Origin of the sequence: Mesobacillus zeae, from assembly GCF_003570705.1 — a bacterium.
Classification (GTDB): Bacteria; Bacillota; Bacilli; order Bacillales; family Cytobacillaceae; genus Mesobacillus_C; species Mesobacillus_C zeae.
The window spans coordinates 115,343-208,819 of record NZ_QWVT01000011.1; the positions used below are offsets into that span (position 1 = coordinate 115,343).

Annotated in this window: 86 protein-coding genes and 4 pseudogenes (1 of these 90 running past the window's edge); 68 read left to right on the forward strand and 22 right to left on the reverse strand. The window is 46.6% G+C overall.

What is annotated here, in order from left to right; genetic code table 11:
- Positions 1 to 437, forward strand: the 3' portion of a protein-coding gene (locus D1970_RS22815) for a hypothetical protein (RefSeq protein ID WP_119111992.1). The gene continues 151 nt to the left of window position 1, outside the view; the window shows 437 of its 588 coding nt (coding positions 152–588); its start codon lies off the left edge, out of view; it ends in the stop codon at positions 435 to 437.
- A gap of 387 nt (positions 438 to 824) precedes the next feature.
- Here D1970_RS22815 and D1970_RS06040 read toward each other — a convergent pair whose 3' ends face one another.
- Together D1970_RS06040 and D1970_RS06045 are read right to left on the reverse strand one after the other, a co-directional pair.
- Entirely contained in the window at positions 825 to 2,186 is a 1,362-nt protein-coding gene (locus tag D1970_RS06040; protein WP_374978541.1) for a YjiH family protein, read from the reverse strand.
- 237 nt (positions 2,187 to 2,423) lie between these two features.
- The gene (locus D1970_RS06045; RefSeq protein ID WP_119111993.1) at positions 2,424 to 4,169 is read right to left on the reverse strand and encodes an ABC transporter ATP-binding protein; all 1,746 of its coding nucleotides are present in this window, start codon (positions 4,167 to 4,169) and stop codon (positions 2,424 to 2,426) included.
- A 175-nt stretch (positions 4,170 to 4,344) separates the two neighbouring features.
- Between D1970_RS06045 and D1970_RS06050 the strand changes: the two genes are divergently transcribed.
- Positions 4,345 to 5,196: a Cof-type HAD-IIB family hydrolase gene (locus tag D1970_RS06050; protein ID WP_119111994.1), complete on the forward strand. Its 852-nt coding sequence runs from the start codon at positions 4,345 to 4,347 to the stop codon at positions 5,194 to 5,196.
- A 94-nt stretch (positions 5,197 to 5,290) separates the two neighbouring features.
- On the opposite strand, the gene D1970_RS06055 is transcribed toward D1970_RS06050, so the two are convergent.
- Complete coding sequence (locus D1970_RS06055) at positions 5,291 to 5,644, reverse strand: DUF6054 family protein (RefSeq protein WP_119111995.1); 354 nt, start codon at positions 5,642 to 5,644, stop codon at positions 5,291 to 5,293.
- Positions 5,645 to 5,880: 236 nt separating this feature from the next.
- Here D1970_RS06055 and D1970_RS06060 point away from each other — a divergent pair, with 236 nt between their 5' ends.
- Positions 5,881 to 6,531, forward strand: coding sequence for a hypothetical protein (locus D1970_RS06060; RefSeq protein ID WP_119111996.1), 651 nt, complete (start codon positions 5,881 to 5,883; stop codon positions 6,529 to 6,531).
- Positions 6,532 to 7,127: 596 nt separating this feature from the next.
- On the opposite strand, the gene D1970_RS06065 is transcribed toward D1970_RS06060, so the two are convergent.
- From D1970_RS06065 to D1970_RS06080, 4 genes are all read right to left on the reverse strand, one after another.
- On the reverse strand, positions 7,128 to 8,159 hold the full coding sequence (locus D1970_RS06065) for an ABC transporter permease (RefSeq protein WP_119111997.1): 1,032 nt from the start codon (positions 8,157 to 8,159) through the stop codon (positions 7,128 to 7,130).
- Positions 8,156 to 8,881 (reverse strand): ABC transporter ATP-binding protein, encoded by a 726-nt coding sequence (locus tag D1970_RS06070; protein WP_119111998.1) that lies wholly within the window; start codon positions 8,879 to 8,881, stop codon positions 8,156 to 8,158. The genes D1970_RS06065 and D1970_RS06070 overlap by 4 nt, the downstream gene beginning before the upstream one ends.
- A gap of 200 nt (positions 8,882 to 9,081) precedes the next feature.
- Positions 9,082 to 9,747 carry a bacillithiol biosynthesis deacetylase BshB2 gene (bshB2, locus tag D1970_RS06075; RefSeq protein ID WP_119111999.1) on the reverse strand — a complete coding sequence of 222 codons (666 nt, stop codon included), beginning with the start codon at positions 9,745 to 9,747 and terminating at the stop codon, positions 9,082 to 9,084.
- 36 nt (positions 9,748 to 9,783) lie between these two features.
- Positions 9,784 to 10,131, reverse strand: a complete 348-nt coding sequence (locus D1970_RS06080) for a YojF family protein (protein ID WP_119112000.1) — start codon at positions 10,129 to 10,131, stop codon at positions 9,784 to 9,786.
- A gap of 276 nt (positions 10,132 to 10,407) precedes the next feature.
- On the opposite strand from D1970_RS06080, the gene D1970_RS06085 reads away from it, so the two are divergent.
- The 5 genes and pseudogenes from D1970_RS06085 (at position 10,408) to D1970_RS06105 (ending at position 13,443) form a co-directional block, all read left to right on the forward strand.
- On the forward strand, positions 10,408 to 10,770 hold the full coding sequence (locus D1970_RS06085; protein WP_119112001.1) for a DUF2512 family protein: 363 nt from the start codon (positions 10,408 to 10,410) through the stop codon (positions 10,768 to 10,770).
- Positions 10,771 to 11,113: 343 nt separating this feature from the next.
- Positions 11,114 to 11,657: pseudogene (locus D1970_RS06090) on the forward strand (DUF819 family protein).
- A 725-nt stretch (positions 11,658 to 12,382) separates the two neighbouring features.
- The gene (locus D1970_RS06095; protein WP_018393054.1) at positions 12,383 to 12,748 is read left to right on the forward strand and encodes a DUF2089 domain-containing protein; all 366 of its coding nucleotides are present in this window, start codon (positions 12,383 to 12,385) and stop codon (positions 12,746 to 12,748) included.
- 13 nt (positions 12,749 to 12,761) lie between these two features.
- On the forward strand, positions 12,762 to 13,151 hold the full coding sequence (locus D1970_RS06100) for an SHOCT-like domain-containing protein (protein ID WP_119112002.1): 390 nt from the start codon (positions 12,762 to 12,764) through the stop codon (positions 13,149 to 13,151).
- A gap of 10 nt (positions 13,152 to 13,161) precedes the next feature.
- Complete coding sequence (locus tag D1970_RS06105) at positions 13,162 to 13,443, forward strand: hypothetical protein (RefSeq protein WP_018393056.1); 282 nt, start codon at positions 13,162 to 13,164, stop codon at positions 13,441 to 13,443.
- A 345-nt stretch (positions 13,444 to 13,788) separates the two neighbouring features.
- Here the strand turns inward: D1970_RS06105 and D1970_RS06110 are convergent, their stop codons facing one another.
- Together D1970_RS06110 and D1970_RS06115 are read right to left on the reverse strand one after the other, a co-directional pair.
- The gene (locus D1970_RS06110; protein WP_119112003.1) at positions 13,789 to 15,267 is read right to left on the reverse strand and encodes an Lsa family ABC-F type ribosomal protection protein; all 1,479 of its coding nucleotides are present in this window, start codon (positions 15,265 to 15,267) and stop codon (positions 13,789 to 13,791) included.
- Positions 15,268 to 15,765: 498 nt separating this feature from the next.
- Positions 15,766 to 16,719, reverse strand: a pseudogene (locus tag D1970_RS06115) (Cfr family 23S rRNA (adenine(2503)-C(8))-methyltransferase); the annotation flags it as partial.
- On the opposite strand from D1970_RS06115, the pseudogene D1970_RS06120 reads away from it, so the two are divergent.
- The 3 genes and pseudogenes from D1970_RS06120 to D1970_RS06130 all read left to right on the forward strand — a co-directional run.
- Positions 16,716 to 16,898, forward strand: a pseudogene (locus D1970_RS06120) (DUF819 family protein); the annotation flags it as partial. The pseudogenes D1970_RS06115 and D1970_RS06120 sit on opposite strands and share 4 nt — an antisense overlap.
- A gap of 787 nt (positions 16,899 to 17,685) precedes the next feature.
- Positions 17,686 to 19,083: a glycosyltransferase family 2 protein gene (locus tag D1970_RS06125; protein ID WP_119112004.1), complete on the forward strand. Its 1,398-nt coding sequence runs from the start codon at positions 17,686 to 17,688 to the stop codon at positions 19,081 to 19,083.
- A gap of 27 nt (positions 19,084 to 19,110) precedes the next feature.
- Positions 19,111 to 20,010, forward strand: a complete 900-nt coding sequence (locus D1970_RS06130; RefSeq protein WP_119112005.1) for a polysaccharide deacetylase family protein — start codon at positions 19,111 to 19,113, stop codon at positions 20,008 to 20,010.
- A gap of 209 nt (positions 20,011 to 20,219) precedes the next feature.
- Here the strand turns inward: D1970_RS06130 and D1970_RS06135 are convergent, their stop codons facing one another.
- On the reverse strand, positions 20,220 to 20,822 hold the full coding sequence (locus D1970_RS06135) for a hypothetical protein (RefSeq protein WP_119112006.1): 603 nt from the start codon (positions 20,820 to 20,822) through the stop codon (positions 20,220 to 20,222).
- A gap of 320 nt (positions 20,823 to 21,142) precedes the next feature.
- On the opposite strand from D1970_RS06135, the gene kynU reads away from it, so the two are divergent.
- From kynU to D1970_RS06155, 4 genes are all read left to right on the forward strand, one after another.
- A complete protein-coding gene (gene kynU / locus D1970_RS06140; protein WP_119112007.1) occupies positions 21,143 to 22,414 on the forward strand; it encodes a kynureninase in 1,272 nt (423 codons plus the stop codon).
- A gap of 3 nt (positions 22,415 to 22,417) precedes the next feature.
- Complete coding sequence (gene kynB / locus D1970_RS06145) at positions 22,418 to 23,050, forward strand: arylformamidase (RefSeq protein WP_119112008.1); 633 nt, start codon at positions 22,418 to 22,420, stop codon at positions 23,048 to 23,050.
- A 59-nt stretch (positions 23,051 to 23,109) separates the two neighbouring features.
- Positions 23,110 to 23,967: a tryptophan 2,3-dioxygenase gene (gene kynA / locus D1970_RS06150; protein WP_181213325.1), complete on the forward strand. Its 858-nt coding sequence runs from the start codon at positions 23,110 to 23,112 to the stop codon at positions 23,965 to 23,967.
- A 286-nt stretch (positions 23,968 to 24,253) separates the two neighbouring features.
- Positions 24,254 to 25,603 carry a sodium-dependent transporter gene (locus tag D1970_RS06155; protein ID WP_119112009.1) on the forward strand — a complete coding sequence of 450 codons (1,350 nt, stop codon included), beginning with the start codon at positions 24,254 to 24,256 and terminating at the stop codon, positions 25,601 to 25,603.
- A gap of 703 nt (positions 25,604 to 26,306) precedes the next feature.
- Here the strand turns inward: D1970_RS06155 and pdxK are convergent.
- Positions 26,307 to 27,119 carry a pyridoxine/pyridoxal/pyridoxamine kinase gene (pdxK, locus tag D1970_RS06160; RefSeq protein ID WP_119112080.1) on the reverse strand — a complete coding sequence of 271 codons (813 nt, stop codon included), beginning with the start codon at positions 27,117 to 27,119 and terminating at the stop codon, positions 26,307 to 26,309.
- A 690-nt stretch (positions 27,120 to 27,809) separates the two neighbouring features.
- On the opposite strand from pdxK, the gene fdhD reads away from it, so the two are divergent.
- The 12 genes and pseudogenes from fdhD to D1970_RS06220 all read left to right on the forward strand — a co-directional run bounded on the left by fdhD (position 27,810) and on the right by D1970_RS06220 (position 40,154).
- Entirely contained in the window at positions 27,810 to 28,601 is a 792-nt protein-coding gene (gene fdhD, locus D1970_RS06165; protein WP_119112010.1) for a formate dehydrogenase accessory sulfurtransferase FdhD, read from the forward strand.
- 52 nt (positions 28,602 to 28,653) lie between these two features.
- On the forward strand, positions 28,654 to 29,226 hold the full coding sequence (locus D1970_RS23580; protein ID WP_209796893.1) for a twin-arginine translocation signal domain-containing protein: 573 nt from the start codon (positions 28,654 to 28,656) through the stop codon (positions 29,224 to 29,226).
- Between the two features lie 12 nt (positions 29,227 to 29,238).
- Positions 29,239 to 31,641, forward strand: a pseudogene (gene fdnG / locus D1970_RS06175) (formate dehydrogenase-N subunit alpha); the annotation flags it as partial.
- Positions 31,641 to 32,468, forward strand: a complete 828-nt coding sequence (locus tag D1970_RS06180; protein WP_119112013.1) for a 4Fe-4S dicluster domain-containing protein — start codon at positions 31,641 to 31,643, stop codon at positions 32,466 to 32,468. The pseudogene fdnG and the gene D1970_RS06180, both read left to right, overlap by 1 nt.
- Complete coding sequence (locus D1970_RS06185; RefSeq protein ID WP_119112014.1) at positions 32,461 to 33,168, forward strand: formate dehydrogenase subunit gamma; 708 nt, start codon at positions 32,461 to 32,463, stop codon at positions 33,166 to 33,168. Before D1970_RS06180 ends, D1970_RS06185 begins: the two co-directional genes overlap by 8 nt.
- A gap of 329 nt (positions 33,169 to 33,497) precedes the next feature.
- Positions 33,498 to 34,295 carry a formate dehydrogenase accessory protein FdhE gene (locus tag D1970_RS06190; protein WP_119112015.1) on the forward strand — a complete coding sequence of 266 codons (798 nt, stop codon included), beginning with the start codon at positions 33,498 to 33,500 and terminating at the stop codon, positions 34,293 to 34,295.
- Positions 34,296 to 34,428: 133 nt separating this feature from the next.
- A complete protein-coding gene (mobA, locus tag D1970_RS06195) occupies positions 34,429 to 35,028 on the forward strand; it encodes a molybdenum cofactor guanylyltransferase (RefSeq protein ID WP_119112016.1) in 600 nt (199 codons plus the stop codon).
- A 114-nt stretch (positions 35,029 to 35,142) separates the two neighbouring features.
- Positions 35,143 to 36,375, forward strand: coding sequence for a molybdopterin molybdotransferase MoeA (locus D1970_RS06200; RefSeq protein ID WP_119112017.1), 1,233 nt, complete (start codon positions 35,143 to 35,145; stop codon positions 36,373 to 36,375).
- 13 nt (positions 36,376 to 36,388) lie between these two features.
- Positions 36,389 to 38,308, forward strand: a complete 1,920-nt coding sequence (locus D1970_RS06205) for a molybdopterin biosynthesis protein (protein WP_119112018.1) — start codon at positions 36,389 to 36,391, stop codon at positions 38,306 to 38,308.
- 33 nt (positions 38,309 to 38,341) lie between these two features.
- Positions 38,342 to 38,806: a molybdenum cofactor biosynthesis protein MoaE gene (locus D1970_RS06210; RefSeq protein WP_119112019.1), complete on the forward strand. Its 465-nt coding sequence runs from the start codon at positions 38,342 to 38,344 to the stop codon at positions 38,804 to 38,806.
- Entirely contained in the window at positions 38,799 to 39,032 is a 234-nt protein-coding gene (gene moaD, locus D1970_RS06215; RefSeq protein ID WP_119112020.1) for a molybdopterin converting factor subunit 1, read from the forward strand. Before D1970_RS06210 ends, moaD begins: the two co-directional genes overlap by 8 nt.
- 102 nt (positions 39,033 to 39,134) lie before the next feature.
- A complete protein-coding gene (locus tag D1970_RS06220) occupies positions 39,135 to 40,154 on the forward strand; it encodes a MoeB/ThiF family adenylyltransferase (RefSeq protein WP_119112021.1) in 1,020 nt (339 codons plus the stop codon).
- A 138-nt stretch (positions 40,155 to 40,292) separates the two neighbouring features.
- Here D1970_RS06220 and D1970_RS06225 read toward each other — a convergent pair whose 3' ends face one another.
- A complete protein-coding gene (locus D1970_RS06225; protein ID WP_119112022.1) occupies positions 40,293 to 40,622 on the reverse strand; it encodes a YflT domain-containing protein in 330 nt (109 codons plus the stop codon).
- Between the two features lie 181 nt (positions 40,623 to 40,803).
- On the opposite strand from D1970_RS06225, the gene D1970_RS06230 reads away from it, so the two are divergent.
- The 4 genes from D1970_RS06230 to D1970_RS06245 all read left to right on the forward strand — a co-directional run bounded on the left by D1970_RS06230 (position 40,804) and on the right by D1970_RS06245 (position 42,704).
- The gene (locus tag D1970_RS06230; protein WP_119112023.1) at positions 40,804 to 41,478 is read left to right on the forward strand and encodes a uracil-DNA glycosylase; all 675 of its coding nucleotides are present in this window, start codon (positions 40,804 to 40,806) and stop codon (positions 41,476 to 41,478) included.
- 202 nt (positions 41,479 to 41,680) lie between these two features.
- Positions 41,681 to 41,863, forward strand: a complete 183-nt coding sequence (locus tag D1970_RS06235) for a hypothetical protein (RefSeq protein WP_119112024.1) — start codon at positions 41,681 to 41,683, stop codon at positions 41,861 to 41,863.
- A 181-nt stretch (positions 41,864 to 42,044) separates the two neighbouring features.
- Complete coding sequence (locus tag D1970_RS06240; protein ID WP_119112025.1) at positions 42,045 to 42,311, forward strand: YwdI family protein; 267 nt, start codon at positions 42,045 to 42,047, stop codon at positions 42,309 to 42,311.
- Positions 42,312 to 42,332: 21 nt separating this feature from the next.
- The gene (locus D1970_RS06245; RefSeq protein WP_119112026.1) at positions 42,333 to 42,704 is read left to right on the forward strand and encodes a DUF423 domain-containing protein; all 372 of its coding nucleotides are present in this window, start codon (positions 42,333 to 42,335) and stop codon (positions 42,702 to 42,704) included.
- 38 nt (positions 42,705 to 42,742) lie between these two features.
- Here D1970_RS06245 and D1970_RS06250 read toward each other — a convergent pair whose 3' ends face one another.
- The 3 genes from D1970_RS06250 to hemQ form a co-directional block, all read right to left on the reverse strand.
- On the reverse strand, positions 42,743 to 44,257 hold the full coding sequence (locus D1970_RS06250; RefSeq protein ID WP_119112027.1) for an MDR family MFS transporter: 1,515 nt from the start codon (positions 44,255 to 44,257) through the stop codon (positions 42,743 to 42,745).
- A 343-nt stretch (positions 44,258 to 44,600) separates the two neighbouring features.
- Positions 44,601 to 45,128, reverse strand: coding sequence for a spore coat protein GerQ (gerQ, locus tag D1970_RS06255; RefSeq protein ID WP_119112028.1), 528 nt, complete (start codon positions 45,126 to 45,128; stop codon positions 44,601 to 44,603).
- Between the two features lie 199 nt (positions 45,129 to 45,327).
- Positions 45,328 to 46,071, reverse strand: a complete 744-nt coding sequence (gene hemQ / locus D1970_RS06260) for a hydrogen peroxide-dependent heme synthase (RefSeq protein WP_119112029.1) — start codon at positions 46,069 to 46,071, stop codon at positions 45,328 to 45,330.
- 266 nt (positions 46,072 to 46,337) lie between these two features.
- Between hemQ and pta the strand changes: the two genes are divergently transcribed.
- Complete coding sequence (gene pta, locus D1970_RS06265; protein WP_119112030.1) at positions 46,338 to 47,315, forward strand: phosphate acetyltransferase; 978 nt, start codon at positions 46,338 to 46,340, stop codon at positions 47,313 to 47,315.
- Between the two features lie 663 nt (positions 47,316 to 47,978).
- On the opposite strand, the gene ynzI is transcribed toward pta, so the two are convergent.
- Positions 47,979 to 48,131: a small membrane protein YnzI gene (gene ynzI / locus D1970_RS22220; RefSeq protein WP_181213326.1), complete on the reverse strand. Its 153-nt coding sequence runs from the start codon at positions 48,129 to 48,131 to the stop codon at positions 47,979 to 47,981.
- 184 nt (positions 48,132 to 48,315) lie between these two features.
- Between ynzI and lipL the strand changes: the two genes are divergently transcribed.
- On the forward strand, positions 48,316 to 49,152 hold the full coding sequence (gene lipL / locus D1970_RS06275) for an octanoyl-[GcvH]:protein N-octanoyltransferase (RefSeq protein ID WP_119112032.1): 837 nt from the start codon (positions 48,316 to 48,318) through the stop codon (positions 49,150 to 49,152).
- 423 nt (positions 49,153 to 49,575) lie between these two features.
- On the opposite strand, the gene D1970_RS23265 is transcribed toward lipL, so the two are convergent.
- Positions 49,576 to 50,538 carry an RsfA family transcriptional regulator gene (locus D1970_RS23265; protein ID WP_119112033.1) on the reverse strand — a complete coding sequence of 321 codons (963 nt, stop codon included), beginning with the start codon at positions 50,536 to 50,538 and terminating at the stop codon, positions 49,576 to 49,578.
- Between the two features lie 321 nt (positions 50,539 to 50,859).
- Between D1970_RS23265 and D1970_RS06285 the strand changes: the two genes are divergently transcribed.
- From D1970_RS06285 to D1970_RS06300, 3 genes are all read left to right on the forward strand, one after another.
- On the forward strand, positions 50,860 to 51,081 hold the full coding sequence (locus tag D1970_RS06285) for a YuzB family protein (RefSeq protein ID WP_119112034.1): 222 nt from the start codon (positions 50,860 to 50,862) through the stop codon (positions 51,079 to 51,081).
- Positions 51,082 to 51,359: 278 nt separating this feature from the next.
- Positions 51,360 to 52,655 (forward strand): HD domain-containing protein, encoded by a 1,296-nt coding sequence (locus tag D1970_RS06295; protein ID WP_119112036.1) that lies wholly within the window; start codon positions 51,360 to 51,362, stop codon positions 52,653 to 52,655.
- 106 nt (positions 52,656 to 52,761) lie between these two features.
- Positions 52,762 to 53,268, forward strand: coding sequence for a YwgA family protein (locus D1970_RS06300; protein WP_119112037.1), 507 nt, complete (start codon positions 52,762 to 52,764; stop codon positions 53,266 to 53,268).
- A gap of 90 nt (positions 53,269 to 53,358) precedes the next feature.
- Here the strand turns inward: D1970_RS06300 and thmT are convergent, their stop codons facing one another.
- Entirely contained in the window at positions 53,359 to 53,544 is a 186-nt protein-coding gene (gene thmT, locus D1970_RS06305) for a 2-hydroxymuconate tautomerase (protein WP_119112038.1), read from the reverse strand.
- Between the two features lie 206 nt (positions 53,545 to 53,750).
- Between thmT and D1970_RS06310 the strand changes: the two genes are divergently transcribed.
- On the forward strand, positions 53,751 to 54,380 hold the full coding sequence (locus D1970_RS06310; protein ID WP_119112039.1) for a site-2 protease family protein: 630 nt from the start codon (positions 53,751 to 53,753) through the stop codon (positions 54,378 to 54,380).
- 16 nt (positions 54,381 to 54,396) lie between these two features.
- Positions 54,397 to 54,906: a YwhD family protein gene (locus D1970_RS06315; protein ID WP_119112040.1), complete on the forward strand. Its 510-nt coding sequence runs from the start codon at positions 54,397 to 54,399 to the stop codon at positions 54,904 to 54,906.
- A 155-nt stretch (positions 54,907 to 55,061) separates the two neighbouring features.
- Here D1970_RS06315 and D1970_RS06320 read toward each other — a convergent pair whose 3' ends face one another.
- Positions 55,062 to 57,137 (reverse strand): transglycosylase domain-containing protein, encoded by a 2,076-nt coding sequence (locus D1970_RS06320; protein ID WP_119112041.1) that lies wholly within the window; start codon positions 57,135 to 57,137, stop codon positions 55,062 to 55,064.
- A gap of 554 nt (positions 57,138 to 57,691) precedes the next feature.
- Here D1970_RS06320 and speE point away from each other — a divergent pair.
- The 4 genes from speE to D1970_RS06345 all read left to right on the forward strand — a co-directional run bounded on the left by speE (position 57,692) and on the right by D1970_RS06345 (position 60,414).
- A complete protein-coding gene (gene speE / locus D1970_RS06330) occupies positions 57,692 to 58,519 on the forward strand; it encodes a spermidine synthase (protein WP_119112043.1) in 828 nt (275 codons plus the stop codon).
- 81 nt (positions 58,520 to 58,600) lie between these two features.
- Positions 58,601 to 59,473: an agmatinase gene (speB, locus tag D1970_RS06335; RefSeq protein ID WP_119112044.1), complete on the forward strand. Its 873-nt coding sequence runs from the start codon at positions 58,601 to 58,603 to the stop codon at positions 59,471 to 59,473.
- Positions 59,474 to 59,548: 75 nt separating this feature from the next.
- Positions 59,549 to 59,986 (forward strand): YwiB family protein, encoded by a 438-nt coding sequence (locus tag D1970_RS06340; RefSeq protein WP_119112045.1) that lies wholly within the window; start codon positions 59,549 to 59,551, stop codon positions 59,984 to 59,986.
- A 74-nt stretch (positions 59,987 to 60,060) separates the two neighbouring features.
- The gene (locus tag D1970_RS06345) at positions 60,061 to 60,414 is read left to right on the forward strand and encodes a hypothetical protein (RefSeq protein WP_142920995.1); all 354 of its coding nucleotides are present in this window, start codon (positions 60,061 to 60,063) and stop codon (positions 60,412 to 60,414) included.
- Between the two features lie 261 nt (positions 60,415 to 60,675).
- Here D1970_RS06345 and uvsE read toward each other — a convergent pair whose 3' ends face one another.
- Both uvsE and cls read right to left on the reverse strand, forming a co-directional pair.
- Positions 60,676 to 61,629, reverse strand: a complete 954-nt coding sequence (uvsE, locus tag D1970_RS06350) for a UV DNA damage repair endonuclease UvsE (RefSeq protein ID WP_119112047.1) — start codon at positions 61,627 to 61,629, stop codon at positions 60,676 to 60,678.
- Positions 61,630 to 61,645: 16 nt separating this feature from the next.
- A complete protein-coding gene (gene cls, locus D1970_RS06355; protein ID WP_259339576.1) occupies positions 61,646 to 62,842 on the reverse strand; it encodes a cardiolipin synthase in 1,197 nt (398 codons plus the stop codon).
- Positions 62,843 to 63,096: 254 nt separating this feature from the next.
- On the opposite strand from cls, the gene D1970_RS06360 reads away from it, so the two are divergent.
- From D1970_RS06360 to pyrG, 10 genes are all read left to right on the forward strand, one after another.
- Positions 63,097 to 65,208 (forward strand): heterodisulfide reductase-related iron-sulfur binding cluster, encoded by a 2,112-nt coding sequence (locus D1970_RS06360; RefSeq protein WP_119112048.1) that lies wholly within the window; start codon positions 63,097 to 63,099, stop codon positions 65,206 to 65,208.
- A gap of 256 nt (positions 65,209 to 65,464) precedes the next feature.
- The gene (gene mmgA / locus D1970_RS06365) at positions 65,465 to 66,652 is read left to right on the forward strand and encodes an acetyl-CoA C-acetyltransferase (RefSeq protein WP_119112049.1); all 1,188 of its coding nucleotides are present in this window, start codon (positions 65,465 to 65,467) and stop codon (positions 66,650 to 66,652) included.
- Between the two features lie 31 nt (positions 66,653 to 66,683).
- Positions 66,684 to 67,535, forward strand: coding sequence for a 3-hydroxybutyryl-CoA dehydrogenase (locus tag D1970_RS06370; RefSeq protein ID WP_119112050.1), 852 nt, complete (start codon positions 66,684 to 66,686; stop codon positions 67,533 to 67,535).
- Positions 67,536 to 67,621: 86 nt separating this feature from the next.
- The gene (locus tag D1970_RS06375) at positions 67,622 to 68,752 is read left to right on the forward strand and encodes an acyl-CoA dehydrogenase (RefSeq protein ID WP_119112051.1); all 1,131 of its coding nucleotides are present in this window, start codon (positions 67,622 to 67,624) and stop codon (positions 68,750 to 68,752) included.
- A gap of 64 nt (positions 68,753 to 68,816) precedes the next feature.
- A complete protein-coding gene (locus D1970_RS06380; protein ID WP_119112052.1) occupies positions 68,817 to 69,956 on the forward strand; it encodes an acyl-CoA dehydrogenase in 1,140 nt (379 codons plus the stop codon).
- A 19-nt stretch (positions 69,957 to 69,975) separates the two neighbouring features.
- On the forward strand, positions 69,976 to 70,608 hold the full coding sequence (locus tag D1970_RS06385; protein ID WP_119112053.1) for a TetR/AcrR family transcriptional regulator: 633 nt from the start codon (positions 69,976 to 69,978) through the stop codon (positions 70,606 to 70,608).
- Positions 70,609 to 70,625: 17 nt separating this feature from the next.
- The gene (icmF, locus tag D1970_RS06390) at positions 70,626 to 73,892 is read left to right on the forward strand and encodes a fused isobutyryl-CoA mutase/GTPase IcmF (RefSeq protein ID WP_119112054.1); all 3,267 of its coding nucleotides are present in this window, start codon (positions 70,626 to 70,628) and stop codon (positions 73,890 to 73,892) included.
- Between the two features lie 407 nt (positions 73,893 to 74,299).
- Positions 74,300 to 74,518, forward strand: coding sequence for a hypothetical protein (locus D1970_RS06395; RefSeq protein ID WP_119112055.1), 219 nt, complete (start codon positions 74,300 to 74,302; stop codon positions 74,516 to 74,518).
- A 110-nt stretch (positions 74,519 to 74,628) separates the two neighbouring features.
- Complete coding sequence (gene rpoE / locus D1970_RS06400; RefSeq protein ID WP_119112056.1) at positions 74,629 to 75,180, forward strand: DNA-directed RNA polymerase subunit delta; 552 nt, start codon at positions 74,629 to 74,631, stop codon at positions 75,178 to 75,180.
- A gap of 225 nt (positions 75,181 to 75,405) precedes the next feature.
- Positions 75,406 to 77,007: a CTP synthase gene (pyrG, locus tag D1970_RS06405; protein WP_119112082.1), complete on the forward strand. Its 1,602-nt coding sequence runs from the start codon at positions 75,406 to 75,408 to the stop codon at positions 77,005 to 77,007.
- Positions 77,008 to 77,524: 517 nt separating this feature from the next.
- On the opposite strand, the gene D1970_RS22825 is transcribed toward pyrG, so the two are convergent.
- Positions 77,525 to 78,193, reverse strand: a complete 669-nt coding sequence (locus D1970_RS22825; protein WP_246370174.1) for a DUF2529 family protein — start codon at positions 78,191 to 78,193, stop codon at positions 77,525 to 77,527.
- 211 nt (positions 78,194 to 78,404) lie between these two features.
- On the opposite strand from D1970_RS22825, the gene D1970_RS06420 reads away from it, so the two are divergent.
- The 16 genes from D1970_RS06420 (at position 78,405) to D1970_RS06500 (ending at position 93,389) form a co-directional block, all read left to right on the forward strand.
- Positions 78,405 to 78,773 (forward strand): response regulator, encoded by a 369-nt coding sequence (locus D1970_RS06420; RefSeq protein ID WP_119112057.1) that lies wholly within the window; start codon positions 78,405 to 78,407, stop codon positions 78,771 to 78,773.
- A gap of 300 nt (positions 78,774 to 79,073) precedes the next feature.
- Positions 79,074 to 79,931 (forward strand): class II fructose-bisphosphate aldolase, encoded by an 858-nt coding sequence (locus tag D1970_RS06425; protein ID WP_119112058.1) that lies wholly within the window; start codon positions 79,074 to 79,076, stop codon positions 79,929 to 79,931.
- Between the two features lie 94 nt (positions 79,932 to 80,025).
- Positions 80,026 to 80,670 (forward strand): fructose-6-phosphate aldolase, encoded by a 645-nt coding sequence (fsa, locus tag D1970_RS06430; protein WP_119112059.1) that lies wholly within the window; start codon positions 80,026 to 80,028, stop codon positions 80,668 to 80,670.
- A gap of 236 nt (positions 80,671 to 80,906) precedes the next feature.
- A complete protein-coding gene (gene murA, locus D1970_RS06435; protein ID WP_119112084.1) occupies positions 80,907 to 82,193 on the forward strand; it encodes a UDP-N-acetylglucosamine 1-carboxyvinyltransferase in 1,287 nt (428 codons plus the stop codon).
- A gap of 68 nt (positions 82,194 to 82,261) precedes the next feature.
- Positions 82,262 to 83,227, forward strand: coding sequence for a class II fructose-bisphosphatase (gene glpX, locus D1970_RS06440; protein ID WP_119112060.1), 966 nt, complete (start codon positions 82,262 to 82,264; stop codon positions 83,225 to 83,227).
- A gap of 287 nt (positions 83,228 to 83,514) precedes the next feature.
- Positions 83,515 to 84,789 (forward strand): transcription termination factor Rho, encoded by a 1,275-nt coding sequence (rho, locus tag D1970_RS06445; protein WP_119112085.1) that lies wholly within the window; start codon positions 83,515 to 83,517, stop codon positions 84,787 to 84,789.
- A 142-nt stretch (positions 84,790 to 84,931) separates the two neighbouring features.
- Positions 84,932 to 85,147, forward strand: coding sequence for a 50S ribosomal protein L31 (gene rpmE, locus D1970_RS06450; RefSeq protein ID WP_119112061.1), 216 nt, complete (start codon positions 84,932 to 84,934; stop codon positions 85,145 to 85,147).
- A gap of 203 nt (positions 85,148 to 85,350) precedes the next feature.
- Positions 85,351 to 85,971, forward strand: coding sequence for a thymidine kinase (locus D1970_RS06455; RefSeq protein ID WP_119112062.1), 621 nt, complete (start codon positions 85,351 to 85,353; stop codon positions 85,969 to 85,971).
- Between the two features lie 370 nt (positions 85,972 to 86,341).
- Positions 86,342 to 86,791 (forward strand): hypothetical protein, encoded by a 450-nt coding sequence (locus D1970_RS06465; protein ID WP_119112064.1) that lies wholly within the window; start codon positions 86,342 to 86,344, stop codon positions 86,789 to 86,791.
- Between the two features lie 196 nt (positions 86,792 to 86,987).
- On the forward strand, positions 86,988 to 88,061 hold the full coding sequence (gene prfA / locus D1970_RS06470; protein ID WP_119112065.1) for a peptide chain release factor 1: 1,074 nt from the start codon (positions 86,988 to 86,990) through the stop codon (positions 88,059 to 88,061).
- Positions 88,054 to 88,917, forward strand: a complete 864-nt coding sequence (gene prmC / locus D1970_RS06475; RefSeq protein ID WP_119112066.1) for a peptide chain release factor N(5)-glutamine methyltransferase — start codon at positions 88,054 to 88,056, stop codon at positions 88,915 to 88,917. The genes prfA and prmC overlap by 8 nt, the downstream gene beginning before the upstream one ends.
- Positions 88,918 to 89,027: 110 nt before the next feature.
- On the forward strand, positions 89,028 to 90,062 hold the full coding sequence (spoIIR, locus tag D1970_RS06480; RefSeq protein WP_119112067.1) for a stage II sporulation protein R: 1,035 nt from the start codon (positions 89,028 to 89,030) through the stop codon (positions 90,060 to 90,062).
- 238 nt (positions 90,063 to 90,300) lie between these two features.
- Complete coding sequence (locus D1970_RS06485; RefSeq protein ID WP_119112068.1) at positions 90,301 to 90,696, forward strand: KGG domain-containing protein; 396 nt, start codon at positions 90,301 to 90,303, stop codon at positions 90,694 to 90,696.
- Positions 90,697 to 91,035: 339 nt separating this feature from the next.
- Positions 91,036 to 91,479, forward strand: a complete 444-nt coding sequence (locus D1970_RS06490; protein WP_119112069.1) for a GNAT family N-acetyltransferase — start codon at positions 91,036 to 91,038, stop codon at positions 91,477 to 91,479.
- A 189-nt stretch (positions 91,480 to 91,668) separates the two neighbouring features.
- A complete protein-coding gene (locus D1970_RS06495; protein ID WP_119112070.1) occupies positions 91,669 to 92,718 on the forward strand; it encodes an L-threonylcarbamoyladenylate synthase in 1,050 nt (349 codons plus the stop codon).
- Between the two features lie 116 nt (positions 92,719 to 92,834).
- Positions 92,835 to 93,389: a manganese efflux pump MntP gene (locus tag D1970_RS06500; protein WP_119112071.1), complete on the forward strand. Its 555-nt coding sequence runs from the start codon at positions 92,835 to 92,837 to the stop codon at positions 93,387 to 93,389.
- Positions 93,390 to 93,477 lie beyond the last annotated feature (88 nt).

Consider the following 93,477-nt stretch of genomic DNA (forward strand, 5'->3'; position numbering starts at 1 on the left):
AGGGATACGAGGGAGAAGCTATCCCGATGCAGGGAGAATACCTTGATCCATACGGAAGCTACCAGGGTGAAATGTATCAAGGACAGTATGGAGGCTATCCAGGAGAAGTCTTCCCTGGGCCGGGTCAGGGAGGCGGAGGATTCCCAGGTGGCGGGGGCGGATTCCCGGGGCAAGGCGGACAGGTAGGACCTCCAGGACCACCACCTTCCTACACTCCACAGCTGACAGGAGCCTCGCAATTTGCAGTTGATCCTGGCGGAATCAGACGCTGCCTGTACCGTTACACGTACATCTGGCTTAGAAACGGCCGGAGCTTCTGGTATTTCCCGACATTCGTGGGCCGGAACTCTGTTGCAGGCTACCGCTGGAGACGCCGCACCGGCTGGGTATACTTTGGGATTGACTTAAGAAGTATCAACTCGTTCCAGTGTCGTTAGGCTGAATAAAAAAGGCGTCCAAAGCGGGCGCCTTTTATCATATATATTGAAGTTGGTCCCAAAAAACGGGGGATTTAGATTTTTAAGAGGGAAAGTACTTCTAACATTATCGAAATGTGGCCGTATGTAATCGGATAAGTGAAGCTTTAGACGAAGCTGGACAGGACCTTAAAACTTTATTCCTAATCAGCCCCCGGATATTCCCGATAACGGATGATTTATTCCCGATAACGGATGATTTATTCCCGATCAACGCAATTATATTCCCAGAAGCTGTATCTTAACCCCAGCATTGCTAAAAAGAGTCATTTTACCCCACCGCGTGTGAAAACAAAAAGCCGGCCGCTCTCTAAAAAAGAGAGCGGCCGGCTTCATTTTTTCAGTTTGCTAGAAAAGGATGTGAGCAATCAGTACGATAACTGGCAGCGTAATTAAGGTTCTCTGAATGAAGATGATGAACAGCTCTTTAAATGATACTGGAATTTTTGAACCAAGTAAGAGGCCGCCAACTTCCGACATATAGATTAGCTGTGTAACAGAGACGCAGGCGATGACAAAACGTGTCAATTCGCTTTTGATATCTGCACCGATAACGGATGGCAGAAACATATCAGCAAATCCGACCATGATTGTTTCCGAAGCTGCTTTAGCTTCCGGAACCTGCAATAATTGAAGCAGTGGAATAAACGGAAGGCCAAGCCATTGGAAAAAAGGTGTGTATTCGGCAATAATCAAGGCAAGAGTACCGAGTGCCATGACGATTGGGGCAACACCAAGCCACATATCAAGAACGTTTTTACCTCCAGAGACGAAGAAGTCTCCCCAACCGCGATGCTTACTTGCTTTATCAAGCGCCTGGGTAAGCCCCCACTTAAACGGAGTGGATCCTGCCGGAATTTTATCTTCTGAATAATCATCGGATTTCTCAGCATAGTAAGTATCCGGCTTACGTGACAGCGGCGGAATTCTTGGAAGTACGACTGCGGCCACAATCCCTGAAACCAGTACAGTCAGGTAAAAAGGAACGAACATTTTTTCAAGGCCTACCGTCTTAATGACGACAAGGCAGAAGGTAATGGAAACGACTGAGAAGGAGGTACCGATAATAGTCGCTTCCCGCTTTGTGTAGAAGCCTTCTTCGTATTGCTTGCTTGTTAAAAGAACCCCAATCGTCCCGTCCCCAAGCCATGAGGCCATACAGTCAACGGATGAGCGCCCCGGCAGTCGGAAAATCGGGCGCATGACTTTTGTCAGCATTGTTCCGCACAGCTCTAGCAGGCCAAAGTCGAGCAGGAGCGGCAGTAGCAGCCCTGCAAGCAGGAAGACGGAGAACAGGATTGGCAGAAGGCTGGTCAGCAGCAATCCCCCGGTATTTTTAGACCAGATCATTTCCGGTCCCAATTTATACAAAGTAGCGACGGCAAAAATCGCACCGAGAATCCTTGCAGCAAACCATACAGGTGCCACATCAAAAAGATTTTTCAGAAAAGCGTTGCGCATCATGATTTGCGGACGGATTGTTTTTGCAAGCAAAGTGCCGACTAAAGTCAGACAGACGATCACTGTCATGATTTGCGGCAAATATGCCCCAAGCCCTTTCTGGATTAATCCGGATAGAATAGCAATCGGGATTGTGATTTCACCCTTGTAGGAGATGGGGATCATGAACAGGAAAAGACCAAGAAGTGATGGAATAGAAAAAGTGAAAAAATTTCCAAGTGAATTTTTCTTAACTAAGACTGGCTCCAAATAAGTTCACCCTCAAATTACATATTTATAAGCAGTTATTAATTTTAATTCAAAACGAGGCGTTTGCCAACCCTTTTTTATCAGCATTTTTAAATAATGGGAGAAAATTTCCAATGAAAATTTATACTTATATAGCTAAGCAGGGCTTATGCGTCCGAAACTCGGTTTCGCTGAAAAGGCTTTCACTTTAAAGGTTTTATTTGGGATGGGAAGAATTTAGGGCAGTCTTATCTGACATCAAGACTGCCTTTCTCCCTTGAGCTGCTGGCTTGCGAGCTTTTTATAAAGCGAATGGGTATTTAACAGCTCCTGGTGGCTCCCCGTACCTGTCACCTGCCCGTTGTCTAGGACGACAATTTGGTCTGCATCGACAACGGTGGAAAGGCGGTGGGCAATCACAAGCGTCGTCCGTCCTTCCATCAGGGAGGCAAGGGCGTTCTGTACAAGCACTTCCGAGGAACTGTCCAGATTTGATGTTGCTTCATCGAGAAGGAGTATGCCAGGGTTACGAATCAAGGCACGGGCAATGGCAAGCCTCTGCCGCTGGCCTCCGGAAAGCTTGATGCCGCGTTCTCCTACTTCAGTAAGATAGCCGGCTGGCAGGCGATTGATAAATTCCTCAGCATGTGCGAGTCTTGCTGCCTGCTGAATTTCATCGTCGCTTACCTCCCGCTGTATTCCGTAGGCAATATTGTCACGGATTGTCCCTGACATGATCGGGCTTTCCTGTGAAACATAACCAATTTGGCTTCGCCACGCGTTCAGGCTGAAGTCCCCGATGCTCGTGCTGCCGTAAAGTATTGATCCGGCAGAAGGCCCGTAAAAGCGTTCAAGCAGCGCGAATAAAGTTGTTTTACCGCTCCCGCTTGGACCGACAAATGCAGTAGTTTTACCAGCAGGGATTGTGAGACTGATATTTTTTATTACAGCCTCGTTTTCATGATAGGAAAATGACAGGTTATCAAACCGTATATCCGCGGAAGACCCGGTAACGGCTATTCCGTTGCTATCTGTTTCTGTTTTTGAAGTGAGGATGGTTGAGATCCTTTCCGTTGCGCCAGCCGCTTTTTGGAGCGATGTAAAAAATGAAGCCATTTGGCTGAACGGAATGATGATTTGGAACACGTAAATCAGGATGGCTACGAGTGAACCGGCAGTCAGTGTTCCCGAAGCCACTCTGACACCGCCGTAGCCAATCAAAATGACGAGCACAAGCATCATGATGAATGTCATGAACGGAGAAATCACAGCCTGGATCCGGGCTTCCTTCAGTCCAAAGCCGAATAAATGGTCAATGCCATCTTCCCCTTTTGCCTGCTCGGTTTTTTCAGCATTAAACGCTTTGACAAGCCTGATATCGGAAAGGACACGGCCAAGATTGGCTGAAAACCCAGCCATTTCATCCTGTGAGGCCTTAGAGATTTTATACATTTTCCGGCCAAGCGGAAGTATCAAAAGAAGAGCAAGTGGGACGGCTGTCACCATGATGAGGGTCATTTTCCAGTCAATAAACAACAGGATGGCAACTGCCCCGATAATCGAGATGATTCCTGTAAAGAAAGACACTAAATGCTGGGTGACAAGGTTCTTCACAATATTTGTGTCCTGGGTGACCCGGCTCATGATTTCACCTGTCTGGTGACGGTCAAAGTAGGGAATAGGGAGGTGCAGGACTTGGTTCCAAAGCCTTCGGCGGATTGAAGCAACGATTGCTTCGCCTATGTACGTCATGAAATAAAACGAGAAACCAGCTGCTGCAGTCTGCAAAATTAATGCCGATGCCAGCAGGATAAGGAGGGACGGCTTGAGACTTGCAGCGGAAAGCTGGTCTACGAGCGATTTTGTGAAGAGCGGGACAATCAGGCCGCCACCAGTTTCAAGCAGGCTTAAAAGAATTCCAGCGGCAATCATCCATTTTGGCACAGTTGCGTGTTTGATCAGGGAGATAAGTGATTTCCAATTGAGTTTTGTTTCGGTTTCCATTCAATAGCTCCTGTCCAATAGATTGATAACTCTAGTGTATGATGGTTTCGGCAGGAAGAAAAGGGATATGCGGCAAAGGCTGGTATGGAATAAATTTTAGCGAAAAAGTGCTAAAATGGACTGGACATGGTAAAATGCCGGGAAATACTAAATTAGCAGCTAAGGGTGTGAAGATATGAAATGTATTGCAAGCGATATGGATGGAACACTGCTTACAGCAGCCCAGGAATTGACACCAGAGAACCGGGAAGCGATCAAGCGGGCCCAGGCACAGGGCATCGAGGTTGTCATTGCGACAGGACGTTCCTACGATGAGGCGGTTTACGTGCTGAAGAAGGCGGGGCTGCAATGCCCGGTTATCTGCGTTAACGGAGCAGAAGTCAGGTCGAAAGAAGGGGAAGTCTTAGCGGTAAACCCGCTTGGTGACAGACAGGCTGAAGAAGCAGCGAAATTGCTGAAGGACAGCGGGGTCTACTTTGAGGTTTACACCAATAAGGGAACATTTACGGATGATGAGGATAAAGCAGTGACGATCATTGCTGACATCATTTCGAGCGCGAACCCTGGGGTGCCACTTGAGAAAATCATGAAAGGCGCGGAGGAGCGGGTAAGAGCAGGGCTCGTTCATAAAATCAATGACTATGCGAGCTTGTTCAGCAGTCCGGAATATCAAATTTACAAGCTTCTCGCATTCTCGTTTGATGATGGAAAACTTTCTGGAGCGCAGGAGAGAATCCGTACAATGGAAGGTGTGGAGGTCACTTCCTCCGGAAGCGAGAACATCGAAGTGACCAGCAAAGATGCCCAAAAAGGCATTGCGCTTGAAGCATTTGTGAAAGCCAAAGGCATTGCGCTAGCCGAAACGATGGCCATCGGCGACAACTATAATGACGTGTCAATGCTGCGCATTGCCGGAAGAAGCGTCGCAATGGGCAACGCCTCTGAAGAAATCAAAGCCATTTGCACTGCCGTCACCATAACCAACGAAGAAAGCGGAGTCGCAAAGGCCATCAACGAAGTGCTTTAAAGCACCAAAGCGTGCCTGACCCCCGGTGCGGTGATTTGTTAAAGTGTGTCTTTTTGCACTGCATTTTGCAGTGCTTTTTTCTGGTGATAGAACTTCATGACTCCTGTGTTATTTCGATTATATGAGGTTCCAGTATTTTTCTAACCGGTTTAAGAAAGCTTTTACCTGCTCCCAAATCCATATCAAGGATTCCTTGTCCGTTTCCAGCTGAAATGCACTTTACAATGGGTACGCCGCTAAAATTATCAGCTATAACAGTTAGTGTTGCGGTACTGCTATTACGTAGATAAAATTTCTCAAATACTAAAATAGAAATCTCCTTTTCGTCTACTCCTGCAATTTTATAATCTTCAAACACTAAACTTGCCTTTAAATCACGGTTCTCTAACAGCAGTTGTACCGCTTGAAAAGGTTTTATATCCACAGTAAATTCAATGTATTTCCTCACTTGCTTTTCAACTCCCTATGAATTCTCTTTCTCTCTTTCCTAACTCATTTATTTATCTGATTTTAACATAAATACCCAAATTTCTATTAAGTCCTAGCAAAAGCGGATATCGCTGTCTTTATGGGTTTTAATTACATTTTAATGGGATTTTAATACCATATTCAGAAAATTTAATACCATATAATTCAAAAAGTGTTATTGTTTTCTTAGACTATTTTGAAAAGGGGAAAATAATAATGAAAAAGTTATTCGCGTTGCTGCTCATCATGATGGTTAGCCTTGTGACTGCTTGTTCCGATGACGCCGAAAAGGCCGGGAGCGAGGCCAAAAATGAGACTGGTAAGGAAACCGGTAAAGAGAACAGTAAAGAAACCAAGCAAGAGGACAGCAAAGAAAAAGTTGAAAAGGAAAGTGATGACAAGGTTAAAAGTGCTGATTCTAAGGAATCAGATAAAGCCATGGCTGAAGGGACTGAAACGAAACTTGAGGAAGCGACATTCACTGTTCCCAGCCACTTTATGGAACAGGAAGCTCCAAAGGACTTTCCTTTTCCAATCGTAGTTTATGCTTTTAAAGCCAACGATGCAGTTTCCAGCTTAAATGTGCTAGTGGAGCCTGTTCCTGATGGTGTCTCATTTGATCAGTTTTTAGAAGCTTCTTTTGCCAGCACTGGATTTGACTATGAAAGCAAGAAAAATTTTGAACTCAATGGCCAACAATGGAATGAAGCGGTCAGCATAAACCTTCAGGGCTTCAAACTGAATCAAAAGACAGTCATTCATAATGGCAATGCGTATATTTTTTCATACGCAAGTATGCCAGCAAACTATGAAGTGAACATGGAGTCGTATGACAAACTGATCGATTCGGTTAAATTTACAAACTGACATTCGAAACCTTTTTACATATCGTCTGTACGAGTATGAAAAGGGGAGATTAACATAGGTAAAATGATTAGCTGTATCATTACGTTGGCAATAGTCACTTGCATGAACTTTGGGATTACCTATATCAGCGATTTCAAGTTTATTGAAGCTCTTTTTTTACAGGATTATTAGGGGTAGTGGTCATCTATTTCTTTACCTCATCGGGCGGTATTACGAGCCGCAATCTTGATATGCATGTCCAGAGGAAAACCGGATCTAAAATCAATAAATCAGAGGAAAAGTATTCTCCAACGTATGCGTTTTTTTGCCTCGATTGTTTACCTGATTGCAGCAATAATTGCGTCTTTTATTGAGTACCGGGAGTATTTTCTCTGAAATACGAACAAGAACAAAAGCCTTTTCACTTTTAGAGGATTGCAGTGATAAAGGCCTAAACAAAAAGCTGCCCACTAAGGTAGCTTTTTGTTCTGCCAGCCATAAAGATTAGCCGGCTAGCGTCAGCGAAACACATGCACTCTTTACCCACCTAAAGCGTGCCTGACCCCCGGTGCGGTGGTGTGATAAAGCGTCGCGGAACACCTATCTTCCTTTCCTCATCACGCCTTACGGTACTTTTTCAAAGCTATGATGTTCAAGCTGATGAACAGTGCGGAGAAGCCTGCAAGAATGAGGATATCTCCATATATTTCATCCCAGCCGTTCCCCCTCACCATAACATCCCGCAAAGCTTCCGCCCCATAATAAAGTGGGGTGGCGAGGCCGATCCAGCGCAGCCATTCGGAAATGGTTTCAAGATTGAACAACCCTGAAAAAAATAGCTGCGGGACGATAACAATCGGAATGAACTGCATCATTTGGAATTCATTTTGCGCAAAAGCCGAAAGCAGGATTCCGAGTGTTAGCGCGGACAGTGAAAGAAGCAGGGTGATCAGCAGTACATAGCCAAAGGCTCCGTACATAGCCATGTCCAGAACATAGATAGCATACAAGGCAATGATAACTGCCTGCAGCATAGTGAAAATGCCAAACCCGATGACATATCCTGCTACGATTTCCCATCGCCGAAGCGGGGAGGCCATCAGCCTACCAAGCGTTCCGGTCGTCCTTTCGCGTAAAAAAGAAATCCCGGCAACGAGAAACACAAAGAAAAAAGCGAAAAAACCTAAAAGGACAGGACCGAAGTAGTCGAATTGCCTTAATTCTTCCTTACCGTGAAAGTAAGCTATTTTCAGCTTTTGTTTAATGTTCGAAGGCTGAAGCGGCTTTAAGGCATCCTGAGACCACTTCATCACCACGCCGTTGATGGCAGGGTCGCTGCCTTCAAGCACGAGCTTCCCTGATCTCCCTGGCTGAAACAAAAGATATCCGTCCAGATTCTGTTGTTCAAGATCGTTGACGGCATCCTTTTCTGAGCCGTATTTTTGGATATGAGCGCCCTCTTTTAGCATTTTATCTTCGATTGTCGTCGGAATACTGACTAAACCGATATTAGGGACGTAATTTTCCCCGTTAAAAACGAGATCAACCAATGTCAAAATCAGCAAAGGTGCAGCCAGCATCAAAGCCATTGTCCTTTTATCGCGGATAAACTGGCGCAGGATTCTAAGAACCAGTGCTGCAATTCTCATGGCCTGGCACCTCCGTAATATAAAAAGGCTTCTTCCATCGTGTTGGAAGCTGTCTCTCTTTTTAATTCCTCTGGTGTACCTGCAGCAATCATGCTGCCATCGCGAAGCAGGGCGAGGCGGCTGCATTTTTCTGCTTCATCCATTACATGGGTGGTAACAATCAGCGAGGTGCCCTGCTGCTGAAGTTGGTAAAAAGCAGACCATATTTGCTGGCGGAGCACTGGATCAATGCCTACGGTCGGTTCATCGAGAATCAGCAGCTCAGGTTCATGGAGCAAAGCGGCTGCGAGCGAAAGCCGCCGTTTCATGCCTCCGGAAAACTGCGCTACAATTTTGTCCATGCTGGAGGACAAGCCGACAAGCTCTGCGACTTCCTCAATCCTCCTGCGCCGCTGCCCGCCTTTAAGTCCGTAAAGAGAAGCGAAAAACTCGAGGTTCTCCCGGGAGGACAGTTCAGTATACAGCGCATCCGATTGGGCCATATAACCGATACGCCCTGCTAGCTTTAGACACGGCATTCTTTGCCCAAACAAATATGTTTCCCCTGATGTAGGAGTATCCAGCCCGACAAGAAGTTTGACTAGAGTGGTTTTGCCAGCGCCTGAAGGACCTAAAAGACCAAAGATTTCTCCTCTTTTGATATCAAGGCTGATATCTTTTAAAACAATTTGTTTGCCGTAAGTTTTTTCTGCACCGCGGATGGAAACAATCACTTCTTCCAAGAAAGAATCACCTCATCTTCAATATGCCCAGTATATATCTATATCGTATACCTAATAATCTGTTTTGCGAACCAGTAGCCGTGTCTATTTTTTGGAAAAACATTGTTGCGGATGCTTTTACATATTAAACAAAAAAAGCGTGCCTGACCCCCAGTGCGGTAACGCGTTATAGCACTGGGGGTCAGGCACTGTTTAGTGCTTTAAAACTTGTAGGTCCAAAAACGTTCGATGTTTAGCCAGGCTAATGTTTGCGGGTCTTTTTCCTTTAGCTTCACGGCCATTTCGGCGACCATCAGCTCGGTTTGCGAGCGGTGTGCCCTGATGGCATCCAATTTTGTATCAGCCACGGCACTGATGTCATGGACGATGTCTGGTTGGCCAAGCTCCTCGATTGTGTTATTCGAGAAAGCGATACATTCCAGCTTTGGCCGCTTTGCTTCTGGAAGCATACCAACCGCTCTTACCACCGCTTCACCTGTTGCTTCATGATCCGGGTGAACTGAGTATCCCGGGTAGAAACTAATGATGAGTGAGGGGTTCAGCTCATCGATCATTTCACTGATTTGTTTTGTTAATTTATCAGGGTCTTCAAATTCAACTGTTTTGTCCCTATAGCCAAGCATGCGTAAATCCGAAATGCCTATTACCCTTACTGCTTCCTTAAGTTCGTGGGTCCTGATGGCAGGGAGCGTCTCTCTTGTAGCGAAGGGAGGGTTCCCCATATTCCTGCCCATCTCACCAAGTGTCAGACAAGCGTACGTGACCGGTGTTCCCATATTTACATGCGAAGCAATTGTCCCGGATACCCCGAATGACTCATCATCCGGATGCGGGAATACCACTAAAACATGACGTTCTTTCTCCATTTGCTTCTGAACTCCTTTCAAATGAGCACTTCAGCGCTACTCAAATGGCGTCTCGCTGATTTCGAGTGCAACGGCGAGCTTGCCTTGGAAATCATGTCCTGCAAGCAGCAGCCGTTCCTTGCTGTCTATTTCAAAATGGGTAATGCCTTCTGCGTATACCCAGCCGAACGGAATTTTCAGCCCTGTGCGGAAAGGGCCGTTTCCAGTGATTTTGGCACGCTCATATACAACCTTTGCGTTGCGGATATAGGCACCTGAAGAGAAAAAAGCTTCGTCTTTATGCGAAGCGTATGCTCCGTTAGTTGTCTCCAGATGAATATAAACCTCTTTATTCTGAAAGCGGTCAAGCGCTTCCTGGACAGTCTCAACAATGACTGGATCCATCGTTCAATTCCTCCTTCCAGCCTGGCGGTACTTATAATGAATTTCAAACATAGAATAAAACAAAAGATAGATTCATTTTACTAAAACCAGCCGCTAAAAGCGAAAGTAAGCTCTTGTGGTGCCTCTCTTCTTGTGGTGCCTGACCCCCGGTGCGTTACCACGGTAACGCACCGGGGGTCAGGCACGCTGGGGTGGTGGCACGCTGCAGTGCTGTGTTGCAGTACTGTGTTTACTTTTTCTTTTTGGTGGAAAGATATTGGCAAAGGAGGGAAACTTATGGAACATGTTAAAGCATTTGTGATTAAGGGTGTCATGTCCTTCATCATTCTGTACTTCGTTCTTGGACTCGGGTTTCATGCGGGTTTCGGCGACCTTCTTCTCATCACTCTGTTGCTCGGATTGCTTTCCTATATTGCCGGCGACTTGATGATCCTTCCGAAAACAAGCAACCTGACCGCGACCGCATCCGACTTCATTTTGTCATTTTTCATGATTTGGGGGCTTGGCCTGATCCTGTTTGACTATACTGATTCACTGATGGCAGGATCATTGTTTGCTGCATTTCTAATAGCAATGGGCGAATGGTTTTTTCATAGCTATATGGCAGACAAGGTGCTCCGCATCAACCGTAAAATCTAATCTGGCATATATGAGGCCTCACGATAAAAAAGAACCTTAGGCAGCGTCACAGACTGCGGCCTAAGGTTCTTTTTGCTTTTGAAAGCTGCGCCGAATCACTAAACTGAATATTTTGACTTCCGGATACCTAACGTTAATATGATAAATAGAAAAGGAATAAAAAGGAGGCGCATAATTGGAACATACACTCATTAAGGCTGACGATTACATCACATTATGGGGGATCATCGCAGTGTGGGCTTCGGCCAGCATTTATCTGGAACAGCGCTACAACTAGGCAGCCAAGGTATCCGGTGCAATTATTGCGCTTATAGGAGCTATTATCTTATCCAACACTGGAATCATCCCAACGGCATCCCCTGTTTATGACGCAGTTTGGACTTTTATTATCCCGCTCGCCATCCCGCTGCTGCTTTTTCATGTCCATCTGAAAAAAGTCTGGCGGGAAAGCGGCAGGCTGCTGATTCTTTTCCTTCTCAGCTCGATTGGTACAGTTACTGGTGTCATCATCAGTTTTTTCTTATTAAAAAATTATATTCCAGTCCTCGATAAGCTTGGCGCCATGCTGAGCGCGTCCTATACTGGCGGCGAAGTTTGAAACACCTGGGGAAATGGTATCCGCGGCCGTAGTGGCGGACAATTTAATGATGGCCCTTTATTTTATCGCCCTCATGATCATTCCGGCGATTTCCTTTTTCAGGCGCCATTTTAAAACCCCTCATGTCGAAAAAGTCGAAAGCGGCATTATGGCGGATGACGGAAAAACACTTGCGGAAAACTTTTGGAAAAGGAAAGACATCTCATTGAAAGACATTGCCTTATCCGTTGCACGGCTTTCCTCCTTGGAATGGTTTCTTTTAAAGGCGCTGCATTCCTGGATAGCCTGATTCCCTCAGGTGATGGAAACATCCTTCTTGATCAATTTGTTGATTGGGCTGTTGGGTGACAAGTACTTAATGCTCACGACCCTCACATTCCTGGCATTGGCGCTGTTCCCCAAATACTTTGAGGGAATTAACGGAAGCCAGGAAATCGGTACTTTTCTCATTTACTTGTAGCTATAAAATAAAGTTTGATCAAAAATGCCTCGTAAACTACATTTTACGATAAATAAAAAGAATTTATGTTTCGATTTTATAAAAAAGTTTGATCATTTTCTTCCTTTGTTACTCCACAATCGCGCCCTAATCTGGAATAACTAAAATATAGACTAAGTCCTCAAATCACTGCATAATCGGAGATTAATCAACCCGTAAGCTTAATAATTTTCAAGTTCTAAATCATTAAATAATACATCAATGCTAACGACTGCTGAATCATCATCAGTTGGAATATTAATATCAAATATCCATGGATTATTAATCAGCATCTCAAAGTCTAAGTAAGCGTGCTCATTATGTAACTGGGGATTTTCACCAAGAGGGATGTCTACAATTTCAACCGTTATGGTAAATATAATACTTGAATGAAAAATAAAAACGGATAATCAATAATATTAAATAATAAATCAACATTATTGATTTTTTTAAAATAAAAAATCAATTTTATTATTTATATTTTTGATTTCTTGTTATATAATATAATTGAATCAACTAAAAGGAAGGATTTCATTATGGCTTATAAAGTAATCACAAATTGTCCTGTCTGCAGTAAAACATTGAAAATTACAAAGTTGCAGTGCTCTCATTGTCACACTACGATTGAAAATGAGTTTGAATTATCTAAGCTGGCATCCTTATCAAAGGATCAGCTTCATTTTGTGGAAGTATTTTTAACATGCAGAGGGAATATCAAAGAAGTTGAAAAGGAACTGGGGATTTCGTATCCAACGGTTCGAGGCAAGCTGACAGACATCATTTCATCCCTTGGATATGTGCAGAAGAAGAAAAATGAAGTAGACGAGAAAAAAGTTGTCACCATGTTGGAAAATGGCGAAATCACACCAGAAGAAGCCATTAAGCTCTTAAAAGAGGAATAGGGAGGAATTTATCATGAAAGAGGAAATTACAAGAGTGTTAACAATGGTTCAAGAAGGGAAGATTGATGCAGATAAGGGATCAGAACTGATTCAAGTATTAAAAGAGAAAGAAGAAACAGGTAATAAGCTTTTTGAAAAACCGACTAAATATTTAGATAAAACATTAAAAATTCGTGTTGTATCAGCCGAAAATGATAACGTCACGGTCAATTTGCCTATAAAACTGGTCAAGGCAGTATTAATGGCTGGACAGAGCATCGCAGCGAGTATTCCTCAATCGGAAAAATACGTTAAAGATATAGACATAAGCCTTATTATTGAAGCAATCGAAAACGAATTAGATGGCCAAATTGTTGATATTAAATCGGCAAACGGGGATACCGTTTCGGTCATCATTGATTAGTGATTTACTTATGATGCATGTAAAAGTGAAAGCAAAAGACGTTCGGTTTACCATCCCAATTCCATATGCTATTTTAAACATTGTTATTTCAATTTTGTCTTCAAAATTTTTTCAGCAAAATGCAAACAAATGGACAAAAGAGCACTTCGAAAGAAAAAAACTGGACTTTACCTTTCCACTAATAGACAAAAAAACGCTAAAGCCTATCGTCAAGGAACTGAAAAATTATAAGGGGATCGTGCTAGTAGATGTCAAAGCTAAGGACGGTACTGAGGTTAAGGTTAGACTATAATTTATTATAGAATACACCAACCACTGACTGGTATTTTGAAGAAAAAGCCTAATTTTCCGCTACAATACCGAGAAAATTGTAAAAAGACAATAAAGTTATTTAATTTTAAAAGCTCAAACAAGCATAACCCCGTTCTAAATTTAGGACGGGGTTAAAATATAGTTGTTTATTCAACAATAGCGCCCTTTAACAGAAGACTCGACTTCAAGATAAACTTAAAAGACATTAATAACGTTCTTTCTCTATTGCTCCTGTTTTGCGGAATTCAAAGACCTTATTGAAGAAACGCACCCTATAGTTTAATAACCTGATTTACTAATTATATCTTCGATTCTTCAAATTTAACTACATAGATATAGTTTTTGTTGCAACTGTTTGTTGAAATGCCTGATCATGCTCAACAATAACCATTGTGGGATTAAACCTTTGAATAAGCTCTTCAATCTGCATGCGCGAATAAATATCAATAAAATTTAACGGTTCATCCCAAATATACAAATGAGCTTTTTCACATAAACTTTTGGCTATAAGCAGCTTTTTCTTTTGTCCACCAGAATAATGAGATATATCTTTCTCAAATTGAATTCGGTCAAAATCCATCTTACGTAGGATGGATTTAAATAACGTTTCATCAATCTCATGCATTTCAATAAAGTCCGATAACAGTCCCTTCAAATGAGAAGTATCTTGTTGGACATAGGAAATAATGAGGCCTGAACCTAAATTCATTGTGCCTGTATGCTGTATGGGATTTCCTAGAATTAGTTTTAGAATACTACTTTTTCCGCTTCCATTCTTTCCATCAAGTACAATTCGGTCACCATGTTCAACGTTAAAGCTAATTGGCTTATTCACTACTTGGTCATCGTACTTAACAGACACATCAGCCAAAACAATCAATTCATTTGACTGAAATTCCAATGGTTCTAATTTTAATGACTCGGTTTTTTCCACATTTTTGAGCAGTTTTGACTTTTCCTCAATAGCTTTTTGTTGCCTTGATTCAAGGTTCTTTGCTCTCTTCATCATCTTTGCCGCTTTATGTCCTACAAAACCCTTGTCCAACTTAGAACCCGAATTTGTTGTCCCGTTTTTGGAAGCTTCCACTTGACTAGACCAACCTGCTGCTCGCTTTGAAGACTGTTTTAATCTCCCCATGTCTTTTTGTAGACGCTGATTTGTTGCCTCTTCGTGTTCTTGTTGTCTATCAAAATTTAACTTCCAAGAAGAATAGTTACCACTTTGCACTTCAATATTTGCTCTATTTATAGATAAGATATGGTCAACGCATCCATCTAAAAAGATTCTGTCATGTGAAATTAAAATAAACCCTTTTTTCTTCCTTAGATAATCAGAGACCACCTTTCGAGCATCAGTGTCTAGATGATTGGTTGGCTCATCAATCAATAGAAATTGATCCTCATTCAAAAAAAGTGCAGCAAGCAACACCTTTGTTTGTTCTCCATTTGATAATGTTTTAAATGGTCGGTACATAACCTCAGCATCAACATTTAGATAGGACATTTCACGAAGAAATTCCCAATCTTCTGCTTGGGGACAAATTTCTTCTAAGATTTCATGCGTATACTTGTTTTTATCTGAAACTGGATAAGGGAAATAATTAAATTCTACCGAAGAAATGATATTCCCACTATACTCATAATTCCCTAATAATAAATTAAAGAATGTAGTTTTGCCTCGTCCATTCCTACCGATAAATCCAAGTTTCCAATCCGTATCTATTTGAAAGTTTACACCTTCAAAAATATTGTCAAAGCTACCTGGATAAGAAAAAGTTAAGTCTTGAACTTGTATCATTGACATGATAATTCCTCCTTTGTATATCAACACTTATTACTTTTTATACAAAGTCGGCACACCCATCTATTTTAAATTTCTCCGTATAAGTTTGATGGATATTAACGACTTATACGGAGTATTACATGCGTAACAATAGTGTCTGTACTCATTTTATCTCTCCTTACTCATTAGAATATAGGTGAAGATATGAAAAATATACTTCTTATCTGCGAGAGAATCAAAAAATCCTCCCCATTTTTAATTGGAAGGATTAGTCATACACTCATATTTAATAAGGCATAAACTGATTTATAAAAATGAATAGACTAATCCTATATTTTAAAGTACGAACTTATTCGTTTCAAATAAAATATAGATTAGTTAATCATAGTTCATCCATCAGCCCTTTCACATTTGTTCTATAATAGTAACAATTTTTTTTATGAAATACAATATTGCAATGTATTTCTTTAACCGCCATTAGGAGGCCTCCTACTTTGTAAACATTACGTTCCCCTCAAATTACTGCTTGTCGCTCTTTTGATAATTTGCATACAACTGACCACAAGCAGCATCTATATCAATTCCAAATTGACTTCTAATAGTCACATTGAGCCCTGATGATTTTAATTCTTTATAAAAATTAACAACACGACTTTCGTCCACTTCATCAAACCTTAAAGATGAACTAACGGTTGGGTTATATCTAATTAAATTTACATGATATAGACTCCCAGCTTTATATCGACTTTTTAAAAGACTTACTACTTCTTTAGCATGGTCAATTGAATCATTTACACCAGGTAACATAATATAAGCGATGTAAACTTTTCTGGAAGTTACTCGTATATGCTCATCTAATATATCCAACACATCTAATAATGGATATCGAATATTAATCGGCATCAACTTACTTCGTTGCTCATTAAAAGGAGAATGTAACGAAAACGTCAAGTTAACTTGCGGATAATTCTGAGTCATTTTTTTGATGCTTGGTATAATACCAATAGTTGAAATAGATAACCTACGAGGGCTTAAAGCAAACAGCGTAGGATCAGTGAGTACATCTAAGGCATCGAAAACTTGTACATTGGCTAATGCTTCTCCCATCCCCATAAAAGAAATACTATCAATTGAATGACCTTGTAAGTGAAAATGGAGAATTTGGTCAGTAATTTCATCCGAAGTCAAATTCCTTTTTAATCCAATGTCACCTGTTGCACAAAATTTACACCCAAAATTACATCCGCACTGAGAAGATATACAAAATGATTCCCACCCAGCTTTATATTTCATATTGACCGTTTCTACTTTTTCATTTCCAGAAATTTTAAATAAGACTTTAGTGACTTGCTCAGAATGTTGTTCCTTTAAAGGAACAACATCTAGAATAGACTCTCCAAATTCTTTAACTAAAATTTCTCTTAAAGATTTTGGAAGTACATTAATTTCATTGAATTTATCTATTCTTTCTTGAGGAAGTTTTGCTTGCGAGCAACGCAAATGTCGGCGGCCCAACCACGGCAGCGGCCATGGCCATTGCGAAAGGCTGGAAGGATTTAATCGGTCCGATTCTGGTCGTTGGGACACTCGGCTATATCATTGGAAATTATGTCGGAACAGCGCTGGGATTTTGGTTTGCCAATTTCATATAAAAGCAGCAATTATTTTCCGCAGTTTCGACTGCGGAGTTTTTTTTGCCGCCGTCCCTGACTGCTTATCTGTGAGTGCTGATAAGATCCATTTATCTCCAAATCATCTCGTTTTTGAAGATAAATGCCTAAAAAAATATAGCCTTTGTAGGGAACATGACACTTCTGTTTCCCATTAAATGGGGTGTACTACTAATGTGATTCTTCAATTAAGCAGAGAAGTATATAAGTGTTCAGGTATATTTACTTACATTTTCTTTGAAAAAAGAAAGAAATTACTAGGTATTTACACCCTGTTTTACTAGTTATTTAGAAATGATTATTAATGGGGGTTGTTTAGAAAAATGGTGAAAAATGTCTATATGTAAGAGAAAAAGTCGAAATTGATTGAATGAAAATAGAGTAAATATGACTACAATTATCCTTGTTTGTATAATTATGGGTTTTTCTTCCTCCTGTAAATGTGAACGAATTATGTCTTTTCACTTATTGTCTACAGTGATTATGAGTCATTATGATAGGGATAATGTGAAATTTTTGTCATATACCATTTTTAAATAAAGGCCATTCTACCCTCCCAGATACTTATTACTCTTCTCTGAAGATCATCATCAGAATAAGAGGGAGGATGCATTTTAAAGGGGATATAGCTGGCAGCAGTGTTTTGTCGGCCAGTAGCCTATTTGAAAAAGTGCCGCTTAAATTATAGGTTAGTTCGAAAGGGGAGCTGTTACAAAACAAGGGAATGCCATGATAGTAAAATATACCGTGCAGAGTGAGGGAGAAAAAAGTGGGGTTAACCATTACGGTTTGTATGTATGTTATCTTTTTTGTATTTCAGGCATTATACATATTTGTTCCGTTGTTCACTGTAAAAGGGAATCGCTACAGGCATAAAATGGCCTACGAACAAGGTATGACGATTCTCATACCGGCCTACAATGAAGAAGGAATCATCAGGAATTGTATCCAGGCGATCCTCCATGTTGATTATCAAAACTATGAGGCTTTTATTATCAACGACGGTTCATCAGATAAAACGATGGAATTATTAATGTCTTTATTGAACCTGGAGAAGATTAGCAAAAATAAAGCAGGCAAAATAACGCACAAGGAAATTAAACAAGTCTACCAGTCGAAGCGCTATCCGAAAATATATGTAATCGACAAGGAAAACGGGGGAAAAGCAGATTCGCTGAATGCTGGTATTGAGTATGCCAATTTTGAAAATATCATTACGCTGGATGCTGATAGTTCTTTGGAAGTAAGTTCTTTGCAGGTCATTAATACGGCTTTCCGTGATAAAAATGTGATTGCTGCCGGCGGTATGGTGCATATTGGTCAAGGCTTCCATGGAGATTATACGAATCCGGTGCCAAAGTTCAAAATTCCTAATTTGATTAAATTCCAATTTACGCAGTATCTTGCCAATTTTTATTTATATAAAATCACGCAGTCAAAGTTTAATGCACTTGCGATTATTTCAGGCGCATTTGGTATTTTTAAGAGAAGCGCCTTGTTTGAAGTGGAAGGGTACCGGATCACTGTCGGCGAGGATATGGATATTACCATGAGGATCCAGAGGCTGATCAAGACGAAGTATCCCGAAAAGAAAATACTGTTCATACCAGAGGCGGTATGTTTTACGGAAGGCCCTGAATCTCTTCGGGATCTCTTTAAGCAGCGCATTCGCTGGCAAAAAGCGTTTATTGACTGCATTATCATCTACGGGCGCTCGCTGTTCACGAAGTTTGGCATCAGCATGTCTCTGTTTTTGATTGTGGATTCGTTAATTTTGGGAACGCTTACCGCTTTTCCGACGCTGATTATCCCGTTTATTATTTTATTCTCAGGCCAAGGTGTCTATTTAGCCCTCATGTTATTCGGGTTTTCTTTCAGTCTGGGAGTCTATCAGAGTATCGTTGCTTTCGTTGTCACTCAGCGCTTCGGCTATAAATTTTCAAAGAGTGACAAGATCAGGATAGCGATGTTCATTCCCCTTGAAATTGTGACGTACCGATTTTTGGGTGTGCTCTTCAATACATTCGGTACGGTGGGCTACTTCATTAACAAACATAGCTGGAACAAAGTCCAGCGTGTCGGGAATTCCCATCAGAATTATGGAGAAGACCTGGAAACAGAAGGAAAAGTGGTTAACATTAACAAAAAGACATCAAAAGTCGGTTAGGGGTGAGGAGTCATTTTTAAGAAGCCGATGAACTTTATGTTTGTGACCGTTTTTGTTGCGCATTTTGCGTTTTTGTCTATTTTCTTTGTAAACAACTTTGAAAAGATTGCTTACGCCAAGGTCGATTTCAATTGGGATCATCCGATACAAGGGGAAAGAAAATCAGTCGTACGAAGTTTTAACAAAGCAAAGGCAACGGCAGATAAAGTGCCTGTATTGATGTACCATCGAATCCTTGATGAAAATCAACTTACCAAAGCGCATTATGATGAACGCGGGGAACTGTACGGGACCATTGTTACAACGAAGAGTTTTGAAGAACAAATGAAGCTATTGAATGAGGAAGGTTATACGGCCTTAACGATGAAGGAATTCGGTGCTTTCATGGAAGGCAAATTGGAGATTCCGAAAAAAAGTGTATTGATTACATTTGATGATGGCTTCAAAGATAATTACGTCAATGCCTATCCTGCGTTAAAAAAGAACGGCCTTCACGCAACTGTTTTTCTCATCACAGACAGAATCGACCGGGAACCAAGGGATTACGACCCGAAGGATGCACAATATTTGAGCCATGCCGATATTAAAGCCGGCTCGGATATATTCGAATATATGAGTCATACGGATAAAATGCACGAGAAGAATGAACAGGGCAAAGCCTTGCTCGTTGCAAAAGATAAAAAGGACATTCTTAAAGATCTTGAGAAAAGCATGTATATCGTTGGCGACAATTCAGCCTTCGCTTATCCTTTTGGAGAATACGATAAAGATACGCTCGAAACCTTGGAAAAGCTGGATGTAAAAATGGCATTCACCATAAAGGATGGAATGGCAAAAAGAGAAAGTGAAATGCTGGAGATTCCGAGACGAGGTATCTATCCTTCTACAACGCTGGATATCTTCAAAAATCTAATCACGTACGAATAGAAAAAGTGAAGGAATGCTCCTTCACTCAGGCTGTCGAGAAAGTCTCGGCAGCTTTTTTATAAATTCAACCTACAACATATAGTGGTTTAGGTAGTATCTTGATACTTGTATATTGTGGTCGAAGACAAATAAAACATCAAAAACCCCCTTTTTCAAAAGGTATTTAAAATAAGGGGATTTTTCTACAAGCTGAGGGAAGGAATGCTCCTTCACTTTTTCATTATTTGCTGCCAATCCTGCTTTCTCTGACTGGAGACAATGAGCTCATGCTCGAGCAGATGGTCGAGGAACACTGGGAAGAAATCAAGTGTCTCCTCCAAGTCGGGGTACAGCACGTCCGCTTTCTTCGCGACGTAAGTCATTTCCTCTATAAACGCTTTTGCGAGCAGCAGCTTGCTTTTGTGAAGCTCGTATTCTGCTTGATTTATATAATAATCACTGCTGTTTTTAGGATTGGAAGCGAAATGCGCAGACTTCTCCAAGGTAATCTCTTTCGTACGATAGTAATGCTCAAGAACTTTTGAAGAAAAAGCGGCTTCATTCTTTTCAACTTGAAGAAATATGTCATCAGCCAATTGTAGTGTATCCGTCATTTTGGTGGATTGCTTTGTCCGGTGATCCTTAATCAGGTAGAGCTGCTTTTGGTCGAATCCATAACTTTTTTTAATATGAGTCAGCCTGATGACAAGCGGGGAGTAAACGCTTGAAAAGGTATCTCTGAAATTTTTCTTCCTGCTGCAATGCTTGGAGAAAAGCAGGCCTATTGCGCTTAGAGAGGTTATCCCTAATCCAAGTGTTAATATTTTTAGCATGAGAAGCCTCCTTGCTGTCTTAAAAGACCCTGAATTTTAAGTGTATACCCTGTTTAACAAGACTTAAACGCATTTTATGATATTTTTATTTTATGCCTAAATCCGCATTGATAACGTTATTGTAACAATGGAATTGCTGCTATAACTGCCTGAATTTAGACGGCTTTATGTATATCGGCTAAAAGTGATGATTGTTTAGTGATTTTTATAAAATTTTTGCGGTCTGTCTCTCCTTTTTTAAAAGTGGCGCATCTGGACAGTATATCGAACAATCCGATATAATTTTTACAAATGAATAAATATTCTGAAAGGGGGATTCTATGGATTTTACAGAGAACTATGCGCATATGCTTGATGAGCAGGATGTTCTGGCATCCTATCGGAAAGAGTTTTATATAAAAAAAGACGGAATTTACCTCGATGGAAACTCGCTCGGACTCCTTTCGAAGCGGGCAGAACAGGCGTTGCTTGATTTATTGGAATCGTGGAAACTTTATGGGATAGACGGTTGGACAGAGGGGAAAAATCCATGGTTCTATCTTTCTGAAACATTAGGGAAAGAATTGGCGCCAATTGTTGGGGCGGCACCGGAGGAAGTCATCGTCACAGGCTCAACCACTACCAACCTCCATCAGCTTGTTTCTACTTTTTATAAGCCTATCGGCAAAAAAACGAAGATATTGGCGGATGAGCTCAATTTCCCGAGCGATATTTATGCGCTGCAAAGCCAGCTCATGCAAAAAGGCTATGATCCTGAAAAACATCTTGTCAGGGTGGCAAGCGGGGATGGGCAAACATTAAGAGAAGAAGATATTATCGCCGCCATGTCTGATGACATCGCTTTGATTGTGCTGCCTGCCGTCCTGTACCGGAGCGGGCAAATACTCGATATGGAATTGCTGGCAAAAGAGGCGCACAAACGCGGGATTACGATCGGGTTTGATCTGTGCCATTCCATTGGCGCAATTCCGCATGAGCTGAGCGCCTGGGATATTGATTTTGCTTTCTGGTGCAACTATAAGCATTTGAACGGAGGGCCTGGCGCGACAGGCGGATTATTCGTGAACAAGCGCCATTTTGGCATGAAGCCGGGCCTTGCAGGATGGTTCAGCTCGCGGAAGGATAAACAGTTCGATATGGAGCATGTACTGACACCGGCAGAGGATGCAGGTGCCTACCAAATCGGCACCCCGAATGTTTTGAGCATGGCGCCGCTCATCGGTTCGCTTTCAATGTTCAATGAAGCCGGGATGGGAAAAATCCGTGAAAAGTCGCTGAAGCTTACAGGCTATATGATCGACTTGATTGTCCATGAATTGGATGGCCATGGCTTAGTCCTTCGAAATCCGCTTGATGTCCAAAAGCGCGGCGGACACATTTATTTGGAGCATCCCGAAGCGGCGAGGATTTGTAAAGCCCTGAAGGCGGAAGGCATTATCCCTGATTTCCGCGCGCCAAACGGCATCCGTCTCGCGCCAGTTGCCCTGTACAACACTTTTGAAGAAGTGTGGAAGGCAGTCCAGGTGCTGAAAACGATCATGGTAGAAGAAAAATATAAGCAATACGAAAACAAACGGGGAGTCGTGGCATAGAAAATGAAGCACAAATGGATAGATATCTCACAGCCTCTATGCAATGATATTGCCCACTGGCCAGGAGATACCCCTTATAGATATGAAACAGCTTTTACAAAAGAGGCGACAGGGTCGGTCAATATCGGGAAAATCACGACAAGCCTGCATACAGGAACACATGTAGATGCGCCTTTTCATTTTAACGATGATGGCGAAAAAATCATTGACCTTGATATTGAACTGTATATAGGGCGGGCGCGGGTGATTGATGTCTCCTACGCAAGCCGGATCGATGCCAGCCTGCTGGGCGGATTTAGTCTTGACGGAGCGGAAAGGCTACTTCTGAAAACGGCGGTTCCGAATAATCCAGGCGTGTTTCCGGAGCGCATTCCGCTATTGGCGGCGGATATCGCTCCGTTTCTTGCGGAAAAAGGCGTGCGCCTGCTTGGCGTGGATGTCCCGTCAGTTGACCCGCTCGACAGCAAGGACATGGAAACACATCATGCTCTGTACGAAAATGGCATTCATATTCTCGAAAACATCATGCTTGATGATGTGGAAGAAGGAGATTACGAGCTGATTGCGCTGCCTTTGCCTTTGAAAGAAGCGGATGGAAGCCCCGTCCGGGCGGTAATCAGGCGGATTTTAGATTAAAAGGCAGATGGTTGTGCTGCAAGGGAGATTTCAGGGGTTTTATCATAAGGGGGATGTAGATGAGCATCGAAAAAGAAAACAAAGACGTTAATGCAACAACATCTGAAAAAAATATCCACACAGACTTTTCGAATAATATGACGTACGGGGAGTATTTGCAGCTTGATAAGATTTTAAGCGCGCAAAACAGGCTTTCAGGCCATCATGATGAAATGCTGTTCATTGTGATCCATCAGGTGAGCGAGCTGTGGATGAAGCTCATTCTCCATGAGATGAGAGCGGCAATCCAGTCGATTGAAAACAATGACCTTTCAGCAGCGCAGAAACGCCTGGCAAGGGTATCGAAGACGCAATCTCAAATCATTCAGGCGTGGGATGTGCTGGCAACGATGACGCCATCCGAGTATATGGAATTCCGTGATTCGCTCGGCCAGGCATCAGGCTTCCAATCCTACCAATATCGCATGGTGGAGTTCGCGCTGGGCTATAAAACGCCGCATGTCCTCAAAATTTACGAAAAGGATCCTGCGCTCCATGCTACATTAAAAGAAGCGTTCGAAGCACCAGGAATATATGATGTCAGCATCCGCGCGCTCCATAAGGCAGGATTGCCTATCGATGAGGAAGTCCTAGACAGGGACGTAACAAAAACGTATAAAGGAAATGAGTCAGTTCAAGCAGCTTGGATGACGGTTTACAGGAATCCAGAGAAGTACTGGGAGCTGTATGAGCTGGCGGAAAAGCTTGTGGACATTGAAGACTGGCTGCAGCAGTGGCGTTTCCGCCATATGAAAACGGTCGAAAGAATCATCGGCTTCAAAATGGGCACGGGCGGATCCTCAGGCGTCGGCTATTTGAAAAAAGTGCTCGACCAACGGTTTTTCCCGGAGCTATGGGATATTAGGACTGAGCTATAATCATAAGCGGGTTCTGTTTGGAATATGATGTGAAGGACCGGGGGATTCATGGGGAGAAGCTTGGGAAATAGTGAGTTTCTCCCGGGAAATGCCGGGATTCGGACAAAATCATAAGTGATTCGGACAAAAAATGCCGGGATTCGGACAGAAAAATGCTTCATTCGGACAGAAAACCTTGTGATTCGCCCAAATAGACAGAATATGTAAAAATAAAAAGAGGTAAAATGCGTTCATTCCAAAAGAATGGACCATCATATAAAGCTGGCATTATCATACAGGGGGTTCTATGAGTAAAAAACGAGAGCAGTGGTCATCAAAATTTGGATTTATCATGTCATCGGCAGGTGCTGCCATCGGGCTTGGGGCGATCTGGAAATTCCCGTATGTAACAGGGATGAGCGGCGGGGGCGCTTTCTTGATCATGTTCATTGCGTTTACCCTCTTGATTGGGCTGCCAATGCTGATTTCAGAATTTATTATCGGCAGGGGCGCGCAGAAAGAAGCGGTCGCTGCCTATCAAAAACTTGCCCCTGGCAGCTGGTGGACCATCACAGGCCGTTTGGGGGTCATCGGCTGTTTTCTGCTGCTATCCTTCTATGCGGTAGTCGGCGGCTGGGTTTTGATTTACAGCGTCATGGCTATCGGCGGTCAGGTCATCGAGCCTGGCACAAAGTTCCCGGAGCTGTTTGGTAGTATTACATCGACACCTGCCATAGCACTTCTTGGTTTGGCACTGTTCATGCTGATCAATATTGTTGTCATTTCATCAGGTATTCAAAACGGGATTGAAAAAGCAAGCAAATACATGATGCCGCTTTTATTTATCTTTTTTATCGTGCTTGTTGTCCGTTCCCTTACCTTGGATGGAGCAATGGAAGGGGTCAAGTTTTTCCTGAAACCTGACTTCTCGAAAATAACGGCAGAGTCAGCTCTTTACGCGCTGGGCCAGTCTTTCTTTGCCCTGGCGGTTGGTTTTTCATGTATGGTGACCTACAGCTCTTATCTTGATAAAAGTGTAAGCATCCCATCATCGGCCGGGTCTGTTGTCCTGATGAATATTTTTGTATCAATACTTGCGGGACTTGCGATTTTTCCGGTTGTTTTCGCATTCGGACTGGAGCCAGCGGAAGGCCCTGGACTGCTCTTTATGATCTTGCCTGCGGTGTTTTCTCAAATCCCACTCGGCGAGTTTTTCCTGGCCGTCTTTCTTGTATTGTTCCTGTTCGCAACTTTGACTTCTTCCTTTAGTTTACAGGAAATCATCGTATCGGCTTTTATCGAAAGCGGAAAATACAGCCGGAAGAAAATTTCCTGGATTTCGGGGCTTGTGGTGTTTGCTGCCGGCATACCTGCCGCGCTGTCATTCTCGGTGCTGAAAGACTTCCAGCTGTTCGAAAAAACAGTCTTCGACATGACCGATTATCTTGTCAGCAATATCATGCTTCCGCTTGGCTGCCTGCTCATCGCGCTCTTTATCTCCTTTAAAATGGATAAACAGCTCGTGCGGGACGAATTTGCTTTAAGCAGCTCGCACTCGCCTGTGATGTATACAGTCTGGAGCTTCCTCATGAAATGGATTGTTCCCCTTACGATCATCATCGTGTTTTTGAGCACGCTCGGCATTATAAAAAGCTGAAGGCTGCCTGGATTGCTGTGTAACTTAAGAAGTTTATGGAAAAGAGCACTATTGCTCAGCCTATCAAGCTGGACAATGGTGCTCTTTTTTGAGTTTTTTAGCTTGTTTCGGTGCCATATGCGTTATATTTCTGGCTAAAATCTTATTGTCAGGGAGAAAATTTTACTTTTCGCGCTTTCGAAAAAACATTTTGAGAGGTTTTGAGTGTAGCTTACTGTTCCCGAAAGTTTTTTGCAATGTACGGACAACCAAAAAAGCGTTTATTCCCGATTGCGGGCGATATATTCCCGATTAACACCGGGATATTCCAGATTATGAGCGATATATTCCCAATTATCACAATTATATTCCCAGTAGCTGGATTTAGGTTCTATATATGTAATTTTGAGTAAAATCCTTACCTCCCGCACCCATAAGAACGGTCAAAAAATCCGGCCGCCCCCTCAAGGGTGTGCCGGATTTATAATTACGTCTCTATTCAATGTTTTCATAGCTTATGTTTATGCTGGCTTTTCACCAGCCTGTGCACAAGATGAATTTTCTTGACGGGTCTTCAACCGCCCGCGCCCCAGCATATGTTTTTTCGCTGGAACTTCAACCTCCCGCGCCCCAGCGTTTGCTTTTTCGCTGGAACTTCCACCGCCTGTACACACACTTATGATTTCACGCAATGTTCTTCTCAGCCGGAAAACCTGCTGATTTTTTACTCCGCTTTTCCTGCCCCGCGGTATGCGCAGTGCATGGTTGGTCCTACATAATCATTCAGCCTGAAGCCGTTTCGGATAGCTTCGGTGATGAAGGCTTTGGCTACTTCGACTGCTTCCTCAACAGGCTTGCCTTTTGCCAGTCCCGCTGTGATTGCCGCTGCGAATGTGCAGCCTGCACCATGGGTGAAGGTTGTGCCGACTTTTTCTGATTCAAAAAGCCTGAATTCCTTTCCGTCGAACAGAAGGTCTACGGCTTTTTCGTGGTCCAGTTTGTTGCCGCCCTTGATCATGACATATTTCGCGCCAAGGTCGTGGATTTTTGCAGCAGCTTGTTTCATATCATCAATCGTGCGGATCGGGCCTGTCCCGGCAAGCTGCCATGCTTCAAACAAGTTCGGTGTTACCACTGTAGCCCTTGGGAGAAGAAGATCCCGCATTGCATCAGTATTCTCGGGCTGAAGCACTTCGTCTTCCCCTTTGCACACCATGACAGGGTCAATGACCACTTTATCGAGTTTATGCTCGTCCATCTTGCGAGCGGAAAGTTCAATGATATCTACAGAACCAAGCATTCCTGTCTTCATTGCATCGATTCCAAGCGACAGGATGGTATCAAGTTGCTTCTCGACAAGCTCGACTGGCTGAGGGAATACCTCGTGATTCCATCCTTGCGGAGACATCGTGACAATTGTCGTAAGGGCTGTCATCCCGTAGACACCCAACTCCTGGAATGTTTTTAAATCCGCCTGGATTCCAGCGCCGCCGCTGGTGTCGGAACCGGCGATTGTCATTACTTTTTTCATGGTCATACCTTTTTCCTCCCTGAAGTGGTTTACCCCGCTGATGGAGCGGATGAGAATTTGAAAAAATCTTAAATTTCCAACTACAGCTGTCCTGATTCCCGCATCATTGAGAGCTGGCGTGATTAAAGCATGAGCGGAACCTCGCAGCCCGCAGGAGAAAACAGGCGCTTTCGCCTTTTTATTATACCAAGAACAATGAAATTGACAAAGCAAGCGAGACGGTGCAATCAGGAATTTTTGGAGGAAAATGGATAGCTCTGCTTCCCTGTCTGAAGAGGAGAGGGGTTTTCCTTCATCTTTGATGAAAAGTATGAAAATTTTGTGGTTTAGGCGTGAGGAAAGTAACTGCTTAAGTAAATGGGAGTGTAATACCATATGTTATGAGGTTTTATGTCGGTTAACTTGAAGTGTTTTTTTCGGTTGAATGAGCCGTTCACAAATTGTTTGAAAAATGGACATGATTCCGCTGATGATTTGTAACAATTACATCACTGATAACCCATACACATCCTGTACATTGAAGTTAGAGACTTAGTTTTTCCAACGTTACAATGCTGTTTTGTGTTAGAACAATTGAAATAAAACAATTTGTGATGATTTTAACAGATGGCCCGAGACTTTGTTTTTTACAATAAAAGGGAACAGTTCGGCTAATCTGCCGCATTCGCTTAGGAAAGCTTAGAAGGGGTGAGGGGAATGACCAGAAAAGGCTGTCCCGATGAATATCCTGTAAACCTTGTGGTCAATGGGTATGAAATTGCTGTTTTTCAGCTGACAAATCACGATTTGGAAGACTGGGCATATGGTTACCTTTTTTCCGAGGGTTTAATAGAAAGCGCTGACGAAGTCCGCAGCGTATCTTTCGATGAGGGCTCAGGTTCGCTGCATGTTTCTTTGGATAATGGCTTCGATCCGGAACAAATGTTTTCGAAGAAAAAGCATTACACGGCAGGCTGCGGCCGGGGTGTTACTTTCTTCTCGATGACTGATGTAAAAAACTTTAAAAAAGTATCTTCCCGTGAAACCTACACGTTGAGTTATATATTGAAAAAACGGAGCGAATTTGCGCAAAACTCGCCGTTTTACCTTGAAACAGGCGGCATGCACGGCGCCTGCATTATTCATGAAGATGGCAGCATCGAAGTCCGCGAAGATATTGGACGCCACAATGCTGTCGATAAAATTATCGGCTACGCCATCCGGAATCGTCTGAAGGCAGAAAGGCTTGTCCTCCTGACAACCGGAAGGATTTCCTATGAAATGCTCTCGAAAGCAGCAAGATTCGGCTTTGCGGTCATTGGCTCCCGGACAGCTGCTACAAAACAAGCTGTCCAGCTAGCAAAGTTCCTCAATATTGAAGTAGCCGGCTATTTAAGAGGAAAAATGGCTACGGTGTATACGTCCGCGGGCAGGATCATCCCTGATCTCGAGCCCGGTTATCCCGGAAACAGATTTGAAAGGGGTGAAGCGGAGCCTGTACTGAATTAGAGAGAGAGAAAGAAAAGGGATGTTTAGTCAACTTTGGGAAGGAGAGAATAACGTGGTTGAAATCAATCTGAATCGCCGTCAGTTTTTAAAACTGTCAGGCGCAACTGCTGCAACCCTGGCGATCGTCGAGCTAGGCTTCAATGAAAAAGAAGCGTATGCGTCCTCAAAAGAATTTAAAATCGCCAAATCAACCGTAACACCAACCATCTGCTGCTATTGCGGCGTGGGCTGCGGAATTTTGGTCCACACAAAGGACAATGCCGTTGTCTATACAGAAGGAGATCCGGACCATCCGGTCAATGAAGGAAAGCTCTGCAGTAAGGGTACGACCATCAGGCAATTGTACACAACTGAAAAGCGCCTCACAAAACCTCTTTACCGTGCTCCTGGAAGCAGCAAATGGGAAGAAAAAGAATGGGACTGGATGTATGACAGGATTGCAAAACGTGTAAAAGAAACGCGGGATGCATCATTCGTCGATAAAGAGGACGGAATCATTGTCAACAAGACCGAGAGAATTGCAAGCCTTGGTGGCGCGGCTCTCGATAACGAAGAAACCTATCTGCTGTCTAAAATGATGAGAGGCCTGGGCATTGTCTATCTAGAGCATCAGGCCCGAATATGACACAGTTCAACGGTTGCCGGTCTGGCACCTACACTGGGTCGCGGAGCAATGACCAATCACTGGAATGACCTCCAGAACACCGATTGCGCCCTGATTATGGGAGCAAACCCTGCGGAAAACCATCCTATCAGCTTCCGCTGGCTTTTGAAAGCAAGAGAAAATGGCGGAAAAATTGTTTCGGTCGACCCTCGTTTTACAAGATCATCTTCCCAGGCGGATCTTTATGCACCGCTCCGTTCTGGTACAGATATCCCGTTTGTCGGCGGAATGATTAAATATGCTATCGACAACAATTTATTCCACAAAGAATATGTGGCGAAATATACGAACGCATCCTTTATCGTCAAGGAAGGGTTTGATTTTAAAGACGGCCTGTTCAGCGGCTATAACGAAGAAACACGCTCCTATGACAAAACAAAATGGGAGTTTGAAACAGCTGAAGATGGAACTCCAATCAGGGACGAGTCGCTCGAGAATCCTCGCTCCGTGTTCCAGCTTTTGAAGAAGCATTATTCACGCTATGATGTGGAAACTGTCGTCAATGTAACCGGAACACCGAAGAATGATTTCCTGAAAGTATGTGAAGCTTTCTGTTCAACAGGGAAGCCAGGGAAATCCGGTACGATCATGTACGCCATGGGGACGACCCAACATACGGTCGGCACGCAGAATGTCCGTGCATTCGGGATTCTTCAGCTGCTACTCGGTAACATCGGGCTTCCTGGCGGAGGAATCAACGCGCTTCGCGGAGAATCGAACGTTCAGGGATCGACAGACTTTGGACTGCTCTTCGGAGACCTGCCAGGCTATGTCGGCGCGCCGAAAGCACTTCCTGAGCATGCCTCACTGAAAGCCTATCTTGAAAAAGAAACACCAAAGACAGGCTACTGGAGCAACAAGCCGAAGTTCCTCGTCAGCATGCTGAAGGCCTGGTACGGCCCGAATGCTACGAAGGAGAATGAGTTCGGCTACCATAACATTCCAAAAGGAAACAAAAACTACTCTCACATGGCTCTGTTCAATGCGATGTATAAAGGCGAGCTGGACGGCACGTTCCTGATTGGGACAAACCCGGTTGTCGGCGGCCCGAATGCTGGCAAGGAAAAAGAAGCACTGAGCAAGCTAAAATGGATGGTGGCTGTTGACCTTTGGGAAACAGAAACGTCTGCTTTCTGGCAGAAGGATGCCGGCAGCAATCCTGAGAAAATTGATACAGAAGTATTCCTGCTTCCAGCTTGTTCTTCTTTTGAAAAAGAAGGCAGTGTTTCCAACTCTTCAAGATGGATGCAATACCGCTGGAAAGCGATCGAACCAAAAGGCGAGTCAAAAGCTGATCTTGAAATCATTCATTCTCTTGCTACGCGCATCAAGAAGCTTTACAAAAATGAATCGACACCTGCTGCCAAAACAATCAATGCACTTCATTGGGAGTATGGCGGACACGGGGAACATCCTGATATCGATGTGATCTGCAAGGAAATCAATGGTTACGATGCGAAGACAGGCAAGCTTGTTGCCAACTTCAATTCCCTTCTTGATGACGGAACCACCATCTGCGGTAACTGGATTTATTCCGGTTTCTATCCGGAAGAAGGAAAGAACCTATCGAAACGCCGTGATAACAAGGATACTGGCGGCGGCAACTTCCTGAACTGGTCGTATGCATGGCCGATGAACCGTAGGATCCTGTACAACCGGGCGTCTGCAGACCCAAGCGGAAAACCGTGGAGCAAGGAAAAAGCCGTTATCTGGTGGGATGGCCTCCAGAAGAAATGGGTCGGGAATGATGTCCCTGACTTCAAGCCGGTTGTATCACCTTCCGAGCCTGGCGGACAGAATCCGTTCATCATGATGAAGGACGGAGTCGGAGGTGTATTTGCACCATCACTGAATGACGGACCGTTCCCTGAGCATTATGAACCGTTTGAAAGCCCTGTTGCGAACCTGTTCTCAAAACAGGAAATGAACCCGACAGTTTTCATTTTTGATGGAAGCTTCAATAAAAAAGGAAATAAGAGCAAGTTCCCAATTATCGGAACGACTTACCGTGTGAGCGAGCACTGGCAGTCCGGAACGATGACGCGTAACCAGGAATGGCTCTCTGAGTTGGCCGCCCATATGTTCATAGAAATGAGCGAAGAACTCGCCAAGGAAAAAGGAATCAAGAACAAGGACAAAATCATTGTCAGCTCCGCGCGCGGCGAAATCACAGCCTACGCGATGGTGACCAAGCGCTTTAAGCCGCATAAAATGAACGGGAAAACCGTCCACCAAATCGGTATGCCTTGGCATTTCGGCTACAAAGGATTCGCGACAGGGGACACAGCAAACCGCCTGACACCTCATATTGGGGATGCAAATACGAACATCCCTGAGTTCAAGGCATTCCTCTGCAACGTAAGGAGGGCTGACTAATGGTGGAATACGCTAAATATGTCGATGTAACAAAATGTGATGGATGCCGTGCCTGCATGGTTTCCTGTAAAAACTGGAATGACCTTCCTGCTGAACCGCAGGATTTTCTCGGAAGCAACCAGTCACATGCGAAAGTGACTGCGAATACTTGGAATGTCCTGTCTTTTATTGAGCATGAAAATTCTAAAGGCAACCTGGAATACTTGTTCCGCCACTCTGCCTGCTTCCACTGCAAGGAGGCAGCCTGCGTAAAGGTTTGCCCGGAAGAAGCATTGCATTATACGGATTTCGGAACAGTAGTAATCAATGACGAGAAATGCGTCGGCTGCGGTTACTGTGTGCAGAACTGCCCGTTTGATGTAGTATCCCTTGCCACTTACAAGGATAAGCACGGCAAGGAATATAAGAAGGCGCAAAAATGCACGATGTGCACAGATCGCCTCGAGGAAGGAATGCAGCCTGCCTGCGTTACTGTCTGCCATACTGGCGCGATGGAATTTGGCGAAAAAGACAAGATGATTCAGAAGGCGGAAAAGCGCCTTGCTGAAATCAAAGGTAAGTTCCCGAATGCGAATATTTATAACCCTGCAGGGGTAGGCGGCACGCATGCAATCTATGTGCTTGCTGAAAAACCTTCAGTATACGGCCTGCCAGAGAACCCAAAAGTTCCGACTTCTGCAGTGATTTGGAAAGATTACGCGCAGCCAATCGGAAAAATGATGCTCGGTGCCACTACGATGGCGGTCATTGGAGCATATATTTCCAACAAGATTTTCTACAAGGAAGACCATGGACACGATGAAAACGGAGGTGGAAGCAATGAGTAAGCAGCAACAGCCTGTTGTCCAGGTGCGGCGGTTTTCGATGGCATTCGTCATTGCGCATGCTGTTAACGCCTTCGCTTTCTTTGCCCTGTATATTACTGCTCTTCCGATGTACACGGAGTTTTTCGACTGGCTTTATCCAGTGCTTGGCGGGCCTGCAACTGCCCGCCTGCTTCACCGGATATTCGCAGTTATGTTTATCACGCCGACTTTCATCTGGATGATTTTTGACCCGAAAGGTTTCAAGCTCTGGCTGAAAGAGCTTGTAACATGGAAAAAGAGGGATATCGAGTTTTTCACCGAATTTGTTAAAGAACTATTCGGCTTTAAGTTCAAGCATGTAAGGCAGAGCTTTTTTAACGCCGGTGAAAAAATCAACTCATTCATCCAAATCATTACGGCAATCATTGTAATCGGATCTGGATTCACATTGTGGTTTCCGGAGCTGTTCCCAAAAGTGATTGTCCAGTGGGGGTACTTCCTTCATAATCTTGGTTTCGGCCTTGCAATTGCGGTTGTGGTCGGACATATCTACCTGAGTGTCATCCACCGCCACTCGAGCCCTGGGTATTCAGGCGTCATTACAGGAAAAGTTCCTGCGTGGTGGGCAAAGGGTCATTACCCAGACTGGTACGATGAAGAAGTGGAAAAGGGAAATTTCCCGGATCTTGACAAAGAAGATAAAAAGCCTAAAGGCGCATGATTGATGCCCTCGTATAGAAGGGAATAATGAGGGGAATGGCTGTCTGAAAAGAACGGCCATTCCTTTACTAATAAGTAAGAATGCATATCGTTTCATATTTTGGCAACTGTCTAGCTGTAGCGCCCAGCGACTAGTGGACTTTGCCCACCTCTCTGCGATAAGTCAGCATCGAATGTCCTGTGATTTTCGTGTTTTTTTATCCTGAAGCCGGTGTGCTACATTCCTCATGTCACTTAATGGGCGCTTACGCTTTTCTGGCCATGTTCTGAACATCCTGCGGCCGCTTAGGTGGGTTTAGCGGGAAGTAAAAGAAAAGAGGGTGCGGCAAGATGAAAAAGTCTGTTGTTTCGAAAGAATACCAAAATCTGCAGAAGGAAATTCTTCTCCTTCAGGAGCAGTGGAAACAAAGCTTGAGCCCGGACACAGTCAAACCTAATCCCGACAAGGCGGGCATTGCGGCAGGTGTGCCGGCAGCTGCGCTAGCGTCTATTGATTTTGATATTTCCCTATTTTTACAGTGGATACAGGAAGTCGGAGAACTGCTGAGCCGGAAAAATCCGGAATTGGCTGAGATGCTGGGCCGAGTTCAGGGATTGTTGAATGAAGAGACGGGAATTCGCTGGATTGATGAGGCATTTGCACTGAATGTCCAGTATTTTGCAAGCTTTGCGGAAGAGAACAATCTGGATGGATGGATTCCGCAATTTTTGGCAGAAACGGCATTGCGGCCATATTTGCAGCTGACTGCAGAAAAGTTCCAGAACCAAATATCCTCAGGAGTTCCAGGTACAGGCTGCCCTGTGTGCGGTGAACCAGTCAGGCTCGCCCAGCTTGAAGGAGAAGGAAAAAAAGTCATTAACTGCCCGCGCTGTCTGGCCCACTGGAACGAGAAACGGCTGTCATGCGCGCACTGCGGCAACAGCGATCATGAAACAATCCGCTTCTTGACTGTAGAAGGAGACGAATCCTCACAAATCCAGGTATGCGAAAAATGCAAAGGCTACACAAAAGTTATTGATACTAGGCAATTCATTTCCACGCCATCATCTGCTATGCTAGATTTAACAACGATCCACCTCGATTTCGTCGCACAGGAAAACGGGTACACGCCAGGACCATCACGCTGACGCAATGAAGCACCACCCCACCTCAGCGTGCCTGACCCCCGGCGCGGTGACGCAATGAAGTGTCACTCCGCCTCAGCGTGCCTGACCCCCAGTGCGGTGATGCGTTACCATATATATAAAGAAGGTGCTGTCTATGAAGGCCGGAGCAATTATTCTGGCAGGCGGTAAGTCGAGCAGGATGGGCAAGAACAAAGCCTTGCTGCATTTGAATGAGAAAACGAATATTGAGAGAATCAGGGATGAGCTGAGGTCTGTGTTCGATGATATTATCCTCGTCGCCAACGACCCTGAAACCTATCACTTTTTAAACATAAGGACAGTGAAAGATGACTACCCTGGAAAAGGGCCGCTTGCTGGTCTCCATGCAGGACTGAATGCATCGCATTACGAGGAGAATATTGTCGTTGCCTGCGATATGCCGTTTGTCTCAGCGGAACTCGCGCTCAATATCGTCAAGAACCTTAAGCATTTTGACGCCATTGTACCTGTCGTTGAAGGAAAGCGCCACCCGCTGTTTGCTGCCTACCAGAAAAGGATCGCGGATGACGCGGGCAGCTGCCTCAATGAGGGCCGCCTCCGCATGAATGATCTCCTCGAGCGTATCAATGTGAGGTATGTTGATGAAACCGACATGCTTGCTTTTGGGGACGGGAATTCGGAACTCGCTTTTTACAACATGAACCATCCTCATGAATACGAAGAAGCAAAAAAATGGGCAGAAGGCAAAGACTGAGACTTCATTCAGGCTATGAATGTTCCATCGTAAAATTGCTGGTACATCGCCCTGCCTGAAAAGGGCGTTCCAGAAGCAAATCTGCTTTGGCCAGAAAGGGGTGCGGGATCAACCATGAAGTTTTTCAATGTAAAAACAGTCGAAGAAACTTTTTCCCTGATAGATGAAAAAATCAGCAAAATAAACGGAACGGAAACTTGTCCCTTAAAGGAAGCCCTGCACCGGGTCCTGGCAGAAGATATCACCGCAAAGGAAAATGTTCCTGCCTTTGACCGCTCGACAGTGGACGGATATGCGGTATTTGCAAGGGATACATATGGTTCATCAGAATCAATGCCCGGCTTTTTGACTGCAGCTGGAGAAGTCGAAATGGGAGAAGAAGCTGTTTTTCCGCTTTCGAGAGGGAACGCGATTTATGTTCCGACAGGAGGCATGCTTCCTCCGAATAGCGACAGTGTCCTCATGATCGAGCATTGCGAGGATATCGGCGGCTTGCTTAATACATACCGCCAGGTGGCTCCGGGCGAAAATGTCATCAGGGCCGGAGAAGACATCAAGGCTGGAGAAACAATCCTGAAAGCCGGGACCAAATTGCGTCCCCAGGAAATCGGGGCGCTGGCCTCACTTGGAGTAAGAGAAGTCCCTGTGTACCGGAAAATCACGGCGGCCTACCTTTCCACAGGCGATGAAATTGTCCCGTACGAAACCGAATCACTTGAAACAGGGCAAGTGCGCGACATTAACTTTTTGACAGTAGCAGGCCTGGCGGATGAATGGGGAATCGATGTCATCTACGGCGGCATCACGGCCGATGAATACGGTGAATTCTCAGAGCGCGCCAGGGAGCTTTATGAGCGGGCAGACTGCCTGATCCTTTCCGGTGGAAGCTCTGTCGGGGCAAAGGATTACACGACTGAAGTCATCCAGTCGCTTGGAGAGCCAGGCGTCTTTGTCCATGGAATATCAATTAAACCTGGCAAACCGACAATCCTTGCTGTGGCAGACGGCAAACCTGTCATCGGGCTGCCCGGCCATCCCGCTTCGGCCATGATCATTTTCCGGCTCTTCGGCGAACGGATACTGAAAAGGCTGAAAGGGGAAGACACCGGCAGCAGACCCGAACGGATTTATGCCAGAATTACAAAAAATATCGCTTCTTCCCCGGGAAGGTCAGACTATATCCGTGTCAGGCTAACCGAGACAGAGGGAGAATGGTGGGCAGAACCGATTATCGGAAAGTCCGGCCTCATTACAACACTTGTAAAAAGCGATGGAATCGTTGAAATCAATTCCGCTAAGGAAGGAATTTCGCAAGGGGACTATGTGCCCGTTATCCTGTCGACATAAGGAGGACCGCAAAATGGATGGAAAAAGATACAATCGTAAAATATACCTTGAGGACAAGCCGCGCCAGGAGGCCCAAGCGGAAATCCTGTCCGCTTTCACAATTTCTCCCGAACGGGAAATGGTCCCGACAGGCGGCGCCCTTGGACGGATTACGGCCCAGCCGGTTTTTGCGAACGTTTCGATGCCCCATTACCATGCGTCCGCAATGGATGGAATTGCCGTCAATGCAGAAGACACATATGAAGCCCATGAACAGCGGCCTCTTCACTTAAAGCAAGGGCAGCAGTTTGTCTATGTTGACACAGGCAACAGCATCCCGCCAGAGTTCAATGCCGTCATCATGATTGAACATATCCACGAGGTCGATAATGAGACGATTGAAATTATTGAACCAGCCACCCCTTGGCAGCATATCCGGCCAATTGGAGAGGATATTGTCCAGGAGGAAATGCTATTTCCCCAAGGCCATGCTTTAAGGCCGGCTGACCTTGGAGCTCTGCTGGCAGCAGGCGTTACCGAAGTTCCTGTCGCCAAAAAACCAGTTATATCCATTATTCCTACAGGCAATGAACTCGTTGTTTCAGATGCAGGCCGTGCCCCTGGAAGGATCATTGAATTCAACGGAACGGTTTTCGCGAACTATGTCAGGGAGTGGGGAGGCGAACCGGCCCTTTCGCAAATCGTGAAAGATGATCCTGACAAAATCAAGCAGGCCCTCCTCGATGCTACGGAGACATCGGATATTGTTGTCATCAATGCAGGCTCGTCAGCAGGTTCAAAAGATTATACTGTTCATATGATCGAAGAGCTTGGAACAGTCTTTACCCATGGGGTAGCCACGAGGCCGGGAAAGCCTGTTATTCTCGGGCAAATCAATGGTAAAATAGTGGTAGGTGTACCGGGATATCCTGTATCAGCCTATCTTGCGCTAGAATGGTTCGTAAGACCGCTGATCTGCAAATATCTTCAGATACCTGAGCCAAGACGCCAAAAAATCGAAGTCAAGCTCGGCCGTCGGATTGTTTCCGGAATGGGTGCGGAAGACTTTATCAGAATGAATATCGGCTATGTGAATGGACAATTTATCGCCAACCCGCTTACGAGAGCGGCAGGGGTCACCATGTCCCTGGTCAGGGCGGACGGACTGCTCGTTATCCCAGCAAGCCAGCTCGGCTATGAGCAGGGAGAGACTGTCGAAGTTGAACTCCTCAAACCGCTTGAAGAAATTAAAAACAGCATTGTTTTCAGCGGCAGCCATGACCTGACGATTGATCTGCTTTCCTCTCATCTAAAAAGCAGGGAAACTGAAACGAAAATTGTATCTTCCCATGTCGGAAGCATGGCCGGTTTATTGGCAATCCGAAAAGGGGAAGCCCATGTAGCGGGTATTCATTTGCTTGATCCGCAAACGAAGGAATACAATGTTTCTTATGTAAAAAAAATGCTAGCTGGACAAAAAGTTGTCCTCTATCCATTCCTGAAACGGAAGCAAGGCTGGATTGTCGCTAAAGGCAACCCGCTCGGCATCCATAATGCAGGGGACTTGGCACGGCAGCATGCGGAATATGCCAACCGCCAGAAAGGCGCAGGCACAAGGATCCTCTTTGACCTGCTTCTGGACGAAACTGGCCTTGATCCTGAACAAATAAACGGCTATGACCGCGAAATGTTTTCCCATTTAAGTGTGGCAGCAGAAGTAAAAGGGAATGAAAAGGCTGCAGGCCTCGGAATCTTCCCGGCTGCAAAAGCAATGAATCTTGATTTTATCCCGGTTGCGGACGAGTCATATGACTTGCTGATGACAGCCTCTTTTTTTGAAAGCAGGCAAGGGAATGCGCTAATTTCCGTCATCGCGTCGGAAACGTTCCAAGCCGATGTAGGGCGGATTGGCGGTTATTCGGTCGTCCGTGGCGCGGTACCATTATATTTTTAATATCATTTCTAGAGCAAAGCTGAGGTGGCCGAAATGAATTACGAAATATCCAAGGTTGCAATTGATATTCAGGCCGTAATCGATAAAGTGGTCCAGCGCGAGGCTGGGGCGATTACGACTTTTATTGGAACTGTAAGGGAACTGACAGAAGGAAAAAAAACCTTATTCCTGATTTACGAAGCATACGAGTCAATGGCAGTTAAGAAACTCCAGCAAATTGGTGATGAAATCAAAGAGCGCTGGAACGGGGCAGAAGTCGCAATTACCCATAGAGTTGGCCGGCTGGACATTACCGATGTAGCAGTTGTCATCGCCGTATCGACTCCGCACAGGGCAGATGCTTACGAAGCCAACAGGTATGCGATTGAACGAATCAAGGAAATTGTCCCGATTTGGAAAAAAGAGCATTGGGAAGACGGTCAGAAATGGATCGGCAACCAGCTCGAAACCGTTTCATATCCATCAGGGAAACCGGAGGGAGATGACCTCAATGAATAAGATTCTATTTTTTGCCCATTTGCGAGATGAAGCCGGAGAAGAATCAGTTATGCTGGAGGCTTCCGGCAAAACGGTAGCCGAGCTGAAAGCGTTCGTTGCCGAAAATTATGGCATCCATAAGCTTGATACGGCAATGGCTGCAATCAATGAAGAGTTTGCGCCAAATGAAGAAATGATCAAAGAAGGGGACGTCATTGCCTTTATCCCGCCAGTAAGCGGAGGCTGACGTCTCTGCTTTTTTGTAAAAATAAAGCGCAAGCGACGCGTGCTGCTGCCGGATCGATCGAACAGGAAGCAGCTGTTAAGCCGAAAAAGGAGGACGAAAACGATGTCAGACAGATATTCTCGTCAGACGCTGTTTCCACGGATTGGCCGGGAAGGGCAGGATAAAATCAAAAGCAAGCATGTTCTCATCGTAGGGGCAGGGGCGCTGGGATCAGGTAATGCAGAAGTTCTCGCAAGGGCGGGTATTGGCCGGCTGACGATCATTGACCGCGATTATGTGGAGGAGAGCAATCTGCAGCGCCAGCAGCTTTACACCGAGGAAGATGTGGCTGAAAAGCTGCCCAAAGCCGCAGCGGCGAAAATGCGGCTCGAAAAGATCAATTCTGAAGTTGAAATAGAAGCACTGATTGGCGACGCCACGCCTGAAGTAATGGCAGGCCTCATCGGTGATGTCGATTTAATGATAGATTCAACCGATAACTTCGAAACACGGATGGCCATTAATGATATTTCCCAAAAATACCGCATTCCCTGGATCTATGGTGCCTGCGTGGCCAGCTTTGGCATGAGCTTTACAATCGTACCGGGTGTGACGCCATGCCTGAACTGTCTCCTGAAGGCTGTTCCGCTTCAGGGTCTGACTTGCGATACGGGCGGGATCATCGGCCCTGCCGTTCAAATGGTCATAGCCCATCAGACAGCAGAAGCGTTAAAAATTCTCGTCGAAGACTTTGATGCCGTCCGGCCGTCGCTCGTCAGCTTTGACCTTTGGCGCAATGACTACACCAGCATGAAAATGTCCCGCGCAAAAGATCCTGGCTGCCTCAGCTGTGGACAAAATCCGGAGTACCCATACCTTAATGAGGCAAACAGGATGAAAACGGCCGTCCTCTGCGGTCGGGATACAGTCCAAATCAGGCCGCCGCACGCCAGTACGGTCGATCTGCAGGAAATGTCCGGAAATCTATCTGCCCTTGGCTATGAGGTAAAGGGCAATCCATATTTGCTATCAGCCGAAATGTCCGAAAATCGCTTTGTCATTTTCAGGGACGGCCGTGCGCTTATTCATGGAACGAAAGATGTAGCCCAGGCCAAAAGCCTGTACCAGCGGTTGTTTGGGTGAGGTTCTAAGCTCTGGCGGCTAAGGCTAGAGGGTTTGTTTTTGATGTATTTTCGGTATCAGCTCGAGTTCCGTGGGCAGTAAAAAAAGCCCCCTGTCAGCATAAACACTGTCAGGGGGCTTTATAATGGCTAGGCCATTTTATTTTTTTATGTCGGATGCTACAAGAACGAGACGGCCTTTGTCCAGCTCCATTTCATATTGGTCCGCTTCTTCTATTGTCATTCCAAGTGATTCGAATTTGGAGCGCAGTTCGTCACCGCGGGATTTAAACATATTGCCGATTGACTGGAAGAAGCCCTGTTCCTTGAAACCGACTTCGCCTGTTTCGGTGGCTTCCGTCAAATGTTCGCTGCGATCCGTGCTGTGGGCGAAAATAAAGATGTTTTCCTTCGCGAACCCTTCCATTTCGAGCATGCTGATTTTTTCATTAGCCTGTACGCCGTTTTCAACAACTAGTGCTTTATACATTTAGTATACCTCCTTGAAAATTTCGGTTATTGATCTTAGGAATCACTGTGTCGTGATTCCCTGTCCCTTTTTTATATATCCGATATTATAAGATATAAACATTTGGACAATTGTCGATCTTATGCTTTTTCAAAGGAAAAAAGGGGTAGTGTAAGAGAAAAAAGACAGAAAGGCGGATTATATGGGAAAAAATATTTTACATAACGGCTGGGCCCCACTGCTCTCAGGTGAATTTGAAAAGCCATACTATGAGGCGCTGCGGGAGTTCTTAAAGCTAGAATACGAGAAAGAAACAATCTATCCGCACAAGGAGGATATTTTTAATTCCCTTCACTATACCGACTACCCGGATGTAAAAGTTGTGCTGCTCGGCCAGGATCCATACCATGGACCCAGTCAGGCTCACGGCCTGAGTTTTTCCGTTAAACCTGGCGTTGCCATTCCGCCATCGCTCCGGAATATTTTCAAGGAACTGAATAACGACCTTGGCTGCAGCATCCCCTCTCACGGATATTTGAAAAAATGGGCCGACCAAGGCGTCCTTATGCTCAACACTGTTTTAACCGTGAGGGAAGGGCGGGCGCATTCCCATAGGGGAAAGGGCTGGGAAACCTTTACCGACAAAGTGATCACTCTCTTGAATGAACGCGAAAAGCCGGTGATTTTCCTCCTTTGGGGCAAACCTGCCCAGGAAAAAATGAAGCTGATCGACAAAGAAAAGCATGTAATGATCACATCTCCACATCCAAGCCCGCTCTCCGCCCGAAGAGGCTTCTTTGGCAGCCGCCCGTTTTCAAAGGTCAACGAGAACTTGCATCAGCTTGGCGAGCAGGAAATAGACTGGCAGATTGATTGATTTTTAGGATTGCTGTTGGTGTAATGGATGGTTTTATCGTTATATGAAACTTTAGGACGGGGAATTTCCCCGTCTCTTTGTTTGTCGGAGCAGGCGGACTAAAAATGAGCCGGGATTGGAGGGGCTGCGGTCCTCAATAGGGATAAACGAACAACCTGAATAAGACTAGTCTTGGTTTAAGGCCATGATGCAGGCGGAATGAGTGTCAGGGCTGGCAGTAATTCAGGATATCGACCAACTTTTAGAATATATCAACCAGCCAGCTCGTGATTTCCACCAGTTATGGAGCGATATCGACCAGCTGCTGCCAGAAATCAATCAACACTCGCAATATATCAACCAAACGCTAGCGAATCCTGGAATTTTCCCAACTGACAATGAATAGCAGACTGAATTCGACACTGTTCCCCATGTTTCACGTGAAACGGACGCAATCTGCTCCAGAATCCAGTGGGCAGAGGACAAGAAATGACAGGCTTTTCGGAGGCGGGCTATTCGAAAAATAAATTCGAATACTGTACAATGAACGTAAGAGTTATGACATACATCATAAAGCAGGTGAGTTTGTGGATATTTCACTTCAAAAATTGCTGGCAAAGATGGAAGAACAAATAAAAGGGGCCAGAGCCGCTTCCTCAGCGTCGGAAATGAGAGAAAAAATACATACGATCCAAACGCTGTGCGAGCTTGTTCTTGATGAGCCAAAAGCTGGGCCGGCACCAGAACCGAAAATCAGCATGATCCAGCAAAGCCCTGTTCCAGCCACGTTGCAGCAGCCAAAGAGGCTTGAGGCAGAAGGCGGAGCCAATGGGGAGTCGCTGTTCGATTTTTAACACAATGGGGGATTGAGAATCATGAAAACATTTATCATCATTGGCGCAATCAATGCTTTCCTGGCAGTCGCGCTTGGGGCATTCGGGGCGCACGGCCTGCAGGGGAGAGTAGAGCAGAAGTATATTGAAAACTGGCAGACAGGTGTGACATACCAAATGTTCCATGCAGTCGGCTTGCTTGTTATCGGCGTTTTGCTGGGCAGACTGCCAGCGAGCTCGCTTTTGTCCTGGTCTGGCTGGCTTATGCTCATCGGGATCATCCTTTTCTCGGGAAGCCTCTACGTACTGACGCTGACGAAAATCAGCATCCTTGGGGCCATCACTCCATTCGGAGGAGTTTCTTTCCTTGTTGCTTGGGTCTTGATGATTATCGCCGCAGCAAAATATCTATAAAAAAAATCGCGCCCATACAGGCGCGATCTTTTTTTTGCCTATGAAGGATCCTTAGCTCCGGTTTCCACCCGTTCCTTGCCCATGAAAAATATTGCAACCGCGGAGAGGACGATTGGAATGAGCGCGAGTGTGAAAATAAGGGTGATTGAATCAGACATGGCTGTCACGATTTTATCGAGAATGGCGGCAGGAATCTGCGAACGCTGTCCCGACTGGAAAAGCTGCTGAGGGTCGCCTAAATTCATATTTGGCGCACCGCCTCCCTGCATGCCGGCAAAAGCATCCTTCAGCTCGTTAGTGAAGGCATTGTTCTGGATGGCCCCGAAAATCGTGACTCCAAGGGTCATGCCAAGCGAGCGAAGAAAAGAGTTGGTCGAGTTTGCCGAACCGCGGTAGCGCGGATCAAGATTATGAATCGAAGCCGTAGGCAACAGTGAGAAAGAAAAGCCAACGCCGAACCCGACAAGAATCATAAACAAAGTCAGCGCTAACCGTGAGGTATCAGGTGTCATCGAGCTCAGCATGAACATGCCGGCAAAATAGGACACGATGGAAATAACCATCAGGTTCCGGAAGCTTGTTTTCGTCTGGAAGCCGCCGCCGATCCCGCTTCCCACAACCGATCCAAGCATCATCGGCATCAGAATCAGACCCGCATTTTTAGCGGTGCCGCCATACACTGCCTGTACGAAGATCGGGATGAAGACAGCGAGAATCACGAACGTAGCACCGTACAGGAAAGCAAGGATCTGTGATACAGCAAACAGCCGCCGCTTGAACATCCAGAAAGAAATGATTGGCTCTTCCGCCTTTCTTTCCGCAAAAATAAACACGATGAAAAAGAGGGCAAAGCCTGCAAAAAGGCTGAGAATTTGAACAGAATCCCAGCTGTATTTTTTTCCGCCAAGCTCAAGGGCAAACATCAGGCTGATAACCGCCAGCACGAGTGTAATAGCACCTGTCCAGTCGATCTTTTGCGCTGTATGCTGCGGTGATTCTTTATAATAGCGCCAGATGAGAGCAAAGGAAACTAGGCCGATTGGAACATTGATGTAGAACACCCAATGCCAGCTGATCATGTCTGTGATATAGGCGCCCAGCAGAGGGCCGAGGACGCTCGATGTCCCGAACACAGCTCCAAGAAGGCCGGTCATCTTCCCGCGTTTTTCCGGCGGAAAGATATCAAACACAATCGTAAAGGCGATCGGCATCAAGGCGCCGCCGCCAATCCCCTGGATGGCGCGGTATATGCTCAGCTGCACCATATTCTGGGCGATTCCGCAGAGGGCGGAGCCAGCCAAAAATACCAAAAGGCCAAATATGTAGAAACGCTTCCTGCCATACATGTCAGAAAGTTTCCCGAAAATCGGCATCCCCGCCATGACTGTGACCATATAGGCCGAGGTCACCCAAACAAACTTGTCAAAGCCGCCAAGATCAGCGACAATCGTTCCCATTGCAGTTGCCACAATGGTGTTATCCATGGCGGCCATCAAAATGCCCAAAAGCAATCCAGCCACCACAGGTTTTAAATTAACGTTATCAGATACCATCCAATTCCTCCTGAAAAATAGGTAGCTTAAGTTTAGAGATGGCGGTTGGCTATTGTCAAGTGCCGATAGGTAGGACGGGCGGGTTTTGTTTTCAGCATGAAGTCAGCTAGGTGTGCTGGTGATGTCGCCGCGTATGCTGTTTCGCTCGGTAAAAGCTGGCACAACTGCGGGGACTGGTTTCTACAGCAATAAACCAGTCCCCGCGCCACCAGCTGCTTTTCAAGGCTAATGTTCGGCCCCACTGCATATTATAGGTCTCACAGTCAAAGACCGAGTCTCGCCGCAGCCCCAACTGTTTCTCCCAAGAAAAAAAGCGGCCCCGGGGCCGCTTTTTCTAAGTCTTTTAGCGCGGAGGGTAAGATGCCAATCCTTGGCCGCCTGCTCCGCTGAACGGATATTGATACTCGATTTCCTCGTCAAAGGTGATGTAGTCCAAGTAGACCATCAGGAGGAGGTAGCGCGTTCCGGTTTGCGGGTCTTTGATGATGATATGGTCTCGGCCCGCGGCCTCGATTGTCCCTTTGAAAATTTTCGCGTTCCACTCGCGGTTGTTTTCGAACGTCATGTAAATGGTCGCAAGCTTTCCTTTGTTCAGCCGCAGAATGTTTTCAATATACGACTCTTCAGCAGGAAGCATACCAGGCACATTGATGCCCCCGCCCGGGGTACCGCCCGCCTGCATTCCGGGTTGCATTCCGGGTTGCATTCCGCCTCCTGCTGTGCCCGGGACAGCGCCCCCGGCTTGCGGATAAGGGTAAATCATTTGTGATCCTTGAAAACCTGTCTGAGGCTGGCTTGCCGCCCCTGTTCCCTGCTGGTAGTTTTGCGGTGCCCTGTACGCATCATAGTACGGATAATATTGTTGAGTCATCCTTTTTCCTCCTCAAAAATGATTTAGTGGGATTGTTTTTTTTCAGCTATTTAGCAGAAAAAAGCTGCCGTAAAATCAAAAGCTGTATTACACGCTTGTCAAGATGATAGGACTGCACTCACTAATTCATTTTTATGAAAGCTGTTCAGGATTATGACAAAAAAAGCCTCCGGGAGATCCGGAGACTTTGAAATAACCATTATACCTGAAGGAACGGAGCGATGCGCTCTTCATCCAGAAGATTTCCGACAAAGAAAGAACCGAACTCGCCGTAACGGGCGCTGACTTCATCAAATCTCATTTCATAGACTAATTTTTTAAATTGAAGGACATCATCCGCAAACAAGGTAACGCCCCATTCGTAGTCATCAAAGCCGACCGAGCCGGTGATGATTTGCTTGACCTTGCCGGCATACTGGCGGCCGATCATACCATGGGAGTACATCAATTTCTTGCGGTCTGCCATCGGAAGCATGTACCAGTTGTCTTCACCCTGGCGGCGCTTGTCCATTGGATAGAAGCACACATGGTTCGCTTTTGGAAGCTCAGGGTAGAGCCGTGCGCGTACCTGCGGGTTCTGGTAAGGATCTTCTCCATCGGCAAGGTAATTGCTGAGTTCAACAACGGATACATAAGAATGCGCCGGGAGTGTAAACTCGGCAAGCTTCGTCTTGTTGAATTCCGTTTCGATTTCATTTAATTCTTCCATCGTAGGACGAAGGATCATCATCATGAAATCTGCTTTTTGCCCAACGATTGTGTAAAGGGCGTGGCTGCCTTCTTTGCCGGCCTGCGTGGTATTCCATTTATCGAGAAGTGCGCGGAACTCATGGATTGCGGCCTGGCGCTCGTCTCCGGACAGCATTTTCCAGGTTGTCCAGTCAACCGTGCGGAAATCGTGTAAACAATACCAGCCATCAAGCGTTTGTGCTGCTTCACTCATTAATCTCACTCCTAATCATTCAAAAAATATACACAACTACTATAACATAGTTTTGCCAGCCGTCATGTTTTTGCCGCTTGCAGCGGGAGGGTGCTTGTTTAACATGAACATAAAAAGGATATTCTTTAAAGGTATCGGAAACAGTAATTATTGATAAACAATTTTAAAAACAAAGAATTATTTATTGTAAACGCCAACATGATTGATTTTTACCCTGTGTCAAGTATGCTATTGAAGTAGAGTGTAAAAGGAGGAACAAAATCATTATGAGCAACTTATTTACAACCCTTAAAGAAAAGGTGAGCGGACAAAATTTGCGCATCGTTTTTCCGGAAGGATCTGACGAGCGGATTCTGAAAGCGGCTGGGCGTCTCGCAGAAGATGGCATCCTCACTCCTGTTTTAATAGGAAACATTGAAAAAATCCAGGCATTGGCTTCCGACCTTGGCGTTTCTCTTGAACGGGCGGAAATTTACGATCCGGCCAATTTTGCCATGATGGACGAGCTTGTAGCAGCTTTTGTTGAAAGGCGGAAGGGGAAGGCGAGTGAAGAGCAGGCCCGCCAAATCCTTCTTGATGAAAATTATTTTGGAACGATGTTAGTGTATGCAAACAAAGCTGACGGACTAGTGAGCGGTGCAGCGCACTCGACGGCAGACACTGTAAGGCCGGCGTTACAGATCATCAAGACAAAGGAAGGCGTCCGTAAAACTTCAGGCGTTTTCATCATGGTCCGTGAAGATGAGAAATATGTGTTCGCCGACTGTGCGATCAATATTTCCCCTGACAGCCAGGACCTTGCGGAAATCGCGGTAGAGAGTGCTAGAACAGCAAGAATGTTTGATATTGAACCGCGCGTGGCAATGCTAAGCTTCTCGACAAAAGGCTCTGCCGTGTCTCCGGAGACGGAAAAAATGTCAAAAGCTGTGGAAGAGGCAAAACTCCGCGACCCGCTTCTCATTCTTGACGGAGAGTTCCAGTTTGACGCAGCTTTCGTGCCTTCCGTGGCCGCGAAAAAAGCGCCGGACTCCCCGATCCAGGGAGATGCCAATACATTTGTATTCCCAAGCCTTGAAGCCGGAAATATTGGCTACAAAATTGCCCAGCGGCTCGGCGGGTTCGAAGCTGTTGGTCCAATCCTCCAGGGCCTTAACCGCCCTGTCAACGACCTGTCCCGCGGATGCAGTGAGGAAGATGTGTACAAGCTCGCCCTCATCACCGCCGCACAGGCAATGTTCAAATAAATTTTTAAAAGTAGCCGGATTCCAAAGCGGGAATCCGGCTTTTTTGTTGTGTTGAAGGGGGGATTTGGGTAGAGAGGTGCTTCTGGATTGAAAATGCCCCCTATACACTGGGTTCGAGGGCAAAATGGGGTCCAAAACCTGCTGGATTGGCCAAAATTCTACCTTGAGGCTTGGGAAATAATTTCATTCTCTCGGGAAATACCGTGATTAAGACAGAAATCTGGGGGATTCGGACAAGAAACACAATGATTCAGACAAAAAAAGCTTTCATTCGGACAGAAAACAGCCTGATTCGGACAATTAGACAATATGTGGAAAAACAAAACCAGGCATGACCCGTTATCTACCCCAATAGATTCCCCGTTACCAAGATAAATCCCATCCATATGGCCAGCGTCGCAACTAATAAAATAGTCAGCACGCTGCGAAATGCTGACCATACATTCCTGGTTCCTCCCAAACCCCAAACAGCCAGGAAGAAAGAAATCATCGATATGTATAAAAGGGCATATAAAAAGCCCGTCCTTTCGCTGCCCGCGGGTATTAAAAAGGTAAAAAATAATAGCCAGCAAAGCATACAAAGAAGGAAGGCCCACAGATTTAGTTTGGACTTCAAAAAATCACCTGCCTGCTAGGAAATTTTAAAAAGACTCTATTAAGTTGTTAAAAGCCTTTGAAAGCATTGTTTAAGATAACCAATATAATAACGATCACAATCGCAAGGAAAGTCTGTGTACGGTATTTCTCCCGTTCTTCTTTGCGTTGTAATTGTTCCCGGTATTTTTTCTGAATGGCTTCTTGCTTATTATTTCGCATTTTCTATATCCCCCAGTTCCTGTTTTTTTCAGAAGGGCATCCATTTTCGGAATATTTGCTCAATAAAATCGTATCGGCTATCTCCTATTTTGTCAATTTGGCTCCTGTTCGCAGGACACCTTAAGCAGCGTTCCTTCCTATGCTATAATAACGTCATGAATATGGACTTAAAGGAGAAATTACAATGGAAGAGGCGCTAAGCTTACTGCGCCAGGATCGTTGGAGACTGATTGATCAGTCGGCGCTTGGCCCGCATTTTCATGCGCTGCAGTCATTCGCGACTGACGATACACTTTGCGCATCGGTGGGATCGGGCGAATCACCCGCAACAGCACGGGCATGGGTGCACCACCGGACCATCGTCCTCGGCATCCAGGATACAAGGCTGCCCGGGCTGCAGGATGGCGTGGACTATTTAAGGACACAGGGCTGGGACGTGATTGTGCGGAATTCCGGCGGGCTTGCGGTCGTGCTCGATGAAGGAGTGCTGAACCTGACGCTCGTTTTTCCGGAAAAAGAAAAAGGGATTGATATCAACCGCGGCTACGATGCAATGTGGCTGTTAATACAGGAATTGTTATCGGACTTTGATGTACAAATAGAAGCGCGGGAAATACATGGCTCCTATTGCCCCGGTAGCTATGACCTCAGCATCGGAGGCAAAAAGTTTGCCGGCATCTCTCAGCGCCGCCTCAGAAGGGGAGTCGCCGTCCAAATCTATCTTTGCGTAACAGGCAGCGGCAGCGAGAGAGCTGAACTCATCAGGCAATTTTACGGGCTTGCCAAAAAAGGAGAGAGCAGCAAGGCCGATGGACCCGACATCAAGCCGGAAGTCATGGCATCGCTGTCGGAGCTGCTCGGAACTTCTCTCTCCATCCAGGACATCATGCTTCGGTTTTTGATGTTCCTGAGCAAAAATAGCTCGCACATTATCCAGGGTCAGCTGGAACCTGATGAATACGAGCTGTTTGAAGGCTATTACGATCGAATCATCGAACGAAACAGCCGCTTTCTCGGATAGTAAAAAAGAAAAGGCCGTCACCATTTTGAAAAATGGGTGGCGGTCTTTTCTTTTGCAGGAAACTAGTGAATAGGAAACTGCTTTTTTAAAACACTGTCAGTGTTGTGTCATCGAATACCAAATGACTTTTTCCATGCCCCCTGATTCTCTAAAATACGATATCTCCGATTACGGGCAAACTATCTCCGGCTGAGCTCAGATATTTACAAACACGGGCAAACTATCTCTGTTGAACCTAGATATCCCCGATTACGGGCAACCTATCGCACTCAATCCCCAGAGCACCATCATCCCCATCCCCCTTTTTAATCTGAAAATCGCCGCACCCCAACGCGCCCACTAAAAAACTCCGGCCGCACTCCCTATATGGAATGCAACCGAAGTTGGTATGGGTCTGTCTGGCGATTGTTCACAACGAGGTGCTTACTCGGCGACTTTCTCGAGGTTGCCGTTACGGTCCATCTTGAACTTCGTGGCTGAGCGGTCTTCTTCGTCAAAAAGCACGAGCTTGCGGGCGCGGTTCATGATTTTCATCAATGTCTCGTAATCTTCCTGCATCGTAAATGAGTTTTGCTCGAGGTCGGATACTTTTTTCCTCAATTCCTCGTTCTCCTTGCGCAAGCCAAGAATTTCGCGCTTCAATCTTTCATTCTCACTCTTGTAAATATCGGTATAAAGACCTGAGCTGTTCAAGTTTTGCAGGTAGGCAATCACATGGCCAAGCGTCAGCCGCAATCCCTGCTGCGGGCTTTGAACGTATCTCGGTGCTGCTGGCTGTGGCTCGTCAGCCGCAATCGCTGCTTTGTTATTTTCCTCATCCTTTGTTTCAGCCTCTGTTTGACCTTCTTCAGCGACAGGTTCCATCTCTTTCTCTTCTGCTTCGGCAGGCTCTGCATCTTCTGCATGTATGGAATCAGCAATGCCCCCAGCTTCGGCTCCTTGTTCTGATCCGCCCCGTATCAGCATGTCCTCAAGCGAATCCATTGCTTCCTTGGAACCGAGAGATTCAAGTAAATTCATTGATTCAAAGTCAGCTTTCACATCGGTGAGCTCAGCAGAAACTTCCATTGTTTCAGGCAGAGCGCCGATGTCTTCCAGCGTCGGGACTGGCGGAGAGTAAAGAAGCTTTTTCTTGCCTCCCTGGTCCTTCCCAAGAATCCTTTGCCTTTGCTTACGCTGTTTTTTTGCCAGCTGCAATGCTTTTTCATACTGGTGGCGCACGACCGCGTTCCACCTGAAACCGCATGCTGCCGACGTCCTGTCGAGCCTGTCTCCAACTTCCTCAAATGCATTCAGCTGTGTGCTGCCTTCTCTTACATGCCGCAGCACGGTTTCGGCAAGCAGCAGATCATTTTCTTCCGTCCAGGCATCCTGACGAACTTTCATTCTTCCTCAACTCCCAATCATTTTTTTTGTTGAAATCAAACCTTAGTGACTTCCCGTCCTGGGCGTCATCGTCCGGCGTCTGCGCCCAGCTCCAGCGTGGTCCGCTAAACCGGCGCTTGTAGCATTCTCATAATCCAAGCATGCCCCTTATTTTCAGGCTTTATACCATTCTGATAAAAAAGGATAGTAGGGATTGTTTCTTTTTTCATAGATAGGTAACAGGTCCCGCTGACTTGCATTCAGAGTCGGGAAAATGTACAATACCCTTTAGCTGTTAAAACGAAAAAAAGAGAATTTTTTATATAGAAAGGGTTGGAATCAATGGCAAACGAATTCAGAGTTTGCGACGATTGTCAGGCCGTGAACCTTAAAACGCTGATCCCGAAGCTGAAGCAATTGGATCCTGGCGCGCCGGTCGAGATAGGCTGCCAGTCTTACTGCGGGCCGGGCCGGAAAAAGACCTTCGCATTCGTCAACAACCGTCCTGTCGCTGCAATGAGCGAGGATGAGCTGATAGAAAAGATAACGAAAAAGCTGAAATAAAATCACCTTTAAAGCTTTCCCTTTTAAAGGTGATTTTTTATGGCGATTTTCCTGTAGCCGGCCAAATCCGGGACGGAATTTTTTGTATCGGCCAAAAGAAATGACGCTAAAAAAATTAAACCCATCCGGTTTAGCCTGTGCTGCTGGATGGGTAAGTTTTTCTGATAGAATCCTTTTGTGCTTTTGTAAAAAACTGAGAGATTTTGTTGAAAATGCGGGTGATTTGCGGAAAGAAACGGGCTATAATAGATACATGCTGAACAGGAAGAAGGGAAACCATGGAATATTCGGCGGAGAAACTACATGAAGAGAAGGTTTTCAAGGATCCGGTCCATCGGTATGTCCATGTGCGTGACCGGGCGGTGTGGGACTTGATCGGGACGAAAGAATTTCAACGCCTGAGACGGATCAAGCAGCTCGGCACAACGTATTTGACCTTCCATGGTGCGGAGCACAGCCGTTTCAACCACTCGCTTGGCGTATACGAAATTGTGCGCCGGATTGTTGACAATGTCTTTGCCGGGCGACCTGAATGGAATGAAGAGGAACGTCTGCTCAGCTTGTGTGCAGCCTTGCTCCATGACCTTGGCCACGGACCTTTCTCGCATTCTTTTGAAAAGGTATTCGACCTCGACCATGAGAACTTCACAAGGATGATCATACTCGGAGATACGGAAGTGAATGAGGTCCTTTCCCGAGTGTCATTCGACTTTCCGAAAAAAGTCGCTGAAGTCATCGCCAAAACTTACGAAAACAAGCTTGTTGTCAGCCTGATCTCAAGCCAGATTGATGCAGACCGGATGGATTACCTCCAGAGGGATGCCTATTTTACCGGCGTCAGCTACGGCCATTTCGACATGGAGCGCATCCTTCGCGTCATGCGCCCGACAGAAGACCAGGTCGTATTCAAACATAGCGGCATGCACGCAGTGGAAGATTACATAATGAGCCGTTACCAGATGTATTGGCAAGTGTATTTCCATCCTGTCACACGCAGCTCCGAGGTCATTTTGACCAAAATACTGCACCGCGCCAAGTATCTGTATGAGCACAAGTATTCTTTTAAACATAAACCGCTCCATTTCTATTCATTATTCGAGGACAACGTGACAGTAGAAGACTATTTAAAGCTCGATGAAGCAGTAGTTCTCTACTATTTTCAAATCTGGCAGGAGGAAGAGGACGTCATCCTGAAAGATTTGTGCTGCCGTTTCCTTAACCGTAACCTGTTCAAGTACGTGGAATTCGACCCAGCGAAAGAATACAAGAAACTCACGCGTCTTTCCGTCCTGTTTGAAAAGGCAGGGATTGACCCCGAGTATTATCTTGTTGTTGATTCATCCTCCGACCTTCCGTACGATTTTTACCGTCCCGGGGAAGAGGAAGAGCGCCTGCCGATCCATTTGATGGCCAAAAACGGCGAACTGCGCGAGCTTTCACGAGAATCAGATATTGTCGATGCCATCTCAGGGAAGCGCAGGACGGACCATAAGCTGTATTTCCCTGCCGATCTTATTGAAAAAGGAAGAGGAAACAGTGCCATAAAGGAAATTTCCGAACTGCTGGAGCTCTAGCCTGCAGGCAGGACACAGCAGTATGAGAGGCAACCTTGCCTCTTGGGCCCGCTAAAGAAGGCGCGCTCCCCAATCAAGGACCATTCGAAACAGGAGTTGACTTGCTTTGTTAAAAGACCATGCAAAAATTATTCATGCGATTGCAGTCTCGGGTGAGGTCATCGGACGGAAAAAGCTGCAGAAAATGATCTATATTGCCAAAAAAATGAATTTCCCTTTCCAGGAAAGGTTCCAGTTCCACTTTTACGGCCCTTATTCCGAGGAGCTGACCCTAAGGGTGGAAGAACTATGCAATATGGGGTTTTTGAATGAGGTGAAGGAAAAGAAAGGCGGCTATTACCAATACCGCTATACGCTGACTGACACCGGCCAGGAGTTCCTCGGGGTGAACAGCATCGACATGCCTAGCCTTGGCGACTGCCTGACAGACATCAACACACAGAGCGCCCGGTTCCTGGAGCTCGTCTCGACCATTCTGTTTTTTGACGACCTGCCAAAGGAAGAAGTGAAGGAAAAGGTCCATACGCTCAAGAAAAGCCAGCGCTATACTGATGAGGAAATCAGCAGTGCATTTCAATATATCGAGAGTTTAAAAGGTTTGGCCCGGCATTAAATGCCGGGATTTTTTTTGTTTAAAGCATCTTTTCCCTAAATAGAATGGGATGTAAAAGGCCGGCATCAGCAGCCGGCCCATCTGTGTTTTTTATTGGTCGCTCAGGCGCTTGCCGGCAACACCATAGTGGTTTTTGGACATTTCTTCGATAAAAACAACGATGTTTTCTTTTGGCGCACCTGTTGTTTCGCTGACAGCATCCGTCACTTTCTCCACAAGTGCTTTCTTTTGGTCTTCATTGCGTCCTTCAAGCATTTTTACAGTTACGTATGGCATGTCTGTTCCTCCCAAAATCAAATATAAGGTTTGCTCCTTTGAGTTTCACATAATTTGCAAAAATCTGCAAGGAGACACTGCGCCCTTCCGAGTGTTTCCTGTTTCCACATTACGGCATGAATCATGTATACTTGTAACAACTATTGAAAAATGGAAAATTGGAAAAGGGATAGGCATATGTCTGCCCCTGTAAAGGAGAGTAAAATGTGAGCCTGGCCTATTCATTGCAGGAAATTCCTTACGTGGCCATAACGCTGATTATTGCGTTTACCGTCCACGAGTTTGCGCATGCTTTTGTCGCCTGGAAATTTGGCGACCCTACTGCCCGGAACCAGGGGCGGCTGACGCTGAATCCAGTCCGGCATCTGGACCCGATTGGCACAATCTTGATTTTCCTCGTCGGGTTTGGCTGGGCGCGCCCAGTACCGGTCAACCGGTTTCATTTTAAAAATCCCCGCCTTGCGGGTGTGCTTGTCTCTGCTGCCGGTCCAATCAGCAATCTCCTGCTGGTCATCCTTGCATTCGTCCTTTGGTATGGAATTGGCCCTGAAAGCATCATAGCTGAGACATTCATCAACATTTTCATCAGTCTCAACACGGTGCTCTTTGTTTTCAACTTGCTTCCGTTGCCGCCGCTGGACGGCTACCGGATCATTGAAGACTTAGTTCCTGCAAATGTGCGCGTGAAGATGACACAGTGGGAAACGTATGGATCCCTAATCTTTTTAATCATTGTCCTGACACCGCTCAATGGGTATATCATCCAGCCTATTTTCAGCACTGTCGTCCCATCTCTTCTCGGCGGGCTGAATGACTTCTTTTTACAATTGTTTTAACAAGGAGGGACTGTAAGTGGAAGAAAAAAAGAAGAAAAGCATCGGTTTCAATATTATAAAAAATGATCCAATGGATAAACATCGCGGCTTTGGAAAAGGCGTGCTGACGCTCGACAACGTTTCACCTGTCATTATCGATGTGGAAGCCGGAGAAGCAGAAGTCGACATTGGCGCCATGCATGCAAGGAGCGCGGTGGAAAAAGGGATCAAGTTCCTGCCAAATCGTGATGAAGTGCCTGATGCAAAGCTATACTGGCTTGTATGGGTGACGATCGACCGGAAGGAAGAGGGTCCTTACTATGCAGGTGTGACTGCGTGCGAAATGACTGTGAACCGTGAAGCAAGAAGAGGCTACAAGTCCCTTCCGGAGCATGTAAACCGGATGGATAAGTCAATCAAACGACATATTATTGTCAGCCATATGGATGAAAAATCGAAAGGCATCCTGACAAACTTTCTGAAGAAGCATGACGCCGGAATGTGGGAAAGATCGGCTGATGAATTGAAACAAGGGCTTGAAGTGTAAGAATAAAAATAGGGTGAATTTGTGAAAAAAGTGTGATACGACTTGCCCAATAGTTTGAAAAAAAGTAAACTTAATAACAGTGTGAACGCTGTTTATACTAGGACAGGAAAACCCCCGGAAGTAATTCCGGGGGTTTTCCCTTTTTATCAGCTATTTTAAAACAATTCCCTGTACCATGGAGATTGTTCTTCTTTATGCTTCTCTTTGTGCTTGTCTTTATGCTTCCGCTTCTTATGGATCTCTTCATTGAGATGGTCTGTGCACTGTTCAACAGGCTCTGTGCCCTCTTTGAAGTAGGTGAGTCTTTTGACAGGGCAGCCGGGGCCGGCGAGCTTTCCGTTTTGCGGGTCAATCTTGACGCCGACAGTATCTTTTGCCGGTTCGAACTTTTTCACCGGCTTATCTTCCAGTGCTTTTTCCATAAACTGAAACCAGACATTTTTGCTGTAAATTTGCTCTGTACTGAGCTCAAGCGGTTTTCCTTTGTCATATCCTGTCCACACCGCTGAGACAAGCTGCGGAGTAAAGCCGATCATCCAGCTGTCCGTGCCAGTCGTCCCGGATTTCCCTGCATAGGGGCGGGACATTGCTGTTGCCATTGAGCGGCCTGTAACGGAAGTATATCCGTCAAGCTTTCTGTCGAACATGCCTGTCATCATATGTGTCAGCACAGAAGCGAGTTCAGGCTTCAGCACAGTTTCAGCTTCTTCGCTGTGCTCATAGATGACATCGCCATGCTGGTTCTCGATCCTCTCGATCAGGACAGGCTCCACTTTTTTTCCGCCGTTGGCCATCATGCTGTACGCGCCTGCCATCTCAATCACCTTCACCCCGGATGTACCAAGGGCAAGCGATGGAACCTTTTCCATTTTGGTGGTAATCCCAAATTCTTTTGCTGTTTCGATTAAAGCTTTTTCGCCAAGGAACAAGTGCGTCTTGACTGCGTAAATATTGTCGGACAACGCAAGCGCCTGAGCCATCGTAATGTCGCCCTCGGCGTATTTATTGTTGAAATTGTGCGGCGTGTATGGCTGCCGCGCGTCCTCGAAACGGAAGGTTGTCTGCTCGCTTTTCATTGTCGTGGCGGGGGTGAATCCCTGTTCAAGTGCCGCATAGTACAACAGCGGTTTCATCGTTGAACCAGGCTGCCTCACAGCCTGGACTGCCCTGTTAAAAGGACTTTCCTTATAGTCCCGGCCGCCGATCATTGCTTTTACATGTCCTGTTTTCGGATCCATGGCCACAAATCCCGCCTGTATATCCGAGTCCTTCGAAATTTCCTGCTCCATTACTTCTTCTGCAATTTTTTGCTGCTTTAGGTTCAAGGTCGTATAAATTTTCAGGCCGCCAAGTGCGAGCGCCCTGTCATCGAACTTAAGTGTGTTTTTCAGCGCATTCCGGACGGCATCCTGGAAATACGGAGCTTTGCCAAGGTCTGGGTTTTCATGCTTTCCGATGAGCTTCAAAGACTCCGAGAGTGCCTTATTCCGCTCTGCGGCACTGATATATCCGTTATTTTCCATTGCCTGCAGAACGGTGGCCTGGCGATTTTCCGCTCTTTCCTTTGATGCGAACGGTGAATACAGACTGGGGCCTTTAGGAATCCCAGCAAGCATCGCTGCTTCTGCAAGGTTTAAGTCACTGGCATCTTTGCCAAAATAGTAACGGCTGGCAGCCTGGACGCCATAGGCGCCATTTCCGTAATAAATCGTATTGAGGTAGCCTTCAAGAATTTCATTTTTGCTGTAATTCATTTCAAGCCTGAGTGTATAAAAAGCTTCCGACAGCTTCCGCTTCCAAGTTTTATCGTGCTCAAGATAAAGGTTGCGGGCATACTGCTGTGTGATCGTGCTGGCTCCCTGAACCTTAGACATGGCTTTCATGTCGGCAAGGGCAGCGCCGGCGATCCGCTTATAGTCAAAACCCCCATGGCTGTAGAATTTTTTATCTTCAATTGAAATCGCTGCTTCCATTAAGGCGGGAGAGATGTCGTTCAAGGGCACCCAGTAGCGCTTTTGTCCGCTGTTGCTTTCCCCGATGACCGTTCCGTTGTCCGCCATGTAAAGGGTCGACTGAGGTACAGCAAGCGGGGGCGGCCCGAGCAGCTTAGCATAGCCGATCACGGAAAAATAAAGCACAGCCCCGATTGTAGCGGCAGCAGCTAGAATGAACAACAGAGCTCTCAAGTACTTGGCCGTCCTGCGGAAACGCTGGTTTGTCATGATTTCCAAGCTTCATCCCCCTCCCTTAAAAAATTGATTATCATTAGCATGGAAAAAAGCGGGGGATTTTATACATGAAAGGGCAGCCTTCCTTTTTATGCCTGATCATTTATGGATTTTTTTGTGCCCCCGGGGAAAAAGAAAAAATACCGCTTGCATTTTTGCAGGATTCAACTATACTTTTTCTGATGTTTGTATTCATGAATGTGGGGAAGTATAACGAAAAGCGGAAGCGCCCGTTAAGCGGCGTATGGACTGGAGCACACCGGCACGAGATAAAGGAAACACGAAGAGCGTAGCGATTCGATGTTGACTTATCGTAGAGAGGTGGGCGAAGTCCACTAGGCGCTGGGGGCTGTAGCTGGACAATACGAAAAGCGGAAGCGCCCGTTCAGCGACGTATGGACTGGAGCCTTGCACGCTGCAGTTGGACTGCACGAATAGCGAAAGTCCGAAGGGCAGTTACCGAAGCTTTTCCAAAAAGTGCGTGTCCGCGAGTGGGAACCGTCTTTCATTGCCCTCTTCATGAAGGAAAATTTTTTTGCCGAAAGGATGGAGCAACAATGGGAATGTGGTTTACAGAGAAACAAACAGAAAATTTTGGTATTACAATGAAGGTCAACAAGACGTTACATACAGAACAAACTGAATTTCAAAAGCTGGATATGGTCGAGACGGAAGAGTGGGGCAATATGCTGCTGCTTGACGGAATGGTCATGACTTCGGTTAAGGATGAGTTCGTTTACCACGAAATGGTGGCGCATGTTCCATTATTTACGCATCCTAACCCTGAAAACGTATTGGTTGTCGGTGGCGGTGACGGAGGGGTAATCCGTGAAGTCCTTAAGCATCCAAGCGTGAAAAAAGCAACGCTTGTCGATATCGACGGCAAGGTTATCGAGTATTCGAAGCAATTCCTTCCTGAAATCGCCGGCAAGCTAGACGATCCCCGCGTGGATGTCCAGGTAGGCGACGGTTTCATGCATATCGCTGAAAGCGAGAATGAATACGATGTCATCATGGTTGACTCAACAGAGCCTGTTGGGCCAGCTGTCAACCTTTTTACGAAAGGCTTCTATGCAGGTATTTCTAAAGCATTGAAGGAAGACGGGATTTTTGTTGCTCAGTCGGACAACCCTTGGTTCAAAGCTGACTTGATCCGCAGCGTCCAAAAAGACGTAAAAGAAATCTTCCCAATCACGCGCTTGTACGTGGCCAACATCCCAACATACCCAAGCGGGCTGTGGGCATTTACAATTGGTTCGAAAAAATACGACCCGCTTGAAGTAAGCGAAGATCGTTTCCATGAAATTGAGACAAAATACTACACAAAAGAGCTTCATAAAGCGGCTTTTGTACTTCCGAAATTTGTCGGAGACCTTGTGAAGTAAAAAAATAACGCAAGCGCTGAAGAACCTTCTTCCCGGAAGGTTCTTTGCTGCTGAAATTGATAAAGAAAGAAGGTTTGTACGATGCGATTTGATGAAGCTTATTCAGGCAATGTGTTTATCGGCAGCCATTCCAACTATATGGAATCGAAGGCTGTGCTGTATGGAATGCCAATGGACTGGACCGTCAGCTACCGCCCAGGCTCCCGCTTCGGCCCGACAAGGATCCGCGAGGTGTCGATCGGCCTTGAAGAGTACAGCCCGTACCTTGACCGTGAACTGGAAGAAATCAAATACTTTGATGCTGGAGATATTCCGCTGCCATTTGGCAACCCGCAGCGCAGCCTTGACACGATTAAAGAGTTTGTCGACAAGCTGCTTGCAGCAGACAAATTTCCGCTTGGAATGGGCGGGGAGCACCTTGTTTCCTGGCCTGTCATGAAGGCTGTCTCGGAAAAATATGCTGATTTGGCGATTATCCATATGGATGCGCATACAGATTTGCGCGAGCATTATGAAGGCGAGCCATTGTCGCACTCCACACCAATCCGCAAAATCGCGGAATTGATTGGCCCAAAAAATGTTTATTCCTTTGGTATCCGTTCCGGGATGAAGGAGGAGTTTGAGTGGGCGAAGCAGGAGGGCATGCACATCTCTAAATTTGAAGTGCTCGAGCCTCTGAAGGAAATCCTGCCGAAGCTTGCCGGCCGTCCGGTATATGTGACAATCGACATCGATGTACTTGATCCCGCGCATGCACCTGGTACAGGAACTGTTGATGCCGGCGGGATTACATCGAAGGAGCTTCTCGCATCCATCCATGCCATTGCCGGCTCCAAGGTGAATGTGGTTGGCGCTGACCTTGTTGAAGTCGCACCAATTTATGATGTTTCCGAGCAAACTGCCAACACGGCAAGCAAGCTCATTCGCGAAATGCTGCTTGGTTTTGTAAAATAATCATGAAACAGGATAGGCCGGCCCGGAGCTCTTTCGGGCCGGTTTTTCCATAGAGTTGAATGTGGAGGTGCAATTGTGTCAATAAAGCCTGCAGAACAAATGCCTGTTAACATATCGGTAAGGACAAAGATTGAGAAGGATGGGGAAAGCGACCTGCTTGAACTCAAGGCAGCCGGACGCTGGTTCCGGAAAGGGGGCAGCACCTACCTTCAGTATGATGAAGAGCTCGAGGAGGGCACAGTCCATACGACTGTAAAAATGAAAGGGGAAGATGTGCTGATCTTAAGGTCAGGAGCTGTTAAAATGCGGCTGCACCTGCTTGCTGAAAAAGAAACCTCCGGGACATACGAATCGCCGTATGGCCTGCTTCAGACAGTTGCAAGCACAAAGCGCCTCACCCAGTTTCTGCACGAAGGAGAAAGCCGGGGCTCAGTCGAAGCAGTGTACAATTTCAGCATCCTTGGGGAGCACGTCGGAACCTATCATTTACGGATAGAGTATGGGCGTTCCTGATGGTATAGCTGCTAGATTACGGATCTGGTATTTGTGAATTAGCAGAACAAGGCGCCGGTGTCGCGGTTTTTCTGGTGGAAAGTAGAAAAGCGCCGTGTACGGCAGTTTTTTCTGTAAAAAGGAGAAAAGCCACGTCTGGCGCCAGTTTGGATGATATATTAACGAAGTTGGTAGATATCGAGCTGAGCTTGATTGAAATATTGCTGCAGCTGGTAGATAAGTGTCCTCAGTTGGTTGATATCTCGGTCGCAGGCCTGCTCATTTCACCAGTTTTGGCGCAGACTGCGGCTTCCGCGCCTAAAAAACAGATCCCTCAACCCCATATCGGCAGGATTAGCACTTCCACCGCCACAGATTGGGCGAGTAATATTAAAAATTGTCATTTTTTTAGGGAAGGGAGCGCTTCCGCAGAGATGTTTCCCCAGTAAAAGAGGGGAAGCAGCAGATTTAGCGGCTAAGCGGGGTTCAGCCTAAGGTTTGAATCCGCAAGTCATAAAATGTACTTCTGCAAACGGCAAGGCAGTGCTCCTTCCCTGATGTGCTATCCGTGAGTCAAACAGTAGGCCACCCCAGGTTTGCATCCGCAAGCCAAACAACATGCCCACCCTCAACATTTACTCCCCTCAAGATGCTCAAATCCCGCATCGCCGGGCCTTCCCAAAATAACAATCTTTCATTCTACGACATTTCTACAGCTCGATAATGGTACCGCCGACCCGCTTTATGCCCCGGACTTTGTTGAGGTCTTCCGCGAGCTTGAGGACGGCCTGGTCTTTTAACTTCGCCTCAATCATAAAGTCAGCATCCTGACCAATTTTTTTCAAAACATCAAGCAGCGGCTTGATATAATCGGGGTCCACAAAGTCGGAGTGGGAGCGGTAGGCTTTGTCCGACTTTGGCGATGAGATATGAATTTTGGGGCGAAGTCCGATATTTTTCCATGTTGCAAAGCACGCGGGAATCAATTCTTCAAGCGATTTCTCGCCACGATTGGCCAAATGGTGGTGAATATCGAAAACAAAAGGAATTCCTTCTTTTTCACAAACTGCAAGCGTTTCATCGGAATTATAGGTTTTATCGTCATTTTCCAATGTCATCCTTTTTTTGATAGCTGGAGGAAGCTTCCGCAAATTTTCGTGGAAGCGGGGAAGAGTTTCCTCTTTGTTTCCGTAAGCCCCGCCAATATGGATATTGATGACTGCTTCATCTTCAAGCCCCATTGCTTCAAGCATTTGGTAATGGTATTCCATATCGATGACGGCATTGTCTGTGACATCCTCGTGCGGGGAAGTGAACAAGGTGAACTGGCTGGGATGGAAGCTCGTCCTTAAGTCCCCCGCCTTCACAAGATCCCCGAGCTTCCTCCATTCCTCCCTGAACGGAGCGACGAAATCCCAGCGAACCTCAGGGTGGGTGGCAAGCGGGACGAGCGAGCTTGACATCCGGTACAGCGGAATATTGTGCGCGATATTGTAGTGAACCATTCTTATAGTGCTTTCAAGGTTTTTTCGGGTAACTTCCAGCAGCTTTTCGGCCCGTTCAACATCGCTAAGCTGATTGTAGCGCGTAAAGGTGAGCGTCCTTGCCGGAGAAGCATCCCACAGGCTGATGGAATGGGAAACGTAGCCCATTTTTATAATCATGATGGCCTCCTAACTTTCAGAGAAAATACGAGATGGTCCGGGCGGCCGCTTCCTTCAGCGACCGGAACGGATTAAAGGTACTCAACTCAGCCAGGCGGAGCCGGCGGGAGTGGCGAATGTCTGTCTCAAGAACATCCCGCACCTTTTGGATGAATCCATGGTCATATATAAGGCAATTGACCTCGCGGTTAAGGAACAAACTGCGCTTGTCAAAGTTGGCAGTTCCAACATCGCAAAGCGCTTCATCAATGACTATGACCTTTGCATGGTAAAAACCGCCAACATACTGGTGCACTTTGGCCCCGCGCTTCATTAGCTGCCGAAGGAATGGATAGGAAGCTTCCTTCACGAGTGGGTGGTCAGCCCTGAAAGGAACAAGCACGGTCAGAGTGACGCCTTTCTCCAAGGCTTCCACCAGTAGCCTGAACACTTTTCGGCTTGGGATGAAATAAGGCGTACCGATAATAATCGAATCCTTCGCTTGTTTCAACAGGTGAGCGACAATCCCTTCGAGGAGGATTCCCTCCGTTGGCACAAACTGGTGACGGACCTTGCCTCCTGACAATGGAGGAAAATAAATGTTGTTTTGCATCAGTTTTATTTTTGCAGCTTTATTCCAATCCGATAAAAAAACCTGCTGCAAATCCTGCACGCCTTCGCCGGATATCTTAAAATGGTAATCCCGCCATGGAGAAAGCCTTTCCTCTTTATCAATATATTCCTTCCCGACATTGAAGCCACCGAGATAGCTGAGACGTCCGTCAATGACGGTAACTTTACGGTGGTTGCGCACCTGTGATGTGTAAAAAAGGAAAGGGAGCTGGGGCTTGCAGCTGAATGCAACAAGTACTCCCGCATCCTTCAGCTCGCGTAAAGTCTTTTTTGAAATCGCGCTTCCTTCCCAATCGACGAGAAGCCTTACCTCCACACCGCTCATAGCCTTTTTTTTCAGGATCGACAAAAATTCCGCACTTATTTTATCATTCTTCACAATGTAAAAGATAATATGGATATGCTGCTGCGCTTTTTCGAGTTCAGTGAAATAATCAGAAAAAAGCTCAGGTCCTCTCGTGAAAATATCCATCGATCCCTGACGGGAAGGAAACCCTTGTTTCCGAAGCGATTTTAAATGCTGCTTCCTTCCTAGGGAAAAATCGATGGCAGCAAGCAGGGTCATCCCGGCGGCAGCAGCCAGCCAATTAGCAATTCCCACAGCATCCGGCTCCTCTATGTTTGATTACCTTATTGTTCACCGAATTTGCTGCTTCTATGATACATTCCTTATAGACAGGAAAATCAAACCAATTAATTTTTTGAGCAAAATGAGTTGACTGAATGCTCATTCATAATATAATAAGAATAGATAACTTATTCTGAATATTTATTTGTTTGGAAAGATTCTTCATAAAGGGGAGCCTGGCGAAAGCCTGGGCATCACGGAGGATATTAAGGGGGTAGTTTCTAATTATGAACGGTTTGTTGTGGATTAACCTGATTGCATTCCTGATTGTAACCGCTTACGCATTCAGCCTCTTCGTATATGTGGTCAGGACAAGAATCCAGTACATCAAGCTCGGGAAGAAATCCGAGTTCGACAATTCAGTAAAGGAACGGTTAGAGAGAATCTGGGTCAATGTATTCGGCCAGAAGAAGCTTTTGAAGGACAAGAAAAGCGGAATCATCCATGTCATGTTCTTTTATGGATTTATTCTTGTACAGTTCGGAGCAATCGACTTTATTTGGAAAGGCTTGAAGCCGGGATCTCATCTGCCATTCGGCCCGCTGTACGCCGGTTTCACGTTCTTTCAGGAAATCGTCACGCTTTTCATTTTAGTTGCAGTGGTCTGGGCATTTTACAGGCGCTATGTTGAAAAGCTTGTCCGCCTGAAGCGTGGCTTCAAGAACGGTCTCGTCCTTCTGTTCATTGGAGGTTTGATGCTGTCCGTTCTTCTGGGCAATGGAATGGGTATGATTTGGCATGGCCATGAAGCAACATGGACAGAACCTGTTGCCTCGGGAATTGCCGCACTGTTTTCAGGCATCCCTGAAACGGCAGCCATTTCGGTATTTTATATTGCCTGGTGGATTCACCTGCTGTTCCTGCTGTCATTCCTTGTCTATGTACCGCAGTCCAAGCATGCTCACTTGATTGCAGGGCCTGCCAATGTGTATTTGACACGGATGGACCCGCCTGCGAAAATCACGAAAATTGATTTTGAAGATGAGTCTCAGGAAACTTTCGGAGCGGGAAAAATTACCGATTTCACCCAGGAGCAGATGATCGACTTTTACGCTTGTGTGGAATGCGGCCGATGCACGAATATGTGCCCGGCTACCGGAACGGGTAAAATGCTGTCGCCGATGGATTTAATCGTCAAGCTGCGTGACCATCTGACAAACCATGGTGCTGCTGTCACATCGAAGCAGCCGTGGGTGCCGACATTTGCATTCAGCCAGACAAAAGGAAACCAGCTTGCGCTTGCCAGCGCGGGTGCCGGTGCGGAGGAAGCAGCCGCAGGATTCGCCTATAATCCAAGCATGATTGGCGATGTCATCACAGAGGAAGAAATTTGGGCTTGTACGACATGCCGCAACTGTGAAGACCAATGTCCAGTCATGAATGAGCATGTGGATAAAATTATCGATCTTCGCCGCTATCTCGTCCTGACAGAAGGAAAAATGGATGCTGATGCGCAGCGTGCCATGACGAATATTGAGCGCCAGGGTAATCCGTGGGGCCTTAACCGGAAAGAAAAAGAAAACTGGAGAGAATTGCGTGAAGACGTGGTTGTCCCAACTGTAAAAGAAATGAAGAAGGCCGGGGAAGAATTTGAGTACCTGCTTTGGGTTGGGTCCATGGGTGCCTTTGACAACCGCAGCCAGAAGATCGCCCTCAGCTTTGCGAAGCTTCTCAATGAGGCTGGCATCAAGTTTGCCATCCTTGGAAACAAGGAAAAGAACTCCGGAGATACGCCAAGGCGTCTCGGAAACGAATTTTTATTCCAGGAGCTTGCGACGAAGAACATTGAGGAATTCGAGAAGAACGATGTGAAAAAAATCGTAACGATTGACCCGCACGCCTACAACATTTTCAAAAACGAATATCCTGACTTTGGATTTGAGGGTGAAGTGTACCATCATACAGAACTGCTTGCCAAGCTTGTGAAAGAAGGGAAGCTTGTGCCGAAGCACAGAGTCGATGAAACGATTGTATTCCATGATTCCTGCTATCTTGGCCGCTACAACGAAGTGTACGATGCGCCAAGGGATATCCTGAAGAGCATCCCTGGTGTTACTTTGAAAGAAATGGAACGGAACCGTGAAAACGCAATGTGCTGCGGCGCTGGCGGAGGCTTGATGTGGATGGAAGAAGAAACTGGACACCGAATCAATGTGGCCAGGACCGAGCAGGCGCTCGCTGTCAACCCATCCGTCATAAGCTCCGGCTGCCCTTACTGCCTGACGATGCTGTCCGACGGCACAAAAGCGAAAGAGGCTGAAGAAACAGTCTCAACATACGATGTTGCCGAGCTTCTTGAGAAATCCATCTTTGGCGAAAAGCAGCAAGCTGCTTCATAAAAAATTTTCACACCAATGAATAGTAGAGATTGAAGCACTGGAAAGTTCGCAAGTTAACCGAATTTTTTGCAAAGTGTTTCAATTCCTACTATTTTTGCAGTAAAATATAAATGTGGTAAAACGCTTACATATTGGCATCGTCAAATGGATGTGCCATTTTGCTTTTGGACGCGCCTTGAGCGAGCGTTCAGTCAATGCTGTCTGGCAAAATGGCTGGTATCAAGTTTTCAAAATAGTTGGCAAAGGGGAGAGCTACATGGGAAAAACAGTTATTTTAGCAGGGGCACGGACACCTTTTGGGAAATTAGGCGGAGGTTTGAGCAGCTTCCCAGCTTCCCAGCTTGGCGGTTTTGCAATGAAGGAAGCACTGGGCAGGGCTGGAGTCGATCCGGCTGAAGTCGGCGAAGTCATTCTCGGAACCGTCCTCCAAGGCGGCCAGGGGCAGCTTCCATCAAGGCAAGCGGCGAGGAACGCAGGCCTTCCATGGGAAGTGAAAACAGAGACGGTCAACAAAGTATGCGCTTCCGGGATGAGAAGTGTCACACTCGCTGATTTGCTGATTCGCGCTGGCGAAGAAGAAGTCATTGTAGCAGGCGGTATGGAATCGATGAGCAATGCTCCGTATTTCATCCCGAAAGCCCGCTGGGGATTAAGGATGGGAGATGCCCAAGTGAAAGACATGATGACGCATGACGGTCTGACTTGCTCCTTCACAGGCGTCCATATGGGCACTTACGGAAACGGGGTTGCCGAAGAAATGGAAATCAGCCGCGAGGAACAGGACAACTGGTCGCTTCGAAGCCATCAAAAAGCTGTTGAAGCCATCGAGTCGGGCAGACTGGCGGAGGAAATCGTGCCTATTGAGGTACCCCAGCGAAAAGGGGAGCCTGTCATTGTGAAGAATGATGAAGCCCCGCGCAAAGATACGGCATTGGAAAAGCTCGCAAGGCTCCGCCCTGTGTTCAACAATGAAGGAACCATTACGGCAGGCAATGCGCCTGGGGTCAATGACGGTGCGGCTGCCCTTGTGCTGATGAGTGAAGAAAGGGCTGAGCGGGAAGGCCGGAAACCGATGGCAGTGATCCTGGCACATGCTGAGATTGCGACGGAAGCTAAGGATTTCCCAAAAACGCCTGGCCTTGTCATCAATGAACTTTTGAAAAAAACCGGGAAATCAATCGATGAAATCGACTTGTTTGAAATCAACGAAGCTTTTGCCGCAGTTTCCCTAGCAAGTGGGAAAATTGCCAGCCTGGATCCGGAAAAAATCAACGTGAACGGCGGCGCGGTTGCCCTTGGACACCCAATCGGCGCAAGCGGAACAAGGATAATCCTCACACTTATGCATGAACTGAAAAGACGCGGCGGCGGGATCGGCATCGCGGCTATCTGCAGCGGAGGCGGCCAGGGAGATGCAGTCATGATCGAAGTGCCAAAACAATAAAACTTTTTTCATAGATTAAGGGGGAGAACAAATGAAGGTAGAGAAAATCATGGTCATTGGAGCGGGGCAAATGGGCTCCGGAATTGCCCAAGTATGTGCGCAGGCAGGATATAAAGTGATATTGAATGATCTTAAAGCGGAATATGTTGAGCGTGGCCTTGGGGTCATCCGGAAAAATCTTTCCAGGCAGGTCGATAAGGGCCGCATGGAACAGCAAGCAATGGACGAAGTGATTGCAAATATCGAGGGGTCTTCAGACATCGCAAGCGCAAAAGAGGCGGATCTTGTGATTGAGGCTGCAGTCGAAAACATGGATATCAAGACAAAAATTTTCGCGCAGCTTGATGAACTTGCACCGGAACATGCCATTCTGGCAAGCAATACATCTTCTTTGCCTATTACGGAAATTGCTGCTGCCACAAAGCGTCCTGAAAAAGTGATTGGCATGCACTTCATGAACCCTGTACCTGTCATGAAGCTTGTCGAAATCATCCGCGGCCTTGCCACAGCAGATGAAGTGTACGGAACGATTGAAGATATCACGAAAAAAATCGGCAAGGTGCCGGTAGAGGTCAATGACTTCCCGGGATTTGTCTCCAACAGGATCCTGATGCCGATGATCAACGAAGCCATTTATACACTGTATGAGGGTGTCGCTTCAAAGGAAGCCATCGATGAAGTGATGAAGCTCGGGATGAATCACCCAATGGGCCCGCTGACGCTTGCTGATTTCATCGGCCTTGATACATGCCTTTATATTATGGAAACGCTGCACGAAGGCTTCGGCGATGACAAGTATCGCCCATGTCCGCTGCTCCGCAAGTACGTGAAGGCTGGTTGGCTTGGCCGCAAGTCGGGCCGCGGCTTCTACATTTACGAATAAAACAGCAGGCGGGTGAAGGGCTTTTTTTACCATAAAAGCTCTTCCTGCCGCAGGTTCAGACAAATTGCCGTCAGGGGGAGAGAAACATGGAACTCAGGTTTACTGAAGAACAAGACATGATGCGAAAAATGGTGCGTGACTTTGCGCAAAGCGAAATAGCACCTTTCATAGAAAACATGGAAAAAGGCGAGTTTCCGCGCGATATTTTAACAAAAATGGGCGGCCTGGGCTTGATGGGCATCCCTGTTCCCGAGGAACTTGGCGGGGCGGAAATGGACTTCATTTCCTATATCATTGCCATCCACGAGCTGTCGAAGGTCAGTGCGGCGGTTGGTGTCATCCTGTCCGTCCATACGTCGGTCGGCACGAATCCAATCCTGTACTTTGGGAATGAAGAACAAAAGAAAAAATACGTTCCGAAGCTTGCTGCCGGTGAATATCTTGGTGCGTTTGCGCTTACTGAGCCGAGCGCTGGGTCTGACGCAGGAAGCCTGAAGACAAAGGCAGTTAAAAACGGAGATTATTATATTTTAAATGGATCGAAAGTGTTCATCACAAACGGGGGAGAAGCGGATACATACATTGTGTTTGCCTCTACTGACCCTGAAGCTGGTTCAAGGGGCATCTCGGCTTTCATCGTGGAAAAAGATACACCGGGATTGGTCATAGGAAAAGACGAACATAAAATGGGCCTTCACGGTTCAAGAACCGTACAGCTTACGTTTGAAGATATGAAAGTACCGGCTGCCAATCTCCTTGGCGAAGAAGGGAAAGGCTTCAAAATTGCGATGGGCAATCTTGATGTAGGCCGTGTCGGCATTGCTGCACAGGCGCTCGGAATCGCCGAGGCAGCCCTCGAAGCGGCAACAGCCTATGCGAAAGAACGGCACCAGTTCGGGCGGCCAATTGCAGCCCAGCAGGCAGTCGGATTCAAGCTTGCTGATATGGCAGCAAATATTGAGGCTGCCAAGCTACTAGTCTACCGGGCGGCGGATTTGCGCAGCAGGGGGCTCTCGTGCGGAAAAGAAGCTTCAATGGCCAAACTGTTCGCGTCAAGGACAGCGGTGGAAGCGGCAACAGAAGCCATCCAGGTATTCGGAGGTTACGGCTATACAGAGGATTATCCGGTAGAGCGGTTCTTCCGCGATGCGAAGGTTACTGAGATTTATGAAGGTACGAGTGAAATACAGCGCCTCGTCATTTCGAAGCAGCTGTAACGCCGGGGAACATGGGCATATAAGGGATGTAAACGTTTGAGAGAATGAAATGGAGGGGAAAACAATGAATTTTAAATTGACTGAAGAACATGAAATGATCCGCAAAATGGTGCGCGATTTTGCCCGGAACGAAGTGGCTCCGACTGCAGCAGAACGCGATGAGGAAGAACGTTTTGACCGTGAAATTTTTGACAAGATGGCAGAGCTTGGATTGACAGGCATTCCATGGCCTGAAGAGTACGGCGGCATTGGCAGCGATTATCTTGCGTATTGCATCGCTGTTGAAGAGCTTTCCCGCGTGTGCGCATCGACAGGTGTGACACTTTCTGCCCATACGTCCCTGGCCGGCTGGCCGATATATAAGTTTGGCTCGGAAGAACAGAAGCAAAAGTATTTAAAGCCGATGGCACTTGGCGAAAAAATCGGCGCTTACGGGTTGACTGAACCGGGCAGCGGTTCGGATGCCGGCGGAATGAGAACGACAGCACGCCTTGACGGTAATGATTATGTCCTGAACGGCTCGAAAATTTTCATTACAAACGGAGGCATTGCCGATACTTATGTCGTGTTTGCCCTGACGGATTCGGAGAACAAGCATAAAGGCACAACTGCTTTTATCGTTGAAAAGGATTTTGCCGGTTTCTCGGTCGGGAAAAAAGAGAAAAAGCTTGGCATTCGTTCATCTCCGACAACGGAAATCATTTTTGAAGACTGCCGCGTTCCAAAGGAAAATATGCTTGGCGAGCTTGGCGAAGGCTTCAAGATTGCCATGATGACCCTTGACGGCGGCCGTAACGGAATTGCTGCGCAGGCGGTGGGAATTGCCCAGGGAGCGCTTGATGCTTCAGTTGATTACGCGAAGGAACGCCAGCAGTTCGGCAAGCCGATCGCTGCGCAGCAAGGCATTGGTTTCAAGCTTGCAGACATGGCGACGATGGTGGAAGCTTCAAGGCTTCTGACGTACCAGGCAGCATGGCTTGAGTCGGAAGGACTTCCGTACGGCAAGGAATCCGCGATGTCGAAACTTCTTGCAGGTGATACAGCAATGAAAGTGACAACTGACGCTGTGCAGGTATTCGGTGGCTACGGTTATACAAAGGACTATCCAGTGGAACGCTTCATGCGCGATGCGAAGATTACCCAGATTTACGAAGGCACTCAGGAAATTCAGCGTCTCGTCATTTCAAGGATGCTGACAAAATAAATCCGGGGCGGGGGAGATGATGAAAAAGCGCGAAGTCCAGGCATCAGTAAAAGATGAACGTCTTGTGCTCAAACGGCGCAACCAGATGATCAAGGGAGCAGTCACTCTTTTTAAGGAAAAAGGCTTCCATCGGACGACAACCCGGGAGATTGCCCGGGCGTCCGGCTTTAGCATCGGAACGCTCTATGAATATATCCGGACAAAAGAGGATGTCCTTTATCTTGTGTGCGACAGCATTTATGACGAGGTTAGGGACCAGCTTCAGCAAAGCTTTGATCCCAATCAGGGGACGCTCGAAAGCCTTAGGCTTGTCATCGACTATTACTTCAAGGTGATGGATGAGCTTCAGGACGAGGTGCTGGTCATGTACCAGGAAGCGAAGTCGCTGTCAAAGGATGCCTTGCCGTATGTGCTGAAAAAAGAGCTTGAAATGGTGGGAATGTTTGAAGACACAATCCGCCGCTGTGTGGAAAACGGAGAGCTTGACCTTACCGAAAAACAGGTCAAGATCATCGCCCATGATATTTTCGTCCAGGGGCAAATGTGGGCGTTCCGGCGCTGGGTACTCCAGAAGCTCTACACGCTTGATGAATATATTGAACTGCAGACGGATCTGCTTTTAGAGGGGATAAAGGGGTCCGGGAGCAAATAAGGAACAGGGGGAGAAGCATGAATACGACGGAAACATACAAGCCGAAAAACCATATCCGCTTTGTTACAGCTTCGAGTTTGTTTGACGGTCATGATGCCTCGATCAACATTATGCGCCGCATTCTTCAGGCAGGAGGCGCGGAAGTGATCCATCTTGGGCATAACCGTTCTGTTGAGGAAGTGGTGAATGCGGCGATCCAGGAAGATGCACAGGGAATCGCGATTTCTTCCTACCAGGGCGGGCATGTCGAGTATTTTAAATACATGCGCGACCTTCTCAATGAACGCGGCGCCTCGCATATCCGCATTTATGGCGGAGGTGGTGGAGTCATCATTCCAAAGGAAATCAAGGAATTGCATGATTACGGGATTGCCCGGATCTTTTCGCCCGAAGACGGCAGGCAGATGGGTCTCGAGGGCATGATTCAAAGGATGCTTAAGGAATGCGATTTCCCAACGATTACGACAGAGGCTGCAGCGGAAATTGAAAAGCTGGCGTCAGGAAGCATGCAGGCTGTCGCCAAGCTGATCACGCTTGCGGAGCAGCAGGTCGGCGCTGAAAAGGAAGCGGCTGCCGCTGTCGAGTCTGTGATGGAAAAGGTAAAATCGATGTCCCAATCAGTTCCTGTCATCGGGATTACAGGAACGGGCGGAGCCGGAAAAAGCTCGCTTACGGATGAACTGATCCGGAGATTTATCAATGAAATTCCGGAAACGCGCGTTGCGATCCTGTCTGTCGATCCGACAAAGCAAAAAACAGGCGGCGCCCTACTCGGCGACCGGATCCGCATGAATGCGATCTTCTCGCCGCGAGTGTATATGCGAAGCCTTGCCACCCGTAACTCCAAGTCCGAGCTTTCGCTGGCGATCCACGATGCCATTGCTGTCACCAAGGCAGCAGGCTTTGACCTCATTATTGTTGAGACGAGCGGCATCGGTCAGGGAGATGCCGGAATCACCGACATTTGTGATGTGTCCATGTATGTGATGACGAGCGAGTTCGGTGCTCCGTCACAGCTGGAAAAAATCGACATGATCGATTACGCCGATTTGATTGTTATCAACAAATTCGAGCGCAAAGGCTCCGAGGATGCCCAGCGCCAGGTGCAGAAGCAGTTCCAGCGCAGCCATATGCTGTTTGACAGGGATTATGGGGATATGCCTGTGTACGGAACGATTGCGAGCCAGTTCAACGATCCGGGAACGAACGCATTGTTTGCAGCGCTGATTGAAAAAATCAATGAGAAAACAGGCACGGGCTGGAGCACTTCTTTTTCAAAAGAAGCGAAGGTGGAAAAACAAAACGTCATCATTCCTAATGACCGCCGCTATTATCTACGTGAAATTTCCGATACAGTCCGAAGCTACCACCAAAAAGCTGCAGAGCAGGCGGAAGCTGCCCGCAGGCTTTTCCAGATCGAGGGTGCACTGGAGGCCTTGAACGAGAGCGGTGCAGAGGGTGAAGCTTCTCTTGCACTCCAAAAATTGAAAGAACAGGTTGAAGAAACGCTTACGCCTGAAACGAAAAAAATTCTTTCGGGTTGGCTGGAACTGAAGGAAAAGTATGCTGGAGACCGGTTCGTGACGAAAATCCGCGACAAGGAAATTGTCACAGAGCTTCGGACGAAGAGCCTTTCAGGCCTCAGCATCCCGAAGGTGGCACTGCCGCGCTATAAGGATTACGGTGAGATTATCCGCTGGGTTTATCTTGAAAACGTTCCGGGTTCATTCCCTTATACAGCCGGAGTATTCCCGTTCAAACGCGAGGGCGAGGATCCGAAACGCCAGTTTGCCGGAGAAGGGACACCGGAGAGGACGAATCGCCGTTTCCATTACTTGTCGAAGGACGATGATGCAAAGCGTCTGAGCACGGCTTTTGACTCGGTCACCCTTTACGGGGAGGATCCAGACTATCGTCCGGATATTTACGGAAAGGTCGGGGAGAGCGGCGTCAATATTTGTACGCTTGATGACATGAAGAAGTTGTATGCGGGCTTTGACCTCTGCCATCCGACAACATCCGTTTCAATGACGATTAACGGGCCTGCGCCAATCATTCTGGCGATGTTCATGAACACGGCAGTTGAACAGCAGATGGAAAAGAAAGAGGCGGAGCTTGGACGTCCGCTGACTGCTGAAGAGGCGGAGCAACTGAAGGATTGGACGCTGCAGACGGTCCGTGGAACAGTTCAGGCTGACATTTTAAAAGAAGATCAGGGCCAGAATACATGTATCTTCTCGACGGAATTTGCTTTGCGCATGATGGGTGACATCCAGCAGTATTTCATAGACCAAAAGGTTAGAAACTACTATTCGGTTTCGATTTCCGGCTACCATATTGCCGAAGCTGGCGCAAATCCGATTTCACAGCTTGCATTCACGCTTGCTAATGGCTTCACATATGTAGAATATTACTTGAGCAGGGGTATGAAGATCGATGACTTCGCGCCAAACTTGAGCTTCTTTTTCTCAAATGGCCTTGATCCTGAATATTCGGTGCTTGGCCGTGTGGCGCGCCGCATCTGGGCGGCGGTCATGAAGAACAAGTATGATGCCAATGAGCGCAGCCAGAAACTGAAGTATCATATCCAGACATCGGGCCGCTCGCTGCATGCGCAGGAAATTGACTTCAACGATATCAGGACAACGCTCCAGGCTTTGATGGCGCTGCATGATAACTGTAACTCGCTTCATACGAACGCCTATGATGAAGCCATCACAACGCCAACTGAGGAATCGGTCCGCCGTGCAATGGCCATCCAGATGATCATCACCAAGGAGCATGGTTTGACGAAGAACGAGAATCCGCTTCAAGGTGCGTTCATTATTGAAGAACTGACTGATCTTGTTGAAGAGGCAGTCCTTCAGGAATTCGAGCGAATCAATGACCGCGGAGGGGTACTTGGGGCAATGGAAACACAGTATCAGCGCGGTAAAATCCAGGATGAGTCCATGCACTATGAAATGAAGAAGCACACAGGCGAGCTCCCGATTATCGGCGTGAACACCTATTTGAACCCAAATCCTCCTTCAGAGGAAGAGATGGATAATATGGAAATCGCCCGTGCGACAAAAGAAGAGAAAGAAACGCAAATCCGGAATCTCGAAGCCTTCAAAGCAAGGCACGACGATCTCAACCGGGAGTCGCTCGACCGCCTGAAGAAAGCAGCAGTCAGCGGCGGCAATATCTTTGCGGAGCTGATGGAAACCGTAAAATACGCAAGCCTCGGCCAAATCACCAGCGCCCTCTACGAAGTAGGCGGCCAGTACCGCAGAAATATGTAACATCATAGAGGGTCAGGCACTCTGCAGCGGATAACCGCAGGTGCCTGACCCCCATTTGTGTGTAGTGATAGTGATGCCGAGGTAAAGCAATGAAGCGCCAAACCACAGCAGCGTTCCTGACCCCCGGTGCGGTGATGCAATGAAGCGCCAAACCACAACAGCGTGCCTGACCCCCGGTGCGGTGGTGCGATGAAGCACCAAACCACAACAGCGTTCCTGACCCCCGGTGCGGTGATGCGGCACACTGTTGGCTTCGCGCTTTTGTTTTTTTGCTTTTACATATACAATATTCAGGGATCATAAATAATCTACCCGAGCAAAAGTGCTTGCGGAAATGCCATTTTCGTGGAAAGATATTTGTGAAAAGGCTGGGTTCCTAATTGAGCGAATATCAGGATGTGAATCTTATGAGAACGGTGTTTAATATGGCGGGGACAGCCGGAGCGCTTTCGGCTTTATATTATCTTTACCAGCGGCAGCTCGGTGCTATCTCATTCTTTATCCTGTCCATCTATTTTTTTTATTTGGCCAGGAAAATGCTGTCCAAAAGTGACCTCGAAGAAAAAAACCACATGCCAGACGGGAACTCCGGTGAAAAAACAGGTAAAAACAACAGATTAAGCTAGCATAATCGGACTGAAATTGTTTATAATGAAGAATATGCATTTTGGGTTTTTTTTCTTATTTTTTGGACTGTTGCCCTTTGGGGCTTGAATAGAGAAAGGAAGTGCGCGTGTTGAGTATAAATCAATATACCAAGGAACAGCTTAGGGAAACATCCTTCATTGAGGTAGCCTATGAGCTTTTAGAAGAGAAAAAAGAGGCAGTACCTTTTAAAGAATTAGTGAATGAGATTGTGGGTTTGCTTGGAATACCTAAAAGTGAAGTAAGCGAAAAGATGGTCCAGTTTTATACAGACCTGAACATAGACGGCCGATTCCTCGGACTTGGTGATAATCGCTGGGGCCTACGCTTCTGGTACCCTGTTGACCATGTGGAAGAGGAAGTTGCCCCAGTTGTGAAGCCTCGTAAGAAAAAGGCAAAGAAAGTTGTCGAAGAAGACGAGATCTTTGACGATATTGAAGAAGAAGAGCTGGAATTCGACGACTTTGAAGAAGATGACCTTGCTGAAGATGACGAGGAAGACTTTGATGAAGACGCGGAAGAAGTAGATGAATTTGCAGAAGAAATCATCGAAGACGATGAAGAAGAACTTTTGATCGAAGAAGATGACGATGATGATTTGGATGATGAAGAGTCTGACTTGGACAAAGAAAAAGACCTGTAAGTTCCCTGTTGACTTTTCCAAAGTCGAACGGTAGAATCATTTTTGGGCTCCTTAAAAAGGACGGTCTGTTTTATAAGCGATAAAACGCTCCCTTACTATGTATGCGGAGCGTTTTTTTATTTTTGTGAAAATGGAAAACGAACGGCTCTCCGCCATTTCCTGGATAAACATCCGATGAAAAAGGCGCAAATTGTACAAACTGTTGAAAAGAGGGGGAATTCAGCTATGGCAAAGTATATTTTCGTAACGGGCGGCGTGGTTTCGTCACTTGGTAAAGGAATTACAGCAGCTTCTTTGGGAAGATTGCTGAAAAATAGGGGATTAAGTGTTACAATCCAAAAATTCGACCCCTATATCAACGTGGACCCAGGAACAATGAGTCCTTATCAGCATGGTGAAGTATTTGTTACAGATGATGGCGCTGAAACGGATCTTGACTTAGGTCATTACGAGCGCTTCATTGATATCAACCTGAACAAATATTCCAACGTTACAACAGGGAAAATCTATTCAACCGTTCTTAAAAAAGAGCGCCGCGGCGACTATCTCGGCGGTACGGTTCAGGTTATTCCGCATATCACAAATGAAATCAAGGAACGCGTCTTCCGCGCAGGCAAGGAAACTGGCGCTGATGTGGTGATCACTGAAATCGGCGGAACAGTCGGCGATATCGAATCACTTCCATTCCTTGAAGCAATCCGCCAGATTAAAAGCGATGCAGGCTCGGACAATGTCATGTACATCCACTGCACACTCGTGCCTTATATCAAGGCTGCCGGCGAAATGAAAACAAAGCCAACACAGCATAGCGTAAAAGAACTTCGCAGCCTTGGCATCCAGCCAAATGTCATCGTTGTCCGCACAGAAATGCCGATTTCTGAAGACATGAAGGATAAAATTGCCTTGTTCTGTGATATTGATAAGAAATCCGTTATTGAAGCGCGCGATGCTGAAACATTGTATTCTGTTCCGCTTGCTCTTCAGGCGCAAGATCTTGACCAAATCGTATGCAGGCACTTAAAGCTTCAGTGCAACGATGCTGACATGACCGAATGGACTCAGCTAGTTGAAAAGGTGCAAAATCTGAAAGGCAAAACTAAGATTGCCCTTGTTGGTAAGTATGTTGAACTGCAGGATGCCTATATTTCTGTAGTGGAATCACTTCGCCACGCAGGTTACACTTTCGACAGCGACATTGAAATCAAATGGGTCAATTCCGAGGAAGTAACCGAAGAAAATGTAGCCGAGCTTCTAAATGATGTTGATGGAGTGCTTGTTCCTGGTGGATTCGGCGATCGCGGCATTGACGGCAAACTATTTGCCATCCAATTTGCCCGCGAGCAAAAGAAACCGTTCTTAGGAATTTGCCTTGGCATGCAGTTGGCTTCCGTAGAATTTGCACGGAATGTCCTCAAGCTGGAGGGAGCGCATTCAGCGGAAATCAAGCCGGATACTAAGTTCCCGATTATTGACCTGCTGCCAGAACAAAAGGATATCGAAGACCTTGGCGGAACGCTTCGCCTTGGACTGCAGCCATGCAAACTGATTGAAGGCACAAATGCTTATGAAGCCTATCAAGACGAGGTTGTCTACGAACGCCACCGCCACCGCTATGAATTCAACAACGAATATCGCCAGGCGATGGAAAAAGCAGGATTTGTATTCTCTGGGACAAGCCCGGATGGACGTCTTGTTGAGATAATTGAGCTTAAGGATCATCCATGGTTCGTTGCGAGCCAGTTCCACCCAGAATTCAAGTCAAGACCAACCCGCCCGCAGCCGCTATTCAAAGCTTTTGTTGAAGCATCTATCAAAGCAGGCAAATAAAACAATAGTAAAATGCTCCGGCGTGTGCGAGACTGCGTTTTCAGTCGCTTCGTTCATTGCCGGGGCATTTTTTAGTTGCTGCTTTTTTAAAAAGAGGTGATTATAGCGCCGGCGCAGTTTGAAAAAGCCGATGGCGTCGCCGTTTGGTTGATATATTGGAGAGAGTGGTTGATATCCTGGTCGGTTTGGTCGATATCATCCTGAGGTTGGTCGATATCATCCTGAGGTTGGTTGATATGCTCGTCCGTTGGTAGATACCATGATAGATGTGGTTGATATCCTTGGCACAAACCTAAGCAGATACTCTTTTTAAGCTAACAGGGAAGCCTTCGTATGGAGAAACAACTGAATTCTGCACTTTTCTGCTCGGATCCCCTCTCGAAAAAGGAAAAAACGCCGCTGCCGGCGTTTTTTTGTTGAATCATTAGGTAAATTGATCGAATCCTTTAGCAGGAGAGGGCTTATATGCTCCGTCATCCAGCCTTACCACATCCCATTTAGCGTGCCGGCCCGCAACTCACTCTTCATATTCCGCAAGCATTTCATCAATCGCAAACTTCAGGCCGTGATAAACAAACAGTGCCGCCATGGATGCGGGGTAGCCGAATCTTTCGCCATTTTCATCCGGGAGCAGCCCTTTTGCCAGCCCCAGATCGATATGGACGTCTGCTTGCTGCTGCAGCCCGCCATCCCGGACCTGTGCAGAAATGGCAACAAAGGGAACCCCTTGACTTAAAAGGCTCTGCGCAATTTTTAAGACAGCCGGATCATCTGACTGCCGGGCGGCGAGGAGCACGCGGTCGGCCACTCCGATATCGCTGAGCGGACCTGGTTTGAGCATGCGGTCCGTTGCGCTAATATCGCCAAACTGCTCCTGCTCAGGCACGCTGCCCGCGCCGCTAACTCGGCCCGGAACACCAAACTCACCCGCATCGCCGACATCACCCGCATCGTCAAAATCACCAACTCTGTCACCATCCCCGAGCCCAAGCACGCGGGCGGATGCCAGCGGCTCTGCACCGTGGACAGCCTCCAGGCCGATTGCTGCCATTTCGCCTGTCCCATATATATATATGGTTCCTTCGCCAAGTGCAGCCTGGGCAAGCAGGCGGGCGCCGTCTTCTATGGACTGTTCTTCTTTTTCCGTAAGCCTTTTAAATAACCCTGAAAGCTGAGTTGCAAACATTTTTAACAAAATAATCGCCTCCGTTGCTGTATCCCCATATTATAATGGACAGGAAGCTGAAGGTACAATCTTCGACTGACACCTGTCTCAGCAGCTGGAGAAAATCCGAATATAAACGGAAACCTTGAAGGAATTTACAGGAATTTGGCGAATTGTATTCAAGTGGGTGCAGAGATGAATGATATTATGAATGAAGTGGGGGAGAAGCGGCATGAATGAAAAAATCCTGATTGTTGACGACCAGTTTGGCATTCGAATCCTGCTCAATGAAGTGCTTCAAAAAGAAGGTTACCAGACCTTCCAGGCAGCGAATGGCATTCAGGCACTTGAAACGGTAAAACAGCATTCTCCAGACCTCGTCCTTCTCGACATGAAAATACCGGGAATGGATGGAATTGAAATTTTAAAAAGAATGAAAGTGATCGAACCGGACATTAGAGTGATCATCATGACCGCTTATGGCGAGCTAGATATGATCCAGGAAGCAATGGACCTTGGTGCCTTGACACATTTTGCCAAGCCTTTTGACATTGACGATATCCGTTCGGCAGTAAAGAAATACGTCCAGCCAACTGCTTGATACATATTGGGAATCCGCCTCCAATAGGCGGTTTTTCTATTTTTATGGATATTTTTCGAACAATAATGACGAATTAAAATATTGGCAGCGTTTGCTTTATAGCATTTTTATGACAGATAGAAAAAGGCGTTTGGATGAATGGCATTTATAGTTTTCTTCTGTTATGATAACAAGTGAATTCCACTGGATTATTCGTTTTAGCCAGATGACTTCAGGGTACATAATCAAAAGCAAAGCAGGACAAGCTTTAAATGAAGGTTTGGCAAAAAACGCAATTGATCTAATGAAGGAGGAAAAATAATGCCTTTAGTTTCAATGACTGAAATGCTGAAAAAAGCTAATGCAGAGGGCTATGCTGTTGGACAATTCAACCTGAATAACCTTGAGTTTACACAGGCTATCCTACAGGCTGCCGCAGAAGAAAAATCTCCTGTCATCCTTGGGGTTTCCGAAGGTGCAGGCCGTTATATGGGCGGTTTCAAGACTGTTGTCAAAATGGTCGAAGGTCTAATGGAAGACTATAAAATTACCGTGCCGGTTGCAATCCACCTTGACCACGGTTCAAGCTTTGACAAATGTAAAGAAGCAATCGATGCTGGCTTCACTTCCGTCATGATTGATGCTTCACACCATTCATTCGAAGAAAATATTGAAATCACTTCTAAAGTCGTTGAGTATGCCCATTCAAAAGGTGTTTCTGTCGAAGCTGAGCTTGGAACAGTCGGCGGACAGGAAGACGATGTTATTGCAGAAGGAGTTATTTATGCAGATGTAAATGAGTGCAAGGAACTTGTAGAGCGTACAGGCATCGACTGCCTTGCTCCAGCGCTTGGTTCTGTACACGGACCTTACAAAGGCGAGCCAAACCTTGGCTTCAAAGAAATGGATGAAATCAACAAGGTTGCAGGTGTTCCGCTTGTCCTTCACGGCGGTACTGGAATCCCAACAGCTGATATCAAGAAGTCAATCTCTCTTGGTACAGCAAAAATCAACGTAAATACTGAAAACCAGATCGCTTCCGCTAAAGTAGTGCGTGAAGTGCTTGCAGCAAAGCCAGATGAATACGATCCGCGTAAATACCTTGGACCTGCTCGCGATGTGATCAGGGATACAGTCAAAGGCAAAATGCGTGAATTCGGTTCAGCGCAAAAAGCGTAAGGCTGCCGGGAATTGTGGAAACCGCCTTGGACGAGGCGGTTTTCCTTCGTTCCTGCTATTTAAAAATAATGTCGATTAAGGAGGCGTTTTTTTAATGAAATTTTTTATTGATACAGCAAACATGAATGAAATTAAAGAAGCTTACACTCTTGGGTGCATCGCAGGCGTAACAACTAACCCTTCGCTCGTTGCCAAGGAAAAAAATGTTTCTTTCCACGACCGCCTGAAAGAAATCACTGAGCTTGTTCCTGGCTCTGTCAGTGCAGAAGTCATTGCACTCGATGCAGAAGGCATGATCAAAGAAGGACGCGAGCTTGCAAAAATCGCTCCAAACATCACTGTCAAAGTCCCTATGACACCAGAAGGGCTTAAGGCAGTTGCTGTCTTTGCTAAAGAAGGCATCAAAACAAACGTTACACTTATTTTCAGTGCAAACCAGGCGCTGTTGGCAGCAAGGGCAGGAGCATCATATGTTTCTCCATTCCTTGGAAGACTAGATGATATCGGCCATAATGGCATGGAGCTCATTTCAACGATTTCCGATATTTTTGCTATCCATGATATCGAGACGGAAATCATTGCGGCTTCCATCCGCCATCCGCTTCACGTAACAGAAGCAGCCTTAAATGGTGCAGATATTGCAACGATTCCTTATAATGTCATCATGCAGCTGTTTAAGCACCCACTGACAGACAAAGGAATAGAAGCATTCTTGGCTGACTGGGAAAAGCGTGCTTAATCCGTTTTACATCAAGTGCGGGATGCCGGATGTCCCGCATCCCGCAAAATTTTTGGTTTTGTTACATGAAAATGGGAATTTCGTGTAAAATAAGAGAATGACATAATGGCTGTCCCCCAAAGAACTTGGTTGGAAAATAAATCCTTATGCTTGCCCAGCTTCAGGCTGGACAGGCTATTCTTTACATCACGGAGCTTCAACAGCTCTTTACATTAAGGCTAAGAAGGGAGTCAATAATGGAAAAGCTAAAGATTGCAGGCGGTTACCCGTTAAAAGGTACTGTCCGGGTCAGCGGTGCGAAAAACAGCGCAGTTGCTCTGATCCCAGCGACGATTTTGGCTGAGTCGCCTGTCACCATTGAAGGTTTGCCGGATATTTCCGATGTCCATATGCTCAAAAGTCTCATGGAGGAAATCGGAGGTTCTGTTGAATTTTCGGAAAATGAGATGACGGTGGACCCGTCTTCCATGATCTCCATGCCTTTGCCTAATGGAAAAGTAAAAAAATTAAGAGCTTCCTATTATTTGATGGGGGCAATGCTTGGCCGTTTTAAAAAGGCGGTCATCGGGCTTCCAGGAGGATGCCACCTTGGCCCGCGGCCGATTGACCAGCATATCAAAGGATTCGAGGCCCTCGGTGCAAGCGTCACCAATGAGCAGGGTGCGATTTACCTTCGTGCCGACGAGCTGCGCGGAGCACGGATTTACCTTGATGTAGTCAGTGTCGGGGCAACCATCAATATCATGCTCGCAGCAGTTCGCGCAAAAGGCAGGACGGTCATCGAAAACGCTGCAAAAGAACCCGAGATTATCGATGTGGCTACACTTCTAAGCAATATGGGAGCGAAGATCAAAGGTGCTGGTACCGATGTAATCCGAATTGACGGTGTCGATTCCCTTCATGGGTGCCGCCATACTATCATTCCGGACAGAATCGAAGCCGGGACTTATATGATTCTCGCGGCAGCAGCTGGAAACGGCATCACGATTGACAATGTCATTCCGGAACATATTGAGTCGCTGATTGCGAAGCTGAAGGAAATCGGTGTTCAAATCGAGACCAGCGATGAGCAGGTATTTGTAGGTCCAGCCGAAGTCTACAAGGCAGTCGATATTAAGACGCTTGTTTATCCTGGCTTCCCGACAGATCTGCAGCAGCCTTTCACCTCGCTGCTCACCCGTGCGCAAGGGTCGAGTGTTGTGACGGATACGATTTACGGTGCCCGCTTTAAGCATATTGACGAGCTTAGGAGAATGAATGCCAACATCAAAGTGGAAGGCAGGTCAGCGATCATCAACGGGCCTATTCAGCTTCAAGGGGCAAAAGTGAAAGCCAGCGACCTTAGGGCAGGCGCAGCACTTGTGATTGCAGGCCTCATGGCTGAAGGAATTACCGAAGTGACCGGGCTTGAGCATATCGACAGAGGCTACAGTCATCTTGTCGAAAAGCTGAACGGACTTGGCGCCACTGTATGGCGTGAAGAGCTGACGAAGGAAGAACAGGAACAATTGAAAAACGCTTGATAAAGACAGCCGCCACAGTTTGGCGGCGGGGGAGCAAAAATTACAGTAGAGAGCAAGGGGAGAGACCGATGGAAAGAAGTTTAACGATGGAACTAGTCCGCGTGACAGAAGCAGCAGCACTATCATCAGCACGCTGGATGGGCCGCGGTAAAAAAGACGAAGCCGATGATGCCGCAACGTCTGCAATGAGAGATGTATTCGATACTGTTCCGATGAAAGGAACGGTGGTCATCGGTGAGGGAGAAATGGACGAAGCTCCAATGCTGTTTATTGGCGAGAAGCTTGGCACCGGCTATGGCCCGCGTGTGGACGTAGCCGTTGACCCGCTTGAAGGAACGAATATCGTAGCGTCTGGCGGATGGAATGCACTTGCGGTACTGGCTATTGCCGACAATGGAAATCTTTTGCATGCGCCTGATATGTATATGGATAAAATCGCAGTAGGACCTGAGGCTGTCGGGCAAATCGACATCAACGCTTCTGTCATTGACAATCTGAAAGCGGTTGCCAAGGCTAAAAACAAAAACATTGAAGACGTTGTGGCCACTGTCTTGAACAGACCGCGCCATGACCATATCGTTCACCAGCTGCGTGAAGCAGGTGCGAGGATCAAGCTGATCAATGACGGCGATGTTGCAGGCGCAATCAATACAGCTTTTGACTTCACTGGCGTTGATATCCTGTTCGGTTCCGGCGGAGCTCCAGAAGGTGTCATTGCAGCTGTTGCCCTTAAATCTCTCGGCGGGGAAATCCAGGGAAAACTTTTGCCGCAAAATGATGCAGAAGCCCAGCGCTGCCTGAAGATGGGATTAGATGTGAACAAAATTCTATTGATGGAAGACCTTGTAAGGGGCGACGACGCGATCTTTGCCGCAACAGGCGTAACAGACGGCGAACTGCTCAAAGGCGTTCAGTACAAAGGGAATGTCGGGCTGACACATTCGGTCGTTATGCGTGCTAAGTCGGGAACTGTCCGCTTTATCGAAGGCCAGCACAGGCTGGAAAAAAAGCCAAACCTCGTACTGAGACCATAAAATTTTTTGGTAAACAAAGAAAACCCTTTCAATCTGCGCTCCCTTTCCATGTTAGGCAAAGGGAGCGTCAATGTTTAAAAGCAAAATAAGTTGATTATTCTTACAGGATAAGGGTAAAATAAAAATTGCTTTAACAAATTGCTTCGAACATTCTTTCTACATTCCTTCAATTCTTCTTCAATGGAACTCAATTCTACTTTTCCATCCATAATCCTGATAAAATTAAGATGAAAAAGCATGTATATGGAGGAAATAAGAAACTTATTTTATTTAGTGTGGTGACAATATTGGAAGTTAATATCTCTAGTTTAGAAAATATGAAATTAAAAGAGTTGTACGAGCTTGCCAGAGAATACAAGGTATCCTATTACAGCAAACTCACGAAAAAAGAGCTGATTTTCGCGATCCTGAAAGCAAGGGCCGAACAGCAGGGTTACTTTTTCATGGAAGGTGTCCTTGAAATTATCCAAACAGAAGGATTTGGATTCCTTCGCCCGATCAATTACTCGCCGAGCTCCGAGGATATTTACATTTCAGCATCGCAAATCCGCCGCTTTGACCTGAGGAATGGGGACAAGGTGTCCGGAAAAGTGCGTCCGCCGAAAGAAAATGAGCGTTACTTCGGCCTGCTTCAAGTAGAGGCTGTCAACGGCGACGATCCCGAGACAGCGAAAGAGCGAGTCCACTTCCCTGGACTGACTGCCCTGTACCCGAACCGCCAGATGAAGCTGGAAACAACGACGAGGCACCTGTCTACGAGAATTATGGACGTGCTTGCGCCAGTCGGCTTCGGCCAGCGCGGTTTGATTGTTGCTCCGCCAAAAGCAGGGAAAACGATGTTATTGAAGGAAATCGCCAATAGCATTACAACGAACCATCCTGAGGCTGAGCTGATCGTGCTGCTGATTGATGAGCGTCCTGAGGAAGTGACCGACATTGAGCGGTCCGTTGCCGGCGATGTTGTCAGTTCGACGTTCGATGAAGTGCCGGAGAACCATATCAAAGTGGCTGAGCTCGTCCTTGAGCGTGCCATGCGACTTGTCGAGCATAAGCGCGATGTCATCATCCTGATGGACAGCATTACCCGCCTTGCCCGCGCGTATAACCTTGTTATCCCGCCAAGCGGCCGTACCCTTTCCGGAGGGATTGATCCAGCGGCGTTCCACCGTCCGAAGCGTTTCTTCGGAGCCGCGAGGAACATCGAAGAAGGCGGCAGCCTGACAATCCTGGCAACCGCGCTTGTCGATACAGGCTCGCGCATGGACGATGTCATTTACGAGGAATTCAAGGGCACAGGAAATATGGAACTGCACCTTGACCGTTCGCTTGCAGAAAGGCGGATTTTTCCGGCTATCGATATTCGCCGTTCGGGAACAAGGAAAGAAGAGCTGCTTATTCCAAAAGAGCATCTCGACAAGCTGTGGGCAATTCGAAAAGCGATGTCCGATTCGCCTGATTTTGCCGAAAAGTTCCTTCGCAAATTGAAGCAGACAAAGTCGAACGAAGAGTTTTTTGCAATGCTGAGCGATGAAATGAAAGCAGGCAATAAACGCATTTTTTAATTCCATTAAACGGAAGTAAAAGCCACTTGAAAAAAAGACGGGCACTTGATATAATGTTACCAGTGTGCTTTTACAACTACGGAACACTCCGTATAATATAACTCTGTCTCGAGAGATTCAGGGCAAAAGGAGCTGAAAAGGAATGAAATCAGGAATTCATCCAAACTACAAAACAATTACGGTGTCTTGCGCTTGCGGAAACACTTTCGAAACAGGTTCCGTTAAAAACGAGCTTCGTGTTGAAACTTGCTCAGAATGCCATCCATTCTACACAGGACGTCAAAAGTTTGCTGAAGCCGGTGGACGTGTTGACCGTTTCAACAAGAAATACGGCATCAAATCAGAGCTACAGCAATAAAAAAGTTCTTAAAACAGGCAAGAGGTTTTATCACTTGCCTGTTTTTTATTGGAATAATGTGCCTTGCAAAGGGATTTTCACAGTTTTTAATAGGAAAGAATCCCCGATATTGGTGTAAAATTTAGCAAACCACATAAAACTAAGACAAGCATCATGCACTTCATGATAATAGAGCATGACCAGTAGGAAGGAGACGCCGTTCCATGTATGAGATGAACCAAAGCGGCTGGATTGAATTGATTTGCGGCAGCATGTTCTCAGGTAAGTCGGAGGAGTTGATCCGCCGGGTCAGGAGAACCCAGTTTGCAAAGCAAAATATTGCTGTGTTTAAGCCGCAGATTGACAATCGCTATAGTGAGGAAGCCGTTGTATCCCACAATGGAACCTCTGTCATCGCCAAGCCGGTTTCCCGGTCGATTGAAATTTTTCAGCATATTAGCGAGGAAATGGATGTCATTGCGATTGACGAAGTCCAATTCTTTGATGAGGAAATTGTTCAGGTGGCTCAGCATCTTGCCAACAGCGGCCACAGAGTGATTCTAGCGGGCCTTGACCAGGACTTCCGCGGCGAGCCTTTTGGCAAAATGCCTGAACTGATGGCGATTGCCGAGCATGTGACGAAGCTGCAAGCCGTCTGCGCCGTCTGCGGATCCCCGGCGAGCCGGACGCAGCGCCTCATCGATGGAAACCCGGCCTCCTATGACGATCCGGTCATCCTCGTAGGTGCCGCCGAAGCCTATGAAGCACGCTGCCGGCACCACCACGAAGTGCCAAAGTCGCCTAACGGGCTTGATCTCAGTTTCGAGACTGATGCCCTTAAATAATGAAAGCCAGCCCCCGGAGATGGATGGGCTGGCTTTTTTTGCGTCTGAAAGCAGTTTCCGAATGGGTGCAGGAGAAGAAAGAACAGAGAATGAGTGGATTTTTTTAATGGTGTTGACCTTTGTGATGGTGAAACATGGGGCTCTTAATTTGGGAAATATTCCACTCTCCCCGGAAATAATGTGATTCTCCCCCTTTTTTTGAATAATTCTTCCCAAAACCCCTTTCACTCTCCCCGAAAAAAGCATGATTTTTCACAAAAACCTTTGATTCTCCCTAATAGACAAATATTGTTAAAATGACTACTTCCATATCCTCCTATCATGCATACCCGCCCCCCGACGGTGGTACGCTAACAGCGGAGGTGAACCTTTGAATAAGATAGCCATACTAATAGCGGCAGGGCTTCTTGCAGGCTGCGGGGCGAACGACAGTGCGGACTCGGGCTACAAGGAAGAGGACCGGAACGGGCAGGCCCTCACTACCCGCGATGACGGGAAGGTGGGCGGAGACCATGACATCAATGCCGACAATGGCATGGACAGAACGATGAGTGACCAAAACCCAAACTTCCCGGATATCTCGCGAAACAGGCATAACTTTTCAAGTGATGTCTCGAAAGCGCGTCAGGCTGTGGACAGCGTGGACGGCTTCACAGCAGACGAAATTTGGATTGATGGCGATACAATGAATGTTTCAGTGCGCCACGGAAAGAATCTCTCCGCCAAGGAAAAAGCCAAACAGCAGGCAAAAATCAAGGAGAAGCTCGTCAATGCGCTGCCGCGTTATGAAATAAATGTCGAGATGGAGCACGAAAAATAACCAGCATGTCCGAAAACGGGCATGCTTTTTCTTGGTTCGAAACAGAGGGAAGCCTTGATTTACTGTTATTTGGTTTTGACGCTAGTATCCCCGCTATACTATAATTAGAATGTTATGGCTGGAAAAGAGTCCAGCTTCTATTAGCGCGATTTTAAAAAGAAGAATTTTCATATATAAAAATTAGAGGTGAATGCCTGTGTTTGATCGTCTTCAAGCAGTTGAGGACCGCTACGAGAGGCTGAATGAGCTCTTGAGTGACCCTGAGATTGTCAATAATCCCAACAAGCTTCGTGAATTTTCGAAGGAACAATCCGATATCCAGGAAACTGTCCAGGTTTATCGCGAATACAAGGAAGCAAAAGAGCAGTATGCGGACGCACGCGCTATGCTCGATGATAAGCTCGATGCCGATATGAAGGAAATGGTAAAGGAAGAAATGAACGAGCTTGCTCCGAGGATCGAGGAGTATGAAAACCGGCTGAAAATATTGCTTGTCCCGAAAGACCCTAACGATGACAAAAACGTAATCATGGAAATCCGCGGGGCTGCTGGCGGCGATGAAGCAGCTCTGTTTGCTGGCGACCTTTACCGTATGTACAGCCGTTTTGCTGAATCGCAGGGCTGGAAAGTAGAAGTCATTGAAGCCAACACAACAGGAGTAGGCGGCTATAAAGAAATCATTTTTATCGTGAATGGAACTGGGGCATACTCCAAGCTTAAATTTGAAAATGGCGCCCACCGTGTGCAGCGCGTACCGGAAACAGAATCAGGCGGGAGGATCCATACCTCTACCGCTACTGTGGCATGCCTTCCGGAAGCGGAAGAAGTCGAAGTCGAAATCCAAGACAAAGATATTCGTTTCGATGCCTTTGCTTCCAGCGGCGCCGGCGGCCAGAGCGTTAACACCACGATGTCTGCTGTCCGTCTGACGCATATTCCTACAGGCATTGTTGTTTCCTGCCAGGATGAAAAATCACAGCACAAGAATAAGGACAAGGCGATGAAGGTACTTCGTGCCCGTGTCTATGACAAATTCCAGCGTGAAGCCCAGGCTGAATATGACCAGGTGCGCAAATCTGCCGTCGGTACAGGCGACAGGTCTGAGCGTATCCGTACGTACAATTTTCCGCAAAACCGCGTAACGGACCACCGCATTGGCCTGACAATCCAGAAGCTTGATCAAGTTCTTCAAGGAAAAATCGACGAAATTATCGATGCTCTTGTCCTTGAAGACCAATCCAGCCGTCTGGAGAGCGCAAGCAATGAGTAAAAGAATATATGAAGCCCTCAACTGGGCTTCTTCTTTTTTAGAACAAAAGCAGCGGGATGACAATGCGGGCGAAATTTTGCTGCAGCACTTTGCCGGTTTGAACCGTGCCCGTCTCCTTGCCGATATTCGCGAGGAATTGGAGCCGGAGATTTGGACCGCCTTCCAGAAAGCTGTGCGCATGCACGGCGATGGGGTGCCTGTCCAATACATTACCGGGGTGGAAGACTTTTACGGCCGGACGTTCCAGGTCGATCCCTCGGTCCTCATACCAAGGCCGGAAACGGAAGAACTCGTTCTTGGCACGCTTCACCGCCTTAATTCCATCTTCGAGGAGAAACACGAGCTTGAAGTGGTTGATGTCGGCACGGGAAGCGGCGCCATTTCAGTAACGCTAAAGCTCGAAAAGCCTGGCCTGATTGTGGCAGCGTCCGATATTTCGGCAGAGGCTTTGGCCACGGCGAAAAAAAATGCGGTCCAGCTTGGCGCAGATGTGAATTTTATCCAGGGTAATTTGCTTGAGCCTTTCATCAGGGGCGGAAAGAAATTCGAATGCGTTATTTCCAATCCTCCATATATCCCAAATGAGGACAAATATTGGATGTCGGAAATCGTGACAGACCACGAGCCTCATCTCGCTTTGTTTGCGGGCAACGATGGATTGGACGTGTACAGGCGTTTTATGGAACAGCTTCCGCTAGTCGTAAAAGAAAAAGCGCTGATCGCTTTCGAAATCGGATTCGGCCAGGGAGAAGCGGTTGCCGGTATGCTGAAGGCTACTTTCCCGGGGGCATTCGTAGAAGTCACCAATGATATTAACGGGAAAGACCGCATGGTATATGCGCATGTCGGACTCTGATTGCCGTGAAGCCCCAGGAATCCTGCGGGCTTTTTATTTTTTGAAAATTAGGAGTTTAAGAATCTAGCAAACTGTCCACACTGTGACTAGTGAAGGGACGGTGCTTAGAAATGAAAAAGAAATGGTTAGCAACCTTTTATCTTATCTTATTATGTGCAGCGACAATATTAAGTTTATATACACCTCAAACCACTGATGCCAAAGAAGAGATTGTCATTCCCCATGAGGCGATCAGGCTTCGGATTCTGGCAGACAGCGATGCGGATGCAGACCAGAATCTTAAGCGCAAGGTCAGGGACAGAGTAAACCAGGAGATCACGCTGTGGGTGGAGGATTTAACTTCATTGAAGGATGCCCGGAAGGTGATTCAGTCAAGGCTGCCTGAGATTCAGCAGATTGCCGAAGAAGTTGTCGCATCCGAGCAAATGACTCAATCGGTGAATGTGGAGTTTGGCCGCGTTAAATTTCCCACAAAGCTTTACGGCCAGTTCCTCTATCCTGCAGGTGAATACGAGGCAATCTTGATTACGCTTGGCAAGGGAGAAGGCGCCAACTGGTGGTGTGTCCTGTACCCGCCATTATGCTTCCTCGATTTTTCAAACGGTGAAGCGACAAGCCCTGGCTTTGAGGATAAAAAAGGGAAAGTAGCAGACAAAGATAAAAAAGATAAGGAAAAGCAAAAGTCTGCACCAGACAAAGATCAGCCGCAGAAGCCGGGAGAGGAACTGCAAGCAGCGAAGACGGCTGATGTTCAGCCTGAACAAATGGGAGCACCGGCCCAAGTTAACGTGACGGAAGAGACAGCGGCGATCGAAGAGGTGAAGGAGGCAACCGCTGAGGCTGCACCTCCAACAGCAGTGCCAATCCAGGAGGCGGCTGCAGCTGAGGCAAATGCTGACCCGGTGACGGAAACGACTGCAACTGAAAGCGATAGTGAAGACTTGAAATCTGTTGACGAAGCTTCAGGGGGCAATGACACTGCTTCGGTCAACAAAGTGCCAGCGAAGAACTTTGAGGAAGAGGAACCTGTCGAGACAGCAAAAGTTAAAAAAGAGAAAAGCAAGCCTCCTGTTTACGAAGCAGGCGAAGAGGAAGTGGAAGTGAGATTCTTCGTTGTTGACATTTGGAATAAACTATTCGATTAATCTATGTTTAACGCAGCCTTCAGGGCTGCGTTTTTTAATACCCGTTAATTTTTTAGAAGACTATCAATTTGAAAAAGGAAATGTATGGATACCGAGGAAAAAACGCAAGGAATATTTCCAATATTATTACAATGCAAGAACGAGGAGATTACAATCTTGTTTAAGCCGGTTTAAACTATCTCGAAGCGGATAATGTAGGAGTGTAAACAATAACAACAACTAAAGGAGATGAGAGATAATGGTTAACAACAAAAATAATAACAATGATGAAAAAATGTCTCGTGAGGAAAGAGGCCGTAAAGGCGGCGAAGCAACAAGCGATAACCACGGTAAGGAATTCTATCAGGAGATCGGACAAAAGGGCGGCGAAGCAACAGCCGAGAACCATGACAAGAAGTTCTACCAGGAAATCGGCAAAAAAGGCGGAGAAACGACTGCTGAAACTCATGATAAAGAATTCTACCAGGAAATCGGGCAAAAGGGCGGCGAAGCAACAGCCGAGAACCATGATAAAGAATTCTATCAAGAGATTGGTAAAAAAGGCGGCGAAGCAACAGCCGAGAACCATGATAAAGAATTCTATCAAGAAATCGGCAAAAAAGGCGGAGAATCCCGCCAACATAAAAACGACTAATCATCCGGGCGAGAGCCTGTTGAAACATACTGAAAGAAAAGACAGCCAATTACGGGAAGAACGCAGAAACCGGACGGCAGCATAAGAGTGACAAGCAGCAGAAAACTGATGTCCCGGAATTCGGTTGGCAAGAAGGGTACGGCAGCAAAAAGAAGCTGCCGTACCCTTTTTCAATGGGACAGACAGTTTTCCCATTCATAACTCGGCCAAAGGAGGTGGCGGTGTTACCAGTCAAGTTTTGTCTCAAGACGAAACTTGAGCATTCCTTAATTGCTAGTTCTAGTTTATCCACAATCTCATACACATAAGAAAAAGAGATTGATAGAAAGGGTGGGGAGAGTGGAAAAGACAGTAAGGGCGGCAGAAGCCGCTGATTTTGAAAGGCTTGAGTCATTCCTTGCAGAAGCGCAGCAGGGCATTTCGTTAAAAGAGGGAAGCGCAGATTACTATTCTTTGCTTGAAACGCACTCGGGGCAGCTGAGAGCATGCGTCGGAATCGAGCCGTCAGAAGGAGCTGGGCTGATCCGTTCGCTCGTCGTACAAAAGGGCACTTCCCATGAAGATGTGCTTTTGCTCCTTGGGCGAGTGCTTCGGATTGCCAAAGAGAAAAATCTCTTCCGAATTTTTCTCGTGACGGATAAGCAGAGCGCTTCACTATTTTTGCAAGAACTTGGATTCCGGGAAACCACATATGAAGAAGCGAATAGCTTTATCGGCGATCTGGAGCATTTTAAGTGGGTTTCTAATGTGGATAACTCGATTATTATGAAAATTTCGATATAATTCGCTAAAATATCCACAAAGTTATCCACTGAATCCCCGATTTTATGCACAATTTGTGGATAAAAACTTGTCTTCCTTGTTTTCTTCTTTTATACTTTCATAGGAATTACTTTCAGCAGCCTATTTATATAAAGGATTAATGGACTATTTTTAGGGACAATTGACCCAAGTCTAGAAGGGTGATCAACAATGGAAACAACGATGTGGACAGTGGATAAAGATGTGGATAATTTAGTCACATATCCACAAATCATAGAAGCAGCGGAAAAATTGAAGGGAAATGAGGTCGTTGCTTTTCCGACCGAGACGGTATACGGCCTGGGAGGCAACGCGAAGGATGACGGTGCTGTAGCAAAAATTTTTGCTGCCAAGGGCAGGCCTGGAGATAACCCGCTTATCATCCATATCTCAAACCTCGGGCAGCTCGAACATTTTGCGGTGAATATATCTGAGACAGCACAGATTCTGATGGAGACTTTCTGGCCTGGTCCGCTTACGCTCGTGCTGGAGAAACGGGAAGGCGTGTTGTCCGAAAAGGCGACGGCCGGGTTATCCACAGTGGCGGTCAGGATGCCTGGCCACCCGGTGGCACTCGCGCTGATAGAAGCATCCGGTCTGCCAATCGCGGCCCCCAGTGCCAACGTATCAGGAAAACCGAGCCCGACAACAGCTGCACATGTACATGAAGACCTGGACGGCCGCATTGCCGGAATCGTCGATGGAGGCCCAACCGGGGTCGGCGTGGAATCCACGGTCGTCGATTGTACGGGAAAATACCCTGTCATTTTGCGGCCGGGCGGCATTACAAGAGAGCAGCTTGAAGAGACGGTCGGGAAAATAGGAGAAGATCCTGCGTTGACAGACTCCTCCCAGGTTCCGAAGTCACCGGGCATGAAGTACCGCCACTACGCACCAGACTCCCCGCTGTATCTCGTTGACGGAAGTGCTGCCGCTATTCAGCAGCTTGTCGATGAGAAACGGGCCGCAGGAATGAAGGTGGCTGTGATGACGACCGAGGAAAACAAAGGTTTTTACAGGGCAGATATCATCATCGCCTGCGGCCGCCGAAGCAAGCTTGAGACAGTGGCGGAGTCCCTGTATGATACTCTCCGCAGCTTCAATGAAACGGATGCGGATATCATTTTTGGTGAAGTGTTCCCCGTTGCAGGAGTGGGGGAAGCTGTCATGAACAGGCTGACGAAAGCGTCCGGCAACCCAATAATCACGAAGAATTTATAAACTCACTATGCGGCAGGAATTCATCCTGCCGTTTTTATTTTGCAAAACAGCGTATCTGCTTCTAAACTCATGTGAACGTGCATATGCTCAAATAGCAAGTCCAGGGGGGCAAAAAGATGGCAGCAACGGTTGGAGAATTGATTACACTTTTATTGATGGCCTTTGCACTAAGCATGGATGCATTTTCCGTAGGCCTTAGTATGGGAATGCTTTCCCTGACAAAAAGACAAATATTTAAAATCGGGCTTACGATCGGCATTTTCCATGTGCTCATGCCTCTTTTGGGCATCGCCGTCGGCAGTTTTTTATCACATCAGTTCGGGGCAATAGCCGGATATATTGGCGGAACGCTCCTCGTATTGATGGGCATACAGATGATTCGCTCGGGCTTTGAGCAGGACGGCGGGAGCATGATGGCGCCTATTGGCAAAGGGCTGTTTCTATTTGCGTTCAGCGTTAGCCTCGACAGCTTTTCTGTCGGCCTGACGCTTGGTATATATGGGGCAAGAACATTGGTCGTACTGGTATGCTTTGGCGCCGCCTCGGCCATTTTGGCGTGGGCTGGGCTTTTGATAGGGAGGAAGGTGCAAGGAATACTAGGTTCCTACGGAGAAGTGCTGGGCGGAACCATATTGCTCGTCTTGGGCATCAAGCTTCTTTTGCCAATTTAAAAATAGTGATGCTGTGCGGCAACGGATTGGGGACGATCCTCTGAAAAGAAGGCTGCAACTGGAGTTGGTTGATATATCCTGAGATTTG

What these genes read in the sequence shown, in the direction of transcription:
- D1970_RS06045 (WP_119111993.1), bottom strand. Translation starts at nt 4,169, where the DNA reads ATGGAAACCGAAACAAAACTCAATTGGAAATCACTTATCTCCCTGATC.
- D1970_RS06050 (WP_119111994.1), top strand. Translation starts at nt 4,345, where the DNA reads ATGAAATGTATTGCAAGCGATATGGATGGAACACTGCTTACAGCAGCC.
- D1970_RS06060 (WP_119111996.1), top strand. Translation starts at nt 5,881, where the DNA reads ATGAAAAAGTTATTCGCGTTGCTGCTCATCATGATGGTTAGCCTTGTG.
- D1970_RS06065 (WP_119111997.1), bottom strand. Translation starts at nt 8,159, where the DNA reads ATGAGAATTGCAGCACTGGTTCTTAGAATCCTGCGCCAGTTTATCCGC.
- bshB2 (WP_119111999.1), bottom strand. Translation starts at nt 9,747, where the DNA reads ATGGAGAAAGAACGTCATGTTTTAGTGGTATTCCCGCATCCGGATGAT.
- D1970_RS06080 (WP_119112000.1), bottom strand. Translation starts at nt 10,131, where the DNA reads ATGGATCCAGTCATTGTTGAGACTGTCCAGGAAGCGCTTGACCGCTTT.
- D1970_RS06085 (WP_119112001.1), top strand. Translation starts at nt 10,408, where the DNA reads ATGGAACATGTTAAAGCATTTGTGATTAAGGGTGTCATGTCCTTCATC.
- D1970_RS06095 (WP_018393054.1), top strand. Translation starts at nt 12,383, where the DNA reads ATGGCTTATAAAGTAATCACAAATTGTCCTGTCTGCAGTAAAACATTG.
- D1970_RS06100 (WP_119112002.1), top strand. Translation starts at nt 12,762, where the DNA reads ATGAAAGAGGAAATTACAAGAGTGTTAACAATGGTTCAAGAAGGGAAG.
- D1970_RS06105 (WP_018393056.1), top strand. Translation starts at nt 13,162, where the DNA reads ATGATGCATGTAAAAGTGAAAGCAAAAGACGTTCGGTTTACCATCCCA.
- D1970_RS06110 (WP_119112003.1), bottom strand. Translation starts at nt 15,267, where the DNA reads ATGTCAATGATACAAGTTCAAGACTTAACTTTTTCTTATCCAGGTAGC.
- D1970_RS06130 (WP_119112005.1), top strand. Translation starts at nt 19,111, where the DNA reads ATGAACTTTATGTTTGTGACCGTTTTTGTTGCGCATTTTGCGTTTTTG.
- D1970_RS06135 (WP_119112006.1), bottom strand. Translation starts at nt 20,822, where the DNA reads ATGCTAAAAATATTAACACTTGGATTAGGGATAACCTCTCTAAGCGCA.
- kynU (WP_119112007.1), top strand. Translation starts at nt 21,143, where the DNA reads ATGGATTTTACAGAGAACTATGCGCATATGCTTGATGAGCAGGATGTT.
- kynB (WP_119112008.1), top strand. Translation starts at nt 22,418, where the DNA reads ATGAAGCACAAATGGATAGATATCTCACAGCCTCTATGCAATGATATT.
- kynA (WP_181213325.1), top strand. Translation starts at nt 23,110, where the DNA reads ATGAGCATCGAAAAAGAAAACAAAGACGTTAATGCAACAACATCTGAA.
- D1970_RS06155 (WP_119112009.1), top strand. Translation starts at nt 24,254, where the DNA reads ATGAGTAAAAAACGAGAGCAGTGGTCATCAAAATTTGGATTTATCATG.
- pdxK (WP_119112080.1), bottom strand. Translation starts at nt 27,119, where the DNA reads ATGACCATGAAAAAAGTAATGACAATCGCCGGTTCCGACACCAGCGGC.
- fdhD (WP_119112010.1), top strand. Translation starts at nt 27,810, where the DNA reads ATGACCAGAAAAGGCTGTCCCGATGAATATCCTGTAAACCTTGTGGTC.
- D1970_RS06180 (WP_119112013.1), top strand. Translation starts at nt 31,641, where the DNA reads ATGGTGGAATACGCTAAATATGTCGATGTAACAAAATGTGATGGATGC.
- D1970_RS06185 (WP_119112014.1), top strand. Translation starts at nt 32,461, where the DNA reads ATGAGTAAGCAGCAACAGCCTGTTGTCCAGGTGCGGCGGTTTTCGATG.
- D1970_RS06190 (WP_119112015.1), top strand. Translation starts at nt 33,498, where the DNA reads ATGAAAAAGTCTGTTGTTTCGAAAGAATACCAAAATCTGCAGAAGGAA.
- mobA (WP_119112016.1), top strand. Translation starts at nt 34,429, where the DNA reads ATGAAGGCCGGAGCAATTATTCTGGCAGGCGGTAAGTCGAGCAGGATG.
- D1970_RS06200 (WP_119112017.1), top strand. Translation starts at nt 35,143, where the DNA reads ATGAAGTTTTTCAATGTAAAAACAGTCGAAGAAACTTTTTCCCTGATA.
- D1970_RS06205 (WP_119112018.1), top strand. Translation starts at nt 36,389, where the DNA reads ATGGATGGAAAAAGATACAATCGTAAAATATACCTTGAGGACAAGCCG.
- D1970_RS06210 (WP_119112019.1), top strand. Translation starts at nt 38,342, where the DNA reads ATGAATTACGAAATATCCAAGGTTGCAATTGATATTCAGGCCGTAATC.
- moaD (WP_119112020.1), top strand. Translation starts at nt 38,799, where the DNA reads ATGAATAAGATTCTATTTTTTGCCCATTTGCGAGATGAAGCCGGAGAA.
- D1970_RS06220 (WP_119112021.1), top strand. Translation starts at nt 39,135, where the DNA reads ATGTCAGACAGATATTCTCGTCAGACGCTGTTTCCACGGATTGGCCGG.
- D1970_RS06225 (WP_119112022.1), bottom strand. Translation starts at nt 40,622, where the DNA reads ATGTATAAAGCACTAGTTGTTGAAAACGGCGTACAGGCTAATGAAAAA.
- D1970_RS06230 (WP_119112023.1), top strand. Translation starts at nt 40,804, where the DNA reads ATGGGAAAAAATATTTTACATAACGGCTGGGCCCCACTGCTCTCAGGT.
- D1970_RS06245 (WP_119112026.1), top strand. Translation starts at nt 42,333, where the DNA reads ATGAAAACATTTATCATCATTGGCGCAATCAATGCTTTCCTGGCAGTC.
- D1970_RS06250 (WP_119112027.1), bottom strand. Translation starts at nt 44,257, where the DNA reads ATGGTATCTGATAACGTTAATTTAAAACCTGTGGTGGCTGGATTGCTT.
- gerQ (WP_119112028.1), bottom strand. Translation starts at nt 45,128, where the DNA reads ATGACTCAACAATATTATCCGTACTATGATGCGTACAGGGCACCGCAA.
- hemQ (WP_119112029.1), bottom strand. Translation starts at nt 46,071, where the DNA reads ATGAGTGAAGCAGCACAAACGCTTGATGGCTGGTATTGTTTACACGAT.
- pta (WP_119112030.1), top strand. Translation starts at nt 46,338, where the DNA reads ATGAGCAACTTATTTACAACCCTTAAAGAAAAGGTGAGCGGACAAAAT.
- ynzI (WP_181213326.1), bottom strand. Translation starts at nt 48,131, where the DNA reads ATGCGAAATAATAAGCAAGAAGCCATTCAGAAAAAATACCGGGAACAA.
- lipL (WP_119112032.1), top strand. Translation starts at nt 48,316, where the DNA reads ATGGAAGAGGCGCTAAGCTTACTGCGCCAGGATCGTTGGAGACTGATT.
- D1970_RS23265 (WP_119112033.1), bottom strand. Translation starts at nt 50,538, where the DNA reads ATGAAAGTTCGTCAGGATGCCTGGACGGAAGAAAATGATCTGCTGCTT.
- D1970_RS06285 (WP_119112034.1), top strand. Translation starts at nt 50,860, where the DNA reads ATGGCAAACGAATTCAGAGTTTGCGACGATTGTCAGGCCGTGAACCTT.
- D1970_RS06295 (WP_119112036.1), top strand. Translation starts at nt 51,360, where the DNA reads ATGGAATATTCGGCGGAGAAACTACATGAAGAGAAGGTTTTCAAGGAT.
- thmT (WP_119112038.1), bottom strand. Translation starts at nt 53,544, where the DNA reads ATGCCATACGTAACTGTAAAAATGCTTGAAGGACGCAATGAAGACCAA.
- speE (WP_119112043.1), top strand. Translation starts at nt 57,692, where the DNA reads ATGGGAATGTGGTTTACAGAGAAACAAACAGAAAATTTTGGTATTACA.
- speB (WP_119112044.1), top strand. Translation starts at nt 58,601, where the DNA reads ATGCGATTTGATGAAGCTTATTCAGGCAATGTGTTTATCGGCAGCCAT.
- uvsE (WP_119112047.1), bottom strand. Translation starts at nt 61,629, where the DNA reads ATGATTATAAAAATGGGCTACGTTTCCCATTCCATCAGCCTGTGGGAT.
- D1970_RS06360 (WP_119112048.1), top strand. Translation starts at nt 63,097, where the DNA reads ATGAACGGTTTGTTGTGGATTAACCTGATTGCATTCCTGATTGTAACC.
- mmgA (WP_119112049.1), top strand. Translation starts at nt 65,465, where the DNA reads ATGGGAAAAACAGTTATTTTAGCAGGGGCACGGACACCTTTTGGGAAA.
- D1970_RS06370 (WP_119112050.1), top strand. Translation starts at nt 66,684, where the DNA reads ATGAAGGTAGAGAAAATCATGGTCATTGGAGCGGGGCAAATGGGCTCC.
- D1970_RS06375 (WP_119112051.1), top strand. Translation starts at nt 67,622, where the DNA reads ATGGAACTCAGGTTTACTGAAGAACAAGACATGATGCGAAAAATGGTG.
- D1970_RS06380 (WP_119112052.1), top strand. Translation starts at nt 68,817, where the DNA reads ATGAATTTTAAATTGACTGAAGAACATGAAATGATCCGCAAAATGGTG.
- D1970_RS06385 (WP_119112053.1), top strand. Translation starts at nt 69,976, where the DNA reads ATGAAAAAGCGCGAAGTCCAGGCATCAGTAAAAGATGAACGTCTTGTG.
- icmF (WP_119112054.1), top strand. Translation starts at nt 70,626, where the DNA reads ATGAATACGACGGAAACATACAAGCCGAAAAACCATATCCGCTTTGTT.
- D1970_RS06395 (WP_119112055.1), top strand. Translation starts at nt 74,300, where the DNA reads ATGAGAACGGTGTTTAATATGGCGGGGACAGCCGGAGCGCTTTCGGCT.
- pyrG (WP_119112082.1), top strand. Translation starts at nt 75,406, where the DNA reads ATGGCAAAGTATATTTTCGTAACGGGCGGCGTGGTTTCGTCACTTGGT.
- D1970_RS22825 (WP_246370174.1), bottom strand. Translation starts at nt 78,193, where the DNA reads ATGTTTGCAACTCAGCTTTCAGGGTTATTTAAAAGGCTTACGGAAAAA.
- D1970_RS06420 (WP_119112057.1), top strand. Translation starts at nt 78,405, where the DNA reads ATGAATGAAAAAATCCTGATTGTTGACGACCAGTTTGGCATTCGAATC.
- D1970_RS06425 (WP_119112058.1), top strand. Translation starts at nt 79,074, where the DNA reads ATGCCTTTAGTTTCAATGACTGAAATGCTGAAAAAAGCTAATGCAGAG.
- fsa (WP_119112059.1), top strand. Translation starts at nt 80,026, where the DNA reads ATGAAATTTTTTATTGATACAGCAAACATGAATGAAATTAAAGAAGCT.
- murA (WP_119112084.1), top strand. Translation starts at nt 80,907, where the DNA reads ATGGAAAAGCTAAAGATTGCAGGCGGTTACCCGTTAAAAGGTACTGTC.
- glpX (WP_119112060.1), top strand. Translation starts at nt 82,262, where the DNA reads ATGGAAAGAAGTTTAACGATGGAACTAGTCCGCGTGACAGAAGCAGCA.
- rpmE (WP_119112061.1), top strand. Translation starts at nt 84,932, where the DNA reads ATGAAATCAGGAATTCATCCAAACTACAAAACAATTACGGTGTCTTGC.
- D1970_RS06455 (WP_119112062.1), top strand. Translation starts at nt 85,351, where the DNA reads ATGTATGAGATGAACCAAAGCGGCTGGATTGAATTGATTTGCGGCAGC.
- prmC (WP_119112066.1), top strand. Translation starts at nt 88,054, where the DNA reads ATGAGTAAAAGAATATATGAAGCCCTCAACTGGGCTTCTTCTTTTTTA.
- spoIIR (WP_119112067.1), top strand. Translation starts at nt 89,028, where the DNA reads ATGAAAAAGAAATGGTTAGCAACCTTTTATCTTATCTTATTATGTGCA.
- D1970_RS06485 (WP_119112068.1), top strand. Translation starts at nt 90,301, where the DNA reads ATGGTTAACAACAAAAATAATAACAATGATGAAAAAATGTCTCGTGAG.
- D1970_RS06495 (WP_119112070.1), top strand. Translation starts at nt 91,669, where the DNA reads ATGGAAACAACGATGTGGACAGTGGATAAAGATGTGGATAATTTAGTC.
- D1970_RS06500 (WP_119112071.1), top strand. Translation starts at nt 92,835, where the DNA reads ATGGCAGCAACGGTTGGAGAATTGATTACACTTTTATTGATGGCCTTT.